Raw genomic sequence first — 112,759 nt, 5'->3', positions numbered from 1 at the left:
CCGGGCATGGCCACGTCCAGGCCGCCTTCGATCGCGCCCTTGGTGTCGCGGCCGGCCGTCCAGTCGCTGACGATGTACCCGTCGAAGCCCCATTCGCCGCGCAGTACTTCGTTCTGCAGGTAGCGGTGCTCGGACATGGTGGTGCCGTTGACCGAGTTGTAGGCGCACATGATGCCCCACGGGTGGGCGTTCTCGACGATCGCCTCGAAGGGTGCCAGGTACAGCTCGCGCAGGGTGCGGGCGTCCAGGATGTTGTTGGCGGTGAAGCGGTCGGTCTCGGCGTCGTTGGCGACGAAGTGCTTGACGGTGGTGCCCACCCCGCCCTCCTGGACGCCCCGGACGTAGCCGCTGCCGATCACGCCGGTGAGGTACGGGTCCTCGCTGTACGTCTCGAAGTGCCGGCCGCCGAGCGGGGAGCGGTGGAGGTTCACGGTGGGGGCGAGCAGGACGTGCACACCCTTGCGGCGGGCCTCCTGGGCGAGCAGCCGCCCGGTACGGCGGGCCAGCTCCGGGTCCCAGCTCGCGGCGAGCGCGGTGGGGGAGGGCAGCGCGATGGACGGGTCGGCGGCGGTCCAGCGGGTGCCCCGTACTCCGATCGGGCCGTCGGACATCACCAGGGACTCCAGGCCGATCTCCGGGAAGGCCGGGATGGTCCACATGTCCTGGCCGGCGAGCAGCCGGGTCTTGGACGGCAGGTCGAGCCGGGCAAGCGCGGCCTCGACGGCGGCTTCGCGGGCGGTGTCGGCGGGGGTGCTGCTGGGGGTGACGGGACGGTGGGGCACGGGGCCCTCCTCTTCGTCGAGGAAGCTGCGGGACAGCCGGATGGTGGGACAGCCGGATACGGTGCGGCCGTCGTGGGAACACGTCGGCCCGCAGCTACCATTCTGCACATATTTACCGAGTGGTCGGTAGGGGTAGTTATGTTTTAGTTATATTCCGCGTTGTTCGGCCCGTTCCCTTCCCCCTCGAGGTCGTAAGGTCGGCCCTGTGACACGACAGGGCAGCGGCAGGCGTACCGGCGAGCGGCGCGAGGAGATCCTCGCCGCCGCGATGGAGGTGGTCGCCGAGCGCGGCTACCAGGGTGCCTCGCTGTCCGCGGTGGCCCGGCGGGCCGGTCTCACCCAGCAGGGGCTGCTGCACTACTTCCCCAGCAAGGAGGCACTGCTGGTCGGGGTCCTGGAGGCCCGCGACCGCTGGGACGCCCAATGGGCCGCGGCCGCCTCGCCCGGCTGGAAGCGTGCACAGCTGGAACAGCTCGTCGAGTACAACGCGAGCCGCCCCGGGGTGGTTCAGCTGTACACCGTCCTGGCCGGCGAGAGCGTCACCGAGGGCCATCCGGCCCGGGCGTTCTTCGAACAGCGCTTCCGCGAGGTGCGGCGTCATCTGGTGGATACGATCCGCGGCGAGTACGGCGACGAGCTGCCCGGCGGCCTGACTCCCGAGCGCGCGGTGGTGCTCCTGGTGGCCGCCATGGACGGACTGCAGTTGCAGTGGCTCCTCGACCCGGCGGAGATCGACATGCCTGCCGCCGTCCGCGACCTGCTCGACCTGTTCGCAGCCCGGCCCTGACTTCGGGTGGGCTTGACATGGTCGTCGATGTCCGTGACGGCTGCTGGATCCCTGATCCGAAAATGATCGTTCAGCCGGGCGTGCGGCAGCGTCCGGGTGGCGGGGTCGTCCGGTTGTGGTGGTGCGGGGCAAACTTCACCACCAGGCCGACCCCGTGGGTTGGGTTGGCAAAGGTGACCTAGTAACGTATATGTTACTAACATTTCCGTTAGTGTCATCCATGGGGGTCGACCGTGGTGGATTTCGTAGGCCGTCGGCGGGAGCTGGCGACACTGGAGCGAGAGCTGCAGAAGGTAGCGACAGGGGTTGGCGGGGAGCGCCCCGGTCGGTGCGTGATGTTGCGTGGGCGGCGCCGAGTGGGCAAGTCGCGACTGGTCGAGCGGTTTGCGGAGCGCTCCGGAGCCCCGTTCCTGTTCTATGCGGCGACTGGCGCGTCCCCCAGGGATGATCTGGCACGGCTGGCCCGGGACGCCCAAGCGTCGACGTTGCCGTTGGCTGGGCTGGTGGCCGCCGCGCGGCCGGAAAACTGGGATGCCGCGTTCGATGTGCTGGCCGCGGCGCTGCCCGCCGACCGGGCGAGCGTGCTGGTCATCGATGAAGTGCCGTACCTGATGGATACCGCCGGCGCCTTTGAGGGGATGCTGCAGCGGGCCTGGGATCGGGTTCTGGAAACCAAGCCAGTGCTGCTGGTTCTCATCGGCTCCGATCTGTCGATGATGGAGGCGCTGAACAGCTATGGACGACCCTTCCATCAGCGCGGCCGGGAGATGGTGCTGGGACCGCTCAACCCCGCCGAGGTGGGGCAGATGCTCGGGCTGGATCCGGCGGAAGCCTTCGATGCCGCGCTGGTCACCGGCGGGCTGCCGCTGATCTGCGCGGAGTGGCCGCAGGGCGCAGGGCTGGGGGACTTCCTCGGTGAGGCGCTGAGTGACCCGGTCTCGGCCCTGCTGGTGTCGGCCGAGCGCTCGCTGGCTGCCGAATTCCCTCCGCAGGCTCAGGCGCGTACGGTGCTGGCGGCTATCGGCAGTGGCGAGCGGACTTTCACCAATATCGCCCGTGCAGCCGGCGGAATCGGGGCCACCCCCCTGCAGCGAGCGCTGGAGCTGCTTACGGACAAGCGGATCGTCGCTGCGGAGCTGCCCGTATCGCTGCGTCCGTCGAAGGATCGCCGCTACCGAGTGACGGATCCCTACCTGCGGTTTTGGCTGCACCTGCTCGGCCCGTCCATGGAGGAGATCGAACGAGGGCGGGGCGATCTGACCTTGGCGCGGATCCGGGAGAGCTGGACCAGTTGGCGCGGCCGGGCGATCGAGCCGCTCATCCGCGAGGCGCTGGCCCGGATACTGCCCGACGATCAGCTCCCCGCAGCCCCCGCAGTGGGTGGCTACTGGACCCGCACCAACGACGTCGAGATCGATATCGTCGGGGCGGACCGCGCCCCCATTGCCAAAGAGCTGTTCTTCGTTGGCTCCATCAAGTGGCTGGAGCAGTCGCCCTTCGACCGGCACGACTTGGCCGCTCTCTATCGGCACCGGGCCGCCCTCACCGACGAACCAGTTCCAGTCGTGGCGGTTTCGCGCAGTGCAGTCGACTGTCCGGGGCTTGACGCCACCTACGGCCCCGGCGATTTGCTGACCGCCTGGCCGCTGTGAGTGGCGGATGGCAGGCGCGGCAAGGGAGTTGGGGGCGCGATCAGGCTGAACAGACGTTGCGGAGAAGTCCCTCGGACCTTGGCCCCTTGCTGGCGCTGTTGTGTAGCGTCGGCTATCCCGAGCTCTCTCGTACATTGTCGCGAATCCCGTGCTGGGACGGTGCTGGGATGACGTCGCATTTCTGCAGGTCACATGGGTTGTGGTGGAGTTCCGCTTCAACGTTTAGTGCCCGCCGTAGTGTTGGTGCGGTGATTTGGCGAACGTGCAGGTGGGCTGGGGTCGGCCCGGTTGGGGCCGACCCCGTTGCGGTGCCCATTGCTCGATCCGTGCCGGATCGGCTGACGTTTCGTCACCTTGTGAGGCTCGAAAAGTCGTCGCCGCAGGTCAAGCGGCAACCAGGCCACCCGGCGCCTGACCGCCGTCGACCGCTTCCCCGCCGAGGCCAACTCCGGCTGGGAAGCGACGACGAACGTGGCCACGAACGGCGGCGCGAACGCGAAAGCGCCCACCAGCCACGGCGGCCGGATCCTTCGTCAGGACCAGGCCAGCAGGCGGTCGCGGCGGTGTTCGGGCCGTCGCCGAGCGCGAGACGCCCTGGCCGATGAAGAGAAGCAGGAAGTGGCCGTCCCTCAGCTGTGACCCGCCGCCGCTGTCGGGCCGGAGAGTTTCGGCGACGTGAACTCGGCCGCGGAGAAGATGCACCTGCACCCCAACACGTTCAGATACCGGATGCGGATAATAAAGGAGATAAGCAACTTCGATCCGCAAGACCCCGGCATGAGATTCCTGGCCGAACCGCAGCTGCGCTTGCTCGAGCTCAACTGAAGGTCCAGCGCGACTCTTTCGACCTTGCGCTGAAGTGGTCCAAACCTGACTTTCCCGCTGGCAGCCACGCAGACGCCATAGCGCGCTACGCCCGACCTGAGAAGCAGCCGAACCCGGACTGCCGCACCGCGACAGTTCGGCACGGAGACGGGAGCCGCGCGGAAGCCCGAACTCGTCGCGGAAGTGCTCCACCGCACTGTCGAGCAGCGCCGTCCAGCCGGTTCCGCCCAGCGTGAGCTGACCCGGGGTCAGCTCCCAGGTGTCGCGGACGCTCGCATCGGCCAGCGTCTCCTCGCCCCGCCCGAACTTCGCCGACCGCGCCACCGCGATCAGCCTGGGGAGAGGCTGGCGGCCAGGGCGCGCGTGACGTGATGTGCGGGCTCGTCTGATGGGTTGGCAGGAGTAACGATTAGCGACTTCTGTGGCGCGTCGGTCAGGCTGCGGGCGTCGGTCGCACCGACTGGTCAGGCCCCTGTTGCCGGACGTCCGGCGCGGGTCTGGGGTCGGGTCCTGGTCAGGCCGGTCTCCACGGCGGTGAGCAGGGTGAGGGCGGCGTCGAGGTGTGTGGCGTCGTGACCGGCGGCCGCGGAGACGGCTGCGGCCCATTCCTGGCGGACGAGGGCGTAGTTGGTGCGTCCGTGTTCGGTGGTGTGGACGGTGATGCCGCGGCCGTCGCCCGGGTCGGCGCGTCGCTCGACGAGGCCCTTGCGCTCCAGTCCGCCCAGGATGGTGGAGAGGTTGGTGCGCTGCAGCCCGGTCGCGGTGGCGATGCGGCTGGGCGGGGCGTCGGGGTCGTGCTGCAGGTAGCGCATCACCATGCCCTCGGACGGGGACAGCGGGACGGCCCGCTCGTCGGTGTAGCCGCGGAACTGGATCTCGCGGCTGATGATCAGCACGAGGTCGGCCAGTTCGGCCCACCGCTGCTCGTGGTCCGGTCCTGCGGTCGGGCCCGTCTGGTGCGCTTGGTCCTCCATCACGGCTCCAGGATACGGGGTTGCTGCCAAGTAGTTATGGGGGCATACTCCTTATGGGCTCATAGTTATGAGCTCATAATATCTAGCATCTGCTCTCTGGGGGCTGTCATGACGACAACCACTTCCTCCCGGCATGCCGGGGCGACGACGCTCTCGCCCCATGCCACGGCCCGCGCCGGGGGCCTGCACCCGGTCGGGGTGTTCATCCTGCTGGCAGGCGCGTTCCTGCCGATCATGGACTTCTTCATCACCAACGTGGCCCTGCCCAGCATCGACGCCTCGCTGCACGCCTCGGCGTCGTCGCTGGAGCTGGTGATCGCCGGGTACGGCGTCGCGTACGCGACCCTGCTGGTCCTCGGCGGCCGGCTGGGTGACCGCTACGGCCGCCGCCGTATCTTCCTCGGGGCGCTCGTGGGCTTCGTGCTGGCCTCCTTGGCCTGCGGTGTCGCCCCGACCGTGGGGGCGCTGATCGCGGCCCGCATCGTCCAGGGCGCCACCGCAGCCCTGCTCATTCCGCAGGTGCTGGCGACCTTCCATCACGTCCTCGAAGGGGAACGCAAGGCTCGTGCCGTGGCCCTGTACGGGGCCACCTCCGGCATCGCCGCCGTGGTCGGGCAGTTGGTGGGCGGCCTGCTGGTCAGCGCCGACATCGCCGGGACCTCCTGGCGGCCGATCTTCCTGGTCAACGTGCCCATCGGCGTGGTCGTGATCCTGGTGGCGGCGCGGATCGTGCCCAGCACCCGCTCGCCCCACCCGGTCGGCATCGACCTGCCCGGCACCATAATGTTCGCCGCCACCCTGACCGCCTTGCTGGTCCCGCTGACCGAGGGGCACTCGCTTGGCTGGCCGTGGTGGACCTGGCTGCTGCTCGCCGTCGCGGTCGTCCTCGGTGCCGCCACCTACGTCGTGGAGAAGCGCACCGAGCGGCGCGGGGAGGTGCCGCTGCTGCCGCCGTCCCTGCTGCGCCTGCCGTCGATGTCCCGCGGCCTGGCGATGGTGTTCGTCTTCAGCATCGGCTTCGGCGCGTTCATGTTCGTCTTCGCCCTCACGGTCCAGAACGGCCTGCACGTCGACGCCCTGCACAGCGGTCTGGCGATCCTGCCGATGGCCCTGCTGTTCTTCGCCGGTTCCCTGGTCGCGCCCCGCCTGATCACACGGTTCGGCAGGGCGGCCCTGTCCGCCGGCGCCGTCGTCCAACTTGCCGGACTTGTCTTGCTGGTGGCGGTCCTGCTCGGGAACTGGCCGCACGTCAGCCTGTGGGCCATGGCCGTGCCGCTGGCCCTGGTCGGTGCCGGACAGTCGATGCTGTTCGCCGGCCTGTTCCGCAGCGTGCTCGCCGACGTCCCCACGCACCTCGGCGGCATCGGCAGCGGCGTGCTGATCACCCTGCAGCAGAGCGGACTGGCTCTCGGGGTGGCGACCCTCGGCACCCTCTACCTGACCCTGGCCCCGCACAACGTCGCCCACGCCTTCGCCGGCGTCGAGTACGTACAGATGGGCATCGTCGCCCTGCTCGCGGTCGGCGCCGCCGCCCTGCCGCGCTTCACCAAGGCCACGTCGGCCGCCACTCCCGTCGTCGACGCCTGAACCCGCCCTTACGAAAGGGATCGGTGTGGTTGCCGGAGCCGTCATCACCTTTCAGATGGGTCTCAACTGGGGCGTGTACGGCGCGAAGACGGGCCCGATCATCGGGCCGATCATCGGCATGGAGGTCGTGACGGCCTTCTTCGTCGAGGCCGGCTTCATCGGCGTCCTGCTCTACGGGGACGGCCGCGTTCGCAAGGGCACGATGTTCGTGTCCACCGTGATGGTGTCGGTGGGCACCGTCCTGTCGTCCACGTGGATCATCGCGGCGAACTCGTGGATGCAGACGCCCGCCGGATTCAAGCTCGTCCACGGCCGGTTCGAGCCCACGGACTGGATGCGCGTCATTTTCAACCCGTCGTTCATCTGGCGCTGGCCGCACATGCTGGCCGCCGTGCATGTCCAAACGCCAGTCCGCCACCGGCTTCCACTTCTCCCGCGCCGGCGGCACCTGCCCGCTGTGGAACGTCTACGAGGCGTTCGCCGCGAACCGGACAAGACCTTCGCCATCGGCCTCGGCTGGGAGATCCGCCATGCCCACCGGCTCACCCTGAGTCAGGGAATTCAGGTGTCGTAAACCGTGGAGCGATGTCCGACGTGGACGACCCACACCACCAGCTCCCCGTTGTCGATGGTGTAGACGACGCGGTAGTCGCCGACTCGTAGACGGCGGCGTTCGGGCTGGGACACGAGTGCGGTGGTGTTGAAGCCCAGGGGGTCGCTCTCCAGCTCCGTCAGCTTGGCGAGGATGCGCAGGGCCATGTCGCGCGGAATCTTGCGCAGTTCAGCCTGCGCCTCAGGCCGGAAGACGGTGCAGTACTCACTCACTGCGTGCCAGAGTCTCCTTCATGACGTCCTCGATCGGGACTCCGGCTGCGCGGTTCGCCATGCGCTCGTCGATGATGCGATTGATCTCGCGCTCTTCCCACTGCTGGTACTTGCGCAGGACATCGATCGACACGACGGCGGCGACCTCTTTCCCCCGTCGTGTGATGACGGTCGGCTGGTCGTCGCGATCGGCGCGCTCGACAACCTCGGCCAGGTGTGCGCGGACGTCGCGGATGGACTCTATGGGCATCTGCGTCATGAGCTCAAAGGTACCGGATGTTCCATGTGTACACAATGGCTGGGTGTGACTCACCGTACGGTAGGTATTCCGTCAAATGTGCAGGTCGGGAGGGGTCGGGCTCTCTGAGTCCGGCCTCTTCTGTTTTCCGCGCTGACGTGGCGCAGACCCTCGGGCGTGCTCTCGCGGGAAGCGGTCATGCTGTCTTGGTGAGCGACTGACTGCTGACTGTAACCACGCCCACGGCTGTCCTGCGCGAGGTCGACCGGTTGGCTGACGGTGGCATTCCGACCGATCGGCGAGTAGGGCGCACGCTCTCGTCAAGGCCCGTACGGATATGCCGCTGTACCGCCCGCTGAGCGAACTCACGTCGGTCTCCTTCGGCCCCATGCCTTTGCTCACCAACGCGCTGACGGGACTCGAAGGCGTGCAGCGAGCCTACATTTACGGCTCCTGGGCCGCGCGGTACAACGGCGAGGCAGGGCCGCCGCCCGCTGATGTCGATGTCCTCGTGGTGGGCGATCCCGATGCGGACACACTCTTCGACCTCGCCGAGGGGGTGTCCCGGCGGCTGCGTCGCGAGGTCAACATCCATCGGGTCTCCGCCGAGGCGTGGGCCGTCCCCACGGATGATCCGTTCCTTACCGGCGTTCGTGAGCGTCCGCTGGTTCAGTTGAGCCTTGGCCAGGAGGCACAGTGACGCGTTGGGCAGGCGCGATCTCGCCCGTCTCTGCAGGTGGGAGTGTTGTGGTCAGCGTTCCGATTCAACGTGCAGCTGATCTTACGGAAGGCCGTCCGACCTGCCGCGGAGGGGGTCGGGCGGCACCGAGGATCCGACCGGGCGTATCACGCCCACCCCCTGCGGGCCGCGTGCCAACCCAGCTGGGCGCGGGTGTCCACTCCCGCCTTGGCCATGAGGTCGCAGATGCGCCGCTGGTAGGTGCGCCGGGAGATGCGCAGCTGCCCCGCGGCGGCCTGGTCGGTCAGCCCGGCGAGCAGCAGGGCCAGGATTCGGGCGTCGAACTCGTCTATCTCGCCGGTCCGGGTTTCCGTGATGCCGTCGCCGAGCGTGTTCGGCGACAGGGGATAGGCGCGTTCCCACGCCGCCTCGAAGTACGCCATCAGCACGTCGAGAAGACCGCTGGGATGCACGAGGATCGAAGCGGCGGCCGTGTTGCGGCTGGAGAACAGCGGCACCATGGCAACGGCGCTGTCGACGATCACCAGCTTGACCGGCACCGAGTCGGCCACCCGCACCCGCTCGCCCTCGGCCATGCCTGCGAGCACATCGCCCACCATGCCCGGCTGCGCAAGCAGTTCGCGCGCGGCGATCGCCCGGTAGAGCACCCCGCGGCGTACGCCGGCACGACCGGCGTCGTTCTGCCTGTGCGGCACCACACTCAGGTTGGGCACCATCATCGACCGGACCTCGCGCTGGGCGGAGTCCTGGATCTGCGCGAACCGGTGCCGGACGGCACTGGTGTCCGTGATCACCTCGATGATGCCTGAGGCACGCACGTTGGCCGCGACCCGGTGCAGCTCGGTGAGCGTGAGCAGATCCAGTTCCGCGTCGCGCAGCTCGTCGCGGCGCCGGCGCAGCGCGGCGCCGAGCGCGACCGCGGGCGGGGCGGCGATGAACACGGGCATGGCCCCTGTCGCGGAAACGCCAGGCCCCGCAGGGTCTGTCGGCTCCGCGGGTCCCCCGGGGTCGGCAGTGACGAGGCCGAGCTCGCACAGCGCCAAAAGCAGCCGGTGAACCTCCGCCGGTGACCGGCCGCTGTCGGCGGCAAGCTCGCCCGCGGTTCCGCTCGCCCGAGCGATCAGGTGCCGATAGATCTCTTCGTCGGCAGCGCCGAACCCGAGCGCGGCAAGCATGAGCGCCCCCTCGCGATTGGCTGACGCCGGTGACAATACGAGAGGCGGCCCCAGGTGCGAAACCCAGGGCCGCCCCGTCGCCGATCGTCCGTCGGACAGCGTCAGGTCACGCCGTCGGCGCTACTGGGAACCACGGCCGGAACCCTTCAGGCCGTAGGCGCGGGTTATCTCCTGGGAGATGCTGTTGCCCGCGGTGTCCCATGCTGTCGCCTTCAGCGAGACGTAGCCGTGGTCAGGGGCGGTGAACCCGGCTGTCCAGCCCCCGCCGGCCGCCTTGGTCAGGGACACCCGGTGCCAGGTGGCCCCGTCGTCGTACGACACCGCGAGGGTGGAACCGGCGATCCTTCCCGCGCCGGCCGCATCCGGTAGGTGGGCGGCGGACAGCCCGATCCGCTGGCGGCCGCCCCGGGCGTTGCCGGCGAGGTCGGTGTCGACCTGGTAGTCGAGCTGCATCAGCGCCATCCGGTCGATGCGGGCCGGGTCGTCGACGGGGGCCGACCTGACCGTCCACACGGAGTGGGTGCGGGGCGACAGCCGGTAGGTCGCCGGGTCGCGGCTCGCCGCCAGGTCGAGGGTGTAGGTCGACGGCACGGTCGGAACCGGGTACAGCGATGCCATCGCCCAGTCCGACGTCTTGATCAGCTTGCCGTCCTGGTAGATCTTCAGCTTCGTGGTGTTCTGGTCGTCCAGCATGTAGCCGCCGTGATCCACACCGCTGTCCGTCCAGGGCTGGATGTTGAAGGAAATGAAGCCTTCCTGACGCTCGGACCACCAGAAGCCGCTGCCGTTGCGCGGGTGTGCGACCGGAGCGAACCAGTTACGGGTCACCTCGGTGCCCGGCTTGTAGGTCTCGATGCCCGAACGCGACTCCAGTTCCTGATGCGGTCCGGTGAGGGAGTCCTCCGCCCAGGTCGTGCCCGGCTGCGCGGAGACGTAGTCGGTACGCGTGCCGGGCATGTCCATGCGCTGCAGGAGGCCGAACGCGTAGGAGCGGTAGGGCCGGTAGTCCCAGCGGAACTCGCCGCTCTCCCAGGAGGTGTCGCCGTGGAAGCGCATCTGCACGATGGCGAGGTCCTTGGGCCTGGGCCGGTACGACAGGTCCGACGGAATGCGGTCCGCGTGCGGGTCGGTCAGGTCGTAGACGTACGGAGAGTTCGGTACGCCCACCGCGTTCAGCCGCAGGCGGCCGCGCTTGGCGTCGGCGATCAGCGGCGCACCGGCCCGGGCGGTCAGGGAGAAGACCGGAACAGTGGCGTTCGCACCCTCGTCCGTGCCCACCCACTCCAGGAGCTTGCCGTCACCGTCGTTGACGACGAGCAGTAGTGCCGCGCCCGCGGCCTCGGCGGCCTCGGCCCGCTGGGTACCGGTGACCGCGTCCGAGCGGGTTACGAGGACCGCTTTGCCCTGGGCGTGCAGTCCCCTGTAGTCGGCGGGGGTGCCCGCCCCGGCGTAGACGGTGTCGAGCTTGTGCCTGCCGTCGTAGAACGCGCTCGCGACCTGGAGCAGCGCGGAGACCGGCTTGCCGTCGGCGGTGAGGGTCAGCAGCGGCTGTGCCTTGCGCCACCGGGACTCGTACTCGAAGCTGCCCTTGGTCACCTTCTCGGTGGGCAGCACGAACATGCTGTCGTACGTCGACGGCAGCAGGTACTGGATCGCGACGGTGCTGTCCGCGCCGTCCGACCGGTACCAGTTCAGGTACATCAGCCGGTCCTCGGTCCTGCGTGGGACCGTGGCGGTGGCCTCGTGTGCCTTGCGGGCGTCCAGGACGAGGTCCTGGTCGTGGTCGAGGGCGATCTGGGGGTCACCGAGCAGCGCCAGGCCGGTCGAGTCCGGGCCGTGGCTGCCGGCGACGTCGACGAACGTGGATGCGCTGTACGTGCCCGCGCGCAGGCGCGCGTCGACCGTGCCCGACTCGTCCACGGGGATGATGTAGGGATCGGCCTCGCCGAACTTCTGCAGCTCGAGATAGCCCGACACGGGCCTGCCGGAGCGGTCCTTGAGGACGATGTGCAGGGTGTGGCGCTCCTCCTCCTTGTACAGGCCGACCTGGGTGCGGGCCCGCACCGCGTGTGCGGCGTCGCTCGCGGTGATCTGGCCGAGGTAGCGGCGCCCGTTGGCGCCGAGGGCCGGCTTCGCGGTCGCGGTGACCGTGGCGGTGCCGTGCGCCGGCACCGTGACGGAATCGGCGGACAGCGAGAACATGCCGGCCGGGGCGGGCCGGCCCGCGTCGGCGCCCGGGTCCACGTCGTACGGGCCGCCGGCCACGGTCGCGGAGACGGAGAGGCCCAACGTGACCGCGCTGCTGCCGGAGTTGCGGTAGGTCACCGCGCGGTCGACGGGCGCTGTGCTGCTGTGCGGCCAGGCGTCGTAGCCGAAGTAGGCGGAGCCGGTGGCGGTGACGGTGGCGCCGAGCGAGGACGCGATGTCGGTCCGGCCCGCGCCGACCTGGTGGGCGCTGTACTGGGACAGCGGCTCGGACGTGCTCATCAGCGCGTCCTTGAGCTGCTGGGCGTGCCAGTCCGGGTGCTCCTGGGCGAGGATGGCGGCCGCACCTGCGACGTGCGGCGTCGCCATCGAGGTGCCGCTCATCGTCTGGTACCAGCCGGTCTCCTTGGTGCCGCCGGCCTTGGCGGCGAGGATGTCCACCCCGGGGGCGGCGATGTCCGGCTTGAGGGAGTAGTCGCCGAAGCGCGGTCCCAGGGTGGAGAAGTTCGCCAGCTCGTCGTTGGCGTCGACGGCGGCGACGGTCAGTGCCGCGTCGGCCGTGCTCGGAGAGCCCATGGACGCCTCGGTGCCGGTGTTGCCCGCGGCGATGACGAACAGCGCGCCGCTCTTCTCGCTGAGCTGGTTCACCGCCTGGCTCATCGGGTCGGTGCCGTCGCTGGGGTAGGAGTCGCTGAGGCTCATGCTGATGACCTTGGCCCCCTGGGCCACCGCCCACTCCATACCGGCGATGACCCAGGAGTCGTCGCCGTAGCCCTCGTCGGCCAGGACCTTGCCCATGAGCAGGTCGGCGCCGGGCGCGACGCCCTTCTCCGCCCCGTCCGAGGCGGCGCCGCTTCCGCCGACCGTGGAGGTGGTGTGGGTGCCGTGGCCGTTCCCGTCGGCGCTGGTCTCGCCCGGTACGAAGCTGACCGCCTGGCTGACCCGGCCGGCCAGGTCGGGGTGGTTGAGGTCGACGCCGGTGTCGAGCACCGCGACCTTGACGCCCTTGCCGTCGTAGCCGGCCGCCCAGGCGGCCGGAGCTCCGATCTGGCCTGTGCTCTGCTCCAGTTGGGCGCGCACCTTCCCGTCGAGCCAGATCTTCGAGAAGCCGTCCCGGAGGGCGGAGCCGCCGGACGGCGGGGCCGACGCCGTGGCCGGTGAAGGAGACCCGGCGGCGGCTGCCGGGACGACTGCCTTCCAGGTCTGCCTGACGTGCTTCTTGGCGGCGTTGACGGAAGCGGCGTTGATGCTGGGCAGCGACCGTACCTTCGTGGCGCCCTTGGGCGTCACGCGCGCCGAGGGCGTGGTCTTGGCGGCGGACCCGTACGACACGATCAGCGGGATGCCGTCGCTGTGCTGGTCGTCGTATCCCTGCTCGATCAGCGACGTGACATCGAAGAGCCTGCGGTCGAGCTTCCCGGCCGTCAGGTAGGGCATGGCCTCATCGGGATAGACGTAGAGGTCCTTGCCGATGGTCTCGGTGCGTACTCCGCCCAGGGCGCCCCGGGGGCGTTGAACATCGACAGCCTGCTTTCCGCTGCCGGTGTCCAGGACCCGGACGACGTCGCCGGTGATCAGGGTGACGGTGTGTGTGACGGCGTCCGCGGTCTTCCCGGCAGGCGGGGGCGGGGCAGCGGTGCCGGCTGCCGCGGGGCCGACCGGTCCGGTCACCAACGCGACGCATGCGGCGGCAACCGTCGCGGCAAGGGTCTTCCCGCCACGGTGGTGGCGAAGTGCGAAATGAATCATGCGACGGTCCTACCGTCCGGCGCATGAGCCGCGGAACGCCAAGCCGTGGCTCAAAGGCGCCACGACACACATGCGCCAAGGGCGTCGGCCCGATTGAGGGGCCGACGCCTTTGCCGTACGTCAGGCGGGCTTGCCGCCGTGCGGCCCGGGGTGCGGCGCGGTGTCCGCCGGGGCGGGGCGGCGGTGCAGCCAGGAGCGCTGGATGTGGTCGTTCATCGCCTGGGCTGCGCCTTCGGCGTCGCCGGCCTGCAGTCGTTCGTGGATGCGGCGGTGCTCGGCGTTGGAGTCCTGGCAGTCCTTGAGGGTGGTCTCGCCGATGTAGCGAAGACTGCGGAACGCCTCGGCGTTGATGGTGCGCACCACCGCGCGGCCGAGCCGGTTGCCGGACGCGACCATGATCGTGTCGTGGAACTCCAGGTCGGCGCGCAGGAACCTGGCGGGGTCGGACTCCTCGGCGACCAGCAGGGCGAACGCCGCCTCGATGCGCCGCAGTTGCTGGGGGTCGGCACGGTCGGCGGCCTGGCCGGCCATCTGTGCCTCCAGGGCGCGCCGCGTGGCGACCATGTCCTCCAGGATCGCCAGCTCCGCGTCATGCCGGACGCTCGCGGCGAGCACCACGGGATTGAGCAGGTCCCACTCGTCCGAGCTGCGGACTCGGGTTCCGTGCCCCTGCTGGGCCTTGACCAGCCGCATCGCCTCCAGCGACTTGACGGCCTCACGGATCACCGTGCGGCTGACGGCGAACATCTCGCACAGCACCGGCTCGATGGGCAGCGCGCTTCCCTCGGGCAGCTCGCGTCCCACGATCCGGTCGACCAGATCCTCAACCACCGCGGTGGCAAGGCGTTTCGGCCGGCGCGGCCAGGACGGGAGTGCGGGGGCGGGCTCGTCCGAAGGCTGTTCGTCTGGCCGCACAGCGCTCATGGCATCCGTTCTCCCGTTAGGTCCTGGTCGCGGAGCATAGTCGACGCGACCCCTTGACGACATTCGTATTACGAATTACGTTGCGTCCGCTTGCTCGGCCCATCGGCGACAAGAGGTCCCCACGTGCAGATCACGCATGTCGAGAGTTTTCGCATCCCCCTGCCCGGCGCCCGGCCGCCGTTCGTATGGCGCAAGGGACTGCTGGGGTCGTCCCCGGACGGCGAGGCGGCGGTGCTGCGCATCGGCACCGACGACGGGGCCACCGGCGTCGCCCTCGCGACCCGCCCGGGGATGGCCTCGGCGGTCGAGGACATCGTCGAGCGGGTGCTGCGCACCGAACTGGTCGGCAAGGACCCGCTGCAGCGCGAGCTGCTCTGGCACCGGGTGTGGGAACTGGACCGCACCGAGGAGTTCCCGCTGCCCGTGCTCGGCCTGGTCGACACCGCGCTGTGGGACCTGGCCGGACGTGTCCACGACCAGCCCGTATGGCAGCTGCTCGGCGGCTTCCGCACCAAGATCCCCGCCTACGCCTCCACCGTCACCTTCCGCGACATCCCCGAGTTCCTGGACGTCGCCACCGCCTGCCTGGAACTGGGCTACCAGGCCGTCAAACTGCACGCGTTCGGCGACGCCCGCGCCGACGCCGAACTCGGCAGGCGCCTGCGCGAACACGTCGGCGACGCGATCCCGCTGATGTACGACGGGTCGGCCGGCTTCGACCTGCCCGACGCGATCCACCTCGGCCGCGCTCTGCACGACGCCGGGTTCCTCTGGTACGAGGAGCCGATGCGGGAGTTCAGCGTGACCGCGTACGCCCGACTCGCCCGCGCCGTCGACATCCCCCTGCTGGTCGCCGAGACATCGGACGGCGCCCACATGAACTCCGCCGACTTCATCGCGGCCGGAGCGGCCACCTTCGGGGTACGGGCAAGTGCCTCGACCCGCGGTGGCATCACCGGAGCGATGCGCACCGCACACCTCGCCGACTCCTTCCGGCTGCGCGCCGAAGTGCTGGGCGACGAGATCCCCAGCCGGCACCTGTCGATGGCGATCTCGAACACCACCTTCTACGAGTCGCTGATCACCAGCACCGAGGTGCGCAGGAAGCCCGAGATCGACAGCGAGGGATTCGTCCACGCGCCCGTCGGCCCCGGCATCGCGCTGCCCGCCGGCCTGGACTACCCGGCCGAGCTGCAGCCCTACGTCGAAACCACCGAACCCCGAGACTGAACCGCCAAGGCCGCAGCTCACGCGCGTCCTTAGGACTTACAGAGAGGTAAGTCATGCGCTCGATTCCCACCCGCCGCAGTCTCGCGTTGACCGCCGGGGTGCTCACCCTGGTGGTCGCCGCGGCCGGATGCGCGAAGAAGTCCGACGCCAGTTCCTCCGCCACCAGTAGCCTGGCCCCCTCCAAGGTCCAGATCGCGCTGGTGCCCGGCGGCCCGCACCCGTACTTCCAGCCGTGGAAGGCCGCCCTGCAGAAGGCGAAGACCGACTTCTCCCTGGGCCAGGTCACCTTCAACGAGACCTCCGGCTGGGACCAGACCACGCAGAACTCGCTCCTGAAGTCCCTGGCCGCGCACGGCTACAACGCCTTCGGCGTGTTCGGTGTCTCCCCGGACAACATCAACTCCACCTTCGGCGACCTCCAGCGGCAGGGCTTCCACGCCGCCTCACTCGGCTCCTGCCCCGCGGGGACCACCGACAAGGCCGACTTCTGCCTGGCCACCAACGTCGAGGACGCCGCCTACAAGGCGGCGAAGGCCGCCATCGCCGCGATGGGCGGCCACGGAAACCTGGTCCACCTGACCGGCAACAAGACCGACTCCAACACCTCCCGCCGCGAGGCCGGGGTGCAGAAGGCGGTCGAAGAGTCCGGGGGCAAGGTCACGCTCGTGCAGACCGTCACCGACATCGACACCGATCTGCAGACCGCCCAGAAGGCCGTCGCGGACCTGCTGGCCGCCAAGGGATCGACGATCAACGGCATCGTCAACACCGCCTACAACCCGGCCGTGGCGTCGGCCGCGGAGGTGAAGAAGGCGAAGCTGCCGATCAAGGTCGTCGCGATCGACGACGACCCGACGGTCCTGGCCGACATCAAGGACGGCTCGGTGACCGCCTCCGTGGTGCAGAACCCCGTCGGCCAGGCCTATGTCGGCTCGTACGCGCTGATGAAGCTCGCCGGCGGCTGCACCATGCGGACCCCCGGCCTGGACGTCGACTCCGGCTCCTTCGTGGTCAACAGCGGCAACGTCACCTCGTACGACACCACCCGGCAGGCGGAGACGGCCCAGCTGAAGAAGGACTTCGACGCGAAGTACCTGTCCTGCTCGTAACACCTCGACCAGGGGCGGCGGGGCAGGCACAGGCCCCGCCGCACCGAGGAGCACCCTTGGCCAGCATCACCCGCGCAGAGGCATACCTCGTCGACCTGCCCGTCGAGGCGGTGCGCAGCGACGCCGTGCAGTCGTTCCTGAAACAGGAGACCGTCTTCGTGGAGATCACCACGGCCGACGGTGCCGAGGGCATCGGCTACTCCTACACCATCGGCACCGGTGGCAGTGCGGTCCTGGCATTGCTGCGGGACTACCTCCTGCCCCGCTTGCCGGGCCAGGACGCCCGTCGCATCGAGGCGATCTGGCAGGACCTGTTCTCCGCCACCCGGGCCACCGCGGTCGGCGCGATCACCTCCCTGGCGCTGGCCGCGGTCGACACCGCCTTGTGGGACCTGCGCGGCAAGCAGACCGGCCTCCCACTGTGGCTGCTGGCCGGCGGCGCGCGGGAGCACGTCCCGCTCTACGACACCGAAGTCGGCTGGCTGCACCTGTCCACCGACGAACTCGTCGCCGGCGCCAGGAGCGCGGTCGAGCAGGGCCGCCGCGGCATCAAGATCAAGATAGGGAAGCCGTCTGCGACCGAGGACGCCGAACGGCTGGCCGCAGTGCGTACGGCAGTGGGTCCCGGCGTCGACCTGATGGTGGACGCCAACCAGTCCATGACCGCCGCGGAAGCCGTACGCCGGGCCCGGCTGCTGGAGCCGGTCAACCTGCTGTGGCTGGAGGAGCCGCTGCCCGCCGACGACGTCGCCGGACACGCGCACCTCGCCCGCTCCACCAGTATCCCGATCGCGGTCGGCGAATCCCTGTACTCCATCGGCCAGTTCGCCCAGTACCTCCGCCAGGGCGCGGCCGGCATCGTCCAGCCCGACGTCGCCCGCATCGGCGGCATCACCCCCTGGTTGAAGGTCGCCCACCTCGCGGACGCCCACAACGTCGCCGTCTGCCCGCACTTCCTGATGGAACTCCACGTCAGCCTCGCCGCAGCGGTGCCCAACAGCCTGTACGTGGAGTACATCCCGCAACTGACCGCGATCACCCGCAGCCCCCTGCTGTCCCGGAACGGAGCCGCACAGGCACCCGGCAGCCCGGGCCTGGGGATCGACTGGGACCGCGACGCCATCGACGCCCTGAGAAAGGCATGACGATGAGCCGTTCCTCGCCCGCCCCGGCCGTCGACGACGCGGTGGGCCTCGATCCCGCGCCGGTGCCGGCCCGCGCGCTGCCGTTCTGGGCCAATCCGCGGATCGGTCTGATCGTCGTGATCGCCGTCCTGGTCGTGGTGTTCGCCTCGCTGCGACCGGCGTTCCTCAACACCGACCTGACCCTCGTACCGATGCAGGCCGACCTGAGCGTCTTCGTCGTCGTCGGGCTGGCCCAGCTGTCGGTCCTGTCGCTGGGCCACATGAACCTCGCCGTCGGCCGGATCGCCGCCGTCTCCGCCTTCGCGATGGGCTGGTGCTACGACAAGCTGTCCCTGCCGCTGCCCGTGGGACTGCTCGTCGGCATGGTCGTCGGTGCCGCGGTCGGCGCCGCGGCGGGCTGGACCATCCAGGCAACCGGCGTCAACTCCTTCGTCGTCACCCTCGCCCTGGACTTCGGCCTGGTCGGCCTGGTCTCCCTGCTCTACAGCGGCGTCGGGGACGGTGTGGCCTTCCACGTCCACCCGGCCGGCATGGACTCCCTGCGCAACGACACCTTCAGCGACTACTGCACCGGCAACGTCTGCGGCCCTCCGGTCCCGCTGATCGTGCCGATCGCCGTCGTCGCCGCCCTTGCCGTCGGCCTGCTGTTCCGTTACGCCCGTCTGGGCCGGGAGATCCTGATGACAGGGTCCAACCCGAAGGCGGCGCAGCTGTCCGGCATCCCCACCGCACGCCGCATCGTCCAGGCCCATGCCCTGTCCGGCGTACTGGCTGCCCTGGCCGGCTTCCTGTTGGCCATCAACAACGGCGCGTTCTCCGCCGACATCGGCAGCCAGTTCCTGCTCCCCTCCTTCCTGGGTCCCGTCCTGGGCGGCACGCTGCTGGCCGGCGGCGCCGTCAGCATCTTCGGCACCGTCCTCGGCGCCGCACTGACCGAGGTCATCCAGACCGGCCTGACTCTGTTGCAGTTCCAGGTCGACAAGTTCAAGATCTTCATCGGGCTCGTGCTGCTCGCCGCGCTCTCACTCGACCGAGTCCGGCACGTCATCGCCGAACGGCGAGGAGGCAGAACATGACCACTCAGCAGATCACCGAATCCGATCCGACGTCCAGCACCCGCCGGCGCCGGCGCCGGCAGGACGCGGTCCGGGGCACCGAGTTCACCCTGGTCGTCCTGGCTGTGGCCGGTTACGTCGTGCTGGCCGTCACCACGCACGGCTCGGTCGTCTCCGGCGACACTCTCACCGCCATCTTCCAGTTCCTGGCCGTGCCCATGGTGATCGGCCTGTCCCAGATGGCCGTCCTGAGCGTCGGCCAGATGAATCTGAGCGTCGGCGTGCTGACCGGGTTCTGCGCGGTGGTCTGCGCCTGGCTGATGGTCACCGCAGGCCTGCCGGCCTGGCTCGCGGTGACCGGGGCGATCCTCACGGGCGCCGCCATCGGCCTGGTCAACGGTCTGCTCGTGGTCGTCACGCGCATCAACGGATTCATCGTGACGCTGGCCACCATGACCATCATCGACGGCCTGCGTTACGGCGTGCACGGCACCGCCACCTATCAGGGCTACTCCCACGGGTTGGTCTCCCTCGGCCAGGGCTCGCTGCTCGGCGTCCCGATCGTGTTCCTCGTCGCCGTTGCCGTCGCCGTCGCCGTGGCCTGGTTCTTCCGCAACGTCACCGTCGGCCGCCAACTGCTGGCCAGCGGCGGGAACCCGCTGGCCGCCCGGCTTTCCGGGATTTCCAACGATCGCTCCCTGGTGGTCGCCCACCTCATGTCCGGACTCCTGGCCGGAGTGGCGGGCGTCATCGTCGTGGCCCTGTCCGGATCAGTGAACGCCACCGTCGGCGACGACCTGCTGCTGCCCAGCTTCGCCGCCCCGATCATCGGCGGCGTCGCCCTGGCCGGCGGGGTGGTGAGCGTCCTCGGCACCTGTCTGGCGGCGCTCATCATCCGTCTGGTCGACGTCGCGCAGGCCCAGTACTCCATCAACCCCGACTGGGTGGACCTGATCGTGGGCGCCGTCGTCCTCGGCGCCGTCCTGCTCACCCAACTGCGCCACGCCAAGCCGGGAGGCACCACGTGACCTATCTCGCGGATCGTCTCGTCAAGACCTTCCCCGGCGTACGGGCTCTCGACGGCGCCACCCTGCGTCTGGAGCCCGGCAGTGTGCACGCCCTGCTCGGCGAGAACGGCGCCGGCAAGAGCACTCTCATCAAGGTCATGACCGGCGTGCTGCGTCCGGACGGCGGACGCATCCTCATCCCTGGCCCTGTCCCTGTCGATGTGCCCGGCAACGACACCGACGCCGAAGAGGTCCGTTTCTCCAGGCCGCAGGACGCACAGCAGGCCGGTATCGGCGTCGTCCACCAGGAACGCAACCTCATTCCGGCCTTCTCCGTCGCGGAGAACATCACGCTGCAGGCCTCCCCCCAGCGCCGCGGCCTCATCGACCGCCCCGCCATGCGCGCCCTGGCCCGCCGCTGTCTGGAACAACTCGACGTGCACCTCGACGTCGACCGCCCGGTCTCGTCGCTGTCGGTCGCGCAGATGCAGCTCGTGGAGATCACCAAGGCCCTGGCCACCGACAGCCGCGTCCTGCTGCTGGACGAGCCGACGGCCTCCCTGACCTCCGACGAGGCCGACCACCTGTTCGCCGTGATCCGCCGCCTTCGCGATCAGGGCCGCGCCGTCGTCCTGGTCAGTCACAAACTCGAAGAGGTCTTCGCCATCGCGGACACCGTCACCGTCCTGCGCGACGGCCGCAGCGTCGTCGAGGCACGCCCGCTGGCCGACTACACCCGGGCTCAGATCGTCGACCTGATGGTCGGCCGCGCCCACGCGACGCTCGAACTCGACCGCACGCCTGTCGCGCCCGACGCCACGCCCTCCCTCGAACTGGACCGCGTCAGCACCGCGGCCGGACACCGCGAGATATCCCTCGCGGTGCGGCCCGGCGAAATCCTGGGCCTGTACGGGCTGGTAGGGGCAGGCCGCAGCGAACTGGCCCGTGCCGTCCTCGGCCTCGACACGATCACTTCCGGCAGCGTCCAGGTCCATGGCCGACCCGCCCGTATCGGCAGCGTCGGCCAGGCTCTGCACCGGTACCGCATCGGCTACGTCACCGAGAACCGTAAGGAGGAAGGCGTCTTCCTCCAACAGCCCGTCGCCCGCAACATCGCCGTCACCGTCTGGAACCGTCTCGCCCGGGCCGGCCTGGTCCGCGACCGTGACGAGAGGCGACTCCTGGACACCTACCAGGAACGGCTCGGCATACGCCTGTCCGGCCCCGGCCAACTCGCCGGCCAGCTCTCCGGCGGCAACCAGCAGAAGCTCAGCCTGGCCAAGTGGCTCGCCGCCGACTGCGACATCCTCGTCATCGACGAACCCACCGTCGGCATCGATGTGCGCACCAAGGCCGCCTTCCACGAACTCATCGTCGGACTCGCCACAGGAGGACTGGCCATCCTGCTGATCTCCTCCGACCTGCCGGAGATGATCACCCTCGCCGACCGGATCATGGTTATGCGCGACTACCGGATCACCGGCGAACTCGGCAACGACCACCGCTACGAATCCACCAGCAAGGCCGTCGGCAAGCTCCTGCACGAGCAGCCTCTGGCCTCGGCCTGAGGCGCCGCACCGGCGGGTTACGGGGCGAAGGTCGGGTCGGGTTCCACGGACACTTCCAGCAGGAGGGGACGGGTGAGCGCTGCCAGGGTGGGCAGGGTCGCGTCGAGTTCGTGGAGCAGGCCGGCGTGGTCGGTGACGCGGCGGGCGGGGCAGCCGAGGGCTGTGGCCATGCCGGAGACGCTGACCTCTTCGAAGGCGGGCCAGGGCGGTTTGCCGCCGTGGTGTTCGGCGAGCCGGTCCATGACCGCGTAGCGGCCGTTGGCCAGGACGACGAAGAGGACTCCGACGCCGTAGTGCGCGGCTGTCCACAGGGCCTGGATCTGGTAGAGCGAGGAGCCGTCACCGACGACGGCCACCACCGGCCGGTCGGGCGCGGCCATGCGCACCCCGACCGCGGCGGGCATGGCGAAGCCGAGTCCGCCCATGGCCGCGCTGAGGAAGCCGAGCGGGCGGCGGGCCGGCAGCAGCGCGTGCAGGTCGGGCCGGCTGGAGGGGGTTTCCTCGACGACCACGGTGTCCGGCGGCAACCGGTCGGCGAGCGCGGCGAGGACGTGCGCGGCACGCAACGGCCGTCCCTCGCGCGGCGGTTCGGGTGCCGCCCTGCGGGAGTGCGCCTGGGGCGGTGCGCTGGGCCGGGGAGGCACGGCGCGGGCCAGCTCGGCGCAGAAGGCGGGCAGGGGAGTGAGGACGGCCAGCTCGGCGGGGGCCCGTTGGGCTTCGCCGGGGTCGTCCGTCACCAGCACCAGGCGGGTCGTCCCGTGCGCCAAGGGGCCGGACGCGTACGGGTATTGGCGCAGTACGGGCGCCCCTACGACCAGTACGAGGTCGTGGGGAGCGAGGGTCTCCCGCAGCCGGGTGCGGTCGCTGGGGAGGTGCCCGGCGAAGTTCGGATGGTCCTGGGGGAAGCCGGCCCGGGCCCCGAACGACTCCTGCCACACCGGGGATCCGAGCTGCTCTGCCAGCTCGGTCAGCGCCTGCCAGGTCGCCGGGTGGTCCGCCCCGGCGCCGACGACCAGGGCGGGGGAGACGGCGGCCGTCAGCAGGTCGGCGACCTTCGCCACGGAGGGTGCGTCGGCGCCGCCGGCCCGCAGCAGCACCGCGGGCGCGGCGACGGGCAGTTCCTCGGCCGGCTGGGCCCAGTCGTCCATCGGTACGACGACCACCGCCGGCCCCCGTGCGGTGACCGCCGCGTGTGCCGCACGGCCGATCGCCCCGGGTACGTCCTGGGCCCGCGCGGGCGTCTCGACCCGTACCGGGTAGTCGCCCGCGAGCCCCTCCAGGCGCCCTGTCAGGAACGGCTCATGGGCGAGGTGCCGGCGGTCCTGCTGCCCGACCAGCACCACCAGCGGCGCCCTGTTCTCCCGTGCGGTGGCGAGCGCGCCGACCGCGTTTCCCAGCCCGGCGGTGGTGTGCAGCAGGACCAGTGCGGGCGCCTGGCGTGCGATCGCCCAGCCGGTCGCGGCGCCGACCACCGACCCCTCGTGCAGGGCGAGGACGAATTCCAGATCGTCGGGCAGGTCCGCGAGCAGGGACACCTCGGTCGAGCCGGGATTGGCGAACAACGTGGTCAGACCGTGGGAACGCAGGACATCGAACGAGGCATCTCGCACGGAGCGCATGGCGGTTCCTTTCGGGAAGTACGGACGTACGGATCGGGACGGAGGAGCCGGATCAGGCCCGCAGCGGAATGCTGAGCGGAAACGCCATCTCGAACCGGTGCTCGGCGAAGCGCCAGACGCCGTCGTCGCCCCTCTCGCACCGGCCGAGGACCTTGCCCACCCGCAGTTGGGCGTGGGATTCGGACACCGCGGGCTCGAATGCGTACGTCGTCATGACGGCTTGGACGTCGGCGCCGCTCTCGCTGTCGGGAAGCACCTGAAGGTTGGCCCACTGGTGACAGGTCTGGCGCCGGGCGTCCGCGAACCGTGCCCGGTAGAACGTCTCGACCGCTTCCCGGCCGCGAATGACTTCGCCGGTCGGTGGGACGAAGGCGCAGTCGGCGGTGAACATGCCCGCGACGTCCTCCGGGCGTCGGCCGTCGATGGCGTCGCCGAAGCCAGTCAGCAGAACCCCCACGCCGTGATACGCGGATCCGCAGGTCAGGGAGGTGTGCGCGTCGGGAGTCATGGGTCAAATCGTCCTTTCACAGGAGCCGGCGAGACGTTCTGGGCCAGCCGGAAGGGGACGCCGTCCGGAGCCTTGACCCTAAGTCACCTAGTGACCTAGGCTACAGCCACGTTACGAGACTGAGAACACCCCGACACATAAACCGGCCGATCGCGCCGGTACCCCGCACGGCACATCCCCTTGTCGAATGCCGCTTTACCTTCGACGGGGCGCCATTACCGATCGTCTGCCGAGGATGCGTTCCATGACGAATGACGGAAACAAAACACAGTCATTTCACAGGTTCGAACGCGGCCGAGTCGCCGACCGCATCTTCGAGGACCTGCGGAATCAAATTCTTCGCGGAGCGCTGCCCGACGGATCGCGCCTTCCGGCGGAACGGGACCTCGCCGACCAGTACGGGGTCAGCGGTGCCACGGTGCGCGAGGCGGTGCGTGCCCTGACGGCCATGGGACTGGTCAGCGTCCGGCACGGCAGCGGGTCGTTCGTCACCGCTTCGGCCGACGCCATGATCGCGGTGTCGATCGCCTCGGTGATCCAGTTGAAGGGCGTCGGCGCGGCCGAAGTCCTCGGTCTCCTCGGGGTGTTGAACGCGCACGCGGTGGAGCTGGCCGCTCGCAGCGCCTCCGACGAGGAGATCGCCTCGCTCCGAGCGGCTGCCGAGAAACTGGTGGTCATCGACAGTGTGGAGCGGGCCGCGGCCGATCTCAGGCAGTTCATCCGCCGGCTTTCCGAGATCTCCCACAGCGCGCTCCTCGCGGCGCTGTGCAGATTCTTCGCCGACATCCAGGTGGAGCTGGCTTTCGAGATGTCCGGCGGCCCCAAGCTCGCCGACTGGCAGCGCATCGCGGGCTCTCTCCACCCGCAGCGTATTGCCGTCGTGGAAGCCCTTGAGGCCCGGGACGGCGCACGTGCGGCCGACATGGTCAGGACCTACCACGCGCGCGCACTCGAACTGGTCAATTCCTCGCCACGCGCCGAGGAGATCAAGTCCTCGGACCCGCTCTATTCACAGCTGATCGCATCGCTTCTGAACACACGGGTGGCCACCCAGCGGCAGTGACCGAACGGCAAGGCCCGGAACACCGCATTCACGAAGGCGCCGCGGCGCCATGAGCACCAACGAATTGAGCCGGATTCATCGGAACAGAAAAGAGATGATCCATGAGTACCAGGCAGAGACTCGACGTCGATTCGGTTCTCAACGCAGGACGCATGTCGCGCTCCACCCTGACCGTCATTCTGTTGTGCGCGACGGTCGCACTGCTCGACGGGTTCGACACCCAGTCGATCTCCCTGGCGGCCCCCGCCCTGGGGCCCGTCCTGCACCTGCAGCCCTCGGGGTTCGGCACCGTGTTCGGCATCGGACTGTTCGGCGGACTGATCGGGGCCTCGGTGGCCGGAATGATCGGCGACCGCATAGGCCGCAAGCCGCTGGTGACCTTCGGAGTCCTGGTGTTCGGCGTCGTCACCCTCGTGACTCCGTCCGTCAGCTCGGTCGGCGCCCTGGAAACCGTTCGGTTCTTCACCGGAATCGGTCTCGGCGCCGCCCTGCCCGGCATCATCTCGCTCGCCTCGGAGTACGCGCCTGCGAAGTCCCGGGCGACGATCGTGGGGTTGATGTTCTGCGGCTTCCCGATGGGCGCGGTGGTCGGCGGTGTCGTGGCGAACTGGCTGATCCCCGCCCAGGGCTGGGGGAGCGTCTTCTACGTCGGCGGGGTCGCACCGCTGGTGCTGCTGCCGCTGCTGGTGTTCAAGCTGCCCGAGTCCGCCCGGTTCCTGGCCGCACGCGGCGACAGCGTGGCCGCGGCGAAGACCCTGGAGCAGCTGGGGATCCCGGCCGGCAGCGCCGGGACGCCGGGAGAAGGTCCCGGAACGACCCGGTCTCCCGTGGCGGCCCTGTTCACGCAGGGCAACGGCCCCGGCACGGTCCTGCTGTGGGCCGCGATGTTCCTCACCCTGCTCATGACGTACTTCCTGGTCACCTGGCTGCCCAGCGTCGCGGTCGCAGCAGGGGCGAAGAGCGGCCTGCTCGCCGTGTCCACCCTGAATCTCGGCGGCGTGCTCGGGTGCCTGGTGATCGGCCGGATCGCGGACCGGCGCCGCCCGGCCGTCGTGATCGGCGCCGCCTACACCCTGGGCGCCGTCGCCGTGGGGCTCATCGGCTGGGCCGCGACGTCCGACACCATGCTGCTCGTCGTCACCTTCGTCGCCGGCCTGCTCAGCGTGGGCGCGCAGATGTGCACGATCCCCCTGGTCGCCCACTACTACAACACGCCAGAGCGCGCCACCGGCGTCGGCTGGTCCATGGGCTGGGGACGGCTCGGCGGTATCACCGGCCCGGTGGTCGGCGGGTGGCTGATCGCCGCAGGGCTCGCCACCTCCTCCCTCTTCCTCCTCGCAGGAGGCGTCTCCCTCTGCGCCGCACTGGTCCTGTTCGGGTTCAGCCGGCTCAAGCAGCGCGCCGCGGCTTCCGCCGCCGTCAGCGCTTCCGTCAAGGACGCGGCCAGTCTGGCCTGATCGTAAGGAGAATCCAATGAAGATCGTTCCCTTCGACGACACCAACTGGAAGATGGATCACCCCACCGGCGCGATCTGGTTCCAGCACATGCTCAAGGGCGAGCCGGACTCCCCCGACAACTTCATGCTGATCCTCGGCAAGCAGGTCGGCGACTTCTCGATGCCCCGCCACCGGCACAACTTCGACCAGATCCGGTTCCCGGTCCGGGGGCCGATGAGCATCGGGCGCGGCATCGACCTCGAGGAAGGGCAGGTCGGCTACTTCCCCGAGGGCCTCTCCTACGGTCCCCAGGAGGACCTGGCGACACCGGACCGGGACCGCATCTCGCTGGTCCTGCAGTTCGGCGGCGCCTCCGGCTACGGGTTCATGAGCATCGAACAGCGCCGCCAGGCATGGGACGAACTGCTCGCGGCCGGGGGCAAGTTCGTCGGCCCGTACTACCACCGCCCGGACGGGAAGGTCCAGTGGGGCCTGAACACCATCTGGGAACACGTCTTCGGCGAGCGGCTCAAGTACCCCAGGCCCCGCTACAAGAACGTCCAGGTGGCCGACACGAAGCGGTTCAACTGGCTTCCCGTCGAGAACGCCAGGGGCGTCGACCACAAGTACATGGGCGCGTTCTCCGAGCGCGGCGTCTGGATCGAGATGGTCCGGCTGCGCGAGCACGCCGAGTGGGCGTCCGTGGACGACAGGGCGCGCCGGCTGGCCTTCGTGACGTCCGGCACCGGCAGCTGCGACGGCTCGCCCGTCGCCGGCATGACGGCCATTCAGGCCGACGCCGGTGAAGAACTGCGGCTGACCGCCTCGGAGCCCCTCGAGCTGTTCCTCGTCGGCCTGCCGCCGGTCGTCGTACCGACGGAGGAATCCGAGGAGTACGACCTGGAGGAGATCCCGGGGCACAAGCTGCCGGAGTCGCAGGCGGCCTGACACCCTTCAACCGCCCGATCGGGTTGCGCACGGTACCGCCGCACGCGGTGCCGTGCGCACTGCTGCCGGTCACCATCCCAAGGAACGGAACCATGGAAGTTCTTCTGCTCAAGGACGCGTCGCGGATGGTCGACAGCGCGCTGGAACACGGACGCGCCCTGGAGTGCGACCCGCTGACCGTCGCCGTCCTCGATGCGGGCGGTCATCTGCTCGCGCTCAAGCGAGAGGACGACAGCGGAATTCTGCGCCCGGACATCGCCCAGGCCAAGGCGTGGGGAGCACTGGGCATGGGCGCCGGAGGCCGTAATCTGGCGAAGCGGGCCGCCACGGCACCGGCCTTCTTCGAGGCCCTGAGCGCCATCTCCGGCGGACGTATCGCTCCGGTGCCCGGCGGCGTACTGGTCCGTGACGGCGAGGGCCGCGTCATCGGCGCGGTGGGGATCAGCGGAGATCACCCCGACAACGACGAGGCGTGCGCCGTGTACGCCATCGAGAGCGCCGGCTTCACCGCCGACGGCGGCTGACAGGCAGCGCGCAAGGAAGTGGGCCGTGGGGGGGCGGGAGGCCCGGGGGCCGCCCCGGGCTACACCGCGCGCGCGGGGGCAGACCGGCCCCCCCCCCCCCCCCCCGGCCCCCACGCCGGACCCCCCCCGCCCCCCCCACCCCCCCCCGGCCCGGTCATACCCGGCCGGCCGGTGCTCAGCCCAGCCCGTCCGCACCGACGTGGACGGCGGACTCGTCGAGCAGCGTGTCGGTGACCGGCTGCGGCGTTCCGTCGAGGCCGAGGACCGGGCTGGCCTCCTTGTACCAGGACTCGATCACCGCGCTTCCCCAGAAGTCGCGGCGGCGGTCGTCGTGGACGTTCCAGCGGTACGTCTCGTGGTCGGGGTCGCCGGTGTAGTAGTCGGAGGTGTAGATCTCGACGCGGTGCCCGTCGGGGTCACGCAGGTAGAGGTAGAAGGCGTTGGAGACACCGTGGCGGCCGGGGCCGCGCTCGATGTGGTGCTCCTGGCGGAGCGCGCCGAAGATGTCCGCCGTGCGCAGCACGTGGTGGGACTCGTGCGTGGCCACACCCACGTGGTGCAGGCGCGGCCCGGCGCCACCGGTGAAGGCCACGTCGTGGACGGTCTGTTTGCGGTACATCCAGGCGGCGTACAGCTCGTGCTCGTCGCCTTCGATCGTCTCCGAGCAGCCGAAGCCGAGCGCGGTGTAGTGGGCGTACGCGGCCGGTATGTCGGGGGTGCAGATGTTGAAGTGGTCCAGGCGCGCGACCTCGGCGCCGCGGTGCAGGTCGTAGCGCTGGATGAGCCGTTCCGCGTGCTCGATGTCGTGGAAGAACTCCACCGGGAAACCCAGCGGGTCGACGACCCGTACGGCGTCGCCGACGCCCTGGGTGCCCGCGCCCTTCGGGACGCGGCGCACCGGGCAGCCGAGGCGGGTGAAGTACCGCTCGGCCTTGTCGACGTCCGCGGGGGTGCGGACGCGGTAGGCGAGGTGGTCGAGTGCGGCGACCTCGCCCTGGCGCAGTACGAGTGAGTGGTGGGTCAGCTCGTCCGTGCCGCGCAGACAGAGACTCCCGGCGTCCTCGTACTGCACGTGGAAGCCGAGCATGTCCACCCAGAACCACCGGGCTCTGGCGAGGTCGGTGACCACGAGCTGGGCGTAGGCGGAACGGACGACGTCGGGTGCGGTGCCGGGGTTCATGCCGGTGTTCATACGGGGTCTCCCGTCCCGAACCGCGGGGTGTGCACCTCTCCCAGCGCCACGTGCACGATCTTCGCCTCGGTGTAGAAGTCGATGCTGTGGGCGCCGCCCTCCCGGCCGAGACCGCTGGCCTTGACGCCGCCGAAGGGGGTCCGCAGGTCACGTACGTTGTGGGAGTTGATCCACACCATGCCGGACTCGACGGCGTGCGCGATGCGGTGACCGCGTTTCAGGTCGGACGTCCAGATGTACGCGGCGAGCCCGTACTGCGTGGCGTTGGCCAGCGCGACCGCCTGTGCCTCGTCGTCGAAGGGGGCGACCGCGACGACCGGGCCGAAGATCTCCTCCTGGAAGATCCGGGCGTCCCGGGAGACGTCGGCGAAGACGGTCGGCTGGAGGTAGTTGCCCTCCGGTAGGTGCTCCGGGCGCCGTCCGCCGGCGGCGAGGCGGGCCTCCTTGGTGCCGGTCTCCACGTAGTGCAGGACCCGGGCGTAGTGCTCGGGGTGGACCAGGGCGCCGACCTCGGTCGCCGGATCGGACGGCGCGCCGACCTTCACCCGCTCGGCGCGCTCGGCCAGCCGGCGGGTGAACTCCTCGTACACCGGCCATTCCACCAGCACCCGCGAACCGGCCGTGCAACGCTCGCCGTTGAGGGAGAAGACCCCGAAGACCACCGAGTCCAGGGCGGCTTCCAGATCCGCGTCGGCGAACACGATCGCCGGGGACTTGCCGCCCAGTTCCATCGAGGTGCTCTTCAGGTGCTGGGCGGAGCTGCGGACGATGTGCCGGCCGGTGTCGGTGGAGCCGGTGAAGGAGATCAGCGGCACGCCGGGGTGGTCGACCAGCGCCTGGCCGGCCTCCTCACCGATGCCGTGCACGACGTTGACCACTCCGGCCGGGAGCCCCGCGGCGGTGAGGATCTGTGGCCACAGCCCGGCCGACAGCGGCGTCCACTCGGCCGGCTTGAGCACCAGGGTGCAGCCCGCGGCCAGCGCCGGGGCGAGCTTCCAACTCTCCAGCATGAACGGCGTGTTCCACGGTGTGATCAGCCCGGCGACGCCGACCGGGGCGCGCACCACATAGCTGAACTGCTCCTCGCCCTGACGGAAGGCCTCCTCGCCGAGCGCCACGATCACGTCCGCGAAGTAGCGGAAGTTCTCGGCGGCGCGCCGGGCCTGGCCCCGCGCCTGGGTGATCGGCAGCCCGGAGTCGTACGACTCGAACTGCGCCAGCTGCTCGTGGCAGGCCTCCACCTGGTCCGCGATGCGGTGCAGTGTGGTGGCCCGGGCCCGGTTCGACAGCCCGGACCAGGCGGGGAACGCGGCCTTGGCGGCGGCCACCGCCCGGTCTACGTCCGGGCGGCCGCCCGCCGAGGCCTGGGCGTACACGGTGTTCGAGGCGGGATCGGACACGTCGAAGGTGCGGCCGTCGGCGCTGTCGGTGGCTTCGCCGCCGATCCAGTGACGGATGGTGCCGGGCAGTCCTGCCGGGCGCGTGCTGGGCATGGCTCCTCCTTCGTGGCGGGTCAGACGGGCTGGACGAGGGGCTGGACGAGGTCGGCGCCCTCGGCGAGATACGCCCGGATACGGGCAAGTCCCGGCTCGGTGGGGGTGATGAGCGGTGGCCGTACGTGCGGGGAGGCGATGCGCCCCTGCTGGTGCAGCACCCACTTGGCCGGAGCCGGATTGGTCTCGACGAAGAGCAGGTCGACCAGGGGATGCAGGCGGAAGTGCAGATCGCGGGCGGCCGCCAGGCTCTCGGGGTCTCCCGCCTCCCACAGCTCGTACATCCGCGCCACCGCGGCCGGCGCCAGGTTGGCCACAGCGCTGACGAAGCCGGCCCCGCCCAGGGCCAGCAGCGGCAGGCACAGCAGCTCGATGCCCGACCACACCAGCAGCTCGGGGCCGCAGGCGTGCAGCACCCGGGAGAAGTGCTCGAAGTCCTTGGTGGTCTCCTTGACGCCGACGATGTTGTCGAAGTCGGTGAAGAGCCGCCTGACGGTCTCCGGAGCGATGTCGACCGCGGTGCGGGACGGCACGTTGTAGACGACCAGCGGCAGGTCGGGGAACTCCCGGGCCACCGTGGCGTACCACTGGTACAGCGCCTCCTGCGTGGGGCGGGCGTAGTAGGGGGTGATGACCAGGGCCGCGTCCGCGCCCAGGTCGCGGGCGGCGGCGGTGATCTCCAGGGTCTCGTCGAGCTTGTGCGAGCCGGTGCCGGGCAGGAAGGGCACCCGGTCGGCGATCGCCTCCGTCGCGGTGCGCATGGCGGCGATCCGCTCGGCGGTGCTCTGCGCGCTGGGTTCGCCGGTGGAGCCGCCCAGCGAGATGCCGTGCGAGCCGGACTCCAGCTGCCAGCTGACCAGCCCGCGCAGGCTGTCGTGGTCGACGGCTCCGTCGTCGGTGAACGGGGTGACGACGGGGGCGATGGAACCCCGGATGGCGGCCGGGTCGCTGCGGAACTTCATGCGGTCTCTCCCTGCTGTGCGCGCCTGACACGCCACTGCTCGTACGGTCCCTGCCAGTCCGGGCCCAGCGGGTACAGGCCGTCGATCGAGCGGCCGGCCCGCACCTGCTCGGTGATGAAGCGCTCCTGCGACTCCTGCTCGGCGCTGTCGGCGATCAGCTCCTCCGCGAGCGAGGGGTCCACGACGACCACGCCGTCGGCGTCGCCGACCAGGAGGTCGCCGGGCTGGACCAGGGCCCCGCCGCAGGCGATCGGGATTCCGGTGTCCCAGGGGACGTGGCGCCGGCCCAGCACGGACGGGTGCGTGCCACCGCAGTACACCGGCAGGTCGAGCTCGGCGACCACCGCGCTGTCGCGCAGCGCCCCGTCCGTGACGACCCCGGCCGCTCCGCGCCGCAGGGCGCGCAGGGCGAGGATGTCGCCGAGGGTGCCCGCCGTGGTGTCCCGGCGGGCGTCCATGACCAGGATCTGGCCGGGCCGCAGCTCCTCGATGGCCCGCTTCTGGGCGTTCATTCCGTTGCCGTACCGCTGGAACAGGTCCTCGCGCAGCGGCAGATAGCGCAGCGTGTGGGCGACGCCGACCATCTTGTCGCCGGGCCGCGTGGGGCGTACCCCGTCGATGCTGGACTGCACCAGGCCGCGCTTGCGCAGCTGCGCGCTGAGCGTGGCCACGGCGAGGTCCCGCAGTCCCTGCTCGATCCGCTTGTCCAGCAGGGGTTCGGGCTCGTACGCCGCGCCCCAGGCCGCGGCGCGCTCGGCCTCATCGGCCCTGGGCATCGCACCCCAGGCCTCCAGGTCGTGATCGGCCTCGGAGATCCGGTTGCGCAGCCGGCCGGTGCTGACGGTGCCGTCGCCGACCTCGACCTCGACCGTGTCGCCGGGCGAGACGACGGACGCGCCGGCCGGTGTGCCGGTGAGGATGACGTCGCCGGGCTCGAGCGTGACCAGCCGCGACAGGTCGGCGACCAGATCCGCGAACGGGAACAGCAGGGTGTCGGTGGTGTCGTCCTGGACGAGTTCGCCGTTGACCCAGGTACGCAGGTGCAGCGCCGCCGGGTCGAGCCGTTCGGCGTCCAGCAGCCTCGGGCCGATCGGGGTGAAGCCGTCGGCGCCCTTGGAACGCAGGTTGGAGCCGCGGTCGGCGTGGCGCAGGTCGTACACTCCGGCGTCGTTGGCCGCGGTCACGTAGGCGACGTACCGCCAGCCGTCCTGCGGGGCGACCCGGTGTGCGCGACGGCCGATCACCAGGGCGATCTCGCCCTCGAACCCCATCAGTTCGCAGCCGCGCGGCCGGTGGACCGGGTCGCCGTTGCCGGCCAGCGACGACGGCGGTTTGAGGAAGTACGACGGCCGGTCGGGCACGCGTCCGCGTTCCGCCGCCCTGCTGCGGTAGTTGAGGTGCACGGCGATGATCTTCGACGGTGTCGTGCCGAGCGGGTGGGCCATCAGCCGGGCTCCTGTCCCTGGTCCGCGTGGCGGATCCGCTCGCGCAGGGACAGCAGGCCGTCGACCGCGTCCATGGCCGGGCTGGGAACGCCGGTGCGCCCTGCGAGTTCCCGTACGGCGCCGAGAATGGCGTCCGTCTCCAGGCGCCGGCCACGGTCGGAGTCCTGCAGCATCGAGGTGCGGAAGGCGCCGAGCCGGCGGGCGACGTCGAGCCGCTCGTCCGCCGACATCGCGGTGGGGATGCCCAACCGCGCGCCCACTTCGGCCGCTTCGGTGAAGATGGCGGCGCACAGCGCGCGCAGATCGGGGTGCTCGAGGATCTCCAGCACCGTCCCGCCGGTCAGCGCGCTGACCGGGTTGAGGTTCACGTTCCCGAGCAGCTTCTCCCAGATCGCCGTACGGATGTCCGCGCTGACCTCGGCACGGACCGGGCCCGCGGACAGCGCCTTGGCGCACCGGTCGACACGGGCCGAGACCCCGCCGAGCGGGTCGCCGATGATCAGGCAGTCGCCGCTGGAATGCGTCACGTGTCCCGCCGCCGGGACGGAACTGCTGAAGTGCGCGACACCGGCCATCACCCGGATGGGCGGCAGCAGTTCCAGCAGGCCGCCGTCCGGGTCCACGCTCCGGATCACCGGATCGGCGGCGCTCACGGTGGCCAGCAGCCACCACGGGACGCCGTTGGCCACCACGAGCACGTCGGCACCGGCCTCGATCCACGGCCGGACGCGTGCGACGGCGGCGGACAGGTCCTGGCCCTTGACGCAGATGACCACCAGCTCCGGCTCGGGAAGCCGCGCGGGGTCGTCGGAGGCGGCGAGGCGGTACCGGGCGCTGCGGCCGGGACTGTCCACCAGCAGCCCGTGCTCGACGATGGCGTCCAGTTGAGCGCCCGGCGCGCCCAGCAGGGACACCTGCGCGCCGGAGGCGGTGAAAGACGCGGCCAAGGTCGCTCCGACGGCACCCGGTCCGACAATCGAGATCTTCAAGGCCATCCCTCAGCTCTGGTAGGACGGATCGATACGGTCGATCTTGCGCCGCAGCGCGTCGAAGAGGGTCCGGCCCGCGTCGGTACGGTCCCCCAGCTGGAAGGACTCCCTCGTCGACCGGACCGCGGCCTCGCGGCTGACCTCGGCCAGGGGCCGGCCGGTGGATCCCGCCGCGAGCTGGATCTCGCAGGCCCGCTGAAGGGTCCACAGGGCCGAGAACGCGGCGGGCAGGGTCGGTCCCAGCGCGAGCAGCCCGTGATTGCGCAGGATCATCAGATTGCGGTCGCCCAGGTCCTCGACCAGCCGCGGCTGCTCCTCCGGATCGACGGTGATGCCCTCGAAGTCGTGGTACGCGACCATCTCGAACAGCTGGGCCGAGTAGAAGTTGTCCGGGTCCAGGCCGTCACCGATGCAGGCCACGCCGGTGCCGGCCGTGGTGTGGGTGTGCATGATGCACCGGGCGTCGGGGCGGCTCGCGTGCAGGGTCGTGTGGATCAGCAGCCCGGCCTCGTTCACCGGCCAGGGCGAGTCGGAGAGGATGTTCCCCTGGTGATCGATCTTCACCAGGTTCGACGCGGTGACCTCCTGGTACATCAGGCCGAACGGGTTGATCAGCAGGCTGTCCTCTTCACCGGGGACTCGCAGCGTGATGTGGTTGAAGATCATCTCGACCCAGCCCAGATGATCGAAAATCCGGTAGCAGGCCGCCAGTTCGAGCCTCGCCTGCCATTCGGCGTCGCTCATGGACGCCGGGGTCTGCCGGTTCGGGGTGTGCGTCAGAACGGTCACGCCGGCTCCTTCGGGTCGCGGTGCGCTGAGCTCGAGCATGGGATGCCGGAACCCCAGGAGCAATGTCGAAACGTACACTCGGTGATGGGCGTGGATGTCGGGTCCGACATCACCCGTGAGGAGTACGGATGACGTCACTGCCGTTGGCACAGCTCGTCGACTCGATGCCCGAGGACGTGGTGACCGTGCTCGCGGGTGGCGGTGCCCAGGCGCCGGCCATCGAAGGGGTCGAACTCCTCGACTGCCCGGAGGCGGCCGGCGACCTGCCGCCCGGGCAGTTGCTGCTCGCCGTGGGACTCGATCCGGCCGACGACACGGCAGCCGACGCCGCGCTGCGCACCGCCGTGGATCACCGGAGTGCCCTCGCCGTGAAGTGCGCGCTCCCCGCGCCCACCGGCTTCGTGGACCGGGCGACGGAGCGGGGAGTCACCGTGCTGGCGATGGACCCGCGGGTGCCGTGGACCCGTATCCAGCACATGGTGACCACGCTGCTCGCCGCGCGCTCGGCCGGCCCCGGCACCGACGATCGCCGGTTCCCCGGCGGCGACCTGTTCGCCCTCGCCAACGCGGTCGCCGCGATCGTCGGCGGCGCCGTCGCGATCATGGACACCCACCAGGTCCTCGTCGCCTACTCCAACCTGCCGGACCAGCCCATCGACGAGACCCGCAGGCGCGGAATCCTGGGCAGGCAGGTGCCCCAGGAGGCCGTCGCCGACCACCTGGACAAGGAGTTGTGGAGGAGTGACGCCGTCGTACGCCGCGACCGGCCCGGCGACCTGCCGCGCCTGGCCGTGGTGATCAGGGTGGGCCAGGACGTCCTGGGCTCGCTCTGGGTGGCGTTCGCCGACGCCGACCGGCGGCCGGTCGGCGACCACGAGGCAACGTTGCGCGAAGCGGCCGGGGTCGCGGCGCTGCACATGCTCGCGCTCCGCAGGCAGGTCGACGACGACCAGGACAGCCGCAACCGCGCCCTGCGGTCCGCCCTCGAGACCGGGGCGCCGACGGACCGCCTGACCGGGATCCGGCTGCCCGCCGTCCTGCTCGGCCTGGCCGAATCCTCCCCGCCCGTCCACCAGGCCGCCGCGGGGGACGGGGACGACACCATGCGGATGCGGGCCGACCTGATGAGGATGCTCGACCTCATCACCCTGGACGGCCGCTCCCTGGGGCACGACCCGGTCGCCACCCTCATCGGCGACCGGCTCTACGCCCTCCTCCCGACCGCCGCCCCCGCATCGGTACCGGTGGACCACCTGCTCGACCACCTCGCGGACCGCGCCCGCCGATCCCTTCGGCGCACCTACACCTCCGTGCGCTCCGGCGCCGTCGACTCGCCGGCCGCCCTGCGCGAAGCACGCCGTGACATCGACGCCGCGCTCGACCACCTCCACGACCAACGCGCGGCCCCCGGCACCTACCGCACACACGAGCTGCGCGCCGATCTGGTGCTCCGACGCCTCCTCGCCACCGTGCGCGACAACGACGACCTCCGCACCGGCACCGCCGAGCAGATCGCAGCCCACGACGCCGAGCACGGCACCGACTACCTCACCACCCTGGCCGCCTACCTACGCCACTTCGGCGACGTCGTACCGGCCAGCGCGGCCCTCCACATCCACCAGAACACCCTCCGGCAACGCCTGCGCAGGGCCGAGCAGACCTTCGGCCTGTCCTTCCGCGACCCGACACAGCGGCTGCTGCTGTCGGTGGAGATCGCCGCCCTGGGCACGTAGCCGCGACCCGGTCCCATCGCACCCACCGCCGTACGGTGGACTCGTACGTAAGGGAGGCGCGGCATGGGACATCCGGTCGACCGGCGGGCGCTGTTGCTCGGCGTGGGCGGGTTGTTGATCGGCGCGGCGGGCTGCTCGGGGACGTCGAGGACGCAGGCCGGTCCGACGCCGTCCGTCGCATCGTCGCGGTCGGTGACGCCGTCGGCTTCTTCCGCGTCGCCGTCCCCGGCCCCGTCGCCGTCCTCCGCCCTGCCCGCGACCACGGTGTGGCGGCCGAACCGGGATGACGTGGACCCTGCCGTGAAGTTGCGCGCCGTGCAGGTCGTGGAGGCCATCGGTGCGTGGGGTGCCGGGCAGGGCGGGGTGGCGGCGGCGAAGAAGAGGGTGGCGGCGCTGGGGGCGCCGGGGTCGCTGGTGGAGGAGGCCGGGGCGCTGTTGCCGGCGGCGGACGAGGCGGCGCTGCAGGTGGTCGACGCGCAGTACGGGGGGATCCTGGCGGACTCGGCGAGCGTGCTGGTGGTGTGCCGGCAGTGGACGGCCGGGCATACGGGCGGCACGACCGTCGACGTACGGCTGAGCCGCGCGCAGCCCCGGTGGAGGGTGACCGCGCTGCACCCTGCGCGGCCCGGCGGTGCCGCGAAGTCGCTGCCGAGCGCCGCCCGGCGGGTGCTGGCCGACTCGCGGATCGTCCTGCCGCCCGCGGCGGAGGCCGACATCCGCAGCGGGAACATCCACGCGAGCGTGCTGCGGGCGCTGCTGGATCTGGCCGGGACGTACCGGATGTACATCAGCGTGGTCCGCTCCGGGCATCCGCTGGATGTGTTCGGCACCAGCCGGCCCAGCGACCATCCGCTCGGCCGGGCCTTCGACGTCTGGCAGATCAACGGGCACGCGGTGGTCGACCCGGTTACGTCCCGGGGGCTGGTGGAGTCCTTCATGCGGGACGCGGCGGCGGCCGGTTCGTACAACGTGGGCGGCCCGGTGCAGCTGTCGGGCGGCTCGGGCGGCTCGGGCGGTCAGTTCTTCTCCGACAACACCCACCACGACCACGTCCATGTGGGGTTCACCGCCTGACCGCTTTCCGGCGCCGCCGGCCCGCCGGTCAGGGCATCAAGCGGAGCTATCGGGCGACCGGTTGACGTGCCGTGAAGAGTCTTTACGGAATCCATCCGATATACCGGACACGCGGGTTGACAGCGTTCGACGACAGCGTCCACGATGCGTGATGCCACTGTGGCCTCAGTGTCCAGTGTTACCTCGACCACCCCCGCCCAGCACTGCTTTCGGCCTGTCCTAGTACGGGGAGGGCTGCCGTTTTCGATGCGCTCCGGGCCACGTATCGCCAGATTGGTAACTGCATGTCCATATCGAGACGTGTCACCATGCGGCGGCTGCTCGGCGTAAGCGCCGCAGCTCTCGCTCTCTCTGTCGCCGGGTCCACCGCCGCGTACGCCTGCGAGGGCGGCAGCGGCTGGAACAAGGGCACCCCGGCCGGCTACAAGCCCGGTAACGGCGGCGGTACGAAGACCTCCACCGACAAGTGCGAGTTCTCCGTCGACGGCACCAACTGGTACGCCTCCGTCAAGGTCGACGACATCAACCTCAAGGCCGGCGACGACGGCAAGGTCCACGTCAAGGTCCGGACCTCCTCGGACTCGGCGTCCTGCACGGCCTCCCTGGCCTCGTACCGTACGCACGGCGCGACCTTCGAGACCTCCGGCAAGCAGGTCTTCCACGACTGGGACACCGCCACCGTGAAGTCGGGCCAGACCGACACGCTCGACGTCGCCTTCCCGGACGTCGGCTGCTTCGCCCAGGTCGACCTGTACTACGGCAACACCAAGTACGACGGCGACTACAACGCCAACGACGGCTACACGCACGGCGATCTCCCCGAGGGCCCGGACCACGCGGTCATCGGCGACAAGAAGATCGCGTGGTGGAACGGCGGCACCAAGGACTGCACCGCGCAGGTCATCCCGTCCAGCAGCCCCTCGGAGTCCGCCTCCGCGTCCGAGTCGGCCACCCCGTCCGCGTCGGCGTCGACCACGCCGTCCTCGGGCGAGTCCTCCCCGGCTGCTTCCGCCTCCGCCTCCGCCTCGGACGTCGCGGCCTCCGCCTCCGCGAGCGCCTCCTCCGGTGACCTCGCCGAGACCGGCAGCAACGGCACCGGCGCCCTCGCGGCCGGTGCGGCCGTCCTGGTCGCCGCCGGCGCGGGCGTGCTGTTCGCCACCCGGCGCCGTCAGGCGGCCCGCCGCCACTGACGGTTCGTGTGTTGTAAGGGGCGCGTCCTAGGAGGGCGCGCCCCTTACCTATTGCCCTCCGGTCACCCAGGGATCCGCGGTTCCGGGTCGGCGAGTGAGCCGAAGCGGAGCGGTCGCTGTCGAAAAGGAGAACGCGCGCAGTTCGCGAGGAACGAGCGAGCGAGCACGATCGACTGTCGACAGTGACCGAGCGCGGCGGAGGCGAACCGAGCCGCAAAAAAAACCGCGCTCCGACGCGCTCTAGCCTCCGGTAAGGGCGAATTGGAAGAATCCAGTCAAAGACTGCACCAGCGCGTCCCGGGGGAACTGAATGAAGGCATGGGGGGAAGGCCTCGCCTGCGATCGATATCCGACCGTGGACGAGGTCACCGCAGCAGCACGCCGACTGGCCTCCCGCAGCCCGGAGCTGTGCCGGTTGCGTCAGGTCGGAAGGTCCCGGGCGGGGGAGCCCCTGTGGCTGCTGTCCATGGGGCACGGGCAGCGCAATGTCCTGGTCGTGGCAGGCCCGCACGCCAATGAGATGGTCGGCGGCGCCACCGTCCTGCGGCTCGCCGAGCGGGTCGGCGGCGAGGACCGGCTGCTGGCCGGGGCCGACGCGGCCTGGCACTTCCTGCTCTGCGCCGACCCGGACGGCGCGAGGCTCAACGAGGCGGTCCCCGAGGGCGAGTTCACCATGCTCGGCCACTACCGGCACTTCTTCCGACCGTGCGCCGCCGAGCAGCCCGAGTGGCTGGCGGCCGACGGCCGGCTCAGCGGTGCCCTGCCCGAGACGCGGGCGCTGATACAGGTCATCGACGAGTTGCGTCCGGTGCTGCAGATCTCCCTGCACGGCATCGACGTCGGCGGCAGTTTCGTACAGCTCACCCGCGACATCCCCCGGCTGGCCGAGCGCATCGCCAAGTCCGCCGCGGAGTTCGACATCCCCCTGGAGGCGGGCTCCTCCGACGCCTTCCACTGGCCGAGCCCAGGACCCGGGGTCTACGTCATGCCGCCGCCGAGCGGATCCCGCTCCCGCGAGGACGCCGACCACTCCACGTGGACGTATCTCCATCGCTACGGCGGCGTCACCGCGATCGCCGAGGTCCCGATGTGGGGCTGCGACAGCGCCTCGGACATCTCGCCGCACCCCGCCGCCGAGGGGGCCCTGCGCACCGCCGGTGACACCCTGCGGCACGGCAGCCATCTCGTCCAGCGGCTCATCGCCGAGGTCCGCCCTCTCGTCGCCGGCCGTGACGCCGGGCCCCTGCTGCGCGCCGCCGCCGAGATCGCCGCGGTCGGCCCGCAGCTCGCCGCCGACTGGGATCCGGCCCTGCTCCGCCCGGGCGGGCCGCCGCTGCCCGTGATGACCCGGGCCCGGGTGAGCAGCGTCGAGATCTACACGCAGCGGCTGCCGCTGCGCGCCGCGTCCATGCTGCTGCGCTTCGTACGCGGGGTGGCCGAGCCCTCCTTCGCCCTCGCGGAGATGCGGGGGCGCCTCGAACACCTCGTCACCGACTGGTGCCGCTCGTACGAGACGGCTCACCGCGCCCGGTGGATCCCGGTCCGGCACCAGGCCGAGCAGCACGCCCGCGCGGCCATCGCGTGCTTCGAGCTGCTGGGCTGACACTGCGTAAATCTCTGGCCATGACTTGCGGTTGACCACCCTCAGTTGCGAAGCTGTTGCTGTCCGTCAACCCGAGGGAGTGGCACGTGCCTTTCGGTGAGCAGCCCGCGTACCTTCGCGTCGCCGACGATCTGCGACGGAAGATCCTCGACGGCACCCTCCCGCCGCACACCAGGCTTCCCTCCCAGGCCCGCATCCGTACCGAGTACGGGGTGTCGGACACCGTCGCCCTCGAAGCGCGCAAGGTGCTGATGGCCGAGGGGTTCGTCGAGGGCCGCTCGGGCTCGGGGACGTACGTGCGCGAACGCCCGGAGCCGCGCCGGATCATCCGGACGGGCTACCACCCGGCCACCGGCCAGTCCACGCCCTTCCGGCAGGAGCAGGCGGACGAGGGCTTCAAGGGCACATGGGAGTCCAGCAGTGTCCAGGCCACGGCCACGGCCCGGATCGCGGAGCGGCTCCGCATCCAGCCCGGCGACCGGGTGATGCGCACCAACTACCTCTTCCGGACCGAGGGCGAACCGATGATGCTCTCCACCTCCTGGGAGCCGCTGGCGGTCACCGGCCGGACCCCCGCGATGCTGCCCGAGGAGGGCCCGGTGGGCGGGCAGGGTGTCGTGCAGCGCATGGCGGCCCTGGATGTGGTCGTCGACCATGTGGCCGAGGACGTCGGCGCCCGCCCGGGGCTCGCGGAGGAGACCTCGCTCCTGGGCGGGGTCCCGGGGCATGTGGTCATCGAGATCCAGCGGACCTACTACGCCTCGGGGCTGCCGGTGGAGACGGCGGACCTGGTCGTCCCGGCCGACCGCTACCGGGTGGCGTATCACATGCCGGTCAAGTGATGTACGTGGCGTCCGGGTCGGTCGTCCGGTCCTGATCTCGCCGGACCGAATCAGTCAACTCCCATACGGAACATGGCTCGTTCGAGTCGATTCCCGTCCGAACGTGTCCGCGGTGTGACGTTCGGGCGTAGGCTCCGGCATATGCGCATCGCCGTTTCCTCGGACATCGACGAGCCTGTCGCCCGCACCGTCATCGACGAGCTGCGACTGCGCGGTCACACCGTGCTCGCATACGGGGCCCTCCGCCCGGGTGACCGGCACGACTGGGCCTGGAGCGCCGAGGCCGCCGCGCAGGCGGTCTCCGACGGCCAGGCCGACCAGGCCGTCGTCTGCTGCTGGACTGGCACCGGCGCCTCCATCGCCGCCAACAAGCTCCCCGGCGTACGCGCCGCCCTCTGCACCGACGCCTACACCGCCGACGGCGCCCGCCGCTGGAACGACGCCAACGCCCTCGCCCTGAGCCTGCGGCTGACCAGCGAGCCACTGCTCAAGGAGATCCTCGACGCCTGGTTCGCCGGCGCGCCGAGCCGGGAGGCGGACGACCTCGCCAACGTCGCCCACCTCCGCGACATCGAGGGGGTGAGAGCCGCCCGATGAGCGAGCTCCTCTGGGTCGTCATCCGCCAGGACGACAACGGCAACCGCTATCGCGTCGGCCGCTACGCCACCCGCGAGGAGGCCGAGCGCATAGCGGACGCGCTCGACGCCCGGGGTCACCGGCAGCTGTACGTGATCGAGCGAATAGACCAGCGCGCGTCATAGAGTGCCGCGCATGACTGAGCGTGTGGTCGTCGTCGGTGCGGCCCTTTTCGACCAGGGGCGCCTCCTCGCCGCCCGCCGCAGCGCCCCGCCCGAACTCGCGGGCCGCTGGGAACTCCCCGGCGGCAAGGTCGAATCCGGCGAGTCGGCCGAGAAGGCCCTCGTACGCGAACTCCGCGAAGAACTCGGCATCCACGCCGAACCGCTCGAACCCGTCCCGGGGGAGTGGCCCCTCCCCAAGCCCGGCTACGTCCTCCAGGTCTGGACCGCCCGCATCCTCGCCGGCACCCCCGAACCCCTCGAGGACCACGACCAGCTGCGCTGGCTCACCCCCGACGACATCGACTCCGTCGACTGGCTCGACCAGGACCGCCCCGCGGTCGCCTGGGCGGCGGCGCGGCTGGTCCGGAGCGGCAGGCCGTCGGAGGCGGGGAGGTAGCGCGAGCGGAATATCGGGTATGGGGGGATTGATCCGCCAATGGCCGGGAAGCCGGCCCGACCCGGTCGGGATGTGGAGGGCGTGAGCGCCAGCGTTGACGACAGTGGGACCGGAGAGGCCCTGGAGGAGCCGGGGGCGCCGGGGGCGGGAAACGCGCGTGCTCGGAAGGGGGCGGGACTGCACCCGGGGCCGTACGCCGAGGGGGCGCGCAAGGCGGGGACGCTGCTGGACACGCTGCGGGTGGCCGTGGTCATGCTGGACACCAGCGGCCGGGTCCTGCTGTGGAGCCCGCTGGCGGAGGAGATCCTGGGCTGGGCGGGCGAGCACATCGTCGGGCGCCGGCTCACCGGGCTGCTGGTCACGGACGGGGCGGGGGCGCACGCGAGACGGATGGCCGCGGTGCCGGCCCCGGGGCCGGCCGAGCAGATCCTCGCTGAACTGCTGCGGGCCGGCCGGTGGACGGGGATCCTGTCACTGCGGCACCGCGACGGACACGCGGTACAGGTCGAGGCCCGGGCGTCGCTGCTCGTGGACGGGGACGGCCGCCCCTTCGTCCTGGCGTCGATCGCGGAGACCAGCCGGCTGCAGACGCTCGAGCACGATCTGGCCGCGCTGGACAGCCTCTTCGACAGTTCACCGCTCGGCGTCGCGATCTTCGACACCGATCTGCGCTACGTACGTGTCAACGAGGCCCTGGCCGTCATGAACGGCCGCCCGGTCGCCGAGCACCTCGGCCGCAGGGCGGAGGAGATCGTGCATCCGAAGGTGGCCGAGGAGCTGACGATCCTCCAGAAGCACGTGCTGGCCACCGGCCGCCCGGTGATCGACTTCATCATGCCGGCCGCGACCGGCAAGGGGCACCGATCGGTCTCGTACCACCGCCTGGAGGACCGCGCGGGCCACGTGCTCGGCATCAGCTGCACGGTGATGGACGTGACCGAGCGGCAGCTCGCGCACGCCAAGATCGAGCGGGCCAGACAGCGGCTGGCGCTGCTGAACGACGTGGGGTCACAGCTCTCGGACCTGCTCGACGTGCGGCGGATCGCGGAGGTGCTGGCCGAGGCCCTCGTCCCCCGGTTCAGCGACTTCAGCGGGGTGATCCTGCACCCCGCCGTGCCGGACGGCGGAGAGCTGCCACTGCATCCCTACAGCGAGAGCACGGCCATGCGGCAGCTGGGCATCGGCAAGATCAAGGAGAGCCCGCTGGTCGACCAGATGCTCGGGATCGGCAAGGTCATCCAGGTCACGTCCGAGGGCATCTTCGGCACGGCGCTGCACACCGGCAAGCCGCAGATGGTCGAGGGCGAGGAACAGCTGCGCGGCACGACCTATCCGGGGGATCCCAAGATCCAGGCCGCCGTCGATCTCGGTGTGCACTCGCTGCTGGTTGCCCCGCTGCGCGCCCGTGGCATCGTGCTCGGGCTGCTCGTGGTGAGCCGTATCGAGGGCCGGGAGCCCTTCGACCAGGACGACCTCGCGCTGGTGATGGAGCTCGCCGACCGCTCAGGGGCGGCGCTGGACAACGCCCGGCTGTACGTACGCGAGCGCGAGGGCGCCCTGATGCTGCAGCGCAGCCTGCTGCCGCAGAGCATGCCCGAGCCGCCCGGGCTCCAGCTGGCCTTCCGCTATGTGCCCGGGAGCAGAGGGGCGGCGGCCGGCGGCGACTGGTTCGACGTCATCCCGCTCGCGGGCGGGCGGATCGCACTGGTCGTGGGCGATGTGATGGGGCACGGGCTGCGGGCGGCGGCGACCATGGGGCGGCTGCGTACGGCGGTCAGGACGCTGGCGGGGCTGGACATGGCCCCGGACGAACTGCTGCGCCGGGTCAACGACCTGGGCGACGACCTCGCGCAGAGCCGTTCCGAGGGGTGGATGGCAACCTGTGTGTACGCGGTGTACGACCCGTCGACCCGTCGCTGCGCCGTCGCCAGAGCCGGCCATCTGCCGCCCCTGCTGGTCTGCCCCGGCGACCAGGCGGAGGTACGGCAGCTGGACGTCCCGGCGGGTGTGCCGCTGGGCGTCGGCGGCGTGGAGTTCGAGTCGTCGGAGGTCGAGGTGCCCGACGGCGCGGTGCTCGTGCTCTACACCGACGGCCTGGTCGAGGCGCGCGGCGAGGACATCTCCGAGGGCATCGACCGGCTCGTCGCCGTCCTGCGCCGCTTCCGGGCCGACGACTCCCTGGAGGACACCTGCGACGACCTCCTCGCCAGCATGGCCCCCGGCCGCGAACCCGACGACGTAGCGCTGCTGATGGCCCGCCTCGGCAGCCTCCCCGAGGGGTCCACCGCCTCCTGGACCTTTGCCGCCGATCCGAGCGCCGTGCGGCAGGCGCGGCGGAATGTGCGCGAGACGCTCGCCGAGTGGGGGCTCCACGCGCTGACCGACGTCACCGTACTGCTGGTCAGCGAGCTCGTCACGAACTCCCTGAGGTACGCGCACGGGCCCATCGGCGTCCGTATGGTGCGCGGCACATCGCTCCTGGTGGAGGTGTCGGACCCGCTCCCCGACCCCCCGCGCGAGCGCTCCGCCACCGAGGACGACGAGGGCGGCCGCGGCCTCCAGCTCGTCGCCCGCGCCTCCCGCCGCTGGGGCACCCGGCACGGCTCCCTCGGCAAGACGGTCTGGTTCGAGCTGGCGCTCCCGGCCAGGGCATGACGCATCACCTCACCAACGCGCCCCCTCCCGGAGGCGTCGGCGCAGGCTGGGCAGGGTAGTTGAACTGCGCACGGAGCGGTATGCGTATGTGCTGAGATGATGCTGTGATCGACAAGACCATGTGCGGAACGGGGTGAATGCTGAATACTCGGCACGAGCCGGTCCGTATGTGTGAGCTGGAGGGGTCGGGCGTGAGTGTTGAGCCATCGGGTGGCCAAGAGCCCCGAACCCCTGCGGCACTGCGCCAGCACGTCTGGCAGTCCAGCCCGCCCGGATCGATCTACGACTACATACGCGTCGCGTCCTTCTCGCTGGGTCCGGACGGCCGCGTCGAGCAGTGGAGCGAGCGCGCCGAGGAGTTCTTCGGAGTCACCGCCGACGAGGCGCTGGGCAAGGACCCGATCGCGGCCTTCGTACCGCAGGACGTACAGGACCGGGCCCACGACCGCGTCGCGCAGATACTCGACGGCCGTGAGTGGATCGGCCTCGTGCCCTACCACGACGCCTCCGGGCAGGAGGGGCTCGCCGAGATCTACGTCATGCCCTCGCAGAACGAGACCGGGGGGCGCGGAGCACTCTGTATCGCGGTCGACGTGCGCGCACTGCGGCAGATCGAGACCGACCTGGCGTCCTCGCAGGCGGTGTTCGGGCAGTCCCCGATGGGCTTCGTCCTCTTCGACACGGATCTGAAGCTGCTGCGGGTCAACGAACGGTTCGCGGACACCTTCGGAAAGCCCGTCAAGGACTACAGCGGCCGCACTGCCTACGACTTCCTCTCCCGGGTCGAGGGCGACCGTCTCACCGCCGCGCTGCGCCAGGTCCTGGAGAGCGGCGACCCGGTGCTGAACATGACGCTGATCGGTACGGTGCCCGGGGACCGCGGGGACCGGGGCGAGCACGGTGGCGGCGGCCAGAGCAGCCGTCGGCGCTGGTCGATGTCGCTCTACCGGCTGCACAGCGGCAGCGGGCGGCCGATCGGAGTCGCGGGCCTGGCCCAGGATGTGACGGGCCGTCAGCGCGCGGAGCGCGAGGCCGCGCACACCCGGCGCAATCTCGCGCTGCTCAACGAGGCCGGCCGGCGGATCGGCAGCAGCCTGGACCTGGAGACGACCGCACGCGAGCTGCTGGACGTGGCCGTGCCGCACTTCTGCGACCTGGCGTCCGTGGACCTCTACCAGTCCCTGCTGTCCGGCGAGGAGGGCCCGGTCGGTACCGCCGACGGCAGCGGCGAGATCCGCCGGGTGGCCTTCGCCAGCGCGGTCTCCGACGCCCCGGTCGGACTCCTCCCGCCGGTCAAGGAGGGCGACGAACCCGTCCCCGTCGGCCCGGTCTCGGTCGGTGCGGTGCACCGCTACCCGTTCTCCTCGCCCTTCGCGAGTGCGCTGCGTACGGCGCAGACCCAGGTGCCCGAGCCCGACGAGGGCGACAGCTTCGTCCAGTCCACGCTGGCCGTGCCGATGGTCGCCCGCGACACCGTGCTCGGGCTGGTGCAGTTCTCCCGTGCGAAGGGCAGCGAGCCCTTCAACGAGCGGGACCGCATGCTCGCCGAGGAACTGGCCTCCCGCGCCGCCGTCTGTATCGACAACGCCCGGCTCTACCGGCGTGAACACGAGCGCGCGCTGATACTGCAACGCAGCCTCCTGCCCCCTGGCAACCCCGAAGCGGCCGGGCTGGACATCGCCTGCCGTTACCTCCCCGGCAACATGGAGACCGAGGTCGGCGGCGACTGGTTCGACGTCATCGAACTGCCCGGCCACCGCACCGCCCTCGTCGTCGGCGACGTCATGGGACGCGGCCTGCGCGCCGCCGTCGCCATGGGCGAACTCCGCACCGCCGTGCGCACCCTGGCCCTGCTCGACCTCGAACCGGCCGACGTCCTCACGGCCCTGGACGAGGTCGCCCGCGGCCTCGGCGGCCCGGCCGAGGGCGGCAGCCGCCGCGCCCGCGACAAGGACGCCTCCGACCTGTCCGAGGTCTACCTCGCCACGTGTGTGTACGCCGTGTACGACGCCGTCACCCGCCGCGTCACCATCGCCAACGCCGGCCACCTCCCGCCGGCCATCGTGGAGCCCGGCGAGCCCGCCCTGCTTCTGGAGGTCCCCTCGGGCCTGCCGCTCGGGGTCGGCGGCGAGCCCTTCGAGGAGATCGACGTCGACCTCCCGGACGGCGCGCTCCTCGCCCTCTACACGGACGGCCTCGTCGAATCCCGCAACCACCCCCTGGACGAGGGCCTCATGGCCTTCCGCGCCGCCCTGGACGACCCCCAGCGGCCCCTGGAGGACGTCTGCGACCACATACTCGCCGAGCTCGACACGGCCCACGGAGAGGACGACATCGCCCTCCTCATGGCGCGCGTCCAGGGCCTCGCCGAGGACTCGGTCGGCGACTGGACGCTCGAGCCCAACCCGAAGTCGGTGGCCCGGGCGCGTGAACTGACCCGCGACCGGCTCGTCTCCTGGGGACTCGAAGCCCTTGTGGACACCACCGAGCTACTGGTGAGCGAGCTCGTCACCAACGCCCTCCGGCACGGCAAGGGCGACATCCGCCTCCGGCTGCTCCGGGACCGTACCCTCGTGTGCGAGGTCTGGGACGACGCCCTCGTCCAGCCCCGCCGCCGCCGCGCCCGCGACACCGACGAGGGCGGCCGCGGCCTCCAGCTCGTCACCCTCCTCAGCTCCGCCTGGGGCTCCCGCCGCACCCACCGCGGCAAGACGGTCTGGTTCGAACTGCCGCTCCCCGGCGACGAGTCGACCCGCGAGATGACCGCCGAGGAACTGCTCAGCCTCTTCTGAGTTTCCGGTCCGGGCCGACGTCACGCACGGCGGCGGATCACGTTGCCGAGCCGGACCAGCGGGTCGGCACCTCTCTTCATGCCGTCCTCGCGGGCGCTGCTCCCCCAAGCACTTCGTGCAGGGGGGACCCCAGCTTCGGACGGCTGCGCCGGACTCCGTCCGTCGTGTCGCGGTCAGGCGCGGCGGCGGATCACGTTGCCGAGCCAGACCAGCGGGTCGTACTTGCGGTCGACGGCGCGTTCCTTGAGGGGGATGAGCGCGTTGTCGGTGATCTTGATCTGCTCGGGGCAGACTTCTGTACAGCACTTGGTGATGTTGCAGTAGCCGAGGCCGTGGTCGTCCTGGGCGGAGGACTTGCGGTCGAGGCCGGCTTCGGCGGCCGCGTCGAGCGGGTGCATGTCGAGTTCGGCGATACGCATCAGGAAGCGGGGGCCGGCGAAGGCGGCCTTGTTCTCCTCGTGGTCGCGCACGACGTGGCAGGTGTCCTGGCAGAGGAAGCACTCGATGCATTTGCGGAACTCCTGCGACCGGGCGACGTCCTCCTGCGCCATCCGGTACTCACCCGGCGCGACCCCGGCCGGGGGCACGAAGGCGGGCACCTCGCGGGCCTTGGCGTAGTTGAAGGACACGTCGGTGACCAGGTCCCGCACGACGGGGAAGGCCCGCATCGGGGTGACCGTGATGACGTCGTCCTCCCCGAAGACCGACATGCGCGTCATGCACATCAAGCGGGGACGTCCGTTGACCTCCGCGCTGCAGGAACCGCATTTGCCCGCCTTGCAGTTCCACCGCACGGCGAGGTCGCCGGCCTGGGTGGCCTGGATGCGGTGGACGATGTCGAGGACGACCTCGCCGTCGTGGACCTCGACGTCGAAGTCCTGGAGGGCGCCGCCCTCGGTGTCGCCCCGCCATACCCGGAAGTGCGCTGTGTAGGTGCTCACGCGTCGACCTCGTCGTCCGTCAGGTACTTCAGCAGTTCGTCCTTCTCGAAGAGGGCCTGCAGGTCACCGCGGATGGGCGGCATGTCCCGCCGGATGAGGGAGACCTGCCCGAATTCGTCCTCGGCGTCGGCGATCCCGAGCACCAGGTTGACCTTGCGCCAGCGCCGGTCCATCTCGGGGTAGTCGTCGCGGGTGTGGCCGCCGCGCGACTCGGTACGTTCCAGAGCGGCGCGGGCGACGCATTCGCTGACCAGCAGCATGTTCCGCAGGTCCAGCGCGAGGTGCCAGCCGGGATTGAACTGCCGGTGGCCCTCCACCCCCGCCCGCCGGGCCCGCAGCCGCAGCGCCGTGAGCCGGGTGAGGGCCTCGCGCATCTCCTCGGCCCGGCGGATGATGCCGACCAGGTCGTTCATGGTCTGCTGCAGTTCCTGGTGGAGGGAGTACGGGTTCTCGGGGGCCGCCGGGTCGCCGCCCTCCGCGCTGAAGGGCCGCAGGGCCTCGGCGGCGGCCGCGTCGATCTGCTCGTCGGCGATCAGCGGGCGGCCGGCCGCGCCCAGCCCGGCGGCGTACTGCGCGGCATGCAGCCCGGCCCGGCGGCCGAAGACCAGCAGGTCGGACAGGGAGTTGCCGCCGAGCCGGTTGGAGCCGTGCATGCCGCCGGCGACCTCACCGGCGGCGTACAGGCCGGGGACGCCGGTCGCGGCAGCGGAATCCGGGTCGACGTCGACGCCGCCCATGACGTAGTGGCAGGTCGGGCCGACCTCCATCGGCTCGGCGGTGATGTCGACGTCCGCCAGCTCCTTGAACTGGTGGTGCATGCTCGGCAGCCGCCGTTTGATCTCCTCCGCCGACAGCCGGGTCGACACGTCCAGGAAGACCCCGCCGTGCGGGGAGCCGCGGCCCGCCTTGACCTCGGAGTTGATGGCGCGGGCCACCTCGTCGCGGGGGAGCAGCTCGGGCGGTCGGCGGTGGTGCTCGGGGTCCGCGTACCAGCCGTCGGCCTCGTCCTCGCTCTGGGCGTACTTCTCCTTGAAGACGTCCGGGATGTAGTCGAACATGAACCGCTTGCCGTCGCTGTTGCGCAGCACCCCGCCGTCGCCGCGCACCGACTCGGTGACCAGGATCCCCTTCACCGACGGCGGCCAGACCATCCCGGTCGGGTGGAACTGCACGAACTCCATGTTGATCAGCGGCGCCCCCGCCAGCAGCGCCAGCGCGTGCCCGTCCCCGGTGTACTCCCACGAGTTGGACGTCACCTTGAAGGACTTGCCGATGCCGCCCGTCGCCAGCACCACGGCGGGCGCCTCGATGACGAAGAAGCGCCCGCTCTCGCGTACGTACCCGAAGACCCCGGAGACCCTCGGGCCCTCCTTCAGCACCCGGGTGACCGTGCACTCCTGGAAGACCTTCAGCCGGGCCTCGTGGTCCCCGAGCTCCTTGAAGTCCTCCTGCTGCAGCGAGACGATCTTCTGCTGGAGGGTCCGGATCAGCTCAAGGCCGGTGCGGTCACCGACGTGCGCCAGCCGGGGGTACTCGTGGCCGCCGAAGTTGCGCTGCGAGATCCGGCCGTCCTTCGTACGGTCGAAGAGCGCGCCCCAGGTCTCCAGCTCCCATACGCGGTCCGGCGCCTCGCGGGCGTGCAGCTCCGCCATCCGCCACTGGTTGAGGAACTTGCCGCCGCGCATGGTGTCGCGGAAGTGGACCTGCCAGTTGTCGCTGGAGTTGGCGTTGCCCATGCTCGCCGCGATGCCGCCCTCGGCCATCACGGTGTGCGCCTTGCCGAACAGCGACTTGCAGATCACCGCGGTCCGCAGCCCCTGCTCCCGGGCCGCGATGGCCGCGCGCAGCCCGGCCCCGCCCGCGCCGATCACCACGACGTCGTACGTATGCCGCTCGACCTGCGTCATCAGAAGAACCTCGGATCATTGAATGCGCCGCTCGCGACGAGAAAGACGTAGAAGTCCGCGACCGCCACGCTGATCAGGGACGCCCACGCGAGCAGCATGTGACGGGCGTTGAGCTTCCCGACCCAGGACCAGAGGCGATAGCGGACGGGGTGCTTGGAGAAGTGCTTGAGCCGGCCGCCGACGATGTGCCGGCAGGAGTGGCAGGAGAAGGTGTACGCCCAGATCAGCACGATGTTGACCACGAGGATCAGCGTGCCGAGCCCGGCGTGCCCCCAGTTGCCGTGCGTGTCGCGGAAGGCCAGCACGACGTCGTACGTCAGGATCCCCGCCACCGGGATCGCGAAGTAGAAGAAGTAGCGGTGGATGTTCTGCAGGATCAGCGGGAAGCGGGTCTCGCCGGTGTACGTGGCGTGCGGCTCGGCCACCGCGCAGGCGGGCGGCGACGCCCAGAAGCCCCGGTAGTACGCCTTGCGGTAGTAGTAGCACGTCAGCCGGAAGCCCAGCGGGAAGATCAGCACCAGCAGGGCGGGCGACAGCCCCCACCACTCGCCGAACAGCGGCCAGCGCGCGCCCAGCGGCATGTCCACGCAGTTCGCGCCCAGACAGGGGGAGTAGAAGGGCGAGACATACGGCTCGCTGTAGTAGTTCGTGTTCGCGAACGCGCGCCATGTCGAATACACGACGAACGCCCCCAGCCCCAGCGCCGTGACCAGCGGTGGCACCCACCACCGGTCCGTGCGAAGGTGCCGGGCCGCGATCGCCGCGCGCCCCGTCGTCAGTACGCCGCGGCGCGCGGCATCGGTATGCGGCTCTGTTCCGGTGGCCAAGGATCACTCCCGGGGAGTGCGGGTGGGGGGTTACGGCGGCGTCTCGCGCCTCTTATGGCGACGCGTGCGTGCCGCCTACGGCGCGTGCCCGTACGGCGACCCCAGCCCCTCGTCCTCCGCCCCGGACCACAGCTTCGGGTCGTACGGCGCGTCCGGGATCGTCACCATCTCCGGGCGGGCCGGCGCACCGGCGCCGCCGCCCTGTGGCGCGGTCTGCTGGAGAAGCGCGAGGTCCTCGCGCAGATGCTCGGTATCGGCTCGCACGCGGCGCATGTCGACGCTGGCGCTGCCGACGTGCTGCTCCAGCCGCGCGACGGCCTTGTTGAGATCGTCGAGCCGACGCTGAACCGATGAAAGGTCGTCCTGCAGGGACATGGCTGCCCTCACCTCCGCCTCTTTGCGGGTGCGCGATGCCGGCGCCAGGAGAGTGTCGCGCGTCACAGTCGCGCTTGGGAAGAGATCTGCACCGATTCTCCCACGCAGGCGCCACGGACGCCCTGTCCCGGGGGCGTGCGCAAGCCTTCCCCAGCGGAACGGGCCGGCACAGCCCGGCCACCGGGCCGCAGGCCGCCGACGACACCGCAGCCACCCACGTTGGGCCGCCCGGGTGGCACGCGCCCCCCGCACGCCGTGTCGGCCCGGCGCAGCGCCGCGCTCCGCTTTCAGTAGGTGCGATAAGCGGCAAATACCGCGAAGTGATCATGGCCCCGCGTGCGGAGGTACGTCAGGATGTCCCGCAGCGTCACCACCACCGGCACCGCAATCGCCGCCGTCGCCGCGCTCGCCCTCGCCGGCTGCTCGTCCGCCGGTGGCGACGCCGCCGCCGGCACCGATGTCGCGACGGCACCGCGCGACGCCGTACGGGACGGCGGCACCATGCGCTGGGCCGTCGACTCCGTACCGGCGACCCTGAACGCCTTCCAGGCAGGCGCCGACGGCACCACGAGCCTGGTCGCCGGCGCCGTACTGCCGACCCTGTTCCGGCTGGACGGCCGGGGCCGCCCGCAGCGGGACGCCGACTACCTCGACTCGGCGGACGTGGCCACCACCGAGCCGAGGCAGGTCGTGTCGTACCGGCTCAACCCCAAGGCGCGCTGGACCGACGGCCGGGCCATCGGCGCCGCCGACTTCGCCGCCCAGTGGAAGGCCCTGCGCGGCAAGGACGACGCCTACTGGACCGCCCGCAATGCCGGGTACGACCGCATCGAGTCGGTCGAGCCCGGCAAGGAGCCCCACGAGGTCCGGGTCACCTTCGCCAAGCCGTACGCGGACTGGCAGTCGCTCTTCGCGCCGCTGTACCCGGCCTCCGTGACCGGCAGCGCCACGGCCTTCAACGACGCCGCCCGGCACGGCCTCCCCGCCTCCGCCGGGCCGTTCTCCGTACGCAACGTGTCCCCGAAGGGCGGCACGGTCACCCTGGCCCGCAATCCCGCCTGGTGGGGCGACCGGGCCAAGCTGGACACGCTGGTGCTGGCCGCCGTGCCGGCGGCGAGGCGGCCCGCCGCGCTGGCCGCCGGGACGCTGGACGTGGCGGAGATCGAGCCGTCCGCGTACGCCGCCCTGCGCAAGCAGGCCGACGCCGAGAAGCCGAAGCTGGCCATCCGCAAGACCGCCGAGGCCGCCTGGTCCCAGCTCGCCCTCAACGGCGCCGCCGGTCCGCTCGCCGACGAGCGGGTACGCCACGCCGTGGCCCGGGCGATCGACCGCCGGGCCATCGCCGACTCCGTACTGAAGCCGCTCGGCCTGCCCTCGAAGCCGCTCGGCAACCACCTGCTGCTCGCGACGCAGGAAGGTTACGCCGACCACAGCTCCGCCCTCGGCACGGCGGACGCCGCCTCCGCGCAGGCGCTGCTGGCCGACGCGGGCTGGCGGCCCGCCAAGGTGCAGCCGGCGGCGGAGGGCGCGGCGCCGGCCATGCGCAGCATCAGGACCGGCAAGGCCCTCACCCTGCGCTTCGTCCTGCCGGAGTCGTCCATCACCCTCAACCGGGTCGGCGTCCGGATCGCCCGTATGCTCGCCGCCATCGGCGTACGTACCGACATCACCCGGGTCGCCGACGACAGCTTCTTCCGCGACCACATCGCCTCCGGTGACTTCGACCTGGCCCTCTACTCCTGGCCCGGCACCGCCTACCCGGCCACCGACGACCGCCCGATCTTCGCCAAGCCGGAGCCGGCCGCCGACGGCACGCTCACCGTCGAGCAGAACTACACCCGCGTCGGCACCGACCAGATCGACCAGCTCCTCGACCAGGCCGCCGGCGAGCTCGACCACGGCGCCGCCCGCGACCTCACCGCCCGCGCCGACGCCCGCATCTGGGCCGCCGCCGGCTCCATCCCCCTCTACCAGCGACCCCAGCTCGTCGCCCTGCGTACCGGAGTCGCCAACGCCGGAGCCTTCGGCTTCGCGACCCCGCGCTACCAGGACCTGGGCTTCACGAAGAAGTGACCACAGCCGTACGGTCCAGCAGCTGACCGACCACCGCGACCCGGGCCAGCCCGGGCGCGGTGCGCTCCGCCGCCGCCAGCACCTCGCGGGCCTTGTCCGCCTTGCCGACATACGCCAGCGCCACGGCCTGCGTGCACAGCGCCCGCGCCCGCGACAACGCGTCCGGCGCCATCCGGGCGGCGTACGCGGCCTGGGTGGCCGCCTGCGCCGGCCACTGCTTCAGCAGCGACTCGGTCGCCCCCAGATCGGTCACCCGCAGCAGCAGCGGCTGCGTGTCCCGGATCGTCTGCATCGTCGCCGCGAACTGCGGCAGCGCCTCGTGCGGCTGCCAGTGCCCCGCCGCGACCCCGTCCGCCATGGCCGCCGCGTACACCTGCAGCGCCCCGGCCTTCAGCTGCGCCGCGTCCGACCTGGCGTACAGCTCGTTCGCCTGCTCGGCCGCCTCCGCGAACCGGCCCTCCGCCAGCGCCAGCGTGCACGCCGTGCCCAGCCACCGCCGGCTCCCGTCCGACTCGCCCAGTGCCGCCCGCGCCGCGCCGACACGGCCCGCCAGCATCTCCTTCGCCGCCTCCAGCACTGCCGGGCTGTACGTCCACTCCTCCAGACGCCGCTCCTGGTCACCGAAGGGCAGCCGGAACAGCGTCCAGAACGTGGACATCGGCGTCCCCGGCTTGCTCAGCAGCAATGCCACCACCACGAAGCCGAGGCCCGCGCCCAGCGCCGGCGAGCTCATGAAGACTGTCACCGCCAGCGCCGCCTCGACGGCCAGGACGCCCGCCACCCCCGTCCACAGCCGCCACTTCCGCGCCCGCACCAGCAGCAGGCACGTCATGAACGGCACGATCGGCACCAGCCTGAACATCAGCAACCGCCCCGCCACCCGCGTCGAGCCCAGCCACTTCCCGGCCCCGACCGCCATCGACACCAGCGCCATCCCCGACCACCGGCTCAGCGCCAGCGACAGCAGGACATGCAGCTCCAGCCCCAGTACCGTCCCGAGGAAGAAGGTCAGCGGCCCCACCGGCCCGCCCGTGTCGGCCCCCCGGATGCCCAGGTACGCCCCGAAAGCGGCGGCCGGGACGATGAGGAGCCGCTGGGCGGGCGAGCGGCGCCGCTTCTTGGCGGGCGCGGGCGGCAGTGTGTTCGATGCGCTGCTGGACATGGCCGGGATCATGACAGACGAGTGATCCCTGCGGACAGCGCGTTTACGGAACCATGACGCAGCCGGTGGTGTGCGGTTTCACGGCCCCGGGGCGCCCTGCCGAGGCTGCCCGGGCGGCCGAGTCGGCCCGGGCCCCGTACCATGGGGTGAGGCCGTGGCTTGACTCGCCCGGCGGGCAGGTGTGCCGATGAGGGCGCGCCGCCACCCACCAACCCGGGAGAAGCGCCGCAGTATGCCCACGCGCCACGACATTCGTAACGTCGCCATCGTCGCCCACGTCGACCACGGCAAGACGACCCTCGTCGACGCCATGCTGAAGCAGGCGGGCGCTTTCGCGGCCCATCAGCACCTCGACGACCGCATGATGGACAGCAACGACCTGGAGCGCGAGAAGGGCATCACCATTCTCGCGAAGAACACCGCCGTCAAGTACCACCCCAAGGGTGGTGGCGACGTGATCACCATCAACATCATCGACACCCCCGGCCACGCCGACTTCGGTGGCGAGGTGGAGCGCGGTCTGTCGATGGTGGACGCGGTCGTCCTGCTCGTCGACGCCTCCGAGGGCCCGCTGCCGCAGACGCGTTTCGTGCTGCGCAAGGCGCTGCAGGCCAAGCTCCCGGTGATCCTCTGCATCAACAAGACGGACCGCCCGGACTCCCGGATCGCCGAGGTCATCGACGAGACGTACGACCTCTTCCTGGACCTGGACGCGACCGAGGAGCAGATCGAGTTCCCGATCGTCTACGCCTGCGCCCGTGACGGCGTCGCCTCGCTGACCAAGCCGGAGAACGGCACGGTCCCGCCGGACAGCGACAGCCTGGAGCCGTTCTTCTCCACGATCCTGGACACCGTCCCGGCCCCGGTCTACGACGACGAGGCCCCGCTCCAGGCGCACGTCACCAACCTCGACGCCGACAACTTCCTCGGCCGTATCGCGCTGCTGCGCGTCGAGCAGGGCCACCTGAAGAAGGGCCAGACCGTCGCGTGGATCAAGCGTGACGGCACGATCTCCAACGTCCGGCTCACCGAGCTGATGATGACCGAGGCCCTCACCCGCAAGCCCGTCGAGTCGGCCGGCCCCGGTGACATCTGTGCGGTCGCCGGTATCCCCGACATCATGATCGGCGAGACCCTCGCCGACCCGGAGAACCCGATCGCCCTCCCGTTGATCACGGTCGACGAGCCCGCGATCTCGATGACCATCGGTACGAACACCTCGCCGCTGGTCGGCAAGGGCGGCAAGGGCCACAAGGTCACCGCCCGCCTGGTCAAGGACCGCCTCGACCGCGAGCTGATCGGTAACGTCTCGCTCCGCGTCCTGCCGACCGAGCGCCCCGACGCCTGGGAGGTCCAGGGCCGTGGTGAGCTCGCGCTGGCCATCCTCATCGAGACCATGCGCCGGGAAGGCTTCGAGCTGACCGTCGGCAAGCCCCAGGTGGTCATCAAGCACGTCGACGGCAAGGTGCACGAGCCGATCGAACGGATGACGATCGACTCCCCCGACGAGCACCTCGGCGCGATCACCCAGCTGATGGCGACCCGCAAGGGCCGTATGGAGACCATGACCAACCACGGCTCCGGCTGGATCCGCATGGAGTGGATCGTGCCGTCCCGTGGCCTCATCGGCTTCCGTACCGAGTTCCTCACCCAGACCCGCGGCACGGGCATCGCGCACTCCATCTTCGAGGGCCACGAGCCGTGGTTCGGCGAGCTGCGCACCCGTAACAACGGCTCGCTGGTGGCGGACCGCGCGGGCACGGTGACCCCGTTCGCGATGATCAACCTTCAGGAGCGGGGCGTCATCTTCGTCGAGCCCACCACCGAGGTCTACGAAGGCATGATCATCGGTGAGAACTCGCGTTCCGACGACATGGACGTGAACATCACCAAGGAGAAGAAGCTCACCAACATGCGCGCCGCCTCGGCCGACAACACCGAGAACGTCGTCCCCCCGCGCAAGCTCTCCCTGGAGCAGTCCCTGGAGTTCTGCCGCGACGACGAGTGCATCGAGGTCACCCCCGAGACCGTCCGCATCCGCAAGGTCGTCCTCGACCAGAAGGAGCGCGGCCGCACGGCGTCGCGCGCCAAGCGCTGACGTACGCGCGACGGCCCGGTACCCCCTGCGTGGGGTGCCGGGCCGTCGCGTTTCTTACCGCTCCTCGTCCGCCGGAGGTTCCTGAGGCGGCTCCTGAGGCGGTTCCTGAGGCGGCACCTCCGGCGGGACGACCGTCGGTTTCTCCTCCGCGAAGTGGCACGCGCTGTCGTGCGCGGCGGGTGAGTCGAGGCCGCGGAAGACCGCCGGGACGGCCAGGAGGGGGATTTCGAGGGCGCAGCGTTCCTGGGCCTTCCAGCATCGGGTGCGGAAGCGGCAGCCGGAGGGGGGGTTGGCGGGGGAGGGGACGTCGCCGGTCAGGACGATGCGCTCGCGGTGGTCGCGGGCGTCGGGGTTGGGGACGGGGACGGCGGAGAGGAGCGCCTGGGTGTAGGGGTGGGTGGGGTGCTCGTAGATCTGGGCGTCGTCGCCGATCTCGACGATCTTGCCGAGGTACATCACGCCGACCCGGTCGGAGATGTGCCGGACGATGGACAGGTCGTGGGCGATGAACATGTACGAGAGGCTGAACTCGTCCTGCAGCCGCTCCATCAGGTTGATGACCTGGGCCTGCACCGAGACGTCCAGCGCCGACACCGGCTCGTCGGCGACGATGATCTCCGGCCGCAGCGCCAGCCCGCGCGCGATGCCGATGCGCTGGCGCTGGCCGCCGGAGAACTGGTGCGGATAGCGGTTGATGTACTCGGGGTTGAGACCCACGACGTCCAGCAGGTCCTGGACCTTCTTGCGGCGCTCGCCCTTCGGGGCGACCTCGGGATGGATCTCGTACGGCTCGCCGATGATGTCGCCGACCGTCATCCGGGGGTTCAGGGAGGTGTACGGGTCCTGGAAGACCATCTGGATGTTGCGGCGCACCGCCTTCAGCGCCCGGCCGGACAGTTTGGTGATGTCGTCGCCCTTGAAGATGATCTCGCCGGCGGTGGGCCGCTCCAGGTTCATCAGCAGCTTGGCGACCGTCGACTTGCCGCAGCCCGACTCGCCGACGATGCCGAGCGTCTCGCCCGCGTAGAGGTCGAAGTCGACGCCGTCGACGGCCTGGACGGCTCCGACCTGCTTCTTGAACAGGATGCCCTGGGTCAGCGGGAAGTGCTTGACCAGGCCGCGCACGTGAAGGATCGCTTCAGCCATCGAGGCACTCCTTCCAGAAGTGGCAGGCGCTGGCCCGGGTGGGGCTCACGTCGTACAACGGCGGCTCGTCCGTGCGGCACACCGCCTGCGCCATGGGACAGCGCGGGTTGAAGGCGCAGCCCGGCGGGATGTGCAGGAGGTTGGGCGGCAGGCCCTTGATCGCGTACAGCTCCTGGCCCTTCTGGTCCAGGCGCGGGATGGAGGCGAGCAGGCCCTTGGTGTACGGATGGGCCGGGCGCCGGTAGATCTCGTGCACCGGGGCGGTCTCGACGATGCGGCCGGCGTACATGACGGCGATGTAGTCGGCGACGTCGGCCACCACCCCCAGGTCGTGGGTGATGAGGATTAGGCCCATGCTGTACTCGCGTTGCAGCTCGGCCAGCAGCTCCATGACCTGCGCCTGGACGGTGACGTCGAGCGCCGTCGTCGGCTCGTCGGCGATGATCAGATCGGGCTCCAGTGCCAGCGCCATCGCGATCATGATGCGCTGCCGCATACCGCCGGAGAACTGGTGCGGATACTGCCCGACCCGCTCCCGGGCCGCCGGGATCCGTACCCGGTCCATCAGCTCGATCGCCTTGGCCTTGGAGTCCTTGCGCGACATGCCCTCGTGCACGATGAACATCTCGGCGAGCTGGTCGCCGACGCTCATCACCGGGTTCAGGGCGGACAGCGCGTCCTGGAAGATCATCGCCATCTTCGAGCCGCGCACCTTGCGGCGCTCCTCGGCGTGCATCGTCAGCAGGTCCCGGCCCTGGAAGAGGATCTCGCCCTTCGTCACAAAGCCCGGCGGCGAATCCAGAATGCCCATGATCGCCTGCGCGGTCACCGACTTCCCGGAGCCGGACTCGCCGAGCACGGCGAGGGTCTCGGCGGCCTTCACGGTGTAGCTGACCCCGTTGACCGCGTGCGCGACCCCGTCCCTCGTACGGAACTCGACCTGCAGATCCCGTACGTCCAGCAGGGGTGCCGACGGCTGGGCGGTCCCCTCGGCCGATACCTCAGTGGTCGTCATCAACGCCTCCGTCAGCGCAGCTTGGGGTCGAGGGCGTCGCGCACCGCGTCGCCGAGCATGATGAAGGCGAGCACGGTCACGCTCAGCGCACCGGCCGGCCACAGCAGCATGTGCGGCGCGTTGCGGATCTGGCTGGACGCCTGGGAGATGTCGATGCCCCAGGACACGGTCGGCGGCTTCAGCCCGACCCCGAGGTACGACAGTGTCGCCTCCAGCGAGATGTACGTACCGAGCGCGATCGTCGCGACCACGATCACCGGGGCGACGGCGTTGGGCGCGATATGCCGCAGCAGCAGCCGGGAGTTGCCCGCGCCGAGCGCCCGCGCGGCCTGTACGTAGTCGTTCTGGCGGGCGGTGATGACCGAGCCGCGCGCGATACGGCCGATCTGCGGCCAGCCCAGCAGCACGATGAAGCCGACCACCGGCCACACGGTGGTGTTGGTGATCACGGACAGGAAGACCAGCCCGCCCAGCACGATCGGGATGCCGAAGAAGATGTCGCTGACCCGGGACAGGATCGCGTCCCCCCAGCCGCCGAAGAACCCGGCCAGGCCGCCCAGCACACTGCCCAGGATCGCCGCGCCCAGCGTCGCGCAGACGCCCACGGTGACGGAGGCGCGGGCGCCGTAGACGACCCGGGTGTACACGTCGCAGCCCTGGTTGTCGAAGCCGAAGGGGTGGCCGGGGCTCGAGCCCTTCTGGGAGTTGTCGAGGTTGCAGCTGAGCGGGTTGCCGCTGGCGATCAGGCTCGGCCAGAGCGAGATGACGACCAGGAAGATGATCACCAGCGCCGAGATGATGAAGATCGGGTTGCGCCGCAGATCCCGCCACGCGTCCGACCACAGGCTCCGCGGCTTCTCCGCCGGCCCGCCCGGCGCGGCCCCGTGCCCGGGCGGCTGCTCCAGGGTGCGGGCCTCGTCCTGGGCGAGGTCCATGGACGCACCGGTCCCGCCGGCCGGCTCCATCGCTTCGTCTCGGTGATTCGCGGGCTCAGGCATAAGGAGTCCTCAGGTCGGTCAGGCCCGGCCTACGCATAGCGGATCCTCGGGTCCAGGACCGCGTAGAGCAGGTCGACGAGGAGGTTCGCCACCAGGAAGACGATGACGAGGATGGTCACGAAGCCGACGACCGTCGCCGAGTCGAGGCGCAGGATGCCTTGGTAGAGCTGGTAGCCGACGCCCCGGATGTTGAAGATCCGCTCGGTGACGATGGCGCCGCCCATGAGCGCGCCGATGTCGGTGCCGATGAAGGTGACCACCGGGATGAGGGAGTTGCGCAGCAGGTGACGGGTGATGACCCGGCTGCGCGGCAGGCCCTTGGCGATGGCGGTGCGTACGTAGTCGGCGCGGGCGTTCTCGGCGATGGTGGTGCGGGTGAGCCGGGTGACGTACGCGAGGGAGACGAGCGCGAGGACGAGGCCGGGGATGATCAGCTCGTTGAAGGGTGCTTCGGCGGACACCGAGGGTGAGATGACGCCCCATTTGACGCCGAGCAGGTACTGCAGCACATAGCCGGTGACGAAGGTCGGGATGGAGATCACGATCAGGGTCAGCAGCAGGGCGCCGGTGTCGACGGGCCGGCCGCGCCGCATGCCGGTGATGACGCCGAGGGTGATGCCGATGATGATCTCGAAGAGGATCGCGACGATGGTGAGCCGCAGCGTCACCGGGAAGGCGCTCGCCATCAGCTCGGTGACCTTCTGGCCGTTGTAGGCGGTGCCGAAGTTGCCCTGGAAGATCTGGCCCATGTAGTGCAGGTACTGCTGCCACAGGGGGTGGTCGAGGTAGAGGTCCTTGCGGATCTGCGCGGCGGTGGCGGGGTCGCAGGCGCGGTCGCCGCACTTGGCGGCGACGGGGTCGCCGAGGGCGTACACCATGAAGAAGATCAGCAGAGTGGTGCCGATGAACACCGGGATCATCTGCAGCAGACGGCGGATCACATAGCGTCCCATGGGGCCTTCCCGTTGGCGGGTCGGGTGACGGTCAGGGCGGCGGCCCGGGTCTCCGGGCCGCCGCGACGTCTCAGCTGCCGACCTTGATCTCGTTGTAGACGGGGACGCTGAACGGGTCGAGCGCGACGTTGGAGAGCCGGCTCGACCAGCCGGCACTGCCGTTCTGGTACCAGAGCGGGATGGCCGGGACCTCCTGGGCGAGGATCTTCTCGGCCTGCTGGAACTTCGCCACGGCCTTCGCGGTGTCGCTCTCGGCGTTGGCCTGGTTGACCAGCTTGTCGAAGTCCGCGTTGCTGAAGTGCGAGTCGTTGGACGAGGCGCCGGTGTAGTAGAGCGGCTGCAGGAAGTCCTGGATCAGCGGGTAGTCCATCTGCCAGCCGGCCCGGAAGGGGCCGGTCATCTGCTTGTTGGTGATCTTGTTGCGGAAGTCCGCGAAGGTGCCGGTCGGGCTGCCGACGCAGGCGTTGTCGTTGCCGAGCGCGTTGTTGATGCTGTTGCACACCGCGTCGACCCAGTCCTTGTGGGAGCCGGTGTCGGCGTTGTAGCCGATTTTGAGGGTGCCGCCGGGGATCCCGCCGCCCTCCTTGATCAGCTTCTTGGCCTGCGTCGGGTCGTAGGTGCAGACGCTCCCGCAGACGCCGCTCTGGTAGCCGCCGGCGGCGCCGAGGACCGGCGAGGTCCAGTCGGTGGCGGGTGTACGGGTGTTCTGGAAGATCGTCTTGGTGATCTGCGGGCGGTTGATCGCCATCGAGATGCCCTGGCGCACCTTCGCCGAGTTGGCGCCCTGCCAGTTCTTGTCGTAGAGCGGGAAGGCCAGGGTCTGGATGATGCCGGCCGGGGTGTTGAGGTAGCGGCCGCCCAGGTCGCTCTTGACGTTCTTCAACTGGGTGGCCGGGACGTCGTCGACCAGGTCGAGGTTGCCCGCCTGAAGGTCGGTGTACGCCGTGTTGTTGTCCGTGTAGACCTTGAGGTCGACCCCGCCGTTGACGGCCTTGTCGTCGCCCTTGTAGCCGCTCCACTTGCGCAGCTTGATGCCGGTGCCCTTGGTGTACGAGTCCACCTCGTACGGGCCGTTGCCGACCGGCTTCGTCAGCCAGCCGGCGTGGTCGGTGAAGAACGACTGCGGCAGCGGCATGAAGGCCGAGTAGCCGAGCGTGTCCGGCCAGGTCGAGAACTTCTGGTTGAGCTTGACGGTGAAGCTCAGGTCGCCGGTCTTCTTCAGCCCGCTCAATGTCTTCGCGGAGGGGGAACCGGTCTCGGGGTGGACCTTGTCGAAGCCGTCGATGTAGGAGAAGAAGGAGGCGTTGATCTGCTTGTTCGACGTCACCGCCGCGTAGTTCCAGGCGTCGATGAAGGAGGCGGAGGTGACCTTCTGTCCGTTGCTGAAGGTCCATCCGCTCTTGAGCTTGATCGTGAAGTTCTGCGAGTCCGACGTGTCGATCGAGCTGGCGATCATGTTCTCCGCCGCGCCCGTCTTGGGGTTGTACCTCTTCAGCCCCCGGAAGATCATCGACAGCACCTTGCCGCCCTGCACCTCGTTGGTGTTGGCCGGCTCCAACGGGTTCTGCGGGTCCGCCCACGAGGCACTCAGCACCCCGGAGGCGCTGCTCCCGCCGCCTCCGCCTCCGCCTCCGCCGCCGCAGGCCGCGACCGCGGCCGCCAGCACGACCGTCGTCGCCGCGCAGGCGGCCCACTTGTAGCGCGTGGCTCCGCGCATCGGGTGCCTCCTTGTGGAGTCATGGCTCATGGCTCGTACGTCATGGGTTACAGAAGACACTTTGTTCCCCATAACGCCACAAGTCGGACACCAACGCATGTCGTGTCACCGGTTCGGCGCAGCGCACCCCCAGGTGGGTCAGTCGGCCGGCTCCGTGACCCCCTGCGCGCATCCCTCAAGGCGCTTCCAACGTGCATGGCCCGCATCCGAAGTATCGGATGCGGGCCATGGTGCTGAGCCGGAGTGTGCGGAGTTCCGGTCAGAGGGTCTTGTCGGTGCTCTGGGCCTCTTCGATCGCGGCGAGCGCCGGGTCGAGGATGACGTCGTCCACCCGGGCCTCCATCGTGGGGTCCTGGGGGAAGTGGCAGGCGGTGAGGTGGCCCTCACGGTTGCCCTCGATCTGGATGAGCGGCGGCTCTTCCGTGGCGCACTTGTCCTGGGCCTTCCAGCAGCGCGTACGGAAACGGCAGCCGGAGGGCGGGTTGATGGGGGAGGGAACGTCACCGGCGAGGCGGATCCGCTCCTTCTTGTCGGCGTCGATGTCCGCCTCGGGGACCGCCGAGAGCAGGGCGTGGGTGTACGGGTGGCGGGGGCGGTTGTAGAGCGAGTCGCGGTCGGCCACCTCGACGATCTTGCCCAGGTACATCACGGCGACCCGCTGGGAGAAGTGCCGGACGATCGCCAGGTCGTGCGCGATGAAGACGAACGCGATGCCCAGCTCCTCCTGGACCTTCTGGAGGAGGTTGATCACCTGGGCCTGGATGGAGACGTCCAGGGCCGACACCGGCTCGTCCGCCACGATCAGCTTCGGCTCCAGGGCCAGTGCGCGCGCGACGCCGATGCGCTGCCGCTGACCGCCCGAGAACTCGTGCGGGAAGCGGTTGTAGTGCTCGGGGTTGAGGCCGACGATCTCCAGCAGCTCGCGCACGCGGGCCTCGCGGCCGCCGGGCGGGTTGATGCCGTTGATCTCCATCGGGCCGGAGATGATCGTGCCGACCGTCTGCCGCGGGTTCAGCGAGGCGTACGGGTCCTGGAAGATCATCTGGATCTCGGACCGCACCGGCGCCAGCTGCTTACGGCTGGCGTGGGTGATGTCCTGGCCGCTGTAGGTGATCTGGCCCGCGGTCGGCTCAAGGAGACGCGTAAGCAGTCGGCCGGTCGTGGACTTGCCGCAGCCGGACTCACCGACGAGGCCGAAGCTCTCGCCGGGCATGACGGTCAGGTCCACGCCGTCGACGGCCTGGACGGCGCCGACCTTGCGCTTGATGGGGAAGCCGCCGTAGATCGGGAAGTGCTTGGTCAGGCCGCGCACTTCGAGCAGCGGTTCGACGGGCGCCTGGTCGCGCTGCGGCGGTACCGCGTCGGCGACGGCGGTGCTGGTGGTGTTGTTCTCGCTCATGGTCATAGCCCCAGTTGCTGGTTGGTCAGCCCAGCCGGGGCTGAATCTTCTCGATGAACACCTGCTGCTTCTGGCCCGCCGTGAGGTGGCAGGCCGAGCCTCGACCCTCGGGCAGCGGGGGCAGCTCGTTCGAGCAGCGTCCGGTGCCGTCGACCAGGTCGACAAAAGCGCAGCGCGGGTGGAATGAACAGCCGGACGGCGGGTTGAGCAGGCTCGGCGGGGTGCCCGGGATCGGGTGCAGCGGCTCGTCGACGTCGGACGAAAGCCGGGGCATCGAGCTCAGCAGACCCCAGGTGTAGGGGTGCTGCGGCGCCTTGAGGACCTCGCGTACGGAGCCGCGCTCGACGGCCCGGCCGGCGTACATCACCAGCAGGTCGTCGGCGGTGTTGGCGACCACGCCGAGGTCGTGGGTGATCAGGATGATCGCGGAGCCGAACTCCTGCTGCAGGTCCTTGAGCAGGTCGAGGATCTGCGCCTGGACGGTCACGTCGAGAGCGGTCGTCGGCTCGTCGGCGATCAGCAGCTCGGGGTTGCAGACCAGCGACATGGCGATCATCGCGCGCTGGCGCATACCGCCGGAGAACTGGTGCGGGTAGTCGTTGACGCGCGTCTTGGGCTGCGGGATGCCCACCTTCTCCAGCATCTCGACGGCCCGGTCGTGGGCCTCCTTCCTGCTGGCTCCGGTGTGCTTCCGGAAGGGCTCCGCGATCTGCCGGCCGACGGTGTAGTACGGCGACAGGGCGGTCAGCGCGTCCTGGAAGATCATCGCCATCTTGTTGCCGCGGAGCTTTTCAAGCGTCCTCTCGGAAGCGCCGGTGAGCTCCTGGCCGTCGAAGACGATCTCGCCGGTGATCTTGGTGGCCTTCGGGTTGTGCAGGCCCATCACGGCGAGGTTGGTCACCGACTTGCCGGAGCCGGACTCGCCGACGATGCCAAGGGTCTTGCCGCGCTCGAGGTCGAAGGAGAGCCCGTTCACGGCCTTGACGATGCCGTCCTCGGTGGAGAACTGGACGTTCAGGTCGCGCACCGAGAGGAACGCGTCCGAGCCGGTCGGGGCCGGGGCGTCCTCGGTCTTGGTGAGTGTGGTCACGGGTGGATCTCCTAGGACAGCCGTACGCGGGGGTCGATGAACGCGTAGGCGGCGTCCACAACGATGTTGAAGGCGACGATCATGAAGGCGCTGAAGAGCATCACGCCCATGAGCATCGGAAGGTCTGTGGTCACGACCGACTGCACGGCCAGCATGCCGAGGCCCGCCAGTCCGAAGGTCTTCTCGGTGATCATCGCGCCACCGAGCAGCGCACCCATGTCGATACCCAGGATGGTGATGATCGGGATGAGCGAGCCGCGCCAGGCGTAGCGGAAGAAGACCGTCCGGCTGCTCAGACCCTTGGCGCGTGCGGTGCGGACGTGCTCCTCCTGAAGCTGCTCGATCATGCTGGAGCGCGCCATACGGGAGTAGTTGGCGGTGAAGATGATCGACAGCACGCAGAACGGAATGATCAGGCCGTTGAGCCAGCTCAGCGGGTTGTCGAAGAAGCTCACGTAGTTCGGCTGCGACATGATCGGGTTGTTGTAGACCAGCGCCGCGAGCACCAGCGGGCCGACGAAGTAGATCTGCAGCGAGCTGAGGACGAGGGAGCCGGAGCTGACGACCTTGTCGAGCAGGCTGCCCTTGCGCGCGGCGGCGATCATGCCGGCGCCGACGCCGACGATGAGGAAGACCACGGTGCCGCCGATGGCGAGCGAGATGGTGACCGGGAGGCGGCTGGTCATCGTCTGCCACACCGGGTCGGAGTTGACGAAGGAGTAGCCGAAGCAGGGTGCGGGGCAGTTGCCGGCGTCGAAGTGCCGACCCCTGAAGATCCCCACCATGTAGTCCCAGTACTGCACGGGAATCGGCTTGTCGAGGCCCAGCGTGTGATGGATCGACTTGATCACGTCAGGCGTGCAGTTCTTGCCGCACGACATCAGCGCAGGGTCCTGCGGGATGGTGAAGAACAGGAAGTAGGTCATCGCGCTGATGATGATCAGGATGACCACTGCGCCGAGTGTCCGGCGGAAGAGGAATTGAAACATGGCGAGTCGCAGCTCTCAGAAGGACGGCGGCTTGGGTGGGGAAGCCCCACGGTGGGCCCGAACCGCCGTTCGGGCCCACCAGGAGTGGTGCTAGGTGCTTACTTCTTCACGTACAGCTTCGTCGGGTCGATGTTCGACAGGACGTTGTTGTAGACAGCGCCACCGACCTTGGAGCCGTAGATCTGGAGCTGCTTGTAGTAGATCGTCGGGACCGCGGGGATGATCTTGGTCTCGATGTAGGTGTTGAGCTTGAACCACTCCTTGGCGGCCTTGCTCGGGTCCGTGATCTTCGAGATCCGGTCGATCTCGGAGTTCACGTGGGCGTCGTTCAGGTGCGAGTAGTTCGAGGCACCGTCCTGGATGGTGCGGCCGTCGAACACCGGCGGGATCACGCTGAGCGAGCTCGGCCAGTCGGCACCCCACGCGCTGGCGTAGATGTCGTAGTCGTTGTTGACCTTGCCGACCAGGTCGTAGTACGTCGCGGAGTCGAGCTCCTTGCGCTGGACGTTGAAGCCCGCCTTCTTCAGCACGTTCGCGATGGCCACGGAGTACTCCTGGCCCTGCGGGGTGTTGATGTAGGCGTAGGTGATCTTGGTGTTGAGCTTGCCGATCTTCTTCAGGATCGCCTTGGCCTTGTCGGGCTCACCCATCGGGTGCGCCTTCTTGCCCAGCGGGTCCGTGGCCTGGTAGCCGGAGATGGTCGGGCTGATGAAGTTGCCCGCGATCTCGGCACCGTAGGTCGCGCCCATGGCCGAGTAGATCGGCTTGGTCGGGATCGCGTAGGCCAGCGCCTGACGGACCTGCTTGTCGGTGATCTTCTTCATGTTGAAGTTGATCTGGCCGACGTAGGGCTGGTAGCCGTAGACGGTCCGACTCTTCATGGACGGCGTCGAGACAACGGTCTGGATGTTGGTGGTGTCGACCGCGTTGGTGAACGTGGTGGCGTTCTGGTTGTCACTGTTGTCCGACATCACGCGCTTGGAGTAGTCCTCCTCCTGCACGTTGAACGTGATGTTGTACTTGTCGGCGTACTGGTGACGGGCCGAGTCGGTGCTTGCGTCCCACTCGGTGTTCTTGACCAGGACCATGCCCTTGCCGGAGTCGAAGCTCTGGATCTTGTACGGGCCGGAGGCGACGGGCGCCTTGTCGTACTTCTGCTTCGTGTCCTTCGCGGCCGGCACGGCGGAGTAGCCCGCCATGGCGAGCACGTACGGAAGGTCCGGGTGCGCGGTCTTGAAGTGGAAGATGACGGTCTTCGAGTCCGGGGTCTCGAGGATCGAGTTCGGCAGGTGCTTGCCCTTGTAGGGGCCGTCCGGCAGCAGCTTGCGGTAGTCGGTGCCGTTGACGTCGGCCAGCCACTGCTGCAGGTAGATCGGACCGCTGGTGATGTACGAGGCGAACAGCCGCTCAACGGACTGGCGGATGTCGGCGGAGCTGACCGCCTTGCCGTCCTGCCACTTCACGTTGTCCTTGAGCGTGAACTTCCAGGTCTTGCCGCCGTCGGACTGCTCGCCACTGTTGGTGGCGAGGTCACCCACGACCGAGTACTTGCCCTTGCTGTTCATCCGGTAGGTCGTCAGACCACGGCTGATCAGCTCCTGCAGCATGCCCTGGTCGTTGACGTAGACCTGGGCCGGGTCGAGGTGGGCGAAGGTGTCGCGCTGAAGGATGTTCAGCGTGCCACCGGTGGTCGCGCCCGCGACCGGGTCGGCCGGACCCGTGGAACCGGCGGTGTCAGCGAAGGTGATCTGCGACTGCTGCTGCTGCTGGCTAGCCGAGTCCTGCTTGGAGGTGTTGTCATTGCCGCCTCCGCCGCCGCTGCTGCATGCAGTGAGCACGAGCGCTCCCGCGGCGAGGGCCACTACGGCCGCTCGGGTTCTACGCATGGGCGTGATCATGGTTTTGAATGCACCTACCTGTCCGTCGTTACCTGATTGCTGCTTGGGCTCACTCATATGGAGCCGGGGCGCAGCAACCCCCCTCTTGCGGACTTCACCGCATCACTGCGGGCCTTACCGCGTGGCCTTGGGATCAAAGGCGTCCCGGACCGAGTCCCCGAGCAGGTTGAAGGCGACGATGAAGATCACCATCGAGATACCCGGGAAGAACATGAAGGTGAGGTCGTCCTGGTAGATAGAGCCCGCCTTGGCGAACATCGCGCCCCAGTCCGGGGTCGGCGAGATCAGGCCGACGCCGAGGAACGACAGGCCCGCCTCGGCCGTCACGAAGCTGGGCAGCATCAGCGTCGACTGCACCAGGATCGGGGTGACCAGGTTGGGCAGCAGCTCTTTGGTGATGATCCGCCAGGGGCCGGCGCCGCTGACCCGGGCCGCCTCGATGAACTCGCGCTCGCGGAGGCTGAGCACCGTGCCGCGGAGCAGTCGGGCCAGGCCCATCCAGCCCAGGATCCACTGCACCAGGATGATCGCCACCACGCGGAGGTAGGTGGGCGTCTCGTCCTGGGGGCTGACGAAGATGGCGATGATGATCGGCATGAAGGCGACGAAGAACAGCTGCGACGGGAAGGCCAGCAGCAGGTCGATGAAGCGGCCGATGAAGTAGTCGGTCCTGCCACCGAGGTAGCCGGCCGCCACGCCGAGCAGGATCGCGGTGACCGTGCTGAGCACCGTCACCACCAGGCTGATCATCAGCGACGTCCGGATGCCGTAGATCAGCAGGGTGAAGACGTCACGGCCGAGGCCGGGCTCAAGGCCGAACCAGAACTGCCCGCTGATGCCGCCATTGGGGGCGTTCGGAAAGCCGAAGTCGTTGAGCAGGTCGACCTGGTCCTGCCCGTACAGCGTGTACGGGTCCTTTCCGTACAGCTTGGAGATCAGGGGCGCCGCGGCGGCAATCGCGAAGAAGAAAATCACTACCCATGCCGAGACCACGCCGGTACGGTCGCGCTTGAAGCGGCGCCACATCAGCTTCCCGGGGGAGAGGCCGACGAGCTGCTCAGCCTCCTTGGCATCGACGCCGGGCCTGGCCTCGGGTTCGAGGACAGCCGAGGCGTCAGTGCCCTCAGTCTTGGTTGGACTGGTCATCGTTGTTCTTCCCCCGGGGGACGGAGAGTTCAGCGCAGCACAACATCGGTGGATGCTGTGGGTATTCAGCCGAACTCTCGCCAGGGATTGAACGTGCGTCAAGAGGGGAAACCCTATGGTTCAGTCTTATCGGCGCATCTTGAGCGAAGAGCCCTCCGATTGACGTTCTTCCGTGCTTGACACGGCCGCTCGGCGACAGTCATATTAGGACATTGTTCCCAAAATTTCGTTAACACGTCCGCAACTTGACTGCAGCATCACCGATATACGGACACGGGAGGCTGGCGCTGTACGGCCGTGCGGGTGCCGTAAGCCGGCCGGGGTGACATTGTCGCCCCGGCCGGCTGCCGTTTGGGGCGGCTCCGGTGAACGTGGCGTGTGGATGTCCCGTATCACCTGGAACAGGTGGCTGGACCGTGCTGCCCGAGAGGCCAGGAGGTCGCCATGCGGGAGGGATTCGCGCTTGCGCGCCCGGCGAGGTGGGCGGGGGCGGCGGTATGTGGGGTGCTCATCCTGGTCGAGGCCGGATGGGTGATGCAGGACGTCGGGCTGGTGGGGGCGGACGGGCTGTGGCAGGTCTGGGCGGGGTTGGCGGTGCCGCTGGGGGGTGCGCCGCTGAACACGTCGGTGGTGGATCTGGCGCTGCTCGGGCTGTACGTGGGGGCGATGGGGGCGTCGGCACGGCCGGTGGCGACGGGTGCGTACGTGGCGGTGGGGGCGGTGACGCTGCTGGTGCGGGCGCCGACCGTGCTGATCCTGGGCGGGCAGTGGAACGGGCAGTTCGATATCCAGGGGCAGTTGGTGCTGACGGCGGGGGCCGAGGTGGTGGGGGCGGTGGCGCTGCTGAGCATCGCGGTGAACCGGCGGCGGGTGCTGCCGGGCTGGGACCCGGCGCCGCCGAGGCCGGCGGCGGGGGTGCTGGCGGGGCTGTTACTGCTGATCGTGGCGCTGATGACGGCGGTGTGGCAGCTCGACCGGATCTACGGGACGGGGCTGAGCGACGGGTCGCAGGCGCAGCCGCCGGGGTTCTTCTGGCGGACGGTAACCGGTGGATATCTGGTCAATTCGCTGCTCGGTACGCCGTTCGGGTGGCTGTCGTGGTCGACGGCGGCCCTGAGCGCGGCGGCCGGGGCGGCGGCGCTGAGGCGGACGCTGGTGGCGCGGCCGCTGGGGATCGCGGTGGGGTGGCTCCTGGTGTCGCTGGCGGTGCCGGTGATCGCGACGGCGAAGCCGCCGGCGGTGACGGTGGGCCAGTTCGGGGCGGGCTTCGCCGTGGTGGCGGCCGTGGTGGTGGCGCTGCTGCTCGTGCCGCGGGCGGAGGGGCCGTTCAGCGCCCTGGACGAGTCCGGGTACGGCACGCAGTACGGCAGCACGGCGTACGACGCCGAGGTCACGGCGACGCAGGACACGCAGACCATGCCGGCGTACGGGACCTATGCGAACCCCCCGCCGCCCCCGGGGCCGCCCCCGGGAGTGGCGGGGTATCTGCGGCCGCCGCCGCGCAGGTGAGCCGCGGGCGGCCGCAGAGGGCTTACGCCACGCCCAGGGACCGCTTGAGGAAGGCGACCTGGAGCAGCAGCAGGTTCTCGGCGACCTGCTCCTGCGGGGTCATGTGGGTGACCCCGGACAGCGGGAGCACCTCGTGCGGGCGGCCGGTGGCCAGCAGCGCGGAGGACAGCCGCAGGGTGTGGGCGGCGACCACGTTGTCGTCGGCGAGGCCATGGATGATCATGAGCGGCCGGAGGCGGTCGGCGGCGCCGGACAGACCCTCGTCGGTGACCAGGGAGTTGGCGGCGTAGACCTCGGGGCGCTCGTCGGGGTGGCCGAGGTAGCGCTCGGTGTAGTGGGTGTCGTAGAGCCGCCAGTCGGTGACGGGGGCGCCGGCGACGCCCGCGTGGAAGACGTCGGGGCGGCGCAGCACGGCCAGGGCGGCCAGGTAGCCGCCGTACGACCAGCCGCGGATGCCGACGCGGCCCAGGTCCAGCGGATACGTACGGGCGAGGGCGCGCAGGGCGTCGACCTGGTCGTCCAGGGTCACGCCGGCGAAGTCGTGGGCGACCGCCTTCTCCCAGGCGGGGGAGCGGCCCGGGGTGCCGCGGCCGTCGGCGACGACGACGGCGAAGCCCTGGTCGGCGAGCCACTGGGACTGGAGGTAGGCGCGGCCGGCGCTGACCACCATCTGGCCGTGCGGGCCGCCGTACGGGTCCATGAGGACGGGCAGCGGTCCGTCGCCCTCCCGGTAGCCGGTGGGCAGGACGACGGCGGACGGGATCCGGCGCTCGCCGGCGGTGGCCAGGAGCGGGCGGGCGGTGAGGACCGGGGTCTCGGCGTACGAGGCGATCTCGACCAGCGGCTTGTCGGGGGCGCCCTCGTGCAGGACGCGCACCAGCGGCGCCGGCCGGTCCAGCGACGAGGAGGAGAGCACGGTCACCGCCCCGGAGCGGACGGCGGAGTGGACGCCGGGGGTCTCCGACATCCGGACGGCGCCGGCGTCGCCGGAGAGCGGGACCCGGTACACATGGATCTCGCCGGTCTCGGGGAGCATGGCGGCCGAGCCGGCCGAGGCCGCGACCAGGATGTCGCGATCGGCGATGTCGAGCACCGCGCGGACATGCAACTCCGGTCCGGTGAGCTGGAGTTGGCCGACCGCGACCACCCTTGCTCCGCTTTCGTCCGTGATCCGTACGAGTCGTCCGTCGCTGGTCCAGGCCGGGACACCGGGGAAAAGATCAAGCCAGATTTCGTCCTCGTCGCTGTGCGTGGCACTGGTGTTGCCTGTGCCCGGGTCGACCGTCAGGTAGAGCTGACCGCGCTGGTCGCGGGCCTGTACGAGCAGCAGCGGCGGCCCGGCCGGGGACCAGTGGACCTGGGCGAGGTAGGGGTAGGCCTCGCGGTCCCAGGTGACGGGGGTGGTGGAGCCGTCGAGGCGGATGAGGGTGAGGGTGACCTCGGCGTTCGCCGTTCCGGCGGCCGGGTACGCCACCTCGGCGGGCGGCTGCGAGGGGTTGGCCGGGTCGGCGATCCACCAGCGGTCGACGGGGGAGTCGTCGACCCGGGCGGTCAGCAGCGCGGTGCCGTCCGGGGACCACCAGTAGCCACGGCTGCGGGACATCTCCTCGGCGGCGATGAACTCCGCGAGTCCGTACGTGACGTTCTTGCCCTCCGGTTCGGCGAGCGCCCGGTCCGCCGTGCCATCGGCTTCCACGACGCGCAGGGCGCCCCCGGAGACGTACGCCACCCGCCGGCCGTCCGGCGACGGGCGCGGGTCGACGACCGGACCCGGAACCTCCAGTTCCCGGGCGGTTCCGGCGCGCAGCTCGGCGACGAACAGGCGGCCGGAGAGAGCGAACGCGGCGAGCTCGGCGGCGTCGTCCGTGGCGTAGCCGACGATGCCGGCGGAGCCCTCACGGCTGCGCTCGCGACGGGCGCGCTCCGCGGGCGACAGTTCCTCGTCGGCGCCGGCGAGGAGGGCGGCGGGATCGGCGGCGATCCTCTCCTCGCCCGTCGCGAGGTCCAGGACCCAGAGCAGGTGCGCCCGGTCCGTCCCCGTACGGGAGCGCAGGAAGGCCACCCGCTCCCCGTCCGGCGAGACGGTGAACGACCGGGGTGCGCCCAGGGTGAAGCGCTGGGTCCGGGCGTACTGGCGGGGGAACGACAGCGGTTCGGTCATGCGGCGAGCGTAGGCCCCCGGTGTGCGCCCCCACGGTGCACTCCGGCGGGCGCGTTGTGAGCGCGTGGTGAGCGGCAGCGACGGAATCCGGCCATGCGCCCCCGGATGCTTCCGTGCTCCGACCTATGCGGTACGACACAAAGTTATGATCCGTTGCCGAGAGTGGGTAATAACCGCTTGGCAACTGCTGTCGGACCCTGAGGCCCTGGAGGTGAGCCGCTGTGGCACTTTCGATTTCGGCGGTGGTGCTGCTGCTGATCGTCGTCTTCCTCCTGGTCAAGAAGTCAGGACTCAAGGGGGGACATGCGGTGGTCTGTGCGCTGCTCGGTTTCTACGCGGCGAAATCGTCGATGGCACCGACGATCACCGAGCTCACGAACAACGTGGCGAGCATGATCGGGAACATCAACTTCTGAGCCGTAGGCTCTGTCCTGTGACAGTTACTTCCGGCCGTCGGCTGCTCCTCGTCCACGCGCACCCGGACGACGAGTCGATCAACAACGGCGCGACCATGGCCAAGTACGCGGCCGAGGGCGCCCACGTGACACTCGTGACCTGCACCCTCGGCGAGGAGGGCGAGGTGATCCCGCCCGAGCTGGCGCACCTCGCCCCCGACCGGGACGACACCCTCGGCCCGTACCGCATCGGGGAGCTGGCCGCCGCCATGGCCGAACTGGGGGTCACCGACCACCGGTTCCTCGGCGGCCCCGGGCGCTACCGCGACTCCGGGATGATGGGCGTCCCCCAGAACGAGCGGCCGGACTGCTTCTGGCAGGCCGATCTCGACGAGGCGGCCGGACACCTCCTCGAGGTCATCCGCGAGGTGCGGCCGCAGGTCCTGGTGACCTACGACCCGAACGGGGGCTACGGCCACCCCGACCACATCCAGGCGCACCGGGTCGCGATGCGGGCCGCCGAACTGGCGGCGGACGAGGGCATCGGCATCGCGAAGGTCTACTGGAACTGCATTCCGCGCTCCGAGGTCGAGGCGGGCTTCGAGCGGCTGCGGGCCGCCGGTCAGGAGACCCCCTTCGAGGGCGTCGCGACACCGGACGACCTGCCGGGCGTCGTCGAGGACTCCGAGTACACCGCGGTCGTCGACAAGGAGGGGGCGTATGCCGGGCGCAAGACGGCGGCGATGCGCGCCCACCTGAGCCAGATCGCGGTCGACGGCTTCTTCTTCGCCCTGTCGAACGACCTCGGGCAGCCGCTCTTCGGCGCCGAGTACTACCAGTTGGTGCAGGGCGTCGCCGGAGCCGATCCGGAGGACGACCTTTTCGCGGGGGTGGGCGTATGAGGTACGTCTCCTATCCGGTGCTCGCCGTGCTCGGGGTGGTTGTCGCCGTGGCCGGGGCGCTGGTGCAGGACGCGTGGTTGCCGGGCGGGCTGCTGCTCGCCGTCGCGGGCAGCGGTGCGCTGTTCTGGGGCGGTGCGAAGCTCACCCGGAACCGGGTGGGCGCGATCGTGCCGGCGGCCCTGTGGCTGGCAACGGTGCTGTTCCTGAGCTCGAGCCGGCCCGAAGGCGACTTCCTCTTCGCGAACGGCGTCGCACCGTACCTGTATCTGCTGGGCGGGGCGATGGCGGGAGTGATGTGCGCCACGCTTGCCCAGCCCGGCTTCACGGACGGCAGATCAACTGGTGCACGATAGGCGCCAACGTAGCGCCGTACCGCCGGACGGAAGCCGGTTGTCGCCCGATTCAGTGGTGGACGATGGGTACCCGCTCAGCGGAGCCCAGTATGGTGGTGCGCGCCGCCGGGCCGCCCGCGGATGGCCGTGACGGGTGGCGAAGCGAACCGGGAGAGCCTGCTTTGAGTCGTGAAACTGACAGTTCGTCCCCTGGCGCTGCCCCCGGGCCGCAGGGTGGTCGTGGCGGAGCCGCGTATCCGTCCGGCACCCCGCCGTACGGGACCAGGCCGTTTCCGTCGCTGCACCCGCAGGAGCGGCCGGGCGAGGGCGAGGTGGCGGACGACGCCGCCCACGCCGTCCCGCCTGCCACGGACGAGCCCAAGACCGAGACCACGCTGACCACCCGGGTACGGATCAACATCCCCGGGTCCCGGCCGATTCCGCCGGTGGTCGTACGTACTCCGGTCGACGGGGCGACCGGTGGGGCCGGCGGTGCGGAGTCCGCGGCCGAGCCGACGGAACTCCCCTCCGGCTGGACGGTCGGCGGCGACCCGTCGCCCGCGCCCGCGCCGGGATCCCTGCCTGGCGCTCCGGCTGCTCCGGCACGGGCCGCGGCCCCGGCGCCTTCGCCTGCCCCGGCCCCGGCTCCGGCCGCCGAGGCGGAGAAGCCTCCGAGCGACTGGTTCGCGCCCCGCAAGTCGGCCCCGGCCCCGGCTTCGGCCCCGGCCCCGGCCCCGGCCCCGAGTCCGGCTCCGGCTTTCCCGGCTCCGGCGGAGACCACGCAGCAGATCCCGGCTCCGGCGCCGTCCCCGTTCCCGCAGGCGCCCGACGCCACGCAGCCGCTCAGCCTCGGCGACATCGCGGCCGCCGGCCCGGCCGGTCCGCCGCCGCAGGGCCGCCGCCCCACCATCCCGTACCTCAACGAGGGCCCCGCCGGTCCGGGTCCGGGCCCCGCCCAGGGTCCTGGCCCCGGTCCCGCCCCCCGGCCCTTCCCGGGCACCCCCGGCGGGCTGGGCGCCCCGGGCAGCACGCCGTTCCCGAGCTACCAGCCGCCCGCCGGGCCCACCGCCGGCCCGGTCACCGGCGAGATGCAGGTCCCCCCGGCCGGCTTCCCGGGCGAACGGCTCTCCGGCGACACCGTGGTCAGCGGCATCCCGGCCGTGCCGCCCGCCGGGCCGCCGGTCACCAGGCCGGCGCAGCCCGGGTCCGATTCGTACCGTTTCGAGGCCGATCAGGACGAGCCCGCCCCCAAGGGCCGCTCGAAGGTGATCCTGGCCGGCGTCGCCCTCCTCGTCGTGGCCGGCTTCGCGTACGGCGCCGGCCTGCTGATGGACCACGCCGACGTCCCGGCCGGCACGACCGTCCTGGGCATCGACATCGGCGGAAAGTCCCGGAACGATGCCGTCGCCGCGCTCGACTCCGTACTCGGCGACCGCGAGACCGCCCCGCTGACCGTCACCGTCGGCAAGACCGAGGAGAAGATCAAGCCCTCCTCCGCCGGCCTCGACGTCGACATAGACGCCACGGTCAGCAGCGTCGCCCACCGCGACTACAACCCCGTCACCGTCATCGGCTCGCTCTTCGGCGGCACCCGCCAGGCCGAGCCCACCATGGTCACCGACGAGGAAAAGCTCCGGGCCCGCCTCAACACCCTCTCCGACCAGCTCAACAGCGGCAGCACCGGCACCGACGGCATGGTCAAGTTCGTCGACGGCAAGGCCGTCGCCGTCCCCGGCAGCGCCCACCAGGCCATCAACGTCGACGCCTCGCTCGCCACGGTCACCGCCGCCTACCGCACCCGCCTGGAGACCGGCAGCGGCACCGCCGTCCCCCTCTCGGTCACCACCGTCCAGCCCAAGGTCACCCAGGCCAAGCTCGACGCGGCGGTCAACGGCTTCGGCAAGACCGCGATGTCGGGGCTGGTCACGTTCAAGAACTCCAGCGGAGTGTTCCTGATCTCCTTCGGGCCGCAGAAGTCACTGCCGAAGTTCGTCACGATGGTCGCCGTGAACGGCGAACTCACCCCGCACATCGACCTGACCGTCCTGAAGAGCCTGTACGGGCACGCCTTCGACGGGATCCTGCTCCAGCGGGGGGACGGCTCGAAGACGGCCGTCACCCCCCAGGACGTGGCCAGCGCGATGCTTCCGGCGCTGCAGACCACCGACGCCACGAAGAAGACCGTCACGTTTTCGAACGAGGTCCAGTAGCAGCCACCCTGGCCGGAGGGAAGCGACTCCTCCGGCCAGGGGGCCGGCTTCCGGGCTTCCGGGCTTTCCGCCACCCATGACATCTGTCACCCCCAGGACAGGAGCACGCGCACTGCCGCGCGCGCCCGCCGCCGGGCGAAGCTTGCCGCATGACCGCAACCGCGACAGGGAAGACGTCCACAACGCCGACAACGGCAGCGACCACCACCGTGGTCGGCTTCAACGGTGTGAGCAAGAACTTCGGTGACGTACGGGCCGTCGCCGATCTCACCCTCGAACTCCATCCCGGGGAGACCGTGGCCCTGCTCGGCCCGAACGGGGCGGGCAAGTCGACGGCACTGGATCTGCTGCTGGGCCTGAGGATGCCCGACGTGGGGACGGTCGAGCTGTTCGGGGGGAGCCCGCGGCAGGCGATCGCTCGGGGGAGGGTCGGCGCGATGCTGCAGAGCGGCGGCCTGATGGAGGACGTGACCGTACGCGAAATCATCCAGCTGGCGTGCGACCTGCATCCGCGCGCGCACCCCGTGGACCAGGTGCTGGCCACCGCGGACCTCACGGAGATCGCGGGCCGGAAGGTCAACAAGCTGTCGGGGGGCCAGGAGCAGCGGGTCCGCTTCGCGCTGGCGACGGCGGGGGCGAATGACCTGATCGTGCTGGACGAGCCGACGACGGGGATGGATGTGTCGGCCCGGCAGGCCTTCTGGGCGACCATGCGGGCGCAGGCCGCGGAGGGCCGGACGGTGCTTTTCGCCACGCATTACCTGGAGGAGGCGGACGCGATCGCCGACCGCGTCCTGGTGATGCACCGGGGCCGGCTGCTGGCCGACGGAACGGCCGCCGAGATCAAGGCGCGGGCCGGCGCCCGGCGGATCGTCTTCGACCTGGACGACCTGGACGACCTGGAAGCCCCGGACAGCCCGAGCAGCGGAGCAACGCACGAGGCCGCGCTCCAGGCGCTGCCGCACCTGGCCGGGCTGGAGATCTCCGGCCGTACGGTCCGGATCCGGTCCACCGACGCGGACGCCACCGTCCACGCCGTCTACGCGGCGGGCCTGTACCCCCGCAATCTGGAAGTCGCCGGACTCGGCCTGGAGCAGGCGTTCCTGGCCATCACCGCGGAAGAGGAAGCGGCCAACCGATGAAGACCCTGATCAAGCTGGAGATCCTGCGCGTGCTGCGCAACCGGAAGTTCATGTTCTTCTCGGTGATCTACCCTCCCGTGCTCTTCCTGCTCCTGACGGCGGGCCAGGACGCGCACACGAAGCTCGACGGCCTCGGCATCACGGTCGTCGCGTACTACATGGTCGCGATGTGCGCCTTCGGCGCGATGACCGCCGTGCTCCTGGGCAACGCCGAACGGATCGCCCGCGAACGCGAGAAGGGCTGGGTGCGGCAACTGCGCCTCACCGCGCTGCCCGGGCGCGGCTACGTCACCGCGAAGATCGCCTCCGCCGCCACCATCAGCCTGCCGTCGATCATCCTCGTCATGCTGGTCGCGGCGACCGTGAAGCAGGTGCGGCTCGACGCCTGGCAGTGGGCCGGGATCCTGCTCTGCAGCTGGGCGGGCAGCTTCGTCTTCGCCGCGCTGGGCGTGGCCATCGGGTACGTGGCCACCGCCGACGTGGCGCGCCCGATCGCGATGATCGCGTACTTCGTGCTCGCGGCGCTGGGCGGCCTGTGGGCGCCCTTCACCCTCTTCCCGGACTGGCTGCAGACCGTCGCCGAGTATCTGCCGGCGCGGCCGTACGCGGCGCTGGGCCAGGCCATCGAGTTCGGCAGTGCGCCGCATCTGAAGGACATCGCGGTGCTGGCCGTCTACCTCGTACTCTTCGCGGGCGGGGCGGCTTGGATGTACCGCAAGGACACGGCGAAGGCGTAAGGGAGAGTCATGCCTGTACGGAAGCACAGCTGGCCGCCGTGGCCGCCCTGGCGTGGCGCGGCGGAGGTCCCGCGGGCCGACCCGATGTCGGCCATGGGGCAGGCCCCGGAGAACCGCCGCCAAGCGGTGGTGAAGCTGCTCTGGATCGGCATGTGGATGCTCTACCTCGGGTCGCCGATCTCGGATCTCGCCGACGGCCACCATGGCCCGGCCGCGCTGTTCCTGGGCTGGACCGGTCTCACCGTCTTCGTCCTCGCCTACTTCGCTCTGGTCTTCCTCCGCACCAACCAGCCCGACCAGCCGCGCTGGGTCCATGGCACTCTGCTCATGCTCGGCGTGCTCGCCGTGGGTCTCCCGCTCGCCTTCGGCGATTCCTGGCTGGTGCTCTTCGTCTACACGGCCATCGCCTGCGGGGCCGTCCTCCAGCCGGACCGCTCCCGCTGGGCCATCGCCGTCGTCACGGGCCTGCTGTTCGGCACCGGCGCCCTGGTCCATGCCGGGTCGGACCTCCTCGTACCGCTCGGCATTCCCTGCTTCCTCGGCGGCTTCGCGATGGTCGGGATCCGGCAACTGGTCAGCACGATGCGGGCGTTGCGGGAGGCGCGGGAGACGATCGCGCACCTGGCCGCGAACGAGGAGCGGCTGCGGCTCGCCCGTGACCTGCACGACCTGCTCGGCCACTCGCTCTCCCTGATCACCCTCAAGAGCGAACTGGCCGGCCGCATGCTCCCCGAGCGGCCCGACGACGCGGCCGTCCAGGTCGCCGACATCGAGCGGGTCAGCCGGCAGGCCCTCGTCGACGTCCGGGAGGCCGTCGGCGGCTACCGGCGCCCCACCCTCGCCGTCGAACTGGCCGGCGCCTCGGCCGCCCTGCGCGCCGCCGGCATCGAGGCCGACTTCGACCCGGTGCAGTGGACCGGCCACGACCGGCTCGCGCCCGACGACGAGGCCGCCCTGGCCTGGGCGCTGCGCGAGGCGGTGACCAACGTCGTACGGCACAGCGACGCCACCCGCTGCCGTCTGGCCCTCGCGGAGGACGGCGACGAGTTCGGCCTGACCGTCAGCGACGACGGCCGCGGCCCCGACCCGGGACACCGCCCCGGCCACGGCCTCACCGGGCTCGACGAGCGGCTGCTCCTGGCGGGCGGCCGCCTCAGCACCTCCTCCGCGGCCGGTGGCGGCTTCACGCTGTACGCCTGGGTGCCGCTGCGCCTCAACGGCTACGCTGCACCGCATGATCAGGGTGCTGCTCGCTGAGGACCAGTCGATGGTGCGGGAGGCACTCGCCACACTCCTCGGCCTCGAGGAGGACATCGAGGTCGTCGCCCAGGTGGGCCGGGGCGACGAGGTCATCGCCGCCGCCCGCGACAGCGATGCCGATGTCGCCCTGCTCGACATCGAGATGCCCGGCATGACGGGTCTGGACGCCGCGGCCGCGCTCCGCAAGGCCCTGCCGGGCGTACGGATCGTCATCGTGACCACCTTCGGCCGCCCCGGCTACCTGCGCCGGGCCATGGAGTCCGGCGCCGACGCCTTCCTGGTCAAGGACGCCCCGGCCGCGCAACTCGCCGACGCCGTACGGCGCGTGCTGCGCGGCGAGCGGGTCATCGACCCGGCCCTGGCCGCCGCCGCCCTCGCGGAGGGCGCGGATCCGCTGACCCCGCGCGAGCGGGACGTACTTCGGGCGGCGGCGGACGGCTGCGCCAACGCCGACATCGCGAGGGCGCTGCACCTGTCGGAGGGCACCGTACGCAACTACCTGTCCACCGCCATCCAGAAGACGGCCGCCCGCAACCGCGCCGAGGCGGTACGCATCGCCCGCGAGCGCGGCTGGCTCTGATTCTTCACGCCGCCCTCGCGGGCGCTTCGCTTGCTTCGGGGCGGCTGCGCCGAACTCCGTCCGGCGTTCCGGGGCTCAGCTGCCGTCAGTTCAGCAGCGCCCGGGCCGCCCGGGCCTGTCCCCGGATGGCGGCGGCCGACGCGGGCTCGACCTCGGCGACGACGTCCGCGTAGGCGTCCATCTCGGCCGCGCCGCCCGCGAAGTCACCGGCGCGCACGAGCAGTTGGGCGTGCTCGTACCGCAGGCGGGCCGGATGCCGGGGGAGGAGCAGCGAGAGCTCGGCGGCCCAGAGCTGGACGCGGAGGTGTTCGGGGCGGGCGGAGGCCCAGGCCCGGATGTTGTTGAGGATCCGCAGGACGATGTCCAGGGGGTCGGCCGGGGTGAGCATCGCGGCGGACGGCGGGGCGCCTGTCGCCCCGGCGACGAGCAGGCTCACGTCGTCGTCGCCCAGGACCCGCCCGCCGCTGAAGGGGTCGGCGAGGACGAAGGAGCCCCCGGGGTCGCCGAAGCCGACGACGAAGTGACCCGGCAGGGCGACACCGTAGACCGGGGCGCCGGCCCGGCGGGCCACCTCGATCCAGACGACGGACAGCAGGATCGGCAGGCCCCGCCGCCTGCGCAGCACCTCCGGCAGCAGTGAGGACTCCAGCCGCCGGTAGTCCGCCGGGGTGCCGTGGAAGCCGTTGCGGGCGCCGAGCAGCTCGGCGGTGGCCTGCGCCCAGTCCAGGGGCCGTACGAGGCCGTACGGAACGAGTCCGGCCAGCCGGTCGAGCTCGATCTGGGCGGCGTCGATTCCGGCCTCGCCGAGCGCCGGGTCGGCCTCGGCGCCGACGAGCAGGCACAGCGCGGCGAGGTCGGGCCGCTCCTCGCGCGCCGCCTCCGCGAACCGCTGCCTCACGGTGTCGTCCATGGCCATAGAGGTGATTTACCCCTTCGGCGCGCGTCGGTAGTGGTAAGCGTGGTGCGTTGTGAAGCCCAGCCGGTCGTACATGCTCCGCGCGCCCTCGTTGTCCGCCTCGACCTGCAGATACGCGCCGGAGGCGCCCTCCGCCACCGCCCGCAGTGCCAGCGCCGCCATCACCGCCGTGGCCAGCCCCTGCCGCCGCGATGCCGGATCGACCTCGACCGCCCCGAACAACGCCCAGGCCCCGTCCACCACGCAGCGCCCGATGGCCGCGGGCCCCTCGGCGCCCGGCACCGTCGCGAACCACACCGACGGCCCGCCGGTGAGGACCTCGACCGCCTCCTCACCCAGCGCGCCCGTCCGGTGATAGCGCGCCATCCAGTCCGCGTCGACCTCCCGCGACAGCCGTACGCGCTCCGCGCCGGGCAGGTTCGCCAGCGGCGGCAGCGGCGCCGTACGCAGCAGGGCCTCGGCCTCCTTCGTCCAGCCGAGGGCGGCCAGCTCGCCGTCCAGCCGTTCTTCGGTGACCTGGACGCAGCCGGGCAGGCCCCGGGCCGCGTACCACTCCACGATCCGCCCGGCGGCGGCCGCGACGGGTATGCCGGGGTCGCCGAACGGCAGCACCGAGTTGGCCCGCCGGGTGAAGCCACCGGCGGCCCGCAGGATCCAGTCGCCGAGCCGTTCGGTCTCCTGGGCGGGCCAGTCGCGCGAGGCGATCTCCTGGAGTTCCCGCGCGGTGGCGCGGGGGGCGCGGACGCCGCGCCGCAGGGGAGCGTCGGAGACGACCTTGCCGGCCACGACCGAGGATTCCGCGATGTGGACGGCCTCGCCGGTCCGGCGGGTGACGATGAGCACTCCGTCGTTCCACGATGTGAGAACCCCGACCGCGTCGCGGAACACCGGGCGGCCCGCCACAACCTCTGCAATCCGCCGCACAGAGACCCGTTTGCCCACGTCAGATCCGGTAAGGCGTAGTTCAGGCCGTCCTCCAGCGGCGAAATCCATGCTCATGGCGGCCCCTCCTGTTCGTCTGATGCCCAGGAACGGAGATACTAGGGGCGGGCATCGACGACGCCGCGCTCCCGCGCGAATGGCCCTGATCGAGGAGGAACGACAGCGTGACCTACGTCATCGCGCAGCCTTGTGTGGACGTCAAGGACAAGGCGTGCATCGAGGAGTGCCCCGTCGACTGCATTTACGAGGGCTCCCGGTCCTTGTACATCCACCCGGACGAATGCGTCGACTGTGGCGCCTGTGAGCCGGTCTGCCCGGTGGAGGCCATCTTCTACGAGGACGACACACCGGAGGAGTGGAAGGACTACTACAAGGCGAATGTCGAGTTCTTCGACGAGCTCGGCTCGCCCGGTGGTGCCTCCAAGCTCGGGCTGATCGAGCGTGACCACCCGTTCATCGCCGCCCTGCCTCCGCAGAACGGCTGATTAAGAAACAAGAAGAGCCGCAAAGGGTCCCGCATGGCGCACCCTGCCGTGCGGGTCCCGTCGTATTGCTGAAAGAGAGCGCCGCCGTGCCGCCAGTCTCCGCCCGCCTCCCGGTCTTCCCCTGGGATCGGCTCGAACCGTACAAGGCTCAGGCCACCGCGCACGCGGGCGGCGTGGTCGACCTGTCGGTGGGCACCCCCGTGGACCCGGTCCCGGAGATCGTCCAGGACGCCCTGGCGGCGGCCGCGGACAGTCCCGGGTACCCCACGGTGTGGGGCACGGCGGCGCTGCGTGCCGCGATCACCGGCTGGGCCGCACGCCGCCTGGGCGCGCAGGGGCTCGGCGACACCAACGTGCTGCCGGTGATCGGCTCCAAGGAACTGGTCGCCTGGCTCCCGACGCAGCTGGGCCTCGGCCCCGGCGACCGGGTCGCCTACCCGCGCCTCGCCTACCCGACGTACGAGGTCGGCGCGCGGCTCGCGGGCGCCGAACCCGTCGTGTACGACGACCCGACGGAGCTCGACCCGGCGGGCCTGAAGCTGCTGTGGCTCAACAGCCCCTCCAACCCCACCGGTCGCGTCCTGAGCACGGACGAGCTGCGCACCGCTGTGGCCTGGGCGCGCGAGCACGGCGTACTGCTGTTCAGCGACGAGTGCTACCTGGAACTGGGCTGGGAGGCCGACCCGGTCTCCGTACTGCACCCGGAGATCTCCGGCGGGTCGTACGAGGGCATCGTGGCCGTCCACTCGCTCTCCAAGCGGTCCAACCTGGCCGGCTACCGGGCCGCCTTCCTGCTCGGCGACCCGGGTGTGCTGGGCGAGCTGCTGCAGATCCGCAAGCACGGCGGGATGATCGTGCCCGCCCCGGTGCAGACCGCCACGATCGCGGCGCTCGGCGACGACGGGCACGTGGCCCTGCAGCGCGAGCGCTACGGCCGCCGCCGGGCCGCCCTGCGTGCCGCCTTCGAGGGCGCGGGCTTCCGGATCGAGCACAGCGAGGCCAGCCTCTACCTGTGGGCGACCCGGGGGGAGTCCTGCTGGGACACCGTCGGCGAACTGGCCGAGCTCGGCATCCTGGTGGCCCCCGGCGACTTCTACGGCCCGGCGGGCGACAACCACGTACGCATCGCCTTCACCGCGACCGACGAGCGGGTGGACGAAGCGGTGCGCCGCCTCAAGTAGGCGGTGACGCAAGGGCGGACGACCCAAGGCCGAGGGCCCGGAGAGCGGAAGCCATCCGGGCCCTCGGTGCGGCTGTGGGGGGTCAGCCGCCGATCGGGAGGCCACCGGCGAGCGGCAGCTGGCCCACGGGAAGCTGGCTCACGGGCAGGGCGCCCAGCGGGCCCGCCTTGTCTGAACCCTTGGCGGCCTTGGTGACGCCGGAGGTGGCGCCCTTGAGGGCGCCGGCCGTCTGCACCGCGGCCTTCTTGGCGACCGGCGTGGCGGTGTTGGCGGTATCGCTGAGGGTCTTCCCCGGGTCGGGCAGCGCCTGCTGAACGGACGCCACCGCGCCGGCCTTCTTGGTGACGCCGTCCACGGTGTGGCTGAGGTCGGCGGTCTTGTCCAGGCTGGTCAGTCCACCCAGGTCGGCGGCCTGCGGCAGCTCTGCGGCGGACGCGGCACCCGCGCCGACCAGAGGAGCGGCTGCCGCGCCGACGAGCAGGGCGGCCCGGGCGATCCGACGCGTGAGGGGGAGGGACATGGTGCTCCTTTTACGGAGAGACGACGTGACATGTCCGCGGGGCGGACGCCGTGACTACCGCGTGAGAAGCCGTAAGGTTGCGGCCGTTCGAGGCAAAGAGTTAGTAATGCGGGCTCTTTCGGGTTTCGAGTAAACCAGGACCATCCGGACACCTCACTATGCGGCGATGAAACGTCACATCCCTTGATCCACAAGGGATTTCCGCGGGTCGTGAAGTGGTTTCACATCTGATGGTTTTGCCCTATCAGTCATCCCCCTGAGGGTGAATGCCCGCACTATTGAGCGACGGTGATGGTGACGTCCCCGGCGGCGGTCAGGGACCCCGTCCGCGTGCTCGCCTTCTGCCAGCCCTTGGCGGAATCCGACGCCCGCCATTCACGGTCCCGGAAACTGACCTTCTCGACCTTCAGCTCATGCGCGTGGGCCACCGCCCACTGCGCCAGCTCCCAGCCGCGCTGCTGCCCGGCGCCCTGCGCCTCGTTGCCCGGCGCGGCCGACGGCACGGCGACCGCGTGAGTCGCCGCCGCCAGGGCCTTGGGCGTCACCCGCGAGCCGAACTCCCGGGTGAGCCGGGCCCGTACGGCGGCCGGATCGCCGCCGGTGACCGTCGTACGGCCCGACGCGGTCGTGCAGCTCAGCGCGGCCGACACCCGGCCGGTCAGTGCGGAGGCCAGCAGCGTGGCATCCGGCTCGTGCTTCGCGTACGCCTGCGGAAAGCCGCTCTTCTGCACCTTCTGGGCGGCCACGGTGAGCGGGAGGCGTGAATATCCCCGGATCTTGACCAGACCGTCGAAGAATTCGTTCGAGGCGTGCACCGGGTCCATGATCTGCGCCGCCGTGCCCCAGCCCTGCGAAGGGCGCTGCTGGAACAGGCCTTTCGAATCCCGGTCGCCGTGATCCAGATTCCGCAGCCCCGACTCCTGCATCGACGTCGCCAGGGCTATCGTCACCGCCCGTTCCGGAAGATCCCGGGACGACGCCACCGCGGCGATCGTCGACGCGTTCGCCGCCTGCTGCGGCTCCAGCGAGAGGGTGCGGCCCTCCGCCGTCACCGTGCATCCGGGCTGCTGCGGCGTGCTGGTCGTGAAGTGGTGCACGGCGTATCCGGCGACCCCGATCAGGACGAGGGTCGCCGTCGTGAAGCGAAAGAGGCGCCCCCGCTTCTTCGGGGCGCCGCCCTTGGCTGACGTCGACTGTGGCTTCGGCACGGCGCTCACCGTACCCAAGCCGTCTGTGCGCCCGCCGTCCGGAGGGGTGGGTAGTGTCGGGGGCATGGAACAGCCCGTACTCGACCTCAGCCAGGACGCCGCCGCCGTGACGGCGCAGCTCGTCGACATCCCCTCCGTGAGCCTGGAGGAGAAGCACCTCGCCGACGCCGTCGAGACGGCCCTGCGTGCCCTGCCGCACCTCACTGTCGACCGCGACGGCGACTCGGTCGTGGCCCGTACGAACCTCGGCCGCGCCGAGCGCGTCGTCCTGGCCGGCCACCTGGACACCGTGCCGATCGCCGACAACGTGCCCTCCCGGCTCGACGCCGACGGCATCCTGTGGGGCTGCGGGACCTCGGACATGAAGTCCGGCGTCGCCGTGCAGCTGCGGCTCGCCGCCACGCTCCCCGCCCCGAACCGCGACGTCACGTACGTCTTCTACGACGCCGAGGAGATCGCGGCGGAGTTCAACGGCCTGAAGCGGCTGGCCGAGAAGCACCCGGACTGGCTGACCGGGGACTTCGCGGTGCTGCTCGAGCCCAGCGACGGCGGGGTCGAGGGCGGCTGCCAGGGCACCATGCGGGTGCGGGTGGAGACGAAGGGCCGGCGTGCCCACTCCGCGCGCGCCTGGCTCGGCGAGAACGCCATCCACAAGGCCGCGCCGATCCTGGCCCGGCTCGCCGCGTACGAACCGCGCCAGGTGCCCGTCGACGGCCTGGTCTACCGCGAGGGGCTGAACGCGGTCCTGATCGAGGGCGGCCACGCCACCAACGTCATCCCGGACTCCTGCGCGGTGACCGTCAACTACCGCTTCGCGCCCAGCCGTTCGGAAGAGGAGGCGCTGGCCCACCTCCGCGAGGTCTTCGACGGCTACGACGTCGTGCTCACCGACAGCGCCCCCGGCGCCCTCCCCGGCCTGTCGCACCCCTCCGCCGTGGCCTTCGTCGACGCCCTCGGCCTGGAACCGGCCCCCAAGTACGGCTGGACCGACGTCGCCCGCTTCTCCGCGCTCGGTGTGCCCGCCGTCAACTACGGCCCCGGGGACCCCAAGCTGGCCCACACCCGCGAGGAGCACGTCGCGGTCGCGGCGGTGCTGGAAGCCGAGGAGAAGCTGAAGGCGTGGCTCTCCTAGCCGCGTGTACGTAACGCGCAATTAAACGGCGCGTTCTTGATCCACCCCCATACGCCGTGCGTACCCTGGCGGCACGATCCGCAGCGGAAGGAGCGCGACATGAGCAGCTCAGACGCGGAAGATGCCGCGGTAGCGGAGAACGCGGCGGCCCAGGGCCGCACTCACGGCCAGGCGTGGCCGGAGCGGCAGACGGGCCCCGTCGTACGCCGCAGGGGCCAGGTGCAGCCGTCCACGACGGACCAGCGTCTGCTGGACACCCGGGGGCCGTCGGACTGGGTCCACGGTGACCCCTGGCGGGTCATGCGGATCCAGTCCGAGTTCGTCGAAGGCTTCGGCGCCCTCGCCGAACTCGGCCCCGCCGTCAGCGTCTTCGGCTCCGCCCGCACCCAGCCCGGCTCCCCCGACTACGAGGCCGGCGTCGGAATCGGCCGCGCCCTGGCCGAAGCCGGCTTCGGCGTCATCACCGGCGGCGGCCCCGGCTCCATGGAGGCCGCCAACCGCGGCGCCGTCGAGGGCGGCGGGATCTCGGTCGGGCTCGGCATCGAGCTGCCCTTCGAGCAGGGGCTCAACCCCTACGTCGACATAGGCGTCAACTTCCGCTATTTCTTCGTCCGCAAGACGATGTTCGTGAAGTACGCCTCCGGCTTCATCGTCCTCCCCGGCGGCTTCGGCACCCTCGACGAGCTCTTCGAGGCCCTCACCCTCGTCCAGACCCGCAAGGTCACCCGCTTCCCCATCGTCCTCTTCGGCACCTCCTACTGGCAGGGCCTCATCGACTGGGTCCGCCACACCGTCGTCGACGGCGGCAAGGCCTCCGCGATCGACCTGGAGCTCGTGCATCTCACGGACGACGTGGAAGAAGCGGTCGCCCTGATGACGAAGGAAGCCGCAACGTAAAGGTTGGGGGTAGGCCGTCCGCCTGAGGCGAGCGAAGCGAGGTGGGGGTCCCCCCGGCCGAAGGCTGGGGGTGGGGGCACCTCCCAAAGGAAGCTTTGGGGGAGGCTGGCCCAACCGGGCCGCACCCGGCGACGGTCGCGCACCGCGACGGTGGGTGTCCGGGGGCGCGTTGGCGGCCTGAAGCCGGTGGCCGGGTCCGGGGCGGAGCCCCGGGTCACGCGAGGCTGCCGGGCTAGGCGAGGCCGCGCCGGGCCACCGCGGGCGCGCGGTGGCCGGCGATCGCGGCCACCATCTCGAGCACCTGCCGCGTCTCCGCCACCTCGTGCACGCGATACACCTGCGCCCCGAGCCACGCCGACACCGCCGTCGTCGCGAGGGTCCCGATCAGCCGCTCCTTGACCGGCCGGTCGAGCGTCTCGCCGACGAAGTCCTTGTTGGACAGGGAAACGAGCACCGGCCACCCCGTCGCCGCCATTTCGGGCAGCCGCCGGGTCGCCTCCAGCGAGTGTCGGGTGTTCTTGCCGAAGTCGTGCCCCGGGTCGATGAGGATCGCGTCGCGGCGAACGCCGAGCCCGGCGGCGCGCTCGGCCAGGCCGACGGTCACCTCGAGGATGTCGGCCATGACGTCCGCGTACGCGACCCGGTGCGGCCGGGTCCGCGGCTCCGCGCCGCCGGCGTGCGTACAGACCAGGCCGGCCCCGTACCGCGCCGCGACCTCGGCGAGCTTCGGGTCGACGCCGCCCCACGCGTCGTTGAGCAGGTCCGCGCCGGCCTCGCAGGCGGCCTCGCCGACCTCGTGCCGCCAGGTGTCGACGCTGATCACGACGTCCGGGTGCCGCCGCCGCACCTCCGCGACGAAGGCGACCGTCCTGCGGATCTCCTCCTCGGCCGACACCTCCTCGCCGGGACCGGCCTTCACCCCGCCGATGTCGATGATGGCGGCGCCTTCCGCCACCGCCTGCGCCACGCGCTCCAGGGCGGGGTCGTCGGTGAACGTCGCGCCCTGGTCGTAGAACGAGTCCGGCGTACGATTCACGATCGCCATGATCACGGGCTCGTGCGGGGCGAATTCCCGTGTCCCCAGCCGTAGCATTACGCAGTCCTCCTCGAAGTGGCCGCCGAGTGGCCTGCCAGCGACCCTAGTCGCTGAGCAGTGCGAGACGGGCGGTGGGAGTCGGGCCCTGACTGTCGCTGCCGAATCACAGCGCGGCGTGGCACGATCGTGGCGTACACGTCCGTCCGGACCACCGGGAGATCGTCTTGTTCTGGTTCATGCTCATCGCCCTGGTCGCGGTGGTCGCCGCGGTGGCACTCGCCGTGCTGGGCGACGGCGGGGTGCTGCGCGATGTGGAGCCCGACCGGCTGGACGACCGGCTGCCGGGGGAGCGCCCGGTGGAGCGCGCCGACATCGACCACCTGAGGCTGCCGGTGGCCGTACGGGGCTACCGCATGGTGGACGTGGACGAGGTGCTGGACCGGCTCGGGGCCGAACTGGCCGAGCGGGACGCCCGGATCGCCGAGCTGGAGGCCGAGCGGGCCGGGGCGCAGGCCTCCGCGCTCGGCACGCCGTCCCTGCTCAAGGAGCCGGAGAACGGCCAGGCGCCGCATGGCTCTCATGGCTGAGCAGCCGCAGCCGCAGCCGCTGCCGTCCCGGGGCGCCGTCGCCGGGCCGGACGGGCTGCTGCGGTGCCCCTGGGGGCTGTCCACCGAGGACTACGTGGCGTACCACGACACCGAGTGGGGCCGCCCGGTGCACGGAGAGGACGCGCTCTTCGAGCGGGTGTGCCTGGAGGCCTTCCAGTCCGGACTGTCGTGGATCACGATCCTGCGACGCCGCGAGGGCTTCCGGAAGGCCTTCCACGGCTTCGAGCCGGACGAGGTCGCGGCCTTCACCGACACCGACCGCGAGCGGCTGCTCGCGGACGCCGGCATCATCCGCAACCGCGCCAAGATCGACGCCACCATCGCCAACGCCCGCGCCCTGCAGGCGCTGCGCGAGGCCTACGACGGCGGCCTCGACGCCCTCATCTGGTCCTACGCCCCGGATCCGGCCACCCGCCCCGTCCCCCGCACCCTCGACGACATCCCGGCCGTCAGCCCGGAGTCCACGGCCCTGGCCAAGGACCTCAAAAAGCGCGGCTTCCGCTTCGTCGGCCCCACCACCGCCTACGCCCTGATGCAGGCCTGCGGTCTGGTCAACGACCACCTGGCGGACTGCCACGCCCGCCAGCGTCCGACGTAGCGCGGGCGCTTCGCTGGCTTCGAGCGGCTGTGCCGGACTCCGTCCGGCTTCAGCGGCCGACGTAGCGGGGGCGCTCCTTCTTCAGGAAGGCGGCCACGGCGATGCGGTGGGCTCGTTTCTCGATGCCGTTCTCGCGGGCGCTTCGCTGGCTTCGAGCGGCTGTGCCGGACTCCGTCCGGCTTCAGCGGCCGACGTAGCGGGGGCGCTCCTTCTTCAGGAAGGCGGCCACGGCGATGCGGTGGTCCTCGGAGTCGCCGGCCAGGCTCTGCAGCTCGTCCTCCTTCTCCAGGGTCTCCGCGAGCGAGTGGCCCGCGCCGTAGGCCAGCGACGCCTTGATCGCCGCGTACGCGACCGTCGGGCCCTCCGCGAGTGTCCGTGCCACGGCGGCCGCCTCGGCCGGCAGTTCCTCGGCCGGTACGACCCGGTTGGCGATGCCCAGCTCCAGGGCTTCGGCAGCCGGGATCGTACGCGGGAAGAAGAGCAGGTCAGCCGCGCGGCCGGGACCGACCAGGCGCGGCAGGGTCCAGGACGCGCCGGAGTCGGCGGTCAGGGCGACGCCGGCGAAGGAGGTGTTGAAGGACGCCGTCTCGGCGACGACCCGGTAGTCGGCGGCGAAGGCGAATCCGGCGCCCGCGCCGGCCGCGACCCCGTTGACCCCGGCGACGACCGGCTTCGGCATGGTGGTGATGGCGGTGACGATGGGGTTGTAGTGCTCGCGCACGGTCGTCATGACCTGCTTGCCGTCCTCCTGGGCCAGCAGGCCGACGTGCTCCTTGAGGTCCTGCCCGACGCAGAAGGCCCGCCCGGTCGCCGTGAGCAGTACCGCCCGCACCGCCGTGTCCTCGGCCGCCGCCCGCAGCGTGTCCCGCAGGGCGATCTTGGTCTCGATATTGAGCGCGTTCATCGCGTCCGGCCGGTTCAGGGTGATCGTGGCGAGCCCGTCGCTCACTTCGTACAGCACGGTGTCGGCCATCTCGGTCGTCATTCCCTTCGTCGCGGCTCACGTACGAGGGTCAGCATGCCGGAGATCACCGGGGGCGAATACGGGAGTACGGCCGGAGAACTTGTGACGTGCGTCAATCGTGATCACCGAAATGCACGGTTTTGGGGGACCCGGTTCTCGAACGGATGGGAACCGACGTTGGTCATCGGGTCACACGATGCGGGATAATGGCCGAGAACCAATGTGTTCGAGTCCGGTGGCGCCTGGCCCCCGGTTGCGGAAGCTGGTTTCAGGAAGGGGAACGAGCATGGCGGCCATGAAGCCGCGGACGGGTGATGGCCCGCTCGAGGTGACCAAGGAGGGGCGGAGCATCATCATGCGAGTTCCGCTCGAGGGCGGCGGACGGCTTGTCGTCGAGCTGACACCCGACGAGGCGGATGCGCTCGGAGAGGCGCTGAAGAAGGCCATCGCCTGACACCGGCGAACCGAATTCCTCGCGGCTCCCGGCTGTGCGTAAACACGTGCAGCCGGGAGCCGTCGGCTTTTCAGCCCCGGCGCACCGCGCACAGCAGGCCGTCGTCCGTGGGGAGCAGGACCGGGGCCAGGGCGGAGTGGTCGCGTACGGAGCGCATGAGCTCGCGGAGGCGTACGACTTCCGGCTCCTGGTGGGCGGCGTCCATGGCGCGGCCCTGGGCGAAGGTGCCCTCGAAGCAGACCAGGCCACCCGGACGGAGCAGACGCAACGATTCGGCTAGGTACTCGGGGTATTCGAGGCGGTCGCCGTCGCAGAAGACGAGGTCGTAGCCGCCGTCGGCGAGGCGCGGCAGGACGTCGAGGGCCCGTCCGGGGATGAAGCGGGCGCGATTCGTGGCGAAGCCGGCCTCGCGGTAGGCGGCGCGGGCGAGCTGTTGGCGGTCGGGTTCGGAGTCGACGGTGGTGAGGACGCCGTCGGGGCGCATGCCGTGCAGCAGATGGATGCCGGAGACGCCGGTGCCGGTGCCGATCTCCACGACGGCCTTGGCGTCCGCGGTGGCGGCGAGCAGCCGCAGGGCCGCGCCGGTGCCGGGAGAGACGACCCGCATTCCGGCCTCACGGGCACGGGCGCGGGCGCGTATCAGCGCGTCGTCCTCGGCGACGAAGGCGTCCGCGAACGCCCAGCTCGCCTGCCGGTTGCCGGTAATCGCCCTCTCCCTGTCCCCGTGCTGTCCCCGTATCGCGTGTGCTCGCGTTGGCGACTGTATCCGCTGCCGTCGGGAACCCGCAGATGGGACTGCGCGTTAGAGGCAGTGATACGTAGCAGAAAAAGCAGGGGGCGGTCGCATGCATCGCCCTTATCCGGAGCTAACGGGCGAGGTGGATATGGTAGGGGCTCTACTGGAGACCACCAGAGCCGACAGGGGAGGTGCGGCTACGGCGGAGGACCGGGGAGTGCTGAAGCGCTTCCGCAGGTCGGCCGGCGAGCCGAAATCCGTGACCAATACTGCTGACGACCGTCCGTCCACTGACGACTCCGAGACCGCGACCGCGTCTACGACCGCGACTTTCGCCACCGACGGGGACGGACAGGCATGGACCCCTCCCTCGTGGGAGGAGATCGTCAGCACCCACAGCGCACGGGTCTACCGCCTCGCGTACCGCCTGACGGGTAACCAGCACGACGCCGAGGACCTGACGCAGGAGGTCTTCGTCCGGGTCTTCCGTTCGCTGTCGACGTACACGCCGGGCACCTTCGAGGGCTGGCTGCACCGCATCACCACCAATCTCTTCCTGGACATGGTGCGCCGCCGTCAGCGGATCCGTTTCGACGCGCTCGGCGACGACGCGGCGGAGCGGCTGCCCAGTCGCGAGCCCTCACCCGCCCAGCACTTCGCGGACACCCATTTCGACGCCGACGTGCAGCAGGCGCTTGACACCCTTGCGCCGGAGTTCCGTGCCGCCGTCGTGCTCTGTGACATCGAGGGCCTTTCGTACGAGGAGATCGCGGCGACGCTCGGCGTGAAGCTCGGCACCGTACGCAGCCGGATCCACCGCGGCCGCTCGCACCTGCGCAAGGCGCTGGAGCACCGCGCCCCCGCCGCCCGCCCCGGGCAGGCGCCGGCCCTCGCGACCCACCAGCCGGGCCTGGAGGGCGGGAGAACGTGAACGGGACCGGCGAGCACCTCACGCCTGCCGAACAGCACCTCGGCGACCGCCTCGCCGCCTTTGTCGATGGAGAGCTGCACGATGACGCCCGGGAGCGGGTGCTCGCGCACCTCGCCACCTGCCCGGGCTGCAAAGCGGCCGCGAACGAGCAGCGGCAGTTGAAGAACGCGGTGGCTGCCTCGGCCCCGCCCGCCCTGTCCGCCGGCCTGCTGGCCCGCCTGCAGGGACTGCCCGGCGGTGACGACCACGGCAGCAGTGGCGGCAACGGCGGCGGTGACAAGGACGCCGGGCACGACGGCGTGATCGAGGCGACCAGCCTCGGCGGCCAGCGGCTCAGCGGCAATGTCTTCGGCAGGCGCCGCGACGGCTTCATCCCGGCGCCCGAGCCGACCAGCGGCTTCCGCATACATGAGGTCGAGCGGCCCGGGAACGCCAGGCGCGGCCGGCGCTTCGCCTTCGCGGCGGCCGGTGCCTTCTCCATGGCGGCGATCGCCCTCGGTGGCGCGCTGCCGCTCGAAGGCATGGCCGACACCGGCTCGGACGACCCGGGCTCGGCGGTGACGCCGCTGAGCGCACGGGCCTCCGATGTCGCCGATGTGCGGGGCGTGCGCGGCACGCGGGGGCAGGCCGGGGATGCGGTCAGCCCGGTTTCCGATCCTGTTCCATCGGTTTCCCCGTCGGCCTCGGCGGCCGGTCCGGCCTCGCCGGGGGTCGCGAGCACCCCCGTGGTGTCGGTGGCCCGCCCGCTGGTGCTGCCGGACACCGGGGAACTGGTCACCACGACCCCCGGGAAGGACGCCCGCGCGACCTCCTCCGCCAGCCCGACCCCCTCGGCCACGTACACCGTGCCCGCACTGCTGGACTCCCCGCTCCCGCTGCTGGGCAGCGCCTCGGCCACCCCCTGACCGACGGCTGCGGGCGGCGCCGACTCCTGGTTCAATCCCAGTGAGTGCAGGTCGTCGTCCGCAGGTCGTCCGTCGTAGGGGAGTGCATGAGCGTGGGGAAGGCCGCCGGGCCGCAGTGGTGGAGCCGCCCGGACCCGACCACAGGGCCGGGTCCCGAGCCCACGGCACCCCCGGTGACGCCCGAGCCCGCAGCGGCGGCCCCCGAGCCCGTGGAGGCCGCGCCGGAGCCCGTACCGGCGGCACTGTCGCCCGTCCCGCGCCACACCCCGGATCCGTACGACACCCCGCCCTACGGCCCGCCCGGCCCCTGGGCGTCCGCGCCGCCCGTGCAGCCGCTGTCCGTCGGCCACTGGCAGGCGTACGACCCCTGGACGCCGCCCGAGCCGTCGCCCTCCCCCGGACCGGGGCGGGGGCGGGGCCGGACGGTCGTCGGGCTGGTGGCGGTCGCCCTGGCGGCCGGGGTGCTGGGCGGGGCCGCCGGAGGGTACGTACGGTCGCACAACGGCGACGGGGGGAGCCGGGTGAGTCTGCCCCAGGCGACCGCCTCCGCGTCCGCCGGGCCGGCGGAACGGGCGCCGGACAGCATCGCGGGCATCGCCGCCAGGACGCTGCCCGGGGTGGTCTACATGCACGTCAAGACCGACAGCGGCGAGGCCACCGGCACCGGCTTCGTGCTCGACGGCCAGGGCCATATCCTCACCAACAACCACGTCGTGGAGTCCGCCACGAGCGGCGGCATCTCGGTGACCTTCAACAACGGCCAGGTCATCAAGAACGCCGAGGTCACCGGCCGGGACAGCGGCTACGACCTCGCCGTCATCAAGGTCTCCGGGGTCACCGGCCTGCGCCCGCTCGCCCTCGGCGACTCCGACGCGGTCCGGGTCGGCGACCCCGTCGTGGCCATCGGCGCCCCCTACGACCTGGAGGGCACGGTCACCTCCGGCATCATCAGCGCCACCCACCGCCCCATCACCGCGGGCGGCCAGACCGACGGCACCGACGTCAGCTATGTCGACGCCCTCCAGACCGACGCCCCCATCAACCCCGGAAACTCCGGCGGTCCCCTGGTCGACGCGGGCGGGCTGGTCATCGGCATCAACAGCGCCATCCGTTCGGCCGACTCCGGCTCCGACCCCTTCGGCGGCAGCAGCCAGGGCGGCAGTATCGGCCTCGGCTTCTCCATCCCGATCAACCAGGCCAAGCTGGTCGCCGAAGAGCTGATCAGCACCGGCAAGGCCACCCACCCGGTCATCGGCGTCGGCATCAACATGCAGTACCGCGGCGACGGCGCCCAGGTCAGCGACGAGGTGACCAAGGGCGGCCCGGGCGACCGCGCAGGCATCAGGAAGGGCGACGTCATCACCGCGATCGACGGCGAGACCGTGCACAGCGGCGCGGAGCTGATCGTGCGCATCCGCAGCCACCGTCCGGGCGACCGCCTCACGCTGACCCTCACCCGGAACGGCGAGCGGCACACCGTGGGACTCACCCTCGGCAGCGCCACCGGAAGCTGACGCCGGCCGACACCACAGCAAGCTGATAAGGGCGGGCCCTCCCACTTTGCCGGGGTCGCCAGGTACGGTGAGGTCTGCCGGTTCGTTTACGTAGGAGCTGCAGGGTGTTCTTCGACATAGGCCCGCTGGAGATAGTGGCGCTCGCGATCCTTGCCGTGCTCGTTTTCGGCCCGGACAAGCTGCCGAAGGTCATCCAGGACGTCACGGGCTTCATCCGCAAGGTGCGGGCGTTCTCCGACAGTGCCAAAGAGGACATCCGCAAGGAACTGGGCCCGGAGTTCAAGGACTTCGAGTTCGAGGACCTCAACCCCAAGACCTTCGTCCGCAAGCAGCTGCTGGACAACGACGAGCTGGGACTGAAGGACATCCGCAACGGCTTCGACTTCCGGGAGGAAGCGGCCACGCTGACGGACGCGGTGCACGGCCGGGACTCCTCGTCGGGTTCCTCCTCGACCTCGTCCGACACGCCGGACATGCTGCGCAAGCGGGACCGTCTCGACCCCGGTGAGCCCCCGCCGTACGACTCCGACGCCACCTGAGTCGGGGCCCCTGCCCCGATCAGGCACCGCGAGTGGCTATTCTCCCTTTGTTTGCCCTATTGAGGAGGCGCCGCGCGTGGAGACGACAGCTGATACAGCGGAACGTTCCCGTCCGATCGACGGCTATCTCAAGGCCGATTTCCCCTGGTACGGGCTGGACGAGGCGTTCACCGGCCCTCGCTGGCTCACCCCGGTCGGCATGAGCGCCGACGGCACCGTGGAGCACGGCGCCGTGGGCCACGGTGACGAGCCCTCGGTGAAGGTGGAGCCCACCCCGGACACCCGCCGTTTCGCGGTCGTGGTGTCCGTCGCCGACCGGCCCCTGCGGCACAGCGCCGACGGCACCGGTGTGCTCGACGCCACGTCCGTGTCGTCCGCAGCCTGGCTCGCCGGGTCGGGGCTGCTGTCCTGCACCTGGCCGACCATGATGGAGCGCCACCTCCGTCAGGACTGGCTGGACCAGCAGACGGCCATCGCCTGGGACCTGGCCGACGCGCTGGACGGCCCGGGATGGTCGGCGCTCACCCTGCCGGTGGACGGCGAGCCGACCGCGTTCCACTACCGCGAGTCCGAGTACGGGTGGGTCCTGGCCGGATCCGCGCGCGGAGTGCACCTGGGTGCGTACGGGCGCGGGATGAGCGCGTACGGGCTCGGGCTGGCCGTCATCAAGGACATCACGGCCTACGCGACCTGACGCCGGGGGCGAGGCCGGCCCGGCGTCAGCAGCGAGAGCCGTCAGAACTTGTTGCGCGGGGTGATCCCCAGCGACAGCCCCGCGAGGCCGCGCTGGCGGCCGCCGAGCTTGCCGGCGATGGCCCGCAGGGCGGAGCCGGCCGGGGACTCGGGGTCCGTCAGCACCACCGGGCGGCCGTCGTCGCCGCCTTCGCGGAGGCGGACGTCGATGGGGATCTGGCCGAGGACCGGCACGGTGGCGCCGGTCGTGCGGGTCAGACCCTCGGCGACGCTCTGGCCGCCGCCCGAGCCGAAGACGTCGACGATCTCGTCGCAGTGCGGGCAGGGCATGCCGGACATGTTCTCGACGACGCCGACGATCTTCTGGTGGGTCTGCACGGCGATGGAGCCGGCCCGCTCGGCGACCTCGGCCGCCGCCTGCTGCGGGGTGGTGACGACCAGGATCTCGGCGTTCGGCACCAGCTGGGCCACCGAGATCGCGATGTCGCCGGTGCCCGGCGGGAGGTCGAGCAGCAGCACGTCCAGGTCGCCCCAGTAGACGTCCGCCAGGAACTGCTGGAGGGCGCGGTGCAGCATCGGGCCGCGCCACACCACGGGGGCGTTGCCGGGGGTGAACATGCCGATCGAGATGACCTTCACGCCGTTCGCCGACGGCGGCATGATCATGTTCTCGACCTGGGTGGGGCGGCCGCCCACGCCGAGCATGCGCGGCACGCTGTGCCCGTAGATGTCGGCGTCGACGACACCGACCTTCAGCCCGTCCGCCGCCATCGCGGCGGCGAGGTTCACCGTCACCGAGGACTTGCCGACGCCGCCCTTGCCCGAGGCGACCGCGTAGACCCGGGTCAGCGAGCCGGGCTGGGCGAAGGGGATCTCGCGCTCGGCCTGGCCGCCGCGCAGCGAGGAGGTCAGCTCGCGCCGCTGCTCGTCGCTCATCACGTCCAGCTCGACCGCCACACCGGTCACACCGGCGACCGCCGACACCGCCGTGGTGACCTCACGCGTGATCGTGTCCCGCAGCGGACACCCCGACACCGTCAGATAGACGGCCACCTTGACCGCGCCGTCCTCGGCGATGTCGACCGATTTCACCATGCCGAGGTCGGTGATCGGCTTGTGGATCTCCGGGTCGTTCACCGTCGCGAGCGCGGCGCGCACCGCGTCCGCGGTAGGGGGGATGTACGTGTGGGTAGCCATACCGTCGATGGTACGGCGCGGTTCATGAGGCCCGGTCGTCGGATTCGTCACCCACCTCGACCAGACGCCGGTCTTCCAACTCCTTGAGCAGATCCTGGAGCTCCGAGCGCATCCAGTCGCGGGTCGCGACCTCCCCGAGTCCCATCCGCAGCGCCGCCACCTCGCGGGTCAGATACTCGGTGTCCGCGATGCTGCGCTCGTTCTGCTTGCGGTCCTGTTCCAGGTTGACGCGGTCGCGGTCGTCCTGGCGGTTCTGGGCGAGCAGGATCAGCGGAGCGGCGTACGAGGCCTGCAGGGACAGCACGAGGGTCAGGAAGATGAACGGGTAGGGGTCCCAGCGCAGATGGCTGGGCGCGAAGACGTTCCACAGCACCCAGGTGATGATGACGGCCGTCATCCACCCGATGAAGCGCATGGTCCCCAGGAAGCGGGCGATCTTCTCCGAGAGCCGCCCGAAGGCCTCGGGGTCGTACGTGGGCAGCAGATTGCGCCGCCGGTCCCGTGGCTGGTCCAGGCGGACGCGGGGGCGGTCATCGGCCATAGTCGGTCTCCCGCCAGTCCTCGGGAAGCAGGTGGTCGAGGACGTCGTCGACGGTGACCGCGCCGAGCAGCGAGCCGCTCTCGTCGACGACGGGTGCCGCGACCATGTTGTACGTCGCCAGATAGCTGGTGACGCCCTGCAGCGAACTGTCCGGCGCAAGCGGCCGCAGGTCGCTGTCGACGACCGAGCCGACGAGGGTGAACGGCGGGTCGCGCAGCAGCCGTTGGAAGTGCACGGTGCCCAGGTACTTGCCGGTCGGCGTCTCCTCCGGGGCCCGGCAGACGTAGACCTGCGCGGCGAGAGCGGGGGACAGGTCCGGATTGCGGACCCGGGCCAGGGCGTCGGCGATGGTGGCGTCCGGGCGCAGCACGATCGGGTCGGTGGTCATCAGACCGCCGGCCGTCCGCTCCTCGTACGCCAGCAGGCGCCGCATGTCGGCGGCGTCGTGCGGCTGCATGAGGGCGAGGAGCTTCTCCTTGTCCGCCTCCGGGAGCTCGGACAGCAGGTCGGCCGCGTCGTCCGGGGCCATCGCCTCCAGGACGTCGGCCGCGCGCTCCTCCTTGAGCTTGCCGAGGATCTCGACCCGGTCGTCGTCCGGCAGCTCCTCCATGACGTCCGCGAGCCGGTCGTCGTCCAGGGCCGCGGCGACCTCGGCGCGGCGCTTGGCCGTGAGATGGTGCAGTACGTTCGCCAGGTCGGCCGGTCGCAGCTGCTCGAAGGTCGCGAGCAGCGCCTCGGCGCCCTGTCCTTGCTCGTCGAGCGAGAAGCCGGTGACCGCCGACCACTCGACGGTCAGGGTCTCCCCGCGCCGCCGCAGCGCCCCGCCCTTGCCCTTGCGTACGAAGACCTTGTCGATCTCCCAGTCACGGCGGGCCTGCAGCCGCACCATCGACACGTCGAGGACGGTCACCTCCTCGCCGGTCTCGGTCAGGCGTACGCGCCGGTCGAGCAGCTCGCCCAGGACCAGGGTCTCGGTGGCCCGCTGCTCGAAGCGCTGCATGTTCACCACGCCGGTGGTGATGACCTGGCCCGATTCCACGCCGGTGACGCGGGTGATGGGCAGGAAGATGTGCCGGCGGCTCACGACCTCCACCACCAGACCCAGCACACGCGGCGGGCGTCCGCCCAGGCGCAGCATCACCACCAGGTCCCGGACCCGGCCGACCTGGTCGCCGTTGGGGTCGAACACCGGCACACCGGCGAGGTGCGAGATGAAGACCCGGGAGGTACCGGCGGGCATGCGGTGACCTCCTCTTCCCGGTGTTCCTGGCGTTCTGCCGCGTGGCTCTCCGGCGGCGATGCGTGTTCAGGCTAGCCCGCCCGGATCATGGCAGGCGCGCCGGACTGCTCCTTGGGTCCCGTAGGGGGTCTCGTGCCACGGCGGTACGCTGCGGTAGCTTCGGCTCCGCTTCGCGCATGCCTTTTGCCGTAGGAGGAAGATCCCACGTGTTTCCCGGCCGCCGGTCAGCCGCTTTCCTCTGGTGGGTGGTGGGCGCCGGACTCGTGCTCATGGGTGCGGCGGGATGCGCCGGCGATCCGGACGCGGGAACCAACGGCGTCGCCAAGCTCCCGCCCAAAACCATCGAACAGCGCGCCCGCTCCGCCGCCGACGCGGCCGCCACGGTCCGGCTGTCCGGCACGGTCGCCAGCAACGGCAGCACGTACAAGCTGGACATGCGGCTGCGCGGCAACGGCGGCCTCGGGCAGGTCACGGCCAAGGGCAACACCTTCCAGCTGCTGCGGGTCGGCGACGACCTGTACCTCAAGGCCGGGGCCGGTTTCTACGGCGACGAGGTCGGTGACAAGCTCAAGAACAAGTACGTCAAGGTGCCCACCGGCGACCCCGCCTACAAGCAGTTCAGCGGCTTCACCGACAAGAAGGTCCTGCTCGACGGCCTCTTCGTCCTGGACGGCGAACTCGCGATCGGCGACCACCGCTCCGTCGCCGGCACCCGCACCATCGCCCTCACCGGCTCCGGCGGCTCCGGCGGCACGCTGGACGTGTCCCTGGAGGGCAAGCCGTATCCCCTGCGCTACGAGCGCTCCGGAGGCGCGGGCACCCTCACCCTGGCCGACTGGGGCAAGGACTTCACGCTGCGCGCCCCGGACGCGGACCACGTCGTGGACTACGGCAAGTCGGTGACCGCGGTGGGCGGCTGACCGTCAGCGCTTCTTGCGGCGGAAGAGCAGCTTCGGCAGGCCGGCCGGGATGGCCTGGCGGGTGGTGGCGGAGGTCGGCACCGGCGCGGCGGCGCCGCCGCCGTCGGGCATCGCGCCGGGGTGCTGCGCGAGCTCGCCGGCGGGCTCGAGGCGCAGGACGCGGCATTCGCGGGCCCAGCGGTCGGTCATGGTCTCGGCGTCGGGGGCGTTGAGGCGCTTGCCCTTGAGCTCGTCGACGGCCGCAGACCAGGCCTCGCCGCGCGGTTCCAGCTCGACGACCTTGGCGGGGAAGGCGACGAGGCGGCCGCCCTTGTCCTTGCTGCGTACGGTCACGGTGGCCGTACCGCCGTCGGTGAGGCCGGGCAGCGGCTGCTCGCCGTCGCTGTCGCCGACGACGCAGACGGCGCCGTCCACCCAGGCGTGCCACAGCGCCTGTGGTGCGGCCGCCTCGGCGCCCGCGCCCGCCGCGACCCACACGAGGCCGGACTTCTTCACGGCCTCCTCGACCAGCGCCTGGTCGAGCAGCGCCTGACCGATGGCCGCCGTCTCCGTCTCCGTCATGTCTGCAGCCTATTGCCTGATGGATGGAGTCCGGCTCGGGGCCCGTAACCCGGCACCGCTAGCCTCGACCGCATGAGCAGGCCTCCCTTCCTCACGCTGCCCGACCATGCCCGCGCCCACCGGCTGGAGACGGCCCGCGGGTCCTTCGCGGTGCTGGACGCGACGCCGCCCGCCGGGACGGCCGTCCGCGGCACGGCGCTGCTGGTCCCGGGCTTCACGGGCAGCAAGGAGGACTTCATCGCGCTGCTCGAACCGCTGGCGGCGGCCGGTTTCCGTACGGTCGCCGTGGACGGCCGCGGCCAGCACGAGACGGGCGGCCCGCGCTCCGAGGCGGCCTACGCGCAGACCGAGCTGGCGGCCGACGTGGTCGCCCAGGCCGAGGCCCTGCCCGGCCCGGTGCACCTGCTGGGCCACTCCCTGGGCGGCCTGGTGGCCCGCAGGGCCGTGCTGGGGACGGGTGCGGACGGGTGGGCGTCGCTGACGGTCATGAGCTCGGGGCCGGCCGCGATCGAGGCCGAGCAGCAGGCCCGTACGAAGATGCTGCTCGACGCGCTCGCGGTCGCCGACATGGAGACCGTCTGGCAGGCCATGCGTGAACTGGATGTGGAGGACGCCGGCGCCCCCGCCACCGTGCCCGAAGTCACCGGCGCCGTCGACGACTTCATGCACCGCCGCTGGCTCGCCAACGTCCCGGAGCTGCTCGTCGTCACCGGCCGGCAGCTGATCTCCGAGCCCGACCGGGTCGCCGAACTGGCCGCCGTCCCGCTCCCGAAGCTGGTCATCTCCGGCGCCGTGGACCATGCCTGGCCCTGCCCCTGGCTGGACGACATGGCTGAGCGCCTCTCCGCCGTACGGGTGGTGATCGACGGCGCCGAACACTCCCCGAACTCCGAGCAGCCCGCCGCCACCGCCGAGGCGCTGACCGCCTTCTGGCGAAGCGTTCGGGCCTGTCCCTAGAGCTGCGCCTGCAGGTGCTCCCAGAAGCCGTCGCGCAGGACCCGCCGCAGGTCCGCGTGGCCGCGCAGGGAGATGCTGAGCATCCCCTCGGCCTCGACCAGCAGCTCCTGGTCGTACGCGGGCGGCAGATAGGGGTGGCCCGGCAGCAGCTCGGCGAGCGACCCGCGGCCGCGGGTGGCCAGCCACTGGGCGGCGACCCGGGCGCCGACGAAGTGCACGTCCTCGCGCGTCGGGATGATCCCCGGGCTGCCGGGCAGGTCGCTGCCGTAGGCGGGGGTGGCGCGCCGGGTGATGTACGGCTTGCAGAAGTCGAGGTCGAAGGTGCGCTGGCTGTCGACCTCCCAGAGCAGGGGGTCGGCCTGGTTGCGGCCGCTGTCGGCCTCGATACCCCACAGGTGGACCCGGGCGCCGTAGCCCTGCGCGGCCTCGACCGCCGAGACCAGGTCCTCGTCGCCGCCGATCAGCACGGCGTCGCTGATGGCCCGGTGCCGGGCGAGTGACTCCAGGTCGGAGCGGATGAGCGAGTCGACGCCCTTCTGCTGGCGGCTGGCGTTGAGATTGCCGAGCCGCACCTTGACGTCCGGCAGCTCGGCGATCCGCTCCTGCTCGGGGGTGTGGATGCGGCGCCTGGCGCCGTCGTACCAGTAGACCCGCAGCAGCCGGCTGTCCGGGAAGAGCGCGCGGGCCTTGTCGATGAAGGCCTCGATGATCGCCTCGGCGTCCAGTTCGAAGGCCCGCCGGTCCTCGGTGCCCGCGACGAGGCGGCCGGCGGCGGCGTACACATAGCCGGCGTCGACGAAGACCGCGTGGGTGGCCGGGGTGGTCGCGACCTCGGCGAGCACGCGTTGCAGGAGCTCGTTGGTCCGCTCGATGGCGGCCAGGACGTCGTCGTTCATAGGGGTCACATTGTCCGGCGGCCGGGCGTGCGCGCACAACCGGAGCCGCTACCGGCGAGTAGTTAGGCTCCGAAAAGATTTCGTTAGCGTAGGGAATGTTTTCCCGGGTAGCTTGGTTGCTCAGTCATGTAAGTGCGGATACGAGATGCGACGAGTGCGCCTCGCAATCCAGACTTAACGGACAAGCAATGGCTGTGAAGCAGCTCACCGCTCCAATGGAGGAGTGCCCGGACGAAGGGAGAAGCCCATGCGCTTCGAAATCATGCGCCTCAACGACCAGGACGGCACCGCCGTCGACAGCACGGTCGTGGACGCCGCCTCCGTCAAGAAGATCGTTCAGCAAGCTGCCGAGACCGGCCAGCGCCTCTACATCCGCCCGGCGGAGTAGAGGAAACAGCTTTGCGCAGCAGGGCCCTGTACGACGACGTACAGGGCCCTTTGGCTGTCCGCTGTCCTGTCCGCTGCTCGCTAGCCCTCGCCGCGGATGAAGCCGAAGATGCCGGTGGCGATCTGCTGCACCGCGATCGCCGAGAGCAGCATCCCGGACAGCCGGGTCACCAGGACCACACCGCCGTCCTTGATCAGCCGGATGATCAGCAGCGAATAGCGCATCGTCAGCCACAGCACGGCATGCATGGCCACGATCGCCGCCCACACCGACACCTGCTGACCCACCGAGTCCGCCTTCTGCACCGCGAGGATCACCGTCACGATCGCCCCCGGCCCCGCCAGCAGTGGCATGCCGAGCGGCACCAGCGCGACATTGACGTCCTTGGTCTGCGTCGGCTCGTCCGCCTTGCCGGTGAGCAGATCGAGCGCGATCAGCAGCAGGAGCAGCCCGCCCGCCACCATCAGCGCGGGCACCGACACATGCAGGTAGTCCAGGATCTGCTGGCCGCAGATACCGAAGACCGTGATGACGCCGAGCGCGACGAGGGTGGCCTGCCAGGCCATCTTCCGCTGGGTCTTCGTGGCGCGGCCGGAGGTGAGGGCGAGGAAGATCGGCGTGATGCCGGGCGGGTCCATGATCACGAAGAGCGTGACGAAGACGGACCCGAAGAGGGTCAGGTCGAAGAGGTTCATGAGCTTTCAGCCCGTCCGGCCTTCGCGGACAGGCGGGGTCGAGGGAGAAACGGGGGCCGGAGGAGGGATCGCGCTAGACGGCGCTGATCGGCACGGCGCCCGTGGCGCGGTGCGCGATCTCGGCGTACACCTCGGGGTCCGTCGTGTACTCGCCGAGGCGGCACGTCTTGCGGGTGCCGTGGTAGTCGCTCGACCCCGTGGCCAGCAGCCCCAGTTCCCCTGCGAGGCCCCGCAGCCGGGCCCGGGTGGGCTCGTCGTGGTCCATGTGATCGACCTCGATGCCGTCCAGGCCGGCTGCCGCCAGGTCGGATATCACGCTGTCGGGCACGCACACGCCGCGCTTCACGGCCGCCGGGTGGGCGAAGACCGTCACGCCGCCCGCGCCCTTGACCAGCCGTACGGCCTCGAAGGGGTCCAGCTCGTGCTTCTCGACGTACGCCGGTCCGCCCGGGCCGATCCACTGCGGCGTGAAAGCCTCGGAGATGCTGCCGACCAGGCCGGCCTCGATCAGCGCCTGCGCGATGTGCGGGCGGCCGACCGCCCCGTCCCCGGCGATCTCCGCGACGCGTTCCCAGGTGACCGGGACGCCGGTCTCGTTCAGCTTCGCGACCATGGCGCGGGCGCGCGGCACCCGGTCGTCCCGTACGAGCTCGCGCTCACGGAACAGCTCGGGCTCGCGCGGGTCGAAGAGGTACGCGAGCAGGTGCAGGCTCACACCGTCGATCCGGCAGGACAGCTCGGCGCCGGTGACCAGGGTGAGCGGGACCGTCAGCTCGTACAGGGACTTCTGGGCCTCCGCGTATCCGCCCACCGTGTCGTGGTCGGTGAGGGCGACGACGTCCAGACCGGCGGCGGCCGCGTTGCGGACCAGCTCGGCCGGAGTGTCGGTGCCGTCCGATGCCGTGGAGTGGGTGTGCAGGTCGATGCGCACGGCTTGAACTCCAAGGCGGTCGGCTATAGATGCGGGGATTGCGAATACCAGGATAACGGCCCTGGACGCCTTTGAATTCCAGGAACCTCTCGCGCAGCGCTCACGACAGCAGTCGTGGCGACAGCGCCCCGCACGGCACCAGTTCGACCTCGGCGCCGGCATCCCGCAGATCGGTCAGTATCAACTCGTCGTACATCAGCAGTCCGGCCTCCTCCGGCCAGACGACCGCCCACAGCCACAGGCCGAACGACTCACCCGCGAAGACCGCGCGATCGGCCGGCACGCCGGCCACATGCCACAGCGGCGTCACCCGCCCCGCGGCGATCACCTTGGCGGCCGGCGGCTTGCCGATACACATCTGCGGACCCGGATCGGGTCCCGGAATGCCCGCGAAGCGCGCACCGAGCCCGACTCCCAGCTCCTCGGCCACCAGCACCATCTCACCGGGCCCGCCCAGCGGCCCGGGGCCCGAGCACGCGACGGCCGTCGCCCGCCCGCCGCTTCGGTCGTCACCCGCCGACGCCACCCCGGTGAACAGCCAGCCGACCGGAAGCGGCCACGGCATCCACACCGGCACATGCGCGCGGTTCACGACCACGCTCAGCGCCTCGACGCTCGGCGGGACGACGGGCTGAAGCGGATGGACGGCGCCGTGCTCGTCGCACTGCCAGGAATCGGAGAAGAGGCCGGGCGCTCGGACCCGGCCACCGCACTTCGGGCAACTGGGTTCGCCCCTCATACCGCCCAACAGTCCTCCCGCGCCGTGCCCGCGTCAAGGACGATCACCCGTCCGGCACGGATCGGCGCGCCGGGCCTCCCACCGGGCCTCCCGAACGCCTCAGCCGCGCGCCTCAGCCGAGCGCCACCGGGCCGCGGACCGGGTCACGCAGATCCGTACCGTGCTGGAGCCACCGCTCCTGCAGCGCGGCCGCGCCGTGGACCCGTTTCCAGGCGGCCTCCGTATGCGTCATCGGCAGCAGCGGGAAGAAGCGCACCGGGTCGAGCGGCGCGTCCAGGACCAGGTCCTCGACCAGGCCGCCCGGCTCGGCCACGAGCACCGCGGAGAACGGCGCCGCGGGCCACAGGGGTTCGCCGACGTCGAGCGAGTTGCCCGGGGCGACGACGACACCCTCGACCCGGGGGGACGCGGCGAGGACCGCCAGCGGCCGCAGCACCTTGTCCGTGTCGGCGCCGGCGGCCCGACCCGCCCGGAGGGAGAGGACCAGCTCGGCGCGCGGCCCGCGCAGGGGGTCGGCGACGGCGGCCAGGGGATCGTTCATCGGCTCGCGCGACATGCCGAGGGTGACGTAACGCAGCACGTCGCCGTCGACGAAACGCAGCACCTCGATGCGCTCGGTGCCGAGGAAAGTCACCGCCGCCCGGCCGTCCGGCTCGCCGAACGCCATGCGCAGCCGCGCCTCCACCAGCTCCAGTACCTCGACCATGACGCGAGCATAGAGCGCGTATCGAACGGGCAAAGTGCCGAGGTAACGCCTCAGCCCCCTGGTAAGGTGGGCCGCTGGCTGAGTAAATCGCCAACAGGTCTTCCCCAAGCGGGGATCGGCAGGAGGAGGTGGGGGCTGCAATGGATCCTAGTCGACCGCGCAGTACCGGCAGCTCTTCCGCCCGGCGACTCTCGCACTGATCCCCACGCTTCCCTTCCCGGCCTCCCAGCCGCGAAACCCGGAATCTCTGATTCTCCGCGAGTGGCAGTCGCCACGTGCTGTCTGCGTCGCCGTCATACGGACGCCCGCACCACGCCCCGGAAGAGCTCCCTGAACTGCGCTGTGATCACCCTGCATTGATCAGCATTTCAGTACGGCGTCGTCACGCCGTCGGCCAGTCCGTGAAGGAGCTTGCCATGTCGATGATCCGCGACCTGCGTGCAGTCGTCCGTCCGCGCCCCAGCCTGCGCAAGAGCCACGTTTCGTACGACTACGGCCCGGCCGCCGGCCGCCCGGCGGTCCCCAGCTCGGTCGTGGACTGCGCCGTCTACCGGGACGGCCGCCGCGCCAGCGACCACCTCAGCCCGCGCGAGGCGCTGGACCAGGTCCGGGGTGGCGGGGACGGCTTCGTATGGATCGGCCTGCACGAGCCGTCGGAGCAGGAGTTCTCCGGCATCGCCGAGGTCTTCGGACTGCACCCGCTGGCGGTGGAGGACGCGGTGATGGCGCACCAGCGGCCGAAGCTGGAGCGCTACGACGACACGCTCTTCATGGTCTTCAAGACCATCCGCTACGTCGAGCACGCCGAACTCACCGCCACCAGCGAGGTGGTCGAGAGCGGCGAGGTCATGGTCTTCACCGGCCGGCACTTCGTCATCACCGTCCGGCACGGCGGCCACGGCTCGCTCCGCGCCCTCCGCCACCGCCTCGAGGACGACCCCGAGCTGCTCGCCCACGGCCCCTCCGCCGTTCTCCACGCCATCGCCGACCAGGTCGTCGACGACTACCTCGCGGTGACCGACGCCCTCCAGGACGACATCGACGAGGTCGAGATCGACGTCTTCTCCGCCGTGCAGGGCCGCACCCCGCGCAGCGGCGGCGACGCGGGCCGCATCTACCAACTCAAGCGCGAGGTCCTGGAGTTCAAGCGGGCCGTCTCGCCTCTGCTGCGGCCCATGCAACTGCTCAGCGAACGGCCCATGCGGGTCGTGGACCCCGAGATCCAGAAGTACTTCCGCGACGTCGCCGACCACGTCGCGCGCGTCCACGAGCAGGTCATCGGTTTCGACGACCTGCTCAACTCCATCCTCCAGGCCAACCTCGCCCAGGCCACCGTCGTCCAGAACGAGGACATGCGCAAGATCACCGCCTGGGCCGCCATCTTCGCCGTCCCCACCATGATCACCGGCGTCTACGGCATGAACTTCGACCACATGCCCGAGCTCCACACCCGGTTCGGCTACCCCGTCGTCCTCATCGGCATGATCTCCGTCTGCTTCGCCATCCACCGCGGCTTCCGCCGCAACGGCTGGCTCTAGGCTTGACGGCCGGCCCGGACGACCAGCGCCAGTCCGACCAGGATCACCCCGAGCGCCGGGTAGGCGGCGATCGGCGGAGTCTGACCGAGCCACAACGCCGCGATGAGGGCGGCGCCGGGGGTCTCGAGGAGGATGGCCGTGGAGGTGGTCGACGGGCCGAGGCCGCGGACGACGCGGTTGAGGAGGCTGTGGCCGAGCAGTTGGGCGGCGACGGTCAGGGCGACCAGCTTGGCCCAGGTCGTGCCGTCGTAGCCGTGGAGGGCGGAGCCCGAGACCAGGCAGGCGCCGAACAGGACGACGGCGGTGGTCGAGTAGCAGACGTAGGTGTACGCGGTCGTGCTGACGGTGCGTCGGACCTCGGCGCCGAGCAGGACGTACGCCGCTGCCGCGATGCCGCCGCCCAGCGCGAGGGCGTCGCCCGCGAGGGCGCGGGAGGAGAGGGACAGGTCGACGCCGGTGAGGATCACCACGCCGACGACCGCGAGGAGGGTGCCGGCCCAGACCAGGGTGGGGGGCCGGTGGCCGCGCATGCGGAGGAAGAGGGTCGTCCAGATCGGGGTGGTCGTGCAGAGGGCTGTCGACGAGGCCACCGACGTCATGGACAGGCTCGGCAGCCACAGCCCGAAGTGCAGAGCCAGGACGGCGCCGGCGGCCAGGGACAGCAGCAGGGCCCGCCGCCCCATGCGGCGCAGCTCGCCCCGGTGTCGTATGAGGGCGAAGGGGCTGAGCGCTCCCACCGCCATGGCGTTCCGCCAGAAGGCGATGGCCAGCGCGGGCGCGGCGGTCGCCGCGATCAGCGGCGCTGACAGCGACACGCCCGCGATCGCCACGGCCAGCAGCGTGAAGTCCACGGTCGCCCCGGCGTGCGGCTCCGGCCCATGCCCGCCGGCGGCGCGATCGGCTGCTGTGGTGGCGGTGCGCGTGGGCTGCGACGCGGCTGACACGGGGGCTCCTTCGGAGGGCAGGGCTGGTGACGGGCCTCCCCAGCGTAAGGCCCGTGGCGGCCCACGGCCCTGTCCGGGCCGGGGTCGAAACGGCGAAGGGCCGGCCACCGAGACGGTGGCCGGCCCTTCGCCGTTCGGAGCAGGCGGTCAGCTGTCGCTGCTGGCGGCGCCCGAGCGGGTGCGGCGACGGCGCCTGGCCGGCTTGGCCTCGTCGGTGGCGGGGGCCTCGACGGCAGCCGTGGGCTCGGCCTGGGCGACGGCTCCCGCGACGGGGGCGCTGGCGCGGGTGCGGCGACGGCGGCGCGGAGCCGCCTTGGCCTCGGTGCCCTCGGAGGTCGTCTCGACGGCCTCGACGGTCTCGACGGACTCGGCAGCGGCCGGGACCGCGGCCACGACCTCGGCCGCCTCGCCGGCGCGGGTGCGGCGGCGCTGGCGCGGGGTGCGCGTGCGGACCGGGGCCTCCTCGGTCACGACGGAGGCGGCGGCAGCGGCCCTGCGGGGGCTGCGGCCACGGCCACCGGTCTCGCCGAGGTCCTCGACGGCCTCCGCGCCGAGCCCTGCGCGGGTGCGCTCGGCCCGGGGGAGGACACCCTTCGTACCGGCCGGGATGCCGAGCAGCTCGTAGAGGTGCTCGGAGGTGGAGTAGGTCTCCTCCGGCTCGTCGAAGGGCAGGTCCAGCGCCTTGTTGATGAGCTTCCAGCGCGGGATGTCGTCCCAGTCGACCAGGGTGATGGCGATACCGGACGCGCCCGCGCGGCCGGTGCGGCCCACGCGGTGGAGGTAGGTCTTCTCGTCCTCCGGCGTCTGGTAGTTGATGACGTGCGTGACGCCTTCCACGTCGATGCCGCGAGCCGCGACATCCGTGCAGACCAGCACGTCGACCTTGCCGTTGCGGAAGGCGCGCAGCGCCTGCTCGCGGGCGCCCTGGCCCAGGTCGCCGTGGACCGCGCCGGAGGCGAAGCCGCGCTTCTCGAGCTGCTCGGCGACATCGGCCGCCGTGCGCTTCGTACGGCAGAAGACCATCACGAGACCGCGGCCGTCGGCCTGGAGGATGCGCGAGACGAGCTCGGGCTTGTCCATGTTGTGGGCGCGGAAGACGTGCTGGGTGATGTTCGCGACAGTCGCGCCCGAGTCGTCGGGCGACGTGGCGCTGATGTGCGTGGGCTGCGACATGTAGCGGCGGGCCAGGCCGATGACGGCGCCCGGCATGGTGGCCGAGAACAGCATCGTCTGGCGCTTGGCCGGCAGCATGTCCATGATCTTCTCGACGTCCGGCAGGAAGCCGAGGTCGAGCATCTCGTCGGCCTCGTCGAGGACGAGCGCGCGGACGTTGCGCAGGCTGAGCTTCTTCTGACCGGCGAGGTCGAGCAGCCGGCCCGGGGTGCCGACGACGACGTCGACGCCCTTCTTCAGGGCCTCGACCTGGGGCTCGTACGCCCGGCCGCCGTAGATCGCGAGGACGCGTACGTTACGGACCTTGCCGGCGGTCTGCAGGTCGTTGGTGACCTGCTGACACAGCTCACGGGTGGGAACGACGACCAGGGCCTGCGGCCCGTCGACGAGGTCCTCGGGCCTGGCGCGGCCGGCCTCGACGTCGGCCAGGACCGTGACGCGCTCCAGGAGGGGGAGGCCGAAGCCCAGCGTCTTGCCGGTGCCGGTCTTGGCCTGGCCGATGACGTCGTTGCCCGCGAGGGCGACGGGGAGCGTCATCTCCTGGATCGGGAAGGGAGTGATGATGCCGACGGCCTCAAGGGCCTCGGCGGTCTCGGGAAGGATCCCGAGACTGCGGAAAGTCGTGGTGGTAGTCAGGATGCTGCCTCTTCTGTCTCGGTGCGCGGCACTGAGCGGTGAGGGGGGTCGAGCGCACAGGGCGCTGACCGCGCGGGGGGTGAGTACACAGCCGTGGGTGGCTGAGAAGCGCGGGACCACTGCCCTCGCATCTGGAGCTCGTGCCGCGAGTGGGCCCCTCCCCATGTGAGGAGGGCGGTCGTGGAGCCGATCGGGCCACCGACCGGGCATCCATTGCATTCATGTGCATTCATGCGTCACCCGCCTTTGAACAACGGCGGGCTCATATCACTGTACCCCGGAATCACGCAGCTGCGGCGGATGGATTTCCCGGGATGCGAGATGACGTTCGAGACAGGCGGGTGACGCGGGGGTGACGCGGGGCCGGAAAGCGCGCCCCGGGATGGTTGCCGCGCAGCCCAGGCGGGCTATTGTGCCCAGCATGGAGACGCCTGACGAGACCACCGAACCTGCCCCCGCCGCCACCGGGATCGCCGCCCTCGACTGGGCCGCCGCCTCCGCCGAGCCGCAGTACCGCGCGGCCGTGACGGATCTGCTGGGCGCCCTGGCCTATGGCGAGCTGGCCGCGTTCGAACGGCTCGCGGAGGACGCGAAGCTCGCGCCGACCCTGTCGGACAAGGCGGAGCTGGCGGCGATGGCCTCCGCCGAGTTCCACCACTTCGAGCAGTTGCGGGACCGCCTCACCGCCATCGACGCCGAGCCGACCGCGGCGATGGAGCCCTTCGCCGCCGCGCTGGACGAGTTCCACCGGCAGACGGCGCCGTCGGACTGGCTGGAGGGCCTGGTCAAGGCCTACGTCGGCGACTCGATCGCCTCGGACTTCTACCGGGAGGTCGCGGCCCGCCTCGACTCCGACACGCGTGAGCTGGTGCTGGCCGTGCTCGACGACACCGGGCACGCCTCTTTCGCCATCGAGAAGGTCCGCGCCGCGATCGAGGCGGAGCCCCGGGTGGGCGGCCGTCTCGCGCTGTGGGCCCGGCGTCTCATGGGCGAGGCTCTGTCCCAGGCCCAGCGTGTCGTCGCCGACCGCGACGCCCTCTCCACGATGCTCGTCGGCGGCGTCGCCGACGGCTTCGACCTCGCCGAGGTCGGCCGCATGTTCACCCGCATCACCGAGGCCCACACCAAGCGCATGGCCGCTCTGGGCCTGGCGGCGTAGGCAGAGGGTAGGCAGAGGGTGGTCGCCCCGCCCGTCTATGCCGGGCGGGGCGATGACGCGCGGGGGCCTCGCCGGTCCGCCGGGCGGACCAGAAGCGAGAGCAGAGCCACGGCCACGGTGACCGAGAGGGCCAGCGTGAGCACGACGTGGCCGGGGCCCAGGATCGTGTGGGCGAGGAGGCCGCCGAGGAGGGCGGCGCCGGAGCCGGTGGCCAGGACGAGAGAGCGGGCCGGCAAGCGGGTGGGCAGAAGTCGTACGGCGGCGTACGCGGCGGCCAGCCCAAGGGCGGCGAAAGCGAGCGCTTCCCACATCATCGTGGCCCTCCCGGACAGTTGTTTCGGACGTTGACGGTCCTACCCCGTCCCCCGGGGACACGAAACGGCGGGCCGCTCCAATGACCTAGCGATCTTTGGAGCGGCCCGCCGTTCTTCGCTACAGCGCGGCGCCGAAGCCGACCTTGCGCGTGGCCGGCTCGCCGATCTCGACGTACGCCAGCCGGTCGGCGGGCACGAGCACCTTGCGGCCGTGCTCGTCGGTCAGGCTCAGCAGCTTGCTGGCGCCGGAGAGCGCCTCGCCGACGGCCTTCTCGACCTCCTCGGCCGACTGCGAGCTCTCGATGTTGATCTCGCGCGGCGCGTGCTGCACGCCGATCTTGACCTCCACGGCTTTTGTCCCTCCGATGGTCTGGCGGTGCGGTGTACGCAGCAAACACTAGCCGTGTGCGG

At 70.8% G+C, this 112,759-nt stretch carries 104 protein-coding genes and 2 pseudogenes (1 of these 106 only partly in view); 54 read left to right on the top strand and 52 right to left on the bottom strand.

The annotated features are described in order from the left end of the window. A protein-coding gene (locus tag ACFXJ5_RS00780) for a glycoside hydrolase family 3 protein (RefSeq protein ID WP_384624946.1) crosses the window boundary here: on the bottom strand, positions 1-782 show its 5' portion. 1,687 nt of this gene lie to the left of the window's left edge; only the first 782 of its 2,469 coding nucleotides appear in the window; its start codon is at positions 780-782; its stop codon lies off the left edge, out of view. A gap of 205 nt (positions 783-987) precedes the next feature. Between ACFXJ5_RS00780 and ACFXJ5_RS00775 the strand changes: the two genes are divergently transcribed. Further along, a complete protein-coding gene (locus ACFXJ5_RS00775; protein ID WP_384624943.1) occupies positions 988-1,569 on the top strand; it encodes a TetR/AcrR family transcriptional regulator in 582 nt (193 codons plus the stop codon). A gap of 233 nt (positions 1,570-1,802) precedes the next feature. After that, positions 1,803-3,221 (top strand): ATP-binding protein, encoded by a 1,419-nt coding sequence (locus ACFXJ5_RS00770; protein ID WP_384624940.1) that lies wholly within the window; start codon positions 1,803-1,805, stop codon positions 3,219-3,221. A 384-nt stretch (positions 3,222-3,605) separates the two neighbouring features. On the opposite strand, the gene ACFXJ5_RS41235 is transcribed toward ACFXJ5_RS00770, so the two are convergent. Beyond that, positions 3,606-4,370 carry a hypothetical protein gene (locus ACFXJ5_RS41235; protein WP_459253976.1) on the bottom strand — a complete coding sequence of 255 codons (765 nt, stop codon included), beginning with the start codon at positions 4,368-4,370 and terminating at the stop codon, positions 3,606-3,608. Between the two features lie 140 nt (positions 4,371-4,510). After that, positions 4,511-5,020, bottom strand: coding sequence for a MarR family winged helix-turn-helix transcriptional regulator (locus tag ACFXJ5_RS00760; protein WP_384626491.1), 510 nt, complete (start codon positions 5,018-5,020; stop codon positions 4,511-4,513). A 108-nt stretch (positions 5,021-5,128) separates the two neighbouring features. Between ACFXJ5_RS00760 and ACFXJ5_RS00755 the strand changes: the two genes are divergently transcribed. From ACFXJ5_RS00755 to ACFXJ5_RS00745, 3 genes and pseudogenes are all read left to right on the top strand, one after another. Further along, entirely contained in the window at positions 5,129-6,607 is a 1,479-nt protein-coding gene (locus ACFXJ5_RS00755; protein ID WP_384624937.1) for an MFS transporter, read from the top strand. A gap of 55 nt (positions 6,608-6,662) precedes the next feature. Then, positions 6,663-6,947 (top strand): annotated as a pseudogene (locus ACFXJ5_RS00750) (cytochrome ubiquinol oxidase subunit I); the annotation flags it as partial. Then, positions 6,931-7,175 (top strand): annotated as a pseudogene (locus tag ACFXJ5_RS00745) (short-chain fatty acyl-CoA regulator family protein); the annotation flags it as partial. The pseudogenes ACFXJ5_RS00750 and ACFXJ5_RS00745, both read left to right, overlap by 17 nt. Here the strand turns inward: ACFXJ5_RS00745 and ACFXJ5_RS00740 are convergent. Both ACFXJ5_RS00740 and ACFXJ5_RS00735 read right to left on the bottom strand, forming a co-directional pair. After that, a complete protein-coding gene (locus tag ACFXJ5_RS00740; protein ID WP_384624934.1) occupies positions 7,169-7,432 on the bottom strand; it encodes a type II toxin-antitoxin system RelE/ParE family toxin in 264 nt (87 codons plus the stop codon). The pseudogene ACFXJ5_RS00745 and the gene ACFXJ5_RS00740 overlap by 7 nt on opposite strands. Beyond that, positions 7,425-7,691 (bottom strand): type II toxin-antitoxin system Phd/YefM family antitoxin, encoded by a 267-nt coding sequence (locus ACFXJ5_RS00735; RefSeq protein ID WP_384624931.1) that lies wholly within the window; start codon positions 7,689-7,691, stop codon positions 7,425-7,427. Before ACFXJ5_RS00735 ends, ACFXJ5_RS00740 begins: the two co-directional genes overlap by 8 nt. 316 nt (positions 7,692-8,007) lie before the next feature. Between ACFXJ5_RS00735 and ACFXJ5_RS00730 the strand changes: the two genes are divergently transcribed. Next, positions 8,008-8,370 carry a hypothetical protein gene (locus ACFXJ5_RS00730; RefSeq protein WP_384624929.1) on the top strand — a complete coding sequence of 121 codons (363 nt, stop codon included), beginning with the start codon at positions 8,008-8,010 and terminating at the stop codon, positions 8,368-8,370. Between the two features lie 146 nt (positions 8,371-8,516). Here the strand turns inward: ACFXJ5_RS00730 and ACFXJ5_RS00725 are convergent, their stop codons facing one another. The 3 genes from ACFXJ5_RS00725 to ACFXJ5_RS00715 all read right to left on the bottom strand — a co-directional run bounded on the left by ACFXJ5_RS00725 (position 8,517) and on the right by ACFXJ5_RS00715 (position 14,423). Continuing rightward, positions 8,517-9,545: a helix-turn-helix domain-containing protein gene (locus ACFXJ5_RS00725; protein WP_384624926.1), complete on the bottom strand. Its 1,029-nt coding sequence runs from the start codon at positions 9,543-9,545 to the stop codon at positions 8,517-8,519. Positions 9,546-9,665: 120 nt separating this feature from the next. Next, the gene (locus ACFXJ5_RS00720; RefSeq protein ID WP_384624923.1) at positions 9,666-13,499 is read right to left on the bottom strand and encodes a S8 family serine peptidase; all 3,834 of its coding nucleotides are present in this window, start codon (positions 13,497-13,499) and stop codon (positions 9,666-9,668) included. 120 nt (positions 13,500-13,619) lie between these two features. Beyond that, positions 13,620-14,423, bottom strand: coding sequence for a FadR/GntR family transcriptional regulator (locus ACFXJ5_RS00715; protein ID WP_384624920.1), 804 nt, complete (start codon positions 14,421-14,423; stop codon positions 13,620-13,622). 123 nt (positions 14,424-14,546) lie between these two features. Between ACFXJ5_RS00715 and ACFXJ5_RS00710 the strand changes: the two genes are divergently transcribed. The 6 genes from ACFXJ5_RS00710 to ACFXJ5_RS00685 are packed head-to-tail and all read left to right on the top strand — an operon-like array spanning position 14,547 to position 21,537. Then, positions 14,547-15,653: an enolase C-terminal domain-like protein gene (locus ACFXJ5_RS00710; protein ID WP_384624917.1), complete on the top strand. Its 1,107-nt coding sequence runs from the start codon at positions 14,547-14,549 to the stop codon at positions 15,651-15,653. A 53-nt stretch (positions 15,654-15,706) separates the two neighbouring features. Beyond that, positions 15,707-16,762, top strand: coding sequence for a sugar ABC transporter substrate-binding protein (locus ACFXJ5_RS00705; protein WP_384624914.1), 1,056 nt, complete (start codon positions 15,707-15,709; stop codon positions 16,760-16,762). Positions 16,763-16,818: 56 nt separating this feature from the next. Beyond that, the gene (locus ACFXJ5_RS00700; RefSeq protein WP_384624911.1) at positions 16,819-17,907 is read left to right on the top strand and encodes a mandelate racemase/muconate lactonizing enzyme family protein; all 1,089 of its coding nucleotides are present in this window, start codon (positions 16,819-16,821) and stop codon (positions 17,905-17,907) included. Then, a complete protein-coding gene (locus ACFXJ5_RS00695; protein ID WP_384624908.1) occupies positions 17,904-18,983 on the top strand; it encodes an ABC transporter permease in 1,080 nt (359 codons plus the stop codon). The genes ACFXJ5_RS00700 and ACFXJ5_RS00695 overlap by 4 nt, the downstream gene beginning before the upstream one ends. Beyond that, on the top strand, positions 18,980-19,990 hold the full coding sequence (locus ACFXJ5_RS00690; protein ID WP_384624905.1) for an ABC transporter permease: 1,011 nt from the start codon (positions 18,980-18,982) through the stop codon (positions 19,988-19,990). The genes ACFXJ5_RS00695 and ACFXJ5_RS00690 overlap by 4 nt, the downstream gene beginning before the upstream one ends. Continuing rightward, positions 19,987-21,537 carry a sugar ABC transporter ATP-binding protein gene (locus tag ACFXJ5_RS00685; protein ID WP_384624903.1) on the top strand — a complete coding sequence of 517 codons (1,551 nt, stop codon included), beginning with the start codon at positions 19,987-19,989 and terminating at the stop codon, positions 21,535-21,537. The genes ACFXJ5_RS00690 and ACFXJ5_RS00685 overlap by 4 nt, the downstream gene beginning before the upstream one ends. Positions 21,538-21,554: 17 nt before the next feature. On the opposite strand, the gene ACFXJ5_RS00680 is transcribed toward ACFXJ5_RS00685, so the two are convergent. Then, complete coding sequence (locus ACFXJ5_RS00680) at positions 21,555-23,156, bottom strand: thiamine pyrophosphate-dependent enzyme (RefSeq protein ID WP_384624900.1); 1,602 nt, start codon at positions 23,154-23,156, stop codon at positions 21,555-21,557. Between the two features lie 52 nt (positions 23,157-23,208). Further along, complete coding sequence (locus ACFXJ5_RS00675) at positions 23,209-23,664, bottom strand: nuclear transport factor 2 family protein (RefSeq protein WP_384624897.1); 456 nt, start codon at positions 23,662-23,664, stop codon at positions 23,209-23,211. A 244-nt stretch (positions 23,665-23,908) separates the two neighbouring features. On the opposite strand from ACFXJ5_RS00675, the gene ACFXJ5_RS00670 reads away from it, so the two are divergent. The 4 genes from ACFXJ5_RS00670 (at position 23,909) to ACFXJ5_RS00655 (ending at position 27,636) form a co-directional block, all read left to right on the top strand. Further along, positions 23,909-24,727 carry a FadR/GntR family transcriptional regulator gene (locus ACFXJ5_RS00670; protein ID WP_384624894.1) on the top strand — a complete coding sequence of 273 codons (819 nt, stop codon included), beginning with the start codon at positions 23,909-23,911 and terminating at the stop codon, positions 24,725-24,727. A gap of 101 nt (positions 24,728-24,828) precedes the next feature. Beyond that, complete coding sequence (locus ACFXJ5_RS00665) at positions 24,829-26,184, top strand: MFS transporter (RefSeq protein WP_384624891.1); 1,356 nt, start codon at positions 24,829-24,831, stop codon at positions 26,182-26,184. A 16-nt stretch (positions 26,185-26,200) separates the two neighbouring features. Beyond that, the gene (locus ACFXJ5_RS00660) at positions 26,201-27,112 is read left to right on the top strand and encodes a hypothetical protein (protein ID WP_384624888.1); all 912 of its coding nucleotides are present in this window, start codon (positions 26,201-26,203) and stop codon (positions 27,110-27,112) included. A 92-nt stretch (positions 27,113-27,204) separates the two neighbouring features. Continuing rightward, a complete protein-coding gene (locus ACFXJ5_RS00655) occupies positions 27,205-27,636 on the top strand; it encodes a heme-binding protein (RefSeq protein WP_384624885.1) in 432 nt (143 codons plus the stop codon). Positions 27,637-27,811: 175 nt separating this feature from the next. Here the strand turns inward: ACFXJ5_RS00655 and hpaD are convergent, their stop codons facing one another. The 6 genes from hpaD to ACFXJ5_RS00625 are packed head-to-tail and all read right to left on the bottom strand — an operon-like array spanning position 27,812 to position 34,506. Beyond that, the gene (hpaD, locus tag ACFXJ5_RS00650; RefSeq protein WP_384624881.1) at positions 27,812-28,828 is read right to left on the bottom strand and encodes a 3,4-dihydroxyphenylacetate 2,3-dioxygenase; all 1,017 of its coding nucleotides are present in this window, start codon (positions 28,826-28,828) and stop codon (positions 27,812-27,814) included. Then, complete coding sequence (gene hpaE / locus ACFXJ5_RS00645) at positions 28,825-30,321, bottom strand: 5-carboxymethyl-2-hydroxymuconate semialdehyde dehydrogenase (RefSeq protein ID WP_384624878.1); 1,497 nt, start codon at positions 30,319-30,321, stop codon at positions 28,825-28,827. The genes hpaD and hpaE overlap by 4 nt, the downstream gene beginning before the upstream one ends. 20 nt (positions 30,322-30,341) lie before the next feature. After that, complete coding sequence (gene dapA / locus ACFXJ5_RS00640) at positions 30,342-31,283, bottom strand: 4-hydroxy-tetrahydrodipicolinate synthase (RefSeq protein ID WP_384624875.1); 942 nt, start codon at positions 31,281-31,283, stop codon at positions 30,342-30,344. Next, complete coding sequence (locus ACFXJ5_RS00635; RefSeq protein WP_384624872.1) at positions 31,280-32,728, bottom strand: fumarylacetoacetate hydrolase family protein; 1,449 nt, start codon at positions 32,726-32,728, stop codon at positions 31,280-31,282. Before ACFXJ5_RS00635 ends, dapA begins: the two co-directional genes overlap by 4 nt. Continuing rightward, complete coding sequence (locus tag ACFXJ5_RS00630) at positions 32,728-33,723, bottom strand: ketopantoate reductase family protein (protein ID WP_384624869.1); 996 nt, start codon at positions 33,721-33,723, stop codon at positions 32,728-32,730. Before ACFXJ5_RS00630 ends, ACFXJ5_RS00635 begins: the two co-directional genes overlap by 1 nt. A gap of 3 nt (positions 33,724-33,726) precedes the next feature. Continuing rightward, positions 33,727-34,506: a class II aldolase/adducin family protein gene (locus tag ACFXJ5_RS00625; RefSeq protein WP_384624866.1), complete on the bottom strand. Its 780-nt coding sequence runs from the start codon at positions 34,504-34,506 to the stop codon at positions 33,727-33,729. 128 nt (positions 34,507-34,634) lie between these two features. On the opposite strand from ACFXJ5_RS00625, the gene ACFXJ5_RS00620 reads away from it, so the two are divergent. From ACFXJ5_RS00620 to ACFXJ5_RS00575, 10 genes are all read left to right on the top strand, one after another. Then, positions 34,635-36,239, top strand: a complete 1,605-nt coding sequence (locus ACFXJ5_RS00620) for a PucR family transcriptional regulator (RefSeq protein WP_384624863.1) — start codon at positions 34,635-34,637, stop codon at positions 36,237-36,239. 63 nt (positions 36,240-36,302) lie between these two features. Beyond that, the gene (locus ACFXJ5_RS00615; protein ID WP_384624860.1) at positions 36,303-37,313 is read left to right on the top strand and encodes a hypothetical protein; all 1,011 of its coding nucleotides are present in this window, start codon (positions 36,303-36,305) and stop codon (positions 37,311-37,313) included. Positions 37,314-37,597: 284 nt separating this feature from the next. After that, complete coding sequence (locus ACFXJ5_RS00610; RefSeq protein ID WP_384624857.1) at positions 37,598-38,503, top strand: LAETG motif-containing sortase-dependent surface protein; 906 nt, start codon at positions 37,598-37,600, stop codon at positions 38,501-38,503. Positions 38,504-38,813: 310 nt separating this feature from the next. Continuing rightward, on the top strand, positions 38,814-40,106 hold the full coding sequence (locus ACFXJ5_RS00605; RefSeq protein WP_384624854.1) for a M14 family zinc carboxypeptidase: 1,293 nt from the start codon (positions 38,814-38,816) through the stop codon (positions 40,104-40,106). Positions 40,107-40,192: 86 nt separating this feature from the next. Then, positions 40,193-40,948 (top strand): GntR family transcriptional regulator, encoded by a 756-nt coding sequence (locus ACFXJ5_RS00600; protein WP_384624851.1) that lies wholly within the window; start codon positions 40,193-40,195, stop codon positions 40,946-40,948. 141 nt (positions 40,949-41,089) lie between these two features. After that, positions 41,090-41,545 (top strand): RpiB/LacA/LacB family sugar-phosphate isomerase, encoded by a 456-nt coding sequence (locus ACFXJ5_RS00595; protein WP_384624848.1) that lies wholly within the window; start codon positions 41,090-41,092, stop codon positions 41,543-41,545. Beyond that, a complete protein-coding gene (locus tag ACFXJ5_RS00590) occupies positions 41,542-41,709 on the top strand; it encodes an SPOR domain-containing protein (protein ID WP_384624845.1) in 168 nt (55 codons plus the stop codon). The genes ACFXJ5_RS00595 and ACFXJ5_RS00590 overlap by 4 nt, the downstream gene beginning before the upstream one ends. Positions 41,710-41,719: 10 nt before the next feature. Beyond that, positions 41,720-42,145: a (deoxy)nucleoside triphosphate pyrophosphohydrolase gene (locus ACFXJ5_RS00585; protein WP_384624842.1), complete on the top strand. Its 426-nt coding sequence runs from the start codon at positions 41,720-41,722 to the stop codon at positions 42,143-42,145. Between the two features lie 81 nt (positions 42,146-42,226). Further along, positions 42,227-44,800, top strand: a complete 2,574-nt coding sequence (locus ACFXJ5_RS00580) for a SpoIIE family protein phosphatase (protein ID WP_384624839.1) — start codon at positions 42,227-42,229, stop codon at positions 44,798-44,800. A gap of 167 nt (positions 44,801-44,967) precedes the next feature. Beyond that, positions 44,968-47,592 (top strand): SpoIIE family protein phosphatase, encoded by a 2,625-nt coding sequence (locus ACFXJ5_RS00575; RefSeq protein WP_384626488.1) that lies wholly within the window; start codon positions 44,968-44,970, stop codon positions 47,590-47,592. 173 nt (positions 47,593-47,765) lie between these two features. Here ACFXJ5_RS00575 and ACFXJ5_RS00570 read toward each other — a convergent pair whose 3' ends face one another. The 4 genes from ACFXJ5_RS00570 to ACFXJ5_RS00555 all read right to left on the bottom strand — a co-directional run bounded on the left by ACFXJ5_RS00570 (position 47,766) and on the right by ACFXJ5_RS00555 (position 51,642). Then, positions 47,766-48,533, bottom strand: a complete 768-nt coding sequence (locus ACFXJ5_RS00570) for a succinate dehydrogenase/fumarate reductase iron-sulfur subunit (RefSeq protein ID WP_384624837.1) — start codon at positions 48,531-48,533, stop codon at positions 47,766-47,768. After that, entirely contained in the window at positions 48,530-50,440 is a 1,911-nt protein-coding gene (locus ACFXJ5_RS00565) for a fumarate reductase/succinate dehydrogenase flavoprotein subunit (protein ID WP_384624834.1), read from the bottom strand. The genes ACFXJ5_RS00570 and ACFXJ5_RS00565 overlap by 4 nt, the downstream gene beginning before the upstream one ends. Further along, positions 50,440-51,267: a hypothetical protein gene (locus ACFXJ5_RS00560; RefSeq protein WP_384624831.1), complete on the bottom strand. Its 828-nt coding sequence runs from the start codon at positions 51,265-51,267 to the stop codon at positions 50,440-50,442. Before ACFXJ5_RS00560 ends, ACFXJ5_RS00565 begins: the two co-directional genes overlap by 1 nt. Positions 51,268-51,342: 75 nt before the next feature. Beyond that, positions 51,343-51,642 carry a hypothetical protein gene (locus tag ACFXJ5_RS00555; RefSeq protein WP_384624828.1) on the bottom strand — a complete coding sequence of 100 codons (300 nt, stop codon included), beginning with the start codon at positions 51,640-51,642 and terminating at the stop codon, positions 51,343-51,345. A gap of 354 nt (positions 51,643-51,996) precedes the next feature. Between ACFXJ5_RS00555 and ACFXJ5_RS00550 the strand changes: the two genes are divergently transcribed. Then, positions 51,997-53,715 carry an ABC transporter family substrate-binding protein gene (locus tag ACFXJ5_RS00550; protein ID WP_384624826.1) on the top strand — a complete coding sequence of 573 codons (1,719 nt, stop codon included), beginning with the start codon at positions 51,997-51,999 and terminating at the stop codon, positions 53,713-53,715. Here the strand turns inward: ACFXJ5_RS00550 and ACFXJ5_RS00545 are convergent. Next, on the bottom strand, positions 53,702-54,877 hold the full coding sequence (locus ACFXJ5_RS00545) for a hypothetical protein (protein WP_384624823.1): 1,176 nt from the start codon (positions 54,875-54,877) through the stop codon (positions 53,702-53,704). The two genes, ACFXJ5_RS00550 and ACFXJ5_RS00545, sit on opposite strands and share 14 nt — an antisense overlap. A 232-nt stretch (positions 54,878-55,109) precedes the next feature. Between ACFXJ5_RS00545 and typA the strand changes: the two genes are divergently transcribed. Further along, positions 55,110-56,975 carry a translational GTPase TypA gene (gene typA, locus ACFXJ5_RS00540; RefSeq protein ID WP_384624820.1) on the top strand — a complete coding sequence of 622 codons (1,866 nt, stop codon included), beginning with the start codon at positions 55,110-55,112 and terminating at the stop codon, positions 56,973-56,975. Between the two features lie 54 nt (positions 56,976-57,029). Here the strand turns inward: typA and ACFXJ5_RS00535 are convergent, their stop codons facing one another. The 10 genes from ACFXJ5_RS00535 to ACFXJ5_RS00490 form a co-directional block, all read right to left on the bottom strand. Then, on the bottom strand, positions 57,030-58,121 hold the full coding sequence (locus tag ACFXJ5_RS00535; protein ID WP_384624817.1) for an ABC transporter ATP-binding protein: 1,092 nt from the start codon (positions 58,119-58,121) through the stop codon (positions 57,030-57,032). Continuing rightward, on the bottom strand, positions 58,114-59,136 hold the full coding sequence (locus ACFXJ5_RS00530; RefSeq protein ID WP_384624815.1) for an ABC transporter ATP-binding protein: 1,023 nt from the start codon (positions 59,134-59,136) through the stop codon (positions 58,114-58,116). Before ACFXJ5_RS00530 ends, ACFXJ5_RS00535 begins: the two co-directional genes overlap by 8 nt. An 11-nt stretch (positions 59,137-59,147) precedes the next feature. Further along, the gene (locus tag ACFXJ5_RS00525; protein WP_384624812.1) at positions 59,148-60,134 is read right to left on the bottom strand and encodes an ABC transporter permease; all 987 of its coding nucleotides are present in this window, start codon (positions 60,132-60,134) and stop codon (positions 59,148-59,150) included. Between the two features lie 29 nt (positions 60,135-60,163). Beyond that, a complete protein-coding gene (locus ACFXJ5_RS00520; RefSeq protein ID WP_384624809.1) occupies positions 60,164-61,087 on the bottom strand; it encodes an ABC transporter permease in 924 nt (307 codons plus the stop codon). Between the two features lie 70 nt (positions 61,088-61,157). Continuing rightward, positions 61,158-62,804 (bottom strand): ABC transporter substrate-binding protein, encoded by a 1,647-nt coding sequence (locus ACFXJ5_RS00515; protein ID WP_384624806.1) that lies wholly within the window; start codon positions 62,802-62,804, stop codon positions 61,158-61,160. A gap of 259 nt (positions 62,805-63,063) precedes the next feature. Then, positions 63,064-64,203, bottom strand: a complete 1,140-nt coding sequence (locus tag ACFXJ5_RS00510) for an ABC transporter ATP-binding protein (protein WP_384624803.1) — start codon at positions 64,201-64,203, stop codon at positions 63,064-63,066. 25 nt (positions 64,204-64,228) lie between these two features. Next, positions 64,229-65,293 (bottom strand): ABC transporter ATP-binding protein, encoded by a 1,065-nt coding sequence (locus tag ACFXJ5_RS00505; RefSeq protein ID WP_384624800.1) that lies wholly within the window; start codon positions 65,291-65,293, stop codon positions 64,229-64,231. 11 nt (positions 65,294-65,304) lie between these two features. Next, a complete protein-coding gene (locus tag ACFXJ5_RS00500; protein ID WP_384624797.1) occupies positions 65,305-66,282 on the bottom strand; it encodes an ABC transporter permease in 978 nt (325 codons plus the stop codon). Positions 66,283-66,380: 98 nt separating this feature from the next. After that, positions 66,381-68,168 (bottom strand): ABC transporter substrate-binding protein, encoded by a 1,788-nt coding sequence (locus ACFXJ5_RS00495; RefSeq protein ID WP_384624794.1) that lies wholly within the window; start codon positions 68,166-68,168, stop codon positions 66,381-66,383. Between the two features lie 126 nt (positions 68,169-68,294). Further along, complete coding sequence (locus ACFXJ5_RS00490; protein WP_384624791.1) at positions 68,295-69,326, bottom strand: ABC transporter permease; 1,032 nt, start codon at positions 69,324-69,326, stop codon at positions 68,295-68,297. A 444-nt stretch (positions 69,327-69,770) separates the two neighbouring features. Between ACFXJ5_RS00490 and ACFXJ5_RS00485 the strand changes: the two genes are divergently transcribed. After that, on the top strand, positions 69,771-70,835 hold the full coding sequence (locus ACFXJ5_RS00485) for a hypothetical protein (RefSeq protein WP_384624788.1): 1,065 nt from the start codon (positions 69,771-69,773) through the stop codon (positions 70,833-70,835). A gap of 22 nt (positions 70,836-70,857) precedes the next feature. Here the strand turns inward: ACFXJ5_RS00485 and ACFXJ5_RS00480 are convergent, their stop codons facing one another. Continuing rightward, positions 70,858-72,996: a prolyl oligopeptidase family serine peptidase gene (locus ACFXJ5_RS00480; RefSeq protein WP_384624785.1), complete on the bottom strand. Its 2,139-nt coding sequence runs from the start codon at positions 72,994-72,996 to the stop codon at positions 70,858-70,860. 221 nt (positions 72,997-73,217) lie between these two features. On the opposite strand from ACFXJ5_RS00480, the gene ACFXJ5_RS00475 reads away from it, so the two are divergent. The 8 genes from ACFXJ5_RS00475 (at position 73,218) to ACFXJ5_RS00440 (ending at position 80,554) form a co-directional block, all read left to right on the top strand. Then, positions 73,218-73,412, top strand: coding sequence for a hypothetical protein (locus ACFXJ5_RS00475; protein WP_384624782.1), 195 nt, complete (start codon positions 73,218-73,220; stop codon positions 73,410-73,412). Positions 73,413-73,429: 17 nt separating this feature from the next. Then, positions 73,430-74,293, top strand: coding sequence for an N-acetyl-1-D-myo-inositol-2-amino-2-deoxy-alpha-D-glucopyranoside deacetylase (mshB, locus tag ACFXJ5_RS00470; protein ID WP_384624779.1), 864 nt, complete (start codon positions 73,430-73,432; stop codon positions 74,291-74,293). Then, the gene (locus tag ACFXJ5_RS00465) at positions 74,290-74,646 is read left to right on the top strand and encodes a DUF6113 family protein (RefSeq protein ID WP_384624776.1); all 357 of its coding nucleotides are present in this window, start codon (positions 74,290-74,292) and stop codon (positions 74,644-74,646) included. The genes mshB and ACFXJ5_RS00465 overlap by 4 nt, the downstream gene beginning before the upstream one ends. Before the next feature lie 161 nt (positions 74,647-74,807). Beyond that, complete coding sequence (locus ACFXJ5_RS00460; RefSeq protein WP_384624773.1) at positions 74,808-76,835, top strand: hypothetical protein; 2,028 nt, start codon at positions 74,808-74,810, stop codon at positions 76,833-76,835. Between the two features lie 149 nt (positions 76,836-76,984). Beyond that, positions 76,985-77,977 (top strand): ABC transporter ATP-binding protein, encoded by a 993-nt coding sequence (locus ACFXJ5_RS00455; protein ID WP_384624771.1) that lies wholly within the window; start codon positions 76,985-76,987, stop codon positions 77,975-77,977. Beyond that, a complete protein-coding gene (locus ACFXJ5_RS00450; RefSeq protein WP_384624769.1) occupies positions 77,974-78,714 on the top strand; it encodes an ABC transporter permease in 741 nt (246 codons plus the stop codon). Before ACFXJ5_RS00455 ends, ACFXJ5_RS00450 begins: the two co-directional genes overlap by 4 nt. Positions 78,715-78,798: 84 nt before the next feature. Continuing rightward, positions 78,799-79,971, top strand: a complete 1,173-nt coding sequence (locus ACFXJ5_RS00445; protein WP_384626487.1) for a sensor histidine kinase — start codon at positions 78,799-78,801, stop codon at positions 79,969-79,971. Further along, a complete protein-coding gene (locus ACFXJ5_RS00440) occupies positions 79,949-80,554 on the top strand; it encodes a response regulator (RefSeq protein WP_384624766.1) in 606 nt (201 codons plus the stop codon). Before ACFXJ5_RS00445 ends, ACFXJ5_RS00440 begins: the two co-directional genes overlap by 23 nt. A gap of 85 nt (positions 80,555-80,639) precedes the next feature. Here the strand turns inward: ACFXJ5_RS00440 and ACFXJ5_RS00435 are convergent, their stop codons facing one another. After that, positions 80,640-81,464 carry a transglutaminase family protein gene (locus ACFXJ5_RS00435; RefSeq protein ID WP_384624763.1) on the bottom strand — a complete coding sequence of 275 codons (825 nt, stop codon included), beginning with the start codon at positions 81,462-81,464 and terminating at the stop codon, positions 80,640-80,642. 15 nt (positions 81,465-81,479) lie between these two features. Beyond that, complete coding sequence (locus ACFXJ5_RS00430; protein ID WP_384626484.1) at positions 81,480-82,463, bottom strand: GNAT family N-acetyltransferase; 984 nt, start codon at positions 82,461-82,463, stop codon at positions 81,480-81,482. Between the two features lie 113 nt (positions 82,464-82,576). Here ACFXJ5_RS00430 and fdxA point away from each other — a divergent pair, with 113 nt between their 5' ends. Both fdxA and dapC read left to right on the top strand, forming a co-directional pair. Then, complete coding sequence (fdxA, locus tag ACFXJ5_RS00425) at positions 82,577-82,897, top strand: ferredoxin (RefSeq protein WP_003985062.1); 321 nt, start codon at positions 82,577-82,579, stop codon at positions 82,895-82,897. Between the two features lie 86 nt (positions 82,898-82,983). Then, positions 82,984-84,078, top strand: a complete 1,095-nt coding sequence (gene dapC, locus ACFXJ5_RS00420; protein ID WP_384624760.1) for a succinyldiaminopimelate transaminase — start codon at positions 82,984-82,986, stop codon at positions 84,076-84,078. Positions 84,079-84,160: 82 nt separating this feature from the next. On the opposite strand, the gene ACFXJ5_RS00415 is transcribed toward dapC, so the two are convergent. Both ACFXJ5_RS00415 and ACFXJ5_RS00410 read right to left on the bottom strand, forming a co-directional pair. Further along, positions 84,161-84,598, bottom strand: a complete 438-nt coding sequence (locus tag ACFXJ5_RS00415; protein ID WP_384624757.1) for an ATP-binding protein — start codon at positions 84,596-84,598, stop codon at positions 84,161-84,163. Positions 84,599-84,873: 275 nt separating this feature from the next. Next, complete coding sequence (locus ACFXJ5_RS00410; RefSeq protein WP_384624755.1) at positions 84,874-85,806, bottom strand: heavy metal transporter; 933 nt, start codon at positions 85,804-85,806, stop codon at positions 84,874-84,876. A 64-nt stretch (positions 85,807-85,870) separates the two neighbouring features. Here ACFXJ5_RS00410 and dapE point away from each other — a divergent pair, with 64 nt between their 5' ends. Then, on the top strand, positions 85,871-86,938 hold the full coding sequence (dapE, locus tag ACFXJ5_RS00405; RefSeq protein ID WP_384624752.1) for a succinyl-diaminopimelate desuccinylase: 1,068 nt from the start codon (positions 85,871-85,873) through the stop codon (positions 86,936-86,938). A 99-nt stretch (positions 86,939-87,037) separates the two neighbouring features. Continuing rightward, entirely contained in the window at positions 87,038-87,835 is a 798-nt protein-coding gene (locus tag ACFXJ5_RS00400) for a TIGR00730 family Rossman fold protein (protein WP_384624750.1), read from the top strand. A 232-nt stretch (positions 87,836-88,067) separates the two neighbouring features. Here the strand turns inward: ACFXJ5_RS00400 and folP are convergent, their stop codons facing one another. Further along, positions 88,068-88,928, bottom strand: coding sequence for a dihydropteroate synthase (folP, locus tag ACFXJ5_RS00395; RefSeq protein WP_384624747.1), 861 nt, complete (start codon positions 88,926-88,928; stop codon positions 88,068-88,070). A 167-nt stretch (positions 88,929-89,095) separates the two neighbouring features. Here folP and ACFXJ5_RS00390 point away from each other — a divergent pair, with 167 nt between their 5' ends. Both ACFXJ5_RS00390 and ACFXJ5_RS00385 read left to right on the top strand, forming a co-directional pair. Next, positions 89,096-89,458 carry a DivIVA domain-containing protein gene (locus ACFXJ5_RS00390; RefSeq protein WP_384624744.1) on the top strand — a complete coding sequence of 121 codons (363 nt, stop codon included), beginning with the start codon at positions 89,096-89,098 and terminating at the stop codon, positions 89,456-89,458. Further along, on the top strand, positions 89,451-90,077 hold the full coding sequence (locus ACFXJ5_RS00385) for a DNA-3-methyladenine glycosylase I (RefSeq protein WP_384624741.1): 627 nt from the start codon (positions 89,451-89,453) through the stop codon (positions 90,075-90,077). Before ACFXJ5_RS00390 ends, ACFXJ5_RS00385 begins: the two co-directional genes overlap by 8 nt. Positions 90,078-90,258: 181 nt before the next feature. On the opposite strand, the gene chcB is transcribed toward ACFXJ5_RS00385, so the two are convergent. Beyond that, positions 90,259-91,050, bottom strand: coding sequence for a 2-cyclohexenylcarbonyl CoA isomerase (chcB, locus tag ACFXJ5_RS00380; protein WP_384626481.1), 792 nt, complete (start codon positions 91,048-91,050; stop codon positions 90,259-90,261). Positions 91,051-91,327: 277 nt separating this feature from the next. Between chcB and ACFXJ5_RS00375 the strand changes: the two genes are divergently transcribed. Further along, entirely contained in the window at positions 91,328-91,495 is a 168-nt protein-coding gene (locus tag ACFXJ5_RS00375; protein ID WP_018561471.1) for a DUF3117 domain-containing protein, read from the top strand. Positions 91,496-91,565: 70 nt separating this feature from the next. Here the strand turns inward: ACFXJ5_RS00375 and ACFXJ5_RS00370 are convergent, their stop codons facing one another. Next, positions 91,566-92,234: an O-methyltransferase gene (locus tag ACFXJ5_RS00370; protein WP_384626478.1), complete on the bottom strand. Its 669-nt coding sequence runs from the start codon at positions 92,232-92,234 to the stop codon at positions 91,566-91,568. Positions 92,235-92,379: 145 nt separating this feature from the next. Here ACFXJ5_RS00370 and sigE point away from each other — a divergent pair, with 145 nt between their 5' ends. From sigE to ACFXJ5_RS00345, 5 genes are all read left to right on the top strand, one after another. Next, positions 92,380-93,162: an RNA polymerase sigma factor SigE gene (sigE, locus tag ACFXJ5_RS00365; protein ID WP_384624738.1), complete on the top strand. Its 783-nt coding sequence runs from the start codon at positions 92,380-92,382 to the stop codon at positions 93,160-93,162. After that, positions 93,159-94,067, top strand: coding sequence for a zf-HC2 domain-containing protein (locus ACFXJ5_RS00360; RefSeq protein ID WP_384624736.1), 909 nt, complete (start codon positions 93,159-93,161; stop codon positions 94,065-94,067). Before sigE ends, ACFXJ5_RS00360 begins: the two co-directional genes overlap by 4 nt. A gap of 86 nt (positions 94,068-94,153) precedes the next feature. After that, positions 94,154-95,581, top strand: coding sequence for a S1C family serine protease (locus ACFXJ5_RS00355; RefSeq protein ID WP_384624733.1), 1,428 nt, complete (start codon positions 94,154-94,156; stop codon positions 95,579-95,581). Positions 95,582-95,685: 104 nt separating this feature from the next. Then, a complete protein-coding gene (locus ACFXJ5_RS00350; protein ID WP_384624730.1) occupies positions 95,686-96,120 on the top strand; it encodes a sec-independent translocase in 435 nt (144 codons plus the stop codon). A gap of 76 nt (positions 96,121-96,196) precedes the next feature. Further along, positions 96,197-96,814: a hypothetical protein gene (locus ACFXJ5_RS00345; RefSeq protein WP_384624727.1), complete on the top strand. Its 618-nt coding sequence runs from the start codon at positions 96,197-96,199 to the stop codon at positions 96,812-96,814. A 41-nt stretch (positions 96,815-96,855) separates the two neighbouring features. Here ACFXJ5_RS00345 and ACFXJ5_RS00340 read toward each other — a convergent pair whose 3' ends face one another. From ACFXJ5_RS00340 to ACFXJ5_RS00330, 3 genes are read right to left on the bottom strand one after another with little or no spacing between them, the layout of a single operon-like run. Continuing rightward, positions 96,856-98,010: an Mrp/NBP35 family ATP-binding protein gene (locus ACFXJ5_RS00340; RefSeq protein WP_384624725.1), complete on the bottom strand. Its 1,155-nt coding sequence runs from the start codon at positions 98,008-98,010 to the stop codon at positions 96,856-96,858. Between the two features lie 22 nt (positions 98,011-98,032). Further along, positions 98,033-98,551 carry a DUF1003 domain-containing protein gene (locus ACFXJ5_RS00335; RefSeq protein ID WP_384624722.1) on the bottom strand — a complete coding sequence of 173 codons (519 nt, stop codon included), beginning with the start codon at positions 98,549-98,551 and terminating at the stop codon, positions 98,033-98,035. Next, on the bottom strand, positions 98,541-99,791 hold the full coding sequence (locus ACFXJ5_RS00330; RefSeq protein ID WP_384624719.1) for a magnesium transporter MgtE N-terminal domain-containing protein: 1,251 nt from the start codon (positions 99,789-99,791) through the stop codon (positions 98,541-98,543). Before ACFXJ5_RS00330 ends, ACFXJ5_RS00335 begins: the two co-directional genes overlap by 11 nt. Positions 99,792-100,060: 269 nt before the next feature. Here ACFXJ5_RS00330 and ACFXJ5_RS00325 point away from each other — a divergent pair, with 269 nt between their 5' ends. Next, entirely contained in the window at positions 100,061-100,711 is a 651-nt protein-coding gene (locus ACFXJ5_RS00325) for a hypothetical protein (RefSeq protein ID WP_384624715.1), read from the top strand. Positions 100,712-100,714: 3 nt separating this feature from the next. On the opposite strand, the gene ACFXJ5_RS00320 is transcribed toward ACFXJ5_RS00325, so the two are convergent. Beyond that, complete coding sequence (locus tag ACFXJ5_RS00320; protein WP_384624712.1) at positions 100,715-101,272, bottom strand: hypothetical protein; 558 nt, start codon at positions 101,270-101,272, stop codon at positions 100,715-100,717. Between the two features lie 72 nt (positions 101,273-101,344). Here ACFXJ5_RS00320 and ACFXJ5_RS00315 point away from each other — a divergent pair, with 72 nt between their 5' ends. Continuing rightward, positions 101,345-102,229, top strand: coding sequence for an alpha/beta fold hydrolase (locus tag ACFXJ5_RS00315; protein ID WP_384624710.1), 885 nt, complete (start codon positions 101,345-101,347; stop codon positions 102,227-102,229). Here the strand turns inward: ACFXJ5_RS00315 and ACFXJ5_RS00310 are convergent. Beyond that, positions 102,226-103,125: an NYN domain-containing protein gene (locus tag ACFXJ5_RS00310; protein ID WP_384624707.1), complete on the bottom strand. Its 900-nt coding sequence runs from the start codon at positions 103,123-103,125 to the stop codon at positions 102,226-102,228. The genes ACFXJ5_RS00315 and ACFXJ5_RS00310 overlap by 4 nt on opposite strands. A 247-nt stretch (positions 103,126-103,372) precedes the next feature. Here ACFXJ5_RS00310 and ACFXJ5_RS00305 point away from each other — a divergent pair, with 247 nt between their 5' ends. Next, positions 103,373-103,513 (top strand): hypothetical protein, encoded by a 141-nt coding sequence (locus ACFXJ5_RS00305; protein WP_164836035.1) that lies wholly within the window; start codon positions 103,373-103,375, stop codon positions 103,511-103,513. Between the two features lie 80 nt (positions 103,514-103,593). On the opposite strand, the gene ACFXJ5_RS00300 is transcribed toward ACFXJ5_RS00305, so the two are convergent. From ACFXJ5_RS00300 to ACFXJ5_RS00285, 4 genes are all read right to left on the bottom strand, one after another. Further along, entirely contained in the window at positions 103,594-104,208 is a 615-nt protein-coding gene (locus ACFXJ5_RS00300) for a MarC family protein (protein WP_384624703.1), read from the bottom strand. Positions 104,209-104,281: 73 nt separating this feature from the next. After that, the gene (locus ACFXJ5_RS00295) at positions 104,282-105,139 is read right to left on the bottom strand and encodes a PHP domain-containing protein (RefSeq protein WP_384624700.1); all 858 of its coding nucleotides are present in this window, start codon (positions 105,137-105,139) and stop codon (positions 104,282-104,284) included. 100 nt (positions 105,140-105,239) lie between these two features. Next, positions 105,240-105,878 carry a DUF6758 family protein gene (locus tag ACFXJ5_RS00290; protein ID WP_384624698.1) on the bottom strand — a complete coding sequence of 213 codons (639 nt, stop codon included), beginning with the start codon at positions 105,876-105,878 and terminating at the stop codon, positions 105,240-105,242. Positions 105,879-105,990: 112 nt separating this feature from the next. Next, positions 105,991-106,584 carry a suppressor of fused domain protein gene (locus ACFXJ5_RS00285; RefSeq protein ID WP_384624695.1) on the bottom strand — a complete coding sequence of 198 codons (594 nt, stop codon included), beginning with the start codon at positions 106,582-106,584 and terminating at the stop codon, positions 105,991-105,993. Positions 106,585-107,000: 416 nt separating this feature from the next. Between ACFXJ5_RS00285 and ACFXJ5_RS00280 the strand changes: the two genes are divergently transcribed. After that, on the top strand, positions 107,001-108,122 hold the full coding sequence (locus ACFXJ5_RS00280) for a magnesium and cobalt transport protein CorA (protein WP_384624693.1): 1,122 nt from the start codon (positions 107,001-107,003) through the stop codon (positions 108,120-108,122). Here the strand turns inward: ACFXJ5_RS00280 and ACFXJ5_RS00275 are convergent. Both ACFXJ5_RS00275 and ACFXJ5_RS00270 read right to left on the bottom strand, forming a co-directional pair. After that, positions 108,119-109,066, bottom strand: coding sequence for a DMT family transporter (locus tag ACFXJ5_RS00275; protein WP_384624690.1), 948 nt, complete (start codon positions 109,064-109,066; stop codon positions 108,119-108,121). The two genes, ACFXJ5_RS00280 and ACFXJ5_RS00275, sit on opposite strands and share 4 nt — an antisense overlap. Before the next feature lie 147 nt (positions 109,067-109,213). Continuing rightward, entirely contained in the window at positions 109,214-110,776 is a 1,563-nt protein-coding gene (locus ACFXJ5_RS00270) for a DEAD/DEAH box helicase (protein ID WP_384624687.1), read from the bottom strand. A 520-nt stretch (positions 110,777-111,296) separates the two neighbouring features. On the opposite strand from ACFXJ5_RS00270, the gene ACFXJ5_RS00265 reads away from it, so the two are divergent. Beyond that, positions 111,297-112,034 (top strand): ferritin-like fold-containing protein, encoded by a 738-nt coding sequence (locus ACFXJ5_RS00265; protein WP_384624684.1) that lies wholly within the window; start codon positions 111,297-111,299, stop codon positions 112,032-112,034. 35 nt (positions 112,035-112,069) lie between these two features. Here the strand turns inward: ACFXJ5_RS00265 and ACFXJ5_RS00260 are convergent, their stop codons facing one another. Both ACFXJ5_RS00260 and ACFXJ5_RS00255 read right to left on the bottom strand, forming a co-directional pair. Then, complete coding sequence (locus ACFXJ5_RS00260; RefSeq protein ID WP_384624681.1) at positions 112,070-112,348, bottom strand: hypothetical protein; 279 nt, start codon at positions 112,346-112,348, stop codon at positions 112,070-112,072. 118 nt (positions 112,349-112,466) lie between these two features. Next, positions 112,467-112,697 carry a DUF3107 domain-containing protein gene (locus ACFXJ5_RS00255; protein WP_384624678.1) on the bottom strand — a complete coding sequence of 77 codons (231 nt, stop codon included), beginning with the start codon at positions 112,695-112,697 and terminating at the stop codon, positions 112,467-112,469. Positions 112,698-112,759 lie beyond the last annotated feature (62 nt).

The sequence above is a fragment of the Streptomyces sp. NPDC059373 genome (assembly GCF_042751495.1).
Taxonomy (GTDB): domain Bacteria; phylum Actinomycetota; class Actinomycetes; order Streptomycetales; family Streptomycetaceae; genus Actinacidiphila.
Note: the sequence above shows the minus strand (reverse complement) of the source record. Positions and strands in the feature narration are given on the sequence as shown.

Coding starts and splice junctions, on each gene's coding strand:
- ACFXJ5_RS00760 (WP_384626491.1), bottom strand. CDS start 5,020: ATGGAGGACCAAGCGCACCAGACGGGCCCGACCGCAGGACCGGACCAC.
- ACFXJ5_RS00755 (WP_384624937.1), top strand. CDS start 5,129: ATGACGACAACCACTTCCTCCCGGCATGCCGGGGCGACGACGCTCTCG.
- ACFXJ5_RS00735 (WP_384624931.1), bottom strand. CDS start 7,691: ATGACGCAGATGCCCATAGAGTCCATCCGCGACGTCCGCGCACACCTG.
- ACFXJ5_RS00730 (WP_384624929.1), top strand. CDS start 8,008: ATGCCGCTGTACCGCCCGCTGAGCGAACTCACGTCGGTCTCCTTCGGC.
- ACFXJ5_RS00725 (WP_384624926.1), bottom strand. CDS start 9,545: ATGCTTGCCGCGCTCGGGTTCGGCGCTGCCGACGAAGAGATCTATCGG.
- ACFXJ5_RS00720 (WP_384624923.1), bottom strand. CDS start 13,499: ATGATTCATTTCGCACTTCGCCACCACCGTGGCGGGAAGACCCTTGCC.
- ACFXJ5_RS00715 (WP_384624920.1), bottom strand. CDS start 14,423: ATGAGCGCTGTGCGGCCAGACGAACAGCCTTCGGACGAGCCCGCCCCC.
- ACFXJ5_RS00705 (WP_384624914.1), top strand. CDS start 15,707: ATGCGCTCGATTCCCACCCGCCGCAGTCTCGCGTTGACCGCCGGGGTG.
- ACFXJ5_RS00695 (WP_384624908.1), top strand. CDS start 17,904: ATGACGATGAGCCGTTCCTCGCCCGCCCCGGCCGTCGACGACGCGGTG.
- ACFXJ5_RS00690 (WP_384624905.1), top strand. CDS start 18,980: ATGACCACTCAGCAGATCACCGAATCCGATCCGACGTCCAGCACCCGC.
- ACFXJ5_RS00680 (WP_384624900.1), bottom strand. CDS start 23,156: ATGCGCTCCGTGCGAGATGCCTCGTTCGATGTCCTGCGTTCCCACGGT.
- ACFXJ5_RS00675 (WP_384624897.1), bottom strand. CDS start 23,664: ATGACTCCCGACGCGCACACCTCCCTGACCTGCGGATCCGCGTATCAC.
- ACFXJ5_RS00670 (WP_384624894.1), top strand. CDS start 23,909: ATGACGAATGACGGAAACAAAACACAGTCATTTCACAGGTTCGAACGC.
- ACFXJ5_RS00665 (WP_384624891.1), top strand. CDS start 24,829: ATGAGTACCAGGCAGAGACTCGACGTCGATTCGGTTCTCAACGCAGGA.
- ACFXJ5_RS00660 (WP_384624888.1), top strand. CDS start 26,201: ATGAAGATCGTTCCCTTCGACGACACCAACTGGAAGATGGATCACCCC.
- ACFXJ5_RS00655 (WP_384624885.1), top strand. CDS start 27,205: ATGGAAGTTCTTCTGCTCAAGGACGCGTCGCGGATGGTCGACAGCGCG.
- hpaD (WP_384624881.1), bottom strand. CDS start 28,828: ATGAACACCGGCATGAACCCCGGCACCGCACCCGACGTCGTCCGTTCC.
- hpaE (WP_384624878.1), bottom strand. CDS start 30,321: ATGCCCAGCACGCGCCCGGCAGGACTGCCCGGCACCATCCGTCACTGG.
- dapA (WP_384624875.1), bottom strand. CDS start 31,283: ATGAAGTTCCGCAGCGACCCGGCCGCCATCCGGGGTTCCATCGCCCCC.
- ACFXJ5_RS00635 (WP_384624872.1), bottom strand. CDS start 32,728: ATGGCCCACCCGCTCGGCACGACACCGTCGAAGATCATCGCCGTGCAC.
- ACFXJ5_RS00630 (WP_384624869.1), bottom strand. CDS start 33,723: ATGGCCTTGAAGATCTCGATTGTCGGACCGGGTGCCGTCGGAGCGACC.
- ACFXJ5_RS00620 (WP_384624863.1), top strand. CDS start 34,635: ATGACGTCACTGCCGTTGGCACAGCTCGTCGACTCGATGCCCGAGGAC.
- ACFXJ5_RS00615 (WP_384624860.1), top strand. CDS start 36,303: ATGGGACATCCGGTCGACCGGCGGGCGCTGTTGCTCGGCGTGGGCGGG.
- ACFXJ5_RS00610 (WP_384624857.1), top strand. CDS start 37,598: ATGTCCATATCGAGACGTGTCACCATGCGGCGGCTGCTCGGCGTAAGC.
- ACFXJ5_RS00605 (WP_384624854.1), top strand. CDS start 38,814: ATGAAGGCATGGGGGGAAGGCCTCGCCTGCGATCGATATCCGACCGTG.
- ACFXJ5_RS00595 (WP_384624848.1), top strand. CDS start 41,090: ATGCGCATCGCCGTTTCCTCGGACATCGACGAGCCTGTCGCCCGCACC.
- ACFXJ5_RS00590 (WP_384624845.1), top strand. CDS start 41,542: ATGAGCGAGCTCCTCTGGGTCGTCATCCGCCAGGACGACAACGGCAAC.
- ACFXJ5_RS00585 (WP_384624842.1), top strand. CDS start 41,720: ATGACTGAGCGTGTGGTCGTCGTCGGTGCGGCCCTTTTCGACCAGGGG.
- ACFXJ5_RS00575 (WP_384626488.1), top strand. CDS start 44,968: ATGTGTGAGCTGGAGGGGTCGGGCGTGAGTGTTGAGCCATCGGGTGGC.
- ACFXJ5_RS00565 (WP_384624834.1), bottom strand. CDS start 50,440: ATGACGCAGGTCGAGCGGCATACGTACGACGTCGTGGTGATCGGCGCG.
- ACFXJ5_RS00555 (WP_384624828.1), bottom strand. CDS start 51,642: ATGTCCCTGCAGGACGACCTTTCATCGGTTCAGCGTCGGCTCGACGAT.
- ACFXJ5_RS00550 (WP_384624826.1), top strand. CDS start 51,997: ATGTCCCGCAGCGTCACCACCACCGGCACCGCAATCGCCGCCGTCGCC.
- ACFXJ5_RS00545 (WP_384624823.1), bottom strand. CDS start 54,877: ATGTCCAGCAGCGCATCGAACACACTGCCGCCCGCGCCCGCCAAGAAG.
- typA (WP_384624820.1), top strand. CDS start 55,110: ATGCCCACGCGCCACGACATTCGTAACGTCGCCATCGTCGCCCACGTC.
- ACFXJ5_RS00535 (WP_384624817.1), bottom strand. CDS start 58,121: ATGGCTGAAGCGATCCTTCACGTGCGCGGCCTGGTCAAGCACTTCCCG.
- ACFXJ5_RS00530 (WP_384624815.1), bottom strand. CDS start 59,136: ATGACGACCACTGAGGTATCGGCCGAGGGGACCGCCCAGCCGTCGGCA.
- ACFXJ5_RS00525 (WP_384624812.1), bottom strand. CDS start 60,134: ATGCCTGAGCCCGCGAATCACCGAGACGAAGCGATGGAGCCGGCCGGC.
- ACFXJ5_RS00520 (WP_384624809.1), bottom strand. CDS start 61,087: ATGGGACGCTATGTGATCCGCCGTCTGCTGCAGATGATCCCGGTGTTC.
- ACFXJ5_RS00515 (WP_384624806.1), bottom strand. CDS start 62,804: ATGCGCGGAGCCACGCGCTACAAGTGGGCCGCCTGCGCGGCGACGACG.
- ACFXJ5_RS00510 (WP_384624803.1), bottom strand. CDS start 64,203: ATGAGCGAGAACAACACCACCAGCACCGCCGTCGCCGACGCGGTACCG.
- ACFXJ5_RS00500 (WP_384624797.1), bottom strand. CDS start 66,282: ATGTTTCAATTCCTCTTCCGCCGGACACTCGGCGCAGTGGTCATCCTG.
- ACFXJ5_RS00495 (WP_384624794.1), bottom strand. CDS start 68,168: ATGCGTAGAACCCGAGCGGCCGTAGTGGCCCTCGCCGCGGGAGCGCTC.
- ACFXJ5_RS00490 (WP_384624791.1), bottom strand. CDS start 69,326: ATGACCAGTCCAACCAAGACTGAGGGCACTGACGCCTCGGCTGTCCTC.
- ACFXJ5_RS00485 (WP_384624788.1), top strand. CDS start 69,771: ATGCGGGAGGGATTCGCGCTTGCGCGCCCGGCGAGGTGGGCGGGGGCG.
- ACFXJ5_RS00480 (WP_384624785.1), bottom strand. CDS start 72,996: ATGACCGAACCGCTGTCGTTCCCCCGCCAGTACGCCCGGACCCAGCGC.
- ACFXJ5_RS00465 (WP_384624776.1), top strand. CDS start 74,290: ATGAGGTACGTCTCCTATCCGGTGCTCGCCGTGCTCGGGGTGGTTGTC.
- ACFXJ5_RS00455 (WP_384624771.1), top strand. CDS start 76,985: ATGACCGCAACCGCGACAGGGAAGACGTCCACAACGCCGACAACGGCA.
- ACFXJ5_RS00450 (WP_384624769.1), top strand. CDS start 77,974: ATGAAGACCCTGATCAAGCTGGAGATCCTGCGCGTGCTGCGCAACCGG.
- ACFXJ5_RS00445 (WP_384626487.1), top strand. CDS start 78,799: ATGTCGGCCATGGGGCAGGCCCCGGAGAACCGCCGCCAAGCGGTGGTG.
- ACFXJ5_RS00440 (WP_384624766.1), top strand. CDS start 79,949: ATGATCAGGGTGCTGCTCGCTGAGGACCAGTCGATGGTGCGGGAGGCA.
- ACFXJ5_RS00435 (WP_384624763.1), bottom strand. CDS start 81,464: ATGGACGACACCGTGAGGCAGCGGTTCGCGGAGGCGGCGCGCGAGGAG.
- ACFXJ5_RS00430 (WP_384626484.1), bottom strand. CDS start 82,463: ATGGATTTCGCCGCTGGAGGACGGCCTGAACTACGCCTTACCGGATCT.
- ACFXJ5_RS00415 (WP_384624757.1), bottom strand. CDS start 84,598: ATGTCCCTCCCCCTCACGCGTCGGATCGCCCGGGCCGCCCTGCTCGTC.
- dapE (WP_384624752.1), top strand. CDS start 85,871: ATGGAACAGCCCGTACTCGACCTCAGCCAGGACGCCGCCGCCGTGACG.
- ACFXJ5_RS00400 (WP_384624750.1), top strand. CDS start 87,038: ATGAGCAGCTCAGACGCGGAAGATGCCGCGGTAGCGGAGAACGCGGCG.
- folP (WP_384624747.1), bottom strand. CDS start 88,928: ATGCTACGGCTGGGGACACGGGAATTCGCCCCGCACGAGCCCGTGATC.
- ACFXJ5_RS00385 (WP_384624741.1), top strand. CDS start 89,451: ATGGCTGAGCAGCCGCAGCCGCAGCCGCTGCCGTCCCGGGGCGCCGTC.
- chcB (WP_384626481.1), bottom strand. CDS start 91,050: ATGGCCGACACCGTGCTGTACGAAGTGAGCGACGGGCTCGCCACGATC.
- ACFXJ5_RS00375 (WP_018561471.1), top strand. CDS start 91,328: ATGGCGGCCATGAAGCCGCGGACGGGTGATGGCCCGCTCGAGGTGACC.
- sigE (WP_384624738.1), top strand. CDS start 92,380: ATGGTAGGGGCTCTACTGGAGACCACCAGAGCCGACAGGGGAGGTGCG.
- ACFXJ5_RS00355 (WP_384624733.1), top strand. CDS start 94,154: ATGAGCGTGGGGAAGGCCGCCGGGCCGCAGTGGTGGAGCCGCCCGGAC.
- ACFXJ5_RS00340 (WP_384624725.1), bottom strand. CDS start 98,010: ATGGCTACCCACACGTACATCCCCCCTACCGCGGACGCGGTGCGCGCC.
- ACFXJ5_RS00335 (WP_384624722.1), bottom strand. CDS start 98,551: ATGGCCGATGACCGCCCCCGCGTCCGCCTGGACCAGCCACGGGACCGG.
- ACFXJ5_RS00330 (WP_384624719.1), bottom strand. CDS start 99,791: ATGCCCGCCGGTACCTCCCGGGTCTTCATCTCGCACCTCGCCGGTGTG.
- ACFXJ5_RS00325 (WP_384624715.1), top strand. CDS start 100,061: ATGGGTGCGGCGGGATGCGCCGGCGATCCGGACGCGGGAACCAACGGC.
- ACFXJ5_RS00320 (WP_384624712.1), bottom strand. CDS start 101,272: ATGACGGAGACGGAGACGGCGGCCATCGGTCAGGCGCTGCTCGACCAG.
- ACFXJ5_RS00315 (WP_384624710.1), top strand. CDS start 101,345: ATGAGCAGGCCTCCCTTCCTCACGCTGCCCGACCATGCCCGCGCCCAC.
- ACFXJ5_RS00310 (WP_384624707.1), bottom strand. CDS start 103,125: ATGAACGACGACGTCCTGGCCGCCATCGAGCGGACCAACGAGCTCCTG.
- ACFXJ5_RS00305 (WP_164836035.1), top strand. CDS start 103,373: ATGCGCTTCGAAATCATGCGCCTCAACGACCAGGACGGCACCGCCGTC.
- ACFXJ5_RS00300 (WP_384624703.1), bottom strand. CDS start 104,208: ATGAACCTCTTCGACCTGACCCTCTTCGGGTCCGTCTTCGTCACGCTC.
- ACFXJ5_RS00290 (WP_384624698.1), bottom strand. CDS start 105,878: ATGAGGGGCGAACCCAGTTGCCCGAAGTGCGGTGGCCGGGTCCGAGCG.
- ACFXJ5_RS00285 (WP_384624695.1), bottom strand. CDS start 106,584: ATGGTCGAGGTACTGGAGCTGGTGGAGGCGCGGCTGCGCATGGCGTTC.
- ACFXJ5_RS00280 (WP_384624693.1), top strand. CDS start 107,001: ATGTCGATGATCCGCGACCTGCGTGCAGTCGTCCGTCCGCGCCCCAGC.
- ACFXJ5_RS00270 (WP_384624687.1), bottom strand. CDS start 110,776: ATGACGCTCCCCGTCGCCCTCGCGGGCAACGACGTCATCGGCCAGGCC.
- ACFXJ5_RS00265 (WP_384624684.1), top strand. CDS start 111,297: ATGGAGACGCCTGACGAGACCACCGAACCTGCCCCCGCCGCCACCGGG.
- ACFXJ5_RS00260 (WP_384624681.1), bottom strand. CDS start 112,348: ATGATGTGGGAAGCGCTCGCTTTCGCCGCCCTTGGGCTGGCCGCCGCG.